106 protein-coding genes, 2 tRNA genes, 1 other RNA gene and 3 pseudogenes (1 of these 112 running past the window's edge) are annotated in these 115,343 nt (G+C 41.3%); 70 read left to right on the top strand and 42 right to left on the bottom strand.

Annotated elements, in window-relative coordinates; translation table 11 throughout:
- On the top strand, positions 1–969 hold the 3' portion of the coding sequence (gene ispG / locus BWD162_RS06605) for a flavodoxin-dependent (E)-4-hydroxy-3-methylbut-2-enyl-diphosphate synthase (RefSeq protein ID WP_078705928.1). Its footprint begins 273 nt before the window's first position; 969 of the gene's 1,242 nt are visible here — the last part of the coding sequence; its start codon lies beyond the left edge, outside the window; the stop codon is at positions 967–969.
- Positions 970–1,075: 106 nt separating this feature from the next.
- Here ispG and BWD162_RS06600 read toward each other — a convergent pair whose 3' ends face one another.
- Positions 1,076–1,978: a polyprenyl synthetase family protein gene (locus BWD162_RS06600; RefSeq protein ID WP_078705927.1), complete on the bottom strand. Its 903-nt coding sequence runs from the start codon at positions 1,976–1,978 to the stop codon at positions 1,076–1,078.
- A gap of 680 nt (positions 1,979–2,658) precedes the next feature.
- On the opposite strand from BWD162_RS06600, the gene rpmF reads away from it, so the two are divergent.
- Positions 2,659–2,838 carry a 50S ribosomal protein L32 gene (gene rpmF / locus BWD162_RS06595; RefSeq protein WP_078705926.1) on the top strand — a complete coding sequence of 60 codons (180 nt, stop codon included), beginning with the start codon at positions 2,659–2,661 and terminating at the stop codon, positions 2,836–2,838.
- Positions 2,839–3,211: 373 nt separating this feature from the next.
- Here rpmF and BWD162_RS06590 read toward each other — a convergent pair whose 3' ends face one another.
- From BWD162_RS06590 to BWD162_RS06580, 3 genes are all read right to left on the bottom strand, one after another.
- The gene (locus tag BWD162_RS06590; RefSeq protein ID WP_078705925.1) at positions 3,212–3,796 is read right to left on the bottom strand and encodes a CarD family transcriptional regulator; all 585 of its coding nucleotides are present in this window, start codon (positions 3,794–3,796) and stop codon (positions 3,212–3,214) included.
- Between the two features lie 305 nt (positions 3,797–4,101).
- Positions 4,102–4,440 (bottom strand): ferredoxin FdxA, encoded by a 339-nt coding sequence (fdxA, locus tag BWD162_RS06585; RefSeq protein ID WP_010704357.1) that lies wholly within the window; start codon positions 4,438–4,440, stop codon positions 4,102–4,104.
- Positions 4,441–4,461: 21 nt separating this feature from the next.
- Positions 4,462–6,009 (bottom strand): hypothetical protein, encoded by a 1,548-nt coding sequence (locus BWD162_RS06580; RefSeq protein WP_078705924.1) that lies wholly within the window; start codon positions 6,007–6,009, stop codon positions 4,462–4,464.
- A gap of 568 nt (positions 6,010–6,577) precedes the next feature.
- Here BWD162_RS06580 and BWD162_RS06575 point away from each other — a divergent pair.
- A complete protein-coding gene (locus tag BWD162_RS06575; protein WP_078705923.1) occupies positions 6,578–7,489 on the top strand; it encodes an RNA polymerase factor sigma-32 in 912 nt (303 codons plus the stop codon).
- 126 nt (positions 7,490–7,615) lie between these two features.
- Here the strand turns inward: BWD162_RS06575 and BWD162_RS06570 are convergent, their stop codons facing one another.
- Positions 7,616–9,019: a M48 family metalloprotease gene (locus BWD162_RS06570; protein ID WP_442855922.1), complete on the bottom strand. Its 1,404-nt coding sequence runs from the start codon at positions 9,017–9,019 to the stop codon at positions 7,616–7,618.
- 284 nt (positions 9,020–9,303) lie between these two features.
- Between BWD162_RS06570 and BWD162_RS06565 the strand changes: the two genes are divergently transcribed.
- The 4 genes from BWD162_RS06565 to BWD162_RS06555 all read left to right on the top strand — a co-directional run bounded on the left by BWD162_RS06565 (position 9,304) and on the right by BWD162_RS06555 (position 13,424).
- The gene (locus tag BWD162_RS06565; RefSeq protein WP_078705921.1) at positions 9,304–9,936 is read left to right on the top strand and encodes a thiamine diphosphokinase; all 633 of its coding nucleotides are present in this window, start codon (positions 9,304–9,306) and stop codon (positions 9,934–9,936) included.
- A 106-nt stretch (positions 9,937–10,042) separates the two neighbouring features.
- On the top strand, positions 10,043–10,204 hold the full coding sequence (locus BWD162_RS07765) for a hypothetical protein (RefSeq protein ID WP_153301017.1): 162 nt from the start codon (positions 10,043–10,045) through the stop codon (positions 10,202–10,204).
- Between the two features lie 1,007 nt (positions 10,205–11,211).
- Positions 11,212–11,601 (top strand): glycine zipper domain-containing protein, encoded by a 390-nt coding sequence (locus tag BWD162_RS06560; RefSeq protein ID WP_078705920.1) that lies wholly within the window; start codon positions 11,212–11,214, stop codon positions 11,599–11,601.
- On the top strand, positions 11,601–13,424 hold the full coding sequence (locus BWD162_RS06555; RefSeq protein WP_078705919.1) for an ABC-F family ATP-binding cassette domain-containing protein: 1,824 nt from the start codon (positions 11,601–11,603) through the stop codon (positions 13,422–13,424). Before BWD162_RS06560 ends, BWD162_RS06555 begins: the two co-directional genes overlap by 1 nt.
- A gap of 13 nt (positions 13,425–13,437) precedes the next feature.
- On the opposite strand, the gene BWD162_RS06550 is transcribed toward BWD162_RS06555, so the two are convergent.
- On the bottom strand, positions 13,438–13,695 hold the full coding sequence (locus tag BWD162_RS06550) for a DUF2312 domain-containing protein (protein WP_078705918.1): 258 nt from the start codon (positions 13,693–13,695) through the stop codon (positions 13,438–13,440).
- A 272-nt stretch (positions 13,696–13,967) separates the two neighbouring features.
- Here BWD162_RS06550 and BWD162_RS06545 point away from each other — a divergent pair, with 272 nt between their 5' ends.
- A complete protein-coding gene (locus BWD162_RS06545) occupies positions 13,968–14,513 on the top strand; it encodes a DUF1036 domain-containing protein (RefSeq protein ID WP_078705917.1) in 546 nt (181 codons plus the stop codon).
- Positions 14,510–15,947: pseudogene (pyk, locus tag BWD162_RS06540) on the top strand (pyruvate kinase). Before BWD162_RS06545 ends, pyk begins: the two are co-directional and overlap by 4 nt.
- 213 nt (positions 15,948–16,160) lie before the next feature.
- Here the strand turns inward: pyk and BWD162_RS06535 are convergent.
- Together BWD162_RS06535 and BWD162_RS06530 are read right to left on the bottom strand one after the other, a co-directional pair.
- Positions 16,161–16,526 carry a cell division protein ZapA gene (locus BWD162_RS06535; protein ID WP_078705916.1) on the bottom strand — a complete coding sequence of 122 codons (366 nt, stop codon included), beginning with the start codon at positions 16,524–16,526 and terminating at the stop codon, positions 16,161–16,163.
- Between the two features lie 12 nt (positions 16,527–16,538).
- Positions 16,539–16,814: a DUF4164 domain-containing protein gene (locus BWD162_RS06530; RefSeq protein ID WP_078705915.1), complete on the bottom strand. Its 276-nt coding sequence runs from the start codon at positions 16,812–16,814 to the stop codon at positions 16,539–16,541.
- Between the two features lie 334 nt (positions 16,815–17,148).
- Here BWD162_RS06530 and tkt point away from each other — a divergent pair, with 334 nt between their 5' ends.
- The 4 genes from tkt to BWD162_RS06510 all read left to right on the top strand — a co-directional run bounded on the left by tkt (position 17,149) and on the right by BWD162_RS06510 (position 22,760).
- Complete coding sequence (gene tkt / locus BWD162_RS06525; RefSeq protein WP_078706168.1) at positions 17,149–19,155, top strand: transketolase; 2,007 nt, start codon at positions 17,149–17,151, stop codon at positions 19,153–19,155.
- Entirely contained in the window at positions 19,152–20,159 is a 1,008-nt protein-coding gene (gene gap / locus BWD162_RS06520; protein ID WP_078705914.1) for a type I glyceraldehyde-3-phosphate dehydrogenase, read from the top strand. The genes tkt and gap overlap by 4 nt, the downstream gene beginning before the upstream one ends.
- 273 nt (positions 20,160–20,432) lie before the next feature.
- On the top strand, positions 20,433–21,626 hold the full coding sequence (locus BWD162_RS06515; RefSeq protein WP_078705913.1) for a phosphoglycerate kinase: 1,194 nt from the start codon (positions 20,433–20,435) through the stop codon (positions 21,624–21,626).
- 102 nt (positions 21,627–21,728) lie between these two features.
- Positions 21,729–22,760: a class I fructose-bisphosphate aldolase gene (locus BWD162_RS06510; protein ID WP_078706167.1), complete on the top strand. Its 1,032-nt coding sequence runs from the start codon at positions 21,729–21,731 to the stop codon at positions 22,758–22,760.
- A gap of 942 nt (positions 22,761–23,702) precedes the next feature.
- On the opposite strand, the gene tolB is transcribed toward BWD162_RS06510, so the two are convergent.
- From tolB to BWD162_RS06455, 10 genes are all read right to left on the bottom strand, one after another.
- Positions 23,703–25,037: a Tol-Pal system beta propeller repeat protein TolB gene (gene tolB / locus BWD162_RS06505; RefSeq protein ID WP_078705912.1), complete on the bottom strand. Its 1,335-nt coding sequence runs from the start codon at positions 25,035–25,037 to the stop codon at positions 23,703–23,705.
- 64 nt (positions 25,038–25,101) lie between these two features.
- Positions 25,102–26,223, bottom strand: a complete 1,122-nt coding sequence (locus BWD162_RS06500; protein ID WP_078705911.1) for a cell envelope biogenesis protein TolA — start codon at positions 26,221–26,223, stop codon at positions 25,102–25,104.
- A gap of 101 nt (positions 26,224–26,324) precedes the next feature.
- Complete coding sequence (tolR, locus tag BWD162_RS06495) at positions 26,325–26,777, bottom strand: protein TolR (protein ID WP_078705910.1); 453 nt, start codon at positions 26,775–26,777, stop codon at positions 26,325–26,327.
- A 10-nt stretch (positions 26,778–26,787) separates the two neighbouring features.
- Positions 26,788–27,501, bottom strand: coding sequence for a protein TolQ (tolQ, locus tag BWD162_RS06490; RefSeq protein WP_078705909.1), 714 nt, complete (start codon positions 27,499–27,501; stop codon positions 26,788–26,790).
- A gap of 174 nt (positions 27,502–27,675) precedes the next feature.
- The gene (locus tag BWD162_RS06485; protein WP_236824140.1) at positions 27,676–28,161 is read right to left on the bottom strand and encodes a YbgC/FadM family acyl-CoA thioesterase; all 486 of its coding nucleotides are present in this window, start codon (positions 28,159–28,161) and stop codon (positions 27,676–27,678) included.
- Positions 28,162–28,282: 121 nt separating this feature from the next.
- Positions 28,283–29,368 carry a Holliday junction branch migration DNA helicase RuvB gene (gene ruvB / locus BWD162_RS06480; RefSeq protein WP_078705907.1) on the bottom strand — a complete coding sequence of 362 codons (1,086 nt, stop codon included), beginning with the start codon at positions 29,366–29,368 and terminating at the stop codon, positions 28,283–28,285.
- Between the two features lie 63 nt (positions 29,369–29,431).
- Positions 29,432–30,067 (bottom strand): Holliday junction branch migration protein RuvA, encoded by a 636-nt coding sequence (gene ruvA / locus BWD162_RS06475; protein ID WP_078705906.1) that lies wholly within the window; start codon positions 30,065–30,067, stop codon positions 29,432–29,434.
- A 3-nt stretch (positions 30,068–30,070) separates the two neighbouring features.
- On the bottom strand, positions 30,071–30,574 hold the full coding sequence (gene ruvC, locus BWD162_RS06470) for a crossover junction endodeoxyribonuclease RuvC (protein WP_078705905.1): 504 nt from the start codon (positions 30,572–30,574) through the stop codon (positions 30,071–30,073).
- Between the two features lie 876 nt (positions 30,575–31,450).
- Positions 31,451–31,969: a DUF1465 family protein gene (locus tag BWD162_RS06460; protein WP_078706166.1), complete on the bottom strand. Its 519-nt coding sequence runs from the start codon at positions 31,967–31,969 to the stop codon at positions 31,451–31,453.
- Between the two features lie 137 nt (positions 31,970–32,106).
- The gene (locus BWD162_RS06455; protein ID WP_236824112.1) at positions 32,107–33,279 is read right to left on the bottom strand and encodes an OpgC family protein; all 1,173 of its coding nucleotides are present in this window, start codon (positions 33,277–33,279) and stop codon (positions 32,107–32,109) included.
- Positions 33,280–33,377: 98 nt separating this feature from the next.
- Between BWD162_RS06455 and BWD162_RS06450 the strand changes: the two genes are divergently transcribed.
- From BWD162_RS06450 to BWD162_RS07760, 5 genes are all read left to right on the top strand, one after another.
- Positions 33,378–34,043 carry a thiamine phosphate synthase gene (locus BWD162_RS06450; protein ID WP_078705903.1) on the top strand — a complete coding sequence of 222 codons (666 nt, stop codon included), beginning with the start codon at positions 33,378–33,380 and terminating at the stop codon, positions 34,041–34,043.
- A 36-nt stretch (positions 34,044–34,079) separates the two neighbouring features.
- The gene (locus tag BWD162_RS06445) at positions 34,080–35,165 is read left to right on the top strand and encodes a tetratricopeptide repeat protein (RefSeq protein WP_078705902.1); all 1,086 of its coding nucleotides are present in this window, start codon (positions 34,080–34,082) and stop codon (positions 35,163–35,165) included.
- Between the two features lie 361 nt (positions 35,166–35,526).
- Positions 35,527–36,099 carry an elongation factor P gene (efp, locus tag BWD162_RS06440; RefSeq protein WP_078705901.1) on the top strand — a complete coding sequence of 191 codons (573 nt, stop codon included), beginning with the start codon at positions 35,527–35,529 and terminating at the stop codon, positions 36,097–36,099.
- A gap of 3 nt (positions 36,100–36,102) precedes the next feature.
- The gene (locus tag BWD162_RS06435) at positions 36,103–36,894 is read left to right on the top strand and encodes an inositol monophosphatase family protein (RefSeq protein ID WP_078705900.1); all 792 of its coding nucleotides are present in this window, start codon (positions 36,103–36,105) and stop codon (positions 36,892–36,894) included.
- Positions 36,895–37,033: 139 nt separating this feature from the next.
- Positions 37,034–37,180, top strand: a complete 147-nt coding sequence (locus BWD162_RS07760; protein ID WP_153301016.1) for a hypothetical protein — start codon at positions 37,034–37,036, stop codon at positions 37,178–37,180.
- Between the two features lie 92 nt (positions 37,181–37,272).
- On the opposite strand, the gene BWD162_RS06430 is transcribed toward BWD162_RS07760, so the two are convergent.
- Positions 37,273–39,090, bottom strand: coding sequence for an ABC transporter transmembrane domain-containing protein (locus BWD162_RS06430; protein ID WP_078705899.1), 1,818 nt, complete (start codon positions 39,088–39,090; stop codon positions 37,273–37,275).
- Positions 39,091–39,297: 207 nt separating this feature from the next.
- On the opposite strand from BWD162_RS06430, the gene rpmE reads away from it, so the two are divergent.
- Positions 39,298–39,519: a 50S ribosomal protein L31 gene (gene rpmE, locus BWD162_RS06425; protein WP_078706164.1), complete on the top strand. Its 222-nt coding sequence runs from the start codon at positions 39,298–39,300 to the stop codon at positions 39,517–39,519.
- A 721-nt stretch (positions 39,520–40,240) separates the two neighbouring features.
- On the opposite strand, the gene BWD162_RS06420 is transcribed toward rpmE, so the two are convergent.
- The gene (locus BWD162_RS06420; RefSeq protein WP_078663814.1) at positions 40,241–40,987 is read right to left on the bottom strand and encodes a YebC/PmpR family DNA-binding transcriptional regulator; all 747 of its coding nucleotides are present in this window, start codon (positions 40,985–40,987) and stop codon (positions 40,241–40,243) included.
- A 417-nt stretch (positions 40,988–41,404) separates the two neighbouring features.
- Here BWD162_RS06420 and BWD162_RS06415 point away from each other — a divergent pair, with 417 nt between their 5' ends.
- The 6 genes from BWD162_RS06415 to glmM all read left to right on the top strand — a co-directional run bounded on the left by BWD162_RS06415 (position 41,405) and on the right by glmM (position 50,929).
- Positions 41,405–42,118, top strand: a complete 714-nt coding sequence (locus BWD162_RS06415) for a DUF1013 domain-containing protein (RefSeq protein WP_078705898.1) — start codon at positions 41,405–41,407, stop codon at positions 42,116–42,118.
- A gap of 512 nt (positions 42,119–42,630) precedes the next feature.
- Positions 42,631–43,149, top strand: a complete 519-nt coding sequence (gene pal, locus BWD162_RS06405) for a peptidoglycan-associated lipoprotein Pal (RefSeq protein WP_078705896.1) — start codon at positions 42,631–42,633, stop codon at positions 43,147–43,149.
- A gap of 807 nt (positions 43,150–43,956) precedes the next feature.
- Positions 43,957–44,790: a hypothetical protein gene (locus BWD162_RS06395; RefSeq protein ID WP_153301015.1), complete on the top strand. Its 834-nt coding sequence runs from the start codon at positions 43,957–43,959 to the stop codon at positions 44,788–44,790.
- Positions 44,775–46,394, top strand: a complete 1,620-nt coding sequence (gene tilS / locus BWD162_RS06390; RefSeq protein WP_078705893.1) for a tRNA lysidine(34) synthetase TilS — start codon at positions 44,775–44,777, stop codon at positions 46,392–46,394. The genes BWD162_RS06395 and tilS overlap by 16 nt, the downstream gene beginning before the upstream one ends.
- Before the next feature lie 117 nt (positions 46,395–46,511).
- Positions 46,512–48,566, top strand: a complete 2,055-nt coding sequence (ftsH, locus tag BWD162_RS06385) for an ATP-dependent zinc metalloprotease FtsH (protein ID WP_078705892.1) — start codon at positions 46,512–46,514, stop codon at positions 48,564–48,566.
- Between the two features lie 1,013 nt (positions 48,567–49,579).
- Positions 49,580–50,929 (top strand): phosphoglucosamine mutase, encoded by a 1,350-nt coding sequence (gene glmM, locus BWD162_RS06380; protein ID WP_078705891.1) that lies wholly within the window; start codon positions 49,580–49,582, stop codon positions 50,927–50,929.
- A gap of 1,473 nt (positions 50,930–52,402) precedes the next feature.
- Here glmM and BWD162_RS06375 read toward each other — a convergent pair.
- Both BWD162_RS06375 and BWD162_RS06370 read right to left on the bottom strand, forming a co-directional pair.
- The gene (locus BWD162_RS06375; protein WP_078705890.1) at positions 52,403–52,840 is read right to left on the bottom strand and encodes a hypothetical protein; all 438 of its coding nucleotides are present in this window, start codon (positions 52,838–52,840) and stop codon (positions 52,403–52,405) included.
- A 3-nt stretch (positions 52,841–52,843) separates the two neighbouring features.
- Positions 52,844–53,170, bottom strand: a complete 327-nt coding sequence (locus BWD162_RS06370) for a DUF883 family protein (RefSeq protein WP_078705889.1) — start codon at positions 53,168–53,170, stop codon at positions 52,844–52,846.
- Positions 53,171–54,245: 1,075 nt separating this feature from the next.
- On the opposite strand from BWD162_RS06370, the gene exbB reads away from it, so the two are divergent.
- Both exbB and BWD162_RS06355 read left to right on the top strand, forming a co-directional pair.
- Positions 54,246–55,058, top strand: a complete 813-nt coding sequence (exbB, locus tag BWD162_RS06360; RefSeq protein ID WP_078705887.1) for a tonB-system energizer ExbB — start codon at positions 54,246–54,248, stop codon at positions 55,056–55,058.
- The gene (locus BWD162_RS06355; protein ID WP_078705886.1) at positions 55,055–55,660 is read left to right on the top strand and encodes a biopolymer transporter ExbD; all 606 of its coding nucleotides are present in this window, start codon (positions 55,055–55,057) and stop codon (positions 55,658–55,660) included. Before exbB ends, BWD162_RS06355 begins: the two co-directional genes overlap by 4 nt.
- A gap of 308 nt (positions 55,661–55,968) precedes the next feature.
- Here the strand turns inward: BWD162_RS06355 and dut are convergent, their stop codons facing one another.
- From dut to BWD162_RS06335, 4 genes are all read right to left on the bottom strand, one after another.
- The gene (gene dut / locus BWD162_RS06350) at positions 55,969–56,559 is read right to left on the bottom strand and encodes a dUTP diphosphatase (protein ID WP_078705885.1); all 591 of its coding nucleotides are present in this window, start codon (positions 56,557–56,559) and stop codon (positions 55,969–55,971) included.
- Positions 56,560–57,325: 766 nt separating this feature from the next.
- Complete coding sequence (locus BWD162_RS06345) at positions 57,326–58,147, bottom strand: hypothetical protein (protein WP_236824111.1); 822 nt, start codon at positions 58,145–58,147, stop codon at positions 57,326–57,328.
- 373 nt (positions 58,148–58,520) lie between these two features.
- Entirely contained in the window at positions 58,521–59,096 is a 576-nt protein-coding gene (locus BWD162_RS06340) for a disulfide bond formation protein B (protein WP_078705884.1), read from the bottom strand.
- Positions 59,097–59,130: 34 nt separating this feature from the next.
- Positions 59,131–59,733 (bottom strand): YqaA family protein, encoded by a 603-nt coding sequence (locus BWD162_RS06335; protein WP_078705883.1) that lies wholly within the window; start codon positions 59,731–59,733, stop codon positions 59,131–59,133.
- 213 nt (positions 59,734–59,946) lie between these two features.
- Here BWD162_RS06335 and BWD162_RS06330 point away from each other — a divergent pair.
- Positions 59,947–60,031: transfer RNA gene (locus tag BWD162_RS06330), tRNA-Leu, on the top strand.
- A gap of 339 nt (positions 60,032–60,370) precedes the next feature.
- Here BWD162_RS06330 and BWD162_RS06325 read toward each other — a convergent pair.
- The 3 genes and pseudogenes from BWD162_RS06325 to BWD162_RS06315 form a co-directional block, all read right to left on the bottom strand.
- Positions 60,371–60,946: a hypothetical protein gene (locus BWD162_RS06325; RefSeq protein ID WP_078705882.1), complete on the bottom strand. Its 576-nt coding sequence runs from the start codon at positions 60,944–60,946 to the stop codon at positions 60,371–60,373.
- Positions 60,947–61,460: 514 nt separating this feature from the next.
- Positions 61,461–63,302, bottom strand: coding sequence for a toprim domain-containing protein (locus tag BWD162_RS06320; RefSeq protein ID WP_078705881.1), 1,842 nt, complete (start codon positions 63,300–63,302; stop codon positions 61,461–61,463).
- A 122-nt stretch (positions 63,303–63,424) separates the two neighbouring features.
- A pseudogene (locus BWD162_RS06315) lies at positions 63,425–64,611 on the bottom strand (DUF1376 domain-containing protein).
- A 535-nt stretch (positions 64,612–65,146) separates the two neighbouring features.
- On the opposite strand from BWD162_RS06315, the gene BWD162_RS06310 reads away from it, so the two are divergent.
- The 6 genes from BWD162_RS06310 to BWD162_RS07755 all read left to right on the top strand — a co-directional run bounded on the left by BWD162_RS06310 (position 65,147) and on the right by BWD162_RS07755 (position 68,251).
- Complete coding sequence (locus BWD162_RS06310) at positions 65,147–65,464, top strand: transcriptional regulator (RefSeq protein ID WP_078705880.1); 318 nt, start codon at positions 65,147–65,149, stop codon at positions 65,462–65,464.
- A gap of 353 nt (positions 65,465–65,817) precedes the next feature.
- Positions 65,818–66,204 (top strand): hypothetical protein, encoded by a 387-nt coding sequence (locus tag BWD162_RS06305; RefSeq protein ID WP_078705879.1) that lies wholly within the window; start codon positions 65,818–65,820, stop codon positions 66,202–66,204.
- Positions 66,205–66,210: 6 nt separating this feature from the next.
- Positions 66,211–66,399, top strand: coding sequence for a hypothetical protein (locus BWD162_RS06300; protein WP_078705878.1), 189 nt, complete (start codon positions 66,211–66,213; stop codon positions 66,397–66,399).
- Positions 66,400–66,529: 130 nt separating this feature from the next.
- The gene (locus BWD162_RS08095) at positions 66,530–66,664 is read left to right on the top strand and encodes a hypothetical protein (RefSeq protein WP_257787961.1); all 135 of its coding nucleotides are present in this window, start codon (positions 66,530–66,532) and stop codon (positions 66,662–66,664) included.
- 766 nt (positions 66,665–67,430) lie between these two features.
- Positions 67,431–68,099, top strand: coding sequence for a YqaJ viral recombinase family protein (locus tag BWD162_RS06295; protein WP_078705877.1), 669 nt, complete (start codon positions 67,431–67,433; stop codon positions 68,097–68,099).
- Positions 68,093–68,251 (top strand): hypothetical protein, encoded by a 159-nt coding sequence (locus BWD162_RS07755; RefSeq protein ID WP_153301014.1) that lies wholly within the window; start codon positions 68,093–68,095, stop codon positions 68,249–68,251. The genes BWD162_RS06295 and BWD162_RS07755 overlap by 7 nt, the downstream gene beginning before the upstream one ends.
- A 591-nt stretch (positions 68,252–68,842) precedes the next feature.
- Here BWD162_RS07755 and BWD162_RS06290 read toward each other — a convergent pair.
- Positions 68,843–68,917 (bottom strand) — tRNA-Thr (locus BWD162_RS06290).
- 224 nt (positions 68,918–69,141) lie between these two features.
- On the opposite strand from BWD162_RS06290, the gene BWD162_RS06285 reads away from it, so the two are divergent.
- The 3 genes from BWD162_RS06285 (at position 69,142) to BWD162_RS07750 (ending at position 71,742) form a co-directional block, all read left to right on the top strand.
- The gene (locus tag BWD162_RS06285; protein WP_194284858.1) at positions 69,142–69,327 is read left to right on the top strand and encodes a hypothetical protein; all 186 of its coding nucleotides are present in this window, start codon (positions 69,142–69,144) and stop codon (positions 69,325–69,327) included.
- A gap of 143 nt (positions 69,328–69,470) precedes the next feature.
- A complete protein-coding gene (gene murA / locus BWD162_RS06280) occupies positions 69,471–70,766 on the top strand; it encodes a UDP-N-acetylglucosamine 1-carboxyvinyltransferase (protein WP_078705876.1) in 1,296 nt (431 codons plus the stop codon).
- 823 nt (positions 70,767–71,589) lie between these two features.
- Positions 71,590–71,742, top strand: a complete 153-nt coding sequence (locus BWD162_RS07750) for a hypothetical protein (RefSeq protein ID WP_153301013.1) — start codon at positions 71,590–71,592, stop codon at positions 71,740–71,742.
- A 350-nt stretch (positions 71,743–72,092) separates the two neighbouring features.
- Here BWD162_RS07750 and BWD162_RS06270 read toward each other — a convergent pair whose 3' ends face one another.
- The 4 genes and pseudogenes from BWD162_RS06270 to BWD162_RS06255 form a co-directional block, all read right to left on the bottom strand.
- Entirely contained in the window at positions 72,093–72,956 is an 864-nt protein-coding gene (locus BWD162_RS06270) for a TIGR00282 family metallophosphoesterase (RefSeq protein ID WP_078705874.1), read from the bottom strand.
- A 3-nt stretch (positions 72,957–72,959) separates the two neighbouring features.
- Positions 72,960–73,568, bottom strand: a complete 609-nt coding sequence (locus tag BWD162_RS06265) for a 5-formyltetrahydrofolate cyclo-ligase (protein ID WP_078705873.1) — start codon at positions 73,566–73,568, stop codon at positions 72,960–72,962.
- Positions 73,569–75,148: 1,580 nt separating this feature from the next.
- A non-coding RNA gene (gene ssrS / locus BWD162_RS06260) (6S RNA) lies at positions 75,149–75,309 on the bottom strand.
- Positions 75,310–75,384: 75 nt separating this feature from the next.
- Positions 75,385–76,096, bottom strand: a pseudogene (locus tag BWD162_RS06255) (tetratricopeptide repeat protein).
- Positions 76,097–76,108: 12 nt separating this feature from the next.
- On the opposite strand from BWD162_RS06255, the gene BWD162_RS07810 reads away from it, so the two are divergent.
- Positions 76,109–76,270 carry a hypothetical protein gene (locus BWD162_RS07810; protein WP_194284884.1) on the top strand — a complete coding sequence of 54 codons (162 nt, stop codon included), beginning with the start codon at positions 76,109–76,111 and terminating at the stop codon, positions 76,268–76,270.
- A 164-nt stretch (positions 76,271–76,434) separates the two neighbouring features.
- On the opposite strand, the gene ykgO is transcribed toward BWD162_RS07810, so the two are convergent.
- Positions 76,435–76,560 carry a type B 50S ribosomal protein L36 gene (gene ykgO, locus BWD162_RS06250; RefSeq protein WP_034990194.1) on the bottom strand — a complete coding sequence of 42 codons (126 nt, stop codon included), beginning with the start codon at positions 76,558–76,560 and terminating at the stop codon, positions 76,435–76,437.
- 1,300 nt (positions 76,561–77,860) lie between these two features.
- On the opposite strand from ykgO, the gene BWD162_RS07745 reads away from it, so the two are divergent.
- Positions 77,861–78,019, top strand: coding sequence for a hypothetical protein (locus BWD162_RS07745; RefSeq protein ID WP_153301011.1), 159 nt, complete (start codon positions 77,861–77,863; stop codon positions 78,017–78,019).
- Positions 78,020–78,438: 419 nt separating this feature from the next.
- On the opposite strand, the gene BWD162_RS06245 is transcribed toward BWD162_RS07745, so the two are convergent.
- Together BWD162_RS06245 and purE are read right to left on the bottom strand one after the other, a co-directional pair.
- Positions 78,439–79,551 carry a 5-(carboxyamino)imidazole ribonucleotide synthase gene (locus BWD162_RS06245; protein ID WP_078705872.1) on the bottom strand — a complete coding sequence of 371 codons (1,113 nt, stop codon included), beginning with the start codon at positions 79,549–79,551 and terminating at the stop codon, positions 78,439–78,441.
- Positions 79,535–80,050, bottom strand: coding sequence for a 5-(carboxyamino)imidazole ribonucleotide mutase (purE, locus tag BWD162_RS06240; RefSeq protein ID WP_078705871.1), 516 nt, complete (start codon positions 80,048–80,050; stop codon positions 79,535–79,537). Before purE ends, BWD162_RS06245 begins: the two co-directional genes overlap by 17 nt.
- Before the next feature lie 196 nt (positions 80,051–80,246).
- On the opposite strand from purE, the gene BWD162_RS06235 reads away from it, so the two are divergent.
- From BWD162_RS06235 to BWD162_RS06145, 25 genes are all read left to right on the top strand, one after another.
- Positions 80,247–80,522, top strand: a complete 276-nt coding sequence (locus tag BWD162_RS06235; protein ID WP_078705870.1) for a hypothetical protein — start codon at positions 80,247–80,249, stop codon at positions 80,520–80,522.
- A 458-nt stretch (positions 80,523–80,980) separates the two neighbouring features.
- Positions 80,981–81,199 carry a translation initiation factor IF-1 gene (gene infA / locus BWD162_RS06230; protein ID WP_010702900.1) on the top strand — a complete coding sequence of 73 codons (219 nt, stop codon included), beginning with the start codon at positions 80,981–80,983 and terminating at the stop codon, positions 81,197–81,199.
- A 320-nt stretch (positions 81,200–81,519) separates the two neighbouring features.
- Entirely contained in the window at positions 81,520–82,149 is a 630-nt protein-coding gene (locus BWD162_RS06225; RefSeq protein WP_078705869.1) for a Maf family protein, read from the top strand.
- A 100-nt stretch (positions 82,150–82,249) separates the two neighbouring features.
- Positions 82,250–82,390 (top strand): hypothetical protein, encoded by a 141-nt coding sequence (locus BWD162_RS07740; RefSeq protein ID WP_153301010.1) that lies wholly within the window; start codon positions 82,250–82,252, stop codon positions 82,388–82,390.
- A gap of 100 nt (positions 82,391–82,490) precedes the next feature.
- Positions 82,491–82,622 carry a hypothetical protein gene (locus tag BWD162_RS08090; protein WP_257787960.1) on the top strand — a complete coding sequence of 44 codons (132 nt, stop codon included), beginning with the start codon at positions 82,491–82,493 and terminating at the stop codon, positions 82,620–82,622.
- A gap of 216 nt (positions 82,623–82,838) precedes the next feature.
- Positions 82,839–82,970 (top strand): hypothetical protein, encoded by a 132-nt coding sequence (locus BWD162_RS08085; protein ID WP_257787959.1) that lies wholly within the window; start codon positions 82,839–82,841, stop codon positions 82,968–82,970.
- Positions 82,971–83,858: 888 nt separating this feature from the next.
- The gene (locus BWD162_RS07735) at positions 83,859–84,008 is read left to right on the top strand and encodes a hypothetical protein (protein WP_153301009.1); all 150 of its coding nucleotides are present in this window, start codon (positions 83,859–83,861) and stop codon (positions 84,006–84,008) included.
- Positions 84,009–84,357: 349 nt separating this feature from the next.
- The gene (gene yacG, locus BWD162_RS06215; RefSeq protein ID WP_078705867.1) at positions 84,358–84,537 is read left to right on the top strand and encodes a DNA gyrase inhibitor YacG; all 180 of its coding nucleotides are present in this window, start codon (positions 84,358–84,360) and stop codon (positions 84,535–84,537) included.
- A gap of 530 nt (positions 84,538–85,067) precedes the next feature.
- Entirely contained in the window at positions 85,068–87,650 is a 2,583-nt protein-coding gene (clpB, locus tag BWD162_RS06210) for an ATP-dependent chaperone ClpB (protein ID WP_078705866.1), read from the top strand.
- A 1,323-nt stretch (positions 87,651–88,973) separates the two neighbouring features.
- Positions 88,974–89,279 carry a hypothetical protein gene (locus BWD162_RS06205; protein WP_078705865.1) on the top strand — a complete coding sequence of 102 codons (306 nt, stop codon included), beginning with the start codon at positions 88,974–88,976 and terminating at the stop codon, positions 89,277–89,279.
- Between the two features lie 169 nt (positions 89,280–89,448).
- The gene (locus BWD162_RS07730) at positions 89,449–89,595 is read left to right on the top strand and encodes a hypothetical protein (RefSeq protein ID WP_153301008.1); all 147 of its coding nucleotides are present in this window, start codon (positions 89,449–89,451) and stop codon (positions 89,593–89,595) included.
- A gap of 63 nt (positions 89,596–89,658) precedes the next feature.
- Entirely contained in the window at positions 89,659–89,850 is a 192-nt protein-coding gene (locus BWD162_RS07725) for a hypothetical protein (RefSeq protein WP_153301007.1), read from the top strand.
- Between the two features lie 277 nt (positions 89,851–90,127).
- Positions 90,128–91,453, top strand: a complete 1,326-nt coding sequence (locus BWD162_RS06200; RefSeq protein WP_078705864.1) for a PBSX family phage terminase large subunit — start codon at positions 90,128–90,130, stop codon at positions 91,451–91,453.
- 718 nt (positions 91,454–92,171) lie between these two features.
- Positions 92,172–92,372, top strand: coding sequence for a hypothetical protein (locus BWD162_RS07720; protein ID WP_153301006.1), 201 nt, complete (start codon positions 92,172–92,174; stop codon positions 92,370–92,372).
- Positions 92,373–92,449: 77 nt separating this feature from the next.
- Entirely contained in the window at positions 92,450–94,303 is a 1,854-nt protein-coding gene (locus BWD162_RS06195; RefSeq protein ID WP_442855921.1) for a portal protein, read from the top strand.
- A gap of 514 nt (positions 94,304–94,817) precedes the next feature.
- A complete protein-coding gene (locus BWD162_RS06190; protein ID WP_078705863.1) occupies positions 94,818–95,621 on the top strand; it encodes a hypothetical protein in 804 nt (267 codons plus the stop codon).
- A gap of 147 nt (positions 95,622–95,768) precedes the next feature.
- The gene (locus BWD162_RS06185) at positions 95,769–96,887 is read left to right on the top strand and encodes a N4-gp56 family major capsid protein (protein WP_078705862.1); all 1,119 of its coding nucleotides are present in this window, start codon (positions 95,769–95,771) and stop codon (positions 96,885–96,887) included.
- Between the two features lie 244 nt (positions 96,888–97,131).
- Positions 97,132–97,845 carry a hypothetical protein gene (locus tag BWD162_RS06180; protein ID WP_078706161.1) on the top strand — a complete coding sequence of 238 codons (714 nt, stop codon included), beginning with the start codon at positions 97,132–97,134 and terminating at the stop codon, positions 97,843–97,845.
- 103 nt (positions 97,846–97,948) lie between these two features.
- Positions 97,949–99,412 carry a hypothetical protein gene (locus tag BWD162_RS06175; protein ID WP_078705861.1) on the top strand — a complete coding sequence of 488 codons (1,464 nt, stop codon included), beginning with the start codon at positions 97,949–97,951 and terminating at the stop codon, positions 99,410–99,412.
- Positions 99,413–99,623: 211 nt separating this feature from the next.
- The gene (locus BWD162_RS06170; protein WP_236824109.1) at positions 99,624–100,181 is read left to right on the top strand and encodes a hypothetical protein; all 558 of its coding nucleotides are present in this window, start codon (positions 99,624–99,626) and stop codon (positions 100,179–100,181) included.
- Positions 100,178–101,302, top strand: a complete 1,125-nt coding sequence (locus BWD162_RS06165; RefSeq protein ID WP_078705860.1) for a tail fiber domain-containing protein — start codon at positions 100,178–100,180, stop codon at positions 101,300–101,302. Before BWD162_RS06170 ends, BWD162_RS06165 begins: the two co-directional genes overlap by 4 nt.
- Positions 101,299–102,282, top strand: coding sequence for a tail fiber protein (locus BWD162_RS06160; RefSeq protein WP_078705859.1), 984 nt, complete (start codon positions 101,299–101,301; stop codon positions 102,280–102,282). Before BWD162_RS06165 ends, BWD162_RS06160 begins: the two co-directional genes overlap by 4 nt.
- A 365-nt stretch (positions 102,283–102,647) precedes the next feature.
- On the top strand, positions 102,648–102,902 hold the full coding sequence (locus BWD162_RS06155; RefSeq protein WP_078705858.1) for a hypothetical protein: 255 nt from the start codon (positions 102,648–102,650) through the stop codon (positions 102,900–102,902).
- Between the two features lie 70 nt (positions 102,903–102,972).
- Entirely contained in the window at positions 102,973–103,635 is a 663-nt protein-coding gene (locus BWD162_RS06150) for a lysozyme (protein WP_078705857.1), read from the top strand.
- 763 nt (positions 103,636–104,398) lie between these two features.
- Complete coding sequence (locus BWD162_RS06145) at positions 104,399–104,845, top strand: hypothetical protein (protein ID WP_078705856.1); 447 nt, start codon at positions 104,399–104,401, stop codon at positions 104,843–104,845.
- 467 nt (positions 104,846–105,312) lie between these two features.
- Here BWD162_RS06145 and fdhE read toward each other — a convergent pair whose 3' ends face one another.
- On the bottom strand, positions 105,313–106,212 hold the full coding sequence (fdhE, locus tag BWD162_RS06140) for a formate dehydrogenase accessory protein FdhE domain-containing protein (protein ID WP_078705855.1): 900 nt from the start codon (positions 106,210–106,212) through the stop codon (positions 105,313–105,315).
- A gap of 744 nt (positions 106,213–106,956) precedes the next feature.
- Between fdhE and BWD162_RS08195 the strand changes: the two genes are divergently transcribed.
- The 3 genes from BWD162_RS08195 (at position 106,957) to BWD162_RS06120 (ending at position 109,527) form a co-directional block, all read left to right on the top strand.
- Complete coding sequence (locus BWD162_RS08195) at positions 106,957–107,247, top strand: enterotoxin A family protein (RefSeq protein WP_078705854.1); 291 nt, start codon at positions 106,957–106,959, stop codon at positions 107,245–107,247.
- A 370-nt stretch (positions 107,248–107,617) separates the two neighbouring features.
- On the top strand, positions 107,618–107,962 hold the full coding sequence (locus tag BWD162_RS06130; RefSeq protein WP_078705853.1) for a hypothetical protein: 345 nt from the start codon (positions 107,618–107,620) through the stop codon (positions 107,960–107,962).
- A gap of 854 nt (positions 107,963–108,816) precedes the next feature.
- Positions 108,817–109,527 carry a DUF4167 domain-containing protein gene (locus BWD162_RS06120; protein WP_078705851.1) on the top strand — a complete coding sequence of 237 codons (711 nt, stop codon included), beginning with the start codon at positions 108,817–108,819 and terminating at the stop codon, positions 109,525–109,527.
- A gap of 15 nt (positions 109,528–109,542) precedes the next feature.
- Here BWD162_RS06120 and BWD162_RS06115 read toward each other — a convergent pair whose 3' ends face one another.
- From BWD162_RS06115 to BWD162_RS06100, 4 genes are all read right to left on the bottom strand, one after another.
- Positions 109,543–109,998, bottom strand: coding sequence for a hypothetical protein (locus BWD162_RS06115; protein ID WP_078705850.1), 456 nt, complete (start codon positions 109,996–109,998; stop codon positions 109,543–109,545).
- Between the two features lie 125 nt (positions 109,999–110,123).
- Positions 110,124–110,396: a hypothetical protein gene (locus tag BWD162_RS08000; protein WP_078705849.1), complete on the bottom strand. Its 273-nt coding sequence runs from the start codon at positions 110,394–110,396 to the stop codon at positions 110,124–110,126.
- 299 nt (positions 110,397–110,695) lie between these two features.
- Entirely contained in the window at positions 110,696–111,715 is a 1,020-nt protein-coding gene (locus BWD162_RS06105; protein ID WP_078706159.1) for a sensor histidine kinase, read from the bottom strand.
- A gap of 20 nt (positions 111,716–111,735) precedes the next feature.
- Positions 111,736–112,530, bottom strand: a complete 795-nt coding sequence (locus tag BWD162_RS06100; RefSeq protein WP_078705848.1) for a response regulator — start codon at positions 112,528–112,530, stop codon at positions 111,736–111,738.
- Positions 112,531–112,693: 163 nt separating this feature from the next.
- Here BWD162_RS06100 and BWD162_RS06095 point away from each other — a divergent pair, with 163 nt between their 5' ends.
- The 3 genes from BWD162_RS06095 (at position 112,694) to BWD162_RS06080 (ending at position 115,101) form a co-directional block, all read left to right on the top strand.
- Complete coding sequence (locus BWD162_RS06095; protein ID WP_078705847.1) at positions 112,694–112,897, top strand: NepR family anti-sigma factor; 204 nt, start codon at positions 112,694–112,696, stop codon at positions 112,895–112,897.
- Positions 112,898–112,903: 6 nt separating this feature from the next.
- A complete protein-coding gene (locus BWD162_RS06090) occupies positions 112,904–113,458 on the top strand; it encodes an RNA polymerase sigma factor (RefSeq protein ID WP_078705846.1) in 555 nt (184 codons plus the stop codon).
- Positions 113,459–113,670: 212 nt separating this feature from the next.
- Complete coding sequence (locus tag BWD162_RS06080; protein ID WP_078705844.1) at positions 113,671–115,101, top strand: sensor histidine kinase; 1,431 nt, start codon at positions 113,671–113,673, stop codon at positions 115,099–115,101.
- The last annotated feature ends 242 nt before the right edge of the window (positions 115,102–115,343 follow it).

Here is a 115,343-nt window from a genome sequence, read left to right as displayed (position 1 = left end):
TTGGTGGGGGATTTTCATTATATTGGGCACAAACTTTTAGCAGCGCACCCTGCATGTGCTGAGGCTCTGTCAAAATATCGGATTAATCCTGGAAATGTTGGTTTTGGTTCAAAAAAGGATCAACAGTTTAGTGAAATTATTGAAATGGCTTGCCGTTATCATAAACCCATACGCATTGGAGTAAATTGGGGTTCACTTGATGAGGGGTTATTAACCCGACTTATGGATGAAAATGCAAAGCAAGAAAAACCTTTATCGACTGTTGAAGTGATGCGGGAATCTGTAGTTCAGTCGGCGCTGCATTCAGCTTTTTTTGCTGAGGAGTTGGGATTGAGGCGTGATCAAATTATTCTTTCTGCTAAAGTGAGTGATGTCCAAGATTTAATTGCTGTGTATGGCCTTTTAGCGAAGCGTTGTAATCATGCACTTCATTTAGGTTTGACGGAAGCGGGAATGGGAACAAAGGGGATTGTTGCTTCTTCAGTGGCTTTGGGAATTTTGTTACAACAAGGTATTGGTGATACGATTCGCATTTCACTTACACCTGAGCCAGGAGGTGATAGGACCCAAGAGGTGAAGGTGTGCCAAGAGCTTTTGCAGGTTATGGGATTTCGTCAATTTATGCCTGTGGTTGCTGCGTGTCCTGGGTGTGGACGTACAACTTCAACGATTTTTCAGACATTGGCGCAAAAAATCGAGGCCAATTTATGCAAGAATATGCCAGTTTGGCGTCAAAAATATCCTGGTGTTGAAGGTTTGAAGGTGGCTGTTATGGGATGTATTGTCAATGGGCCGGGAGAATCAAAACATGCTGATATAGGTATTTCTCTACCGGGAACAGGTGAACAACCAGCAGCACCGGTTTTTATTGAGGGCAAAAAGGTAAAGATTTTGCGTGGTCCCCATATTGCTGAAGAGTTCGAAGGCATATTGGGTGATTATATTCACACGCGTTTTGGACAGAGCTAGACAAATTGGGCAGAGCTAGGCAAACAAGTGGTTTGTTCTGCTCTTCTTTTGTTGTTGAAGTGGTATAATGCGTTTAGGGCGATTTTTGTGTCAGTTGAGAGAGCATTTAATTGTTGCGTGTGGCAATAAAGTGTGCTGCTTGTTTGAGTGGTGTAGCTTTATCACCAAAGGGGTGAAGAAGTTCTTCTGCTTGAGTAATGAGTGTATCTCGTTTTTTTTGTGTTTCTTCAATCCCGTGAAGACTGACTAAAGTGGCTTTATTTGTTTCTTTATCTTTTCCAGCAGTTTTGCCAAGAGTTTTGGTACTCATGGTGACATCAAGAAGGTCATCTGTTAATTGAAAAGCCAGCCCAAGATGTGTACCAAAGGTGGAAAGTTGCTCAATCTGAGTTTTAGAAGCATTGCCGATTATAGCACCTGCTTGGCAAGCAAAACTGATAAGAGCGGCTGTTTTCATGCGTTGTAGCATGATGATTGCATGATGATCTTGCGGTTTATTTTCGGCTTCAAGGTCGAGCATTTGTCCACCGAGCATACCACCAAGCCCTGCTGCTTGCGCAAGAGCTGTGATAAGATCAATTCTTATTTGGGAGCTTAGAGCACAGGCTTTGTGGGCAATAATTTCAAAAGCAAGGGTCAAAAGGGCATTGCCTGCTAGAATAGCTGTTGCTTCATTAAATTCTCTATGAACGGTGGGTTTTCCACGCCGTAGTGTGTCGTTATCCATAGCAGGAAGATCATCGTGAATAAGCGAATAACAATGAACACATTCCAATGCGACACCAATATCAAGAGATTGTTCAAAGGGGATATCAAAAAGTGCAGCACTTTGGATAACTAAAAAGGGACGCAAACGTTTGCCGCCATTGAGTGTGCCGTGACGCATAGCTTTGATTAAGATTTCAGGACGAGCAATTTCGTTGTTTTGGACTTTATAGTTTAAAAACGTATCAAGTCTTTTTTCAATATTGTGGGTATGTTTTGCAAGAAGGGCCATGAATTCATGCATCGTTTCTTCCTTTGTTTTTGCAAAATGAGTGAGTTCTTTTTAGGATAGGAAGGTGAAGAATGAAACGGTTTTTTAATGATCTTTAAATTCTATCAAACCAAAATAATACCGAATGGTTTTGAGTACCTAGCCTTTGAGGGCGCTTCAAGTTTAGTATGATCTTTGTTTTTATTATAATTTTTGCCTTTTTGTCTGGCTGTTTGGATTATTTTCATGTGGTGATGCGTGATTTGCAGTTTGATGATATATGATTTGATAAAACGGGTGGCTATAAGCGGGGGGGGGAGATTATGCTTATTTAATAGTGTATGTTTAATTCTTTAGGGATTATGGTTGATCTATCTTGTTTGAGGGAAGTCACAATTCTTGAGACCAATTCAAAGAGACTTTTTGAGGCTATCTGCATTAGTCTACAAGTCTACAGATCGTTTTTTAATTTTAACCCGGCTTGTTGAAAAATGAATTTCTTTTTTTGATGTTTAACCGATATTGTTTTCATTAAAAATATTTAAGTACACTTGTAAAATCAGATAAAAAATTAAACGAAAGTCTGGTCAAAAGATTTTAATCAGTGTATAAAAATGAAAATGTTTTTGTTAATAATGAGGATATTATTAAGAATAAATATTACTGTTTAAGTATTATTTATTCTTTTGTGAGTCTATTTGGAGTATCTCTTTATGGCTGTACCTAAACGAAAAACTTCTCCATCGAAACGGGGTATGCGCCGTTCGGCTGATGCCTTGAAAGCACCAACTTATATTGAAGATAGGAATTCTGGTGAATTGCGTCGCCCTCATCATATTGATTTGAAAACAGGTATGTATCGCGGGCGTTCTGTTTTACCCCCTAAAGATTAAGTACTGAAATTCCACCCCCGGTAATCCAATAGAGTGGATGAATAAATGGGGAGCCTTTTAATATTTCTTGTAAACAAGCCTCATTGTTGAGGAGTAAGACTTTTAGGTGGGGTCTAAAATTACCGATAAATTAGAATACTATAAAGCAAGGACTTTTGCAGCAACGCGTGTGGTGTGTGGAACTCTTCGTGTATGAAAAAGCGCTTGAAGAAAACTATTTGTGCTCTCAATTAAGGAGTACTTTTTACGAGTGCTTTTAATTTTCTAGCCGGTTTTGAGTTAAGCGAAAAAAGATATCCCCCTGTTCACATAGATGTGCACGGATTTTAGTATATTCTCATGATATTTTTTGTTATACAGCGCTTATAGTTTATCACGCAGCATAGACAGCACTGCTGTCACTTTTTTCTTCATCGATTCCAGCTTTAAATTTGCGCTTGGATTCTTTGGTAAGATGCGCCTCTATCAAATTGATAGCTTCTGTTTCAGAAAGATTATTGATGATAGCAATTTCACGGGCCATTCGATCAAGTGCAGCAGCATAAAGTTGACGCTCGGAATAAGATTGCTCAGATTGCAATTCTGAACGAAAAAGATCGCGTACTACTTCAGCGATGAAAACAAGATTTCCTGAATTGATTTTCGTGTCATATTCTTGAGCACGGCGTGACCACATAGCCCGTTTAATACGGGCTTTCCCTTGTAGGGTTTTTAATGCACGTTCAACAGAATCAGACTCAGATAATTTACGCATTCCAATAGAAAGCGCTTTTGCAACTGGCACTTTCACGTCCATTTTATCTTTAGCAAAATGAATGACAAAAAGCTTTAATTTATGTCCCGCAACCTCCTGCTCTTCAATTGCTATAATTTGCCCCACGCCATGTGTGGGGTAGACGATATATTCAGAAGTTGAAAACCCTTTAACACTAGAGGTTTTCTTTTGCTGGGACGCCATATTAATTTACTCCCTTTGTAACCAACAATGATGTTGGAAAACAAGTTGAAACGCCTGAAAACTGAGTCTTCTGCAACTTACGCATATTATGCTCATTGATATAGCATAAAAGTTAAGTGTTTCCAGTTACAAATAAAAAAACACTTCGCTTTATAAAAAAGCGAAACAAAATACTTAGTAAAATGGCTTTATTAGGACATTGTTAACATTTAAAATGAAAAAAATCAATCATTTCACTCAAGAATTTTATTATTACATGAAATAATCTAAGTTTTTTTAAAAGAGAACGATACATTACGGAGTTATTATTCACCACTTCCTGGATTTTCTGAAAAATACTTTTCTAATTTATTGGGAACACCGTCCATTTCTTTTGCTTGGGGAAGAGGACTTTTTTGGGTGGTTAAATTGGGCCATTTCGTTGCATACTCACGATTGAGTTCTAGCCATGTTTCTAGTCCTGGTTCTGTATCAGGTTTAATAGCTTCAGCAGGACATTCTGGTTCGCACACACCACAGTCGATGCATTCATCAGGGTGAATAACAAGCATATTTTCACCTTCATAAAAACAATCAACAGGGCAAACTTCAACACAATCAGTGTACTTACACTGGATACAATTATCGGTTACAACGTAGGCCAAGATTAAACTCCATTTCCCATTTTAATGATCTTTAAAGGGAATGATATGTACATCCTTATCGCTTTGAAGTTGGTCACGAAGAGTTGCTAATTTTGCAAAAGGTGAATCAGGATCAGGGGTTTTTTGCGTCTGAGATGGTTTGTTCTTTGTGTATTGAGTGGATGTTTTAGTGTATTTATGGGGAGAGGTGGTTTGTAATGCTTCTTTTTTGAAAGGGACTTTGTTTTTACTCGCTTCTTTTTTGAAAGTTTTTCTATGCTTGTTTTGCCATTTTTGCTCAGATTTACCGCGATTGCTATAAAGGCGATTGTATTGATAATTATAACGCCATAATAAAACAATTTTATCTTCTGTTGCTACACAGTTTTGGTGTGCAAAAGTACCAACGGGTTCAGCAGCTGGTAAATGATCTTTTGTACAAAGTGGTTCTTCAATACAAACAAATGAAGCCTTTTTTTCTTCCTGTGTTGCGTCTGATGTTAGGATGTTTTGCCATTGATTGCCCACAAATTCTGCTGGAGGATAATTCTCTTTGGTTATCAAATTATTCTCAAGAGATTCTTTGTGTGTGAGCTCTTTTTGAAGTTCAGTGTTATTCTTAGGTCGTGATTGATAACCAAGACTTTTAAGAATTTCTTCCATGTCTGCATTATTGGCACCAAGAATGGACATCATCGTTGGCGTAACAAAAAAACTTTTGCCATCATAAGCACCTTCAGGTTTGGGCTCTATGCCTGGCTTCCAGTGAAGTGCAGGGCGAATAAGGTTGGCAAGACGTTCTAAAATATCAATACGTACAGCACGTTGCCCTAAAATTTGATAACCAACAAGGTGATAAATTTGAGGATTATATGTTGGATCAATAATCAATGAAGTTCGCCCAGCAGTTAAAGCAGCTAAAATTTCACTTAAACCAATTTTGTCATGCTCTTCTTTCTGAAGGCTCCAAAGAAGTGTAATCGCTTGGGCTGCAGTGGGCTTGAGCATCCCTGTGGCGTAGATGTGAAAAGCCCCAAAACGGACTCCTAGTTGTCGTAACACTGCACGTGATTCTTGACCAAGGTTTTTGACAGTTTCAGCCACTTTTCGACGTGGTAAAATGCCCAAATTGTCTACAAGTTGTAGAGCAAGAGCATGTGTTGGTCCACTCAAAGTGTCAGCATTTTGTAAATCGAAAAGTGGTTTTAAAGCTGTTTCGAAGTGGAAAGTTACAAAACGCTCTAATCGTGCCACCACTTTATCGTAAGCTTCCCCAATTAATTGGGTATCTGCTAAAAGAATGAGCTTGGGCTTTAAAATATTATCAGTTGAAGTTAGTTGTGCCACTGCTTGGCCAATCCAGCGTACAATTCCATCACAGCTAAGGGTAAAATCTCCATTAGCTGAAGCACAAAAACGTGTAACACGTTGAGCAAAGGCAGTGGCTAAATCTTCATTGTTTACTGTATTGTGTGTTTCAGCTTCTGTATCTGTATTACTTTTATGGGCGTAAAAACGTAATCCCTCAAATCTGCCATTTTCATGGTTTTCGATACGAATATCATTCTTGTGAACAGTTTCGCTATCCATCGTTATTTTCTTTCTCGGCTTTTTATGGGCAAGAAGGTGTGTATTTTGACACTTTAATATCTGTGCCGTTTCTCTAGCACATTTGTTGCGCTTTCTTCAATCATTCTTGTGGTTTTTGATGTTTCTTTGCATCATTTTTGCCTGAAAATTTCTTCTTTGCTTGATTCAATTAGATCCTTTGCACGCGCGTGAATACAGGTATAGGTTGTTTTAAAAAAGCCTCAACATAAAGATGGGTCTTCTAACGTAAAAAACAATTCATTAGTCCTTCAACAAAAATAATCTGTGTTTTTATATTCTTCATAGCCTTGCTTTTGTGATGATAAAGCTGTGAAAAGAGGGTGCTTTGCTTTACTGCTGGGGGCGAGGTTTTTTCTATTTTTCATTGCACGTCGTCTTTTAAGTTTTCATCACTTAAATTGGGCTTTCACAATAAAAACAATTATAAGTTGCAAACTACACGTTAAAGTAGTATAGAAGAGATAAACAATTTTTACGTTCTTTTATACGAGAGAACAAGTGGGCCGTTATCAAATCAAATTTGATAATTTCAATCGCAGGGGTTGTAATGCGTAATCTTTCAAATGCAGTTTACAAAAGTAGCAAAAATTATAGCGATGCTGACAAGAGTCTGGGACGCAATATGATGCGTTCTGCAATGCAGGCGCCTTATCTTGAGAAAAAGAAGGAGCATGATTTAGCTTTACGCTGGAAGGACAAGCGTGATGATAATGCTATGCATCAAATTGCAGCAGCGCATATGCGTTTGGTTATTTCAATTGCTAGTCGTTTTAAGCGCTTTAAAATGCCGCTAAGTGACTTGGTTCAAGAAGGATATGTGGGGCTTTTAGAGGCAGCTGCGCGTTTCGAACCGGACCGAGATGTACGTTTTTCAACCTATGCAACATGGTGGATTCGTGCTTCTATTCAAGATTATATTTTACGCAATTGGTCGATTGTTCGAGGGGGAACGAGTTCTTCCCAAAAAGCTCTTTTCTTTAATCTTCGACGTTTGCGGGCTCAATTGGTGCAAGATGATAGTACCATGACCAAACAAGATATTTTTCGTATCATTTCTGAAAAGCTTGGTGTTTCAGTGAGCGATGTTGAAACGATGGATTTCCGCTTTTCTGGTGCTGATAATTCATTGAGTACGTCTGTTTCTGAGAATGATGACAGTTCAGTTACTAAAATTGATACTTTAGTGGATGAACAACCTCTTCCTGATTCTTTAATTGAAAAAGTGATTGATGGTCAAAGACGCACACAGTGGCTTTATGATGCTTTACAAATTTTGAATGAGCGAGAACTTGAAATTATTCGTTTTCGCCGCTTAAATGAAGAAAGTGCTACTTTAGAATTTTTAGGCGAGAAATTAGGAATTTCAAAAGAACGGGTGCGCCAGATTGAAGCGCGCGCTTTGCAAAAACTGCGTAGTGCTTTGCTTAATGTTAATCCCGCTGATGCTTATGAAGTGTAAGCATTAAAGTGTAAGCGTTTGGAGCGTAAGACATTAGGCTTGAAGTGTAAGTCATTTGAAGTGCTTAAATTAATGAAGTGCTCAAACAAGTCTTAAAAGTTGCTTTAAGAATTGAGATGTTTGCGTCTACTCAGCAATGATTTTAACATATTCTCCCTCATGTAAAATTTGGGTTGGAGAAATTGCATTCATGATGCGAAACAGTTTTTCTTTGTGGACTGTATCTTGCATTTTTTCAGCAAGGTCTGCGACGCTTTCTCCTTTTTTTACGCGTATAACACGAAGCCTTAAAGGTTTGAGTTTACTTAACGCCCGCGATGAAAGTAAATGAAAACTTTTGATTGTACTTTTGGTAATATGATTAAAGTTTTGAGGGTGATGAGGGGAGGCAGTGAGAAAACGCAAGATTTGGTTTTTAATGGGAATAACAACAACATCAAATTGCCAATGTTCATTAGATGCGTAGGCATAAGCTGCGGCTAAACCTTGGATGGTGATGGGCTTAACAGAGGCTTGATCAAGCCCTGCGACCCACCCACTTTTTAGATAATCACTAGCAGACATGTTTTCAGGTAGGGATACTGCATCAAAACGAATAGCGGTTTTATCTGGGCCACTGGCGACAACAGCATATCCTGATGTGTTTATGGTAAAATTATTGGGGATAGAAAAAGCTATATGCAATTGTGGGTGAATAAATTGATTTCCTCGGATATACCCTTCGTGAAGGCTTCCGCCAAAAATCATACCGTCAATATATTTTAGAAAATTGTCACGATCTGCTTCTCCAGTGTTAGGTGCACTGATTTCGTGAGCTTTTTTTATAGCAAGTTGGATTCGTTGTGGGGTGGTTGGATGGGTTGCCAAAAAATCAAGTGAAACATTTGTGGATAATGAGCTATTGCGAAAGGCACTGTAAGCTTCCATTGATTTTAGAAAGCGTGGAAATGCAAATGGGTCATAACCGGCTTGATTGAGCATTTCAATCCCAATTGAATCGGCTTGAAATTCTTGACTACGCGTAAATTGCGCCAATTGTTTCTTATCTTTCAAAATATTGTGCAATTTGGTGCTAGAATGCTCTAGTATGTTTGTAGCAGCATGATATGCAAGTTTTAGCTCAATTTCTTTTTGAAGACGCAAAATGCCATGATTGGCTATAATGTGTGCTATTTCATGAGCTAAGATTGCTGCAACTTCTGAAGTATCATTTGCCAATGCCAACATGCCACGGGTGACATAAATATAGCTTCCTGGAAGGGCAAATGCGTTGATATTTTCTGTGTCTAAAATAGTGACATGATAGGTTTGGTCAGGATTTTGTGAAACAGCTGTCAGCCTGTTTACAATTTTTACTAACATGTGTTCAAGTTTTGGATTGTAATATTGACCGCCATATGTTTGCAAAATACGTGAATGGTATGTGACTCCCAATGTAGTATAGAAATCATTTTTGTTGGTTTGGTCGACTATTTCATCAGTGTGACCTTCTGTAATGGAAGAGTGGGAAGAATGAAGTTTATTATTCACTTGGAAAGCAGTGTGACATGCAGACAATAAAAACAGGAAACTTATGATCGCTATTGACCAGATTTTTCTAAGAAAAACGCCTATTTTCTGAAAAAATCTGATGCTTTGAATTAAAAATCTGATGCTTTGGATCATTGTGCACCTTGTTTGTTGAATATTTTTCTTTAAGAACTTCATGTGTATTTTATTTATTTTGTTATAATCGAAGATCCTTTTGGCTTCTTTATGATGATAGCTTATAGAAATAATAGTAAAAGAAGTTTCATGAAAGGCATAATTATGTCATGACAACATTTACAATATTGTTAAATGGAGATATTTATGCCACTGATCGTTTGCTCAACCAAATTCGCAAAAGCCGAGTTATTGCTGCCGATGGGGGGATGCGTCATGCTGCAGCATTAAATGTGGTACCTGAACTTTGGTTAGGGGATTTTGATTCTTGTGATCAGACTTTACTGCACACGTATGGCGATGTTCCCCGTGAAGTTTTTCCTACTGATAAAGATGCAACAGATGGTGCATTAGCGTGTGAAAGAGCTCTACGTGAGGGAGCTCAACGGCTTATTTTATGTGGTGCTTTTGGAGGTGATCGCAGTGATCATAGCCTTTCTCATATGACACAAGCAATAGCTATAGAAGAGAAAGGTATTTCAGTTTTGTTGACCAGTGGTCGCGAAGAAGGGTGGCCGATTGTATCAAAGCCTTTTTCATGCGATTTACCTGATGGTTGCCTGCTAAGTGTTATCGGATTTTCTGATTTGCAAGGTTTAACAATGTCAGGTGTTCAATGGCCCATTTTGAACCAAAATGTGTCTTTTGGGTCTTCTTTGACACTTTCTAACCGTGTATGTGGAACTTTTTATTGTCATTTATACTATGGAAAAGCTATAATATTAGCATCTATACCTGCTTAGCAAAGTTCTTCTTAATGGATAAGAATAAAGGAGCAAAAATACAAGGGTATAGAGACTAATAAAACATACGAATTCATTTTGTATTTAACAAAGAAAGGGTTTTGATATGTTAAAACCAATTTTAACAATGGTTATTATTTTAGTCGTTGGTTTAAATTTGATGGCTTGTAGGCGCGTTGATCCAGAATTGTTAGATGCTCTTTTTAGTGATTTGTCAGTTAATAATGCACCAGGTGTTTGTGATAGGAAAGATAATTCTTGGCGATAACTTAGGAAAATTTGCGATAATTGTGAGTGCGACGCATACTTACACTGATTGCTAAATATTTGCACAACTCTTTATTGTTATTTATAATGTGAAACCTATATTACTGAAAGCTATATATATATTACTTATATTATAAGCATCTATACTTAATTCCATAAAGCTCTTCTTAATGCATGAAATAAAATAGCGGGGGCAGAAAGATATATGCTGATGGGGTGTAGTTTTGTTTTATTTGTAAAAAAGAAGGGATTTTAATATGTTAAAATCAATTTTTGCATTAACAGCTGTTTCAATCGTTAGTTTGGGTGTAGTAGCTTGTACTCCTACTGAGCAACAGATTGGAGAATATGGCTCTAGAATGTCAAGTAAATAGTTTGACAGGGGTTACAGATTTCTGGAAATTTTTGGAGTGGCTTTTAGTACGGCAATTGGTGCTGTGCGGATTAACTGTATTTGTGAACTTTTTTGCCATTTATAGTGTGGCAAAATTATAGAGTGAGCATCTATATTTAATTCCACCAAATTTTTTCTTATTTATAAAATAAAATAGCGGGGACAGAAAGATAGATCCTGATAGAGTAGGGGTATATCATTTTATTTTTACAAGGAGGACGTTTTGATATGTTAAAACAGTTTCAACAAATGGCGGTTATTTCAATCGTTAAGTTGGATTGAGTGATTTATATAACAACTAGGTAATAAATTGTAGATTATGATGTTCATGGTATCATCAAATGCTTTGGCTGAAGGTACTTTAAGCAGATACGGAAATTTCAGAAGTTTTTTAAAAAAGGCTCTTGGTGCAATATTCATACCATTGTGAGTTAATTGTATTTGTAGAACTTTTTATTGCCATTTATGGTAGAGCAAAGGTATATTATGAGTATCTATACTTATTCTGTTAAGCTCTTTTCAATGTATAAGAATAAAATAGTGAGAGCAAGAAGAGTAAGGGCTGATAGATACATGTAACTTTATTTTGTATTTAACAAAGAAAGGGTTTTGATATGTTAAAATCAATTTTAACAATGACAGTTGTTGCAATCGTTGGGGTGAGTTCAGTAGCTTGCACAACGACTGAGCAAACAGTTGCGGGATATGGTGTTGGTGGTGCTGCATTAGGTGCTTTGGCCGGAACAGCAATTAGTGGAAGCAGTTCCGGAGCGGTTCCAGGTGCAGCGATTGGTGCCATTGCAGGTACAGTAACAGGTGCTGCTGCTGCTCAGAAAAAACAGCAAATGTCTCAGCAACAGGTATCGTTGTGCACTTATCGTGATGTGAGAGGTCAACTCTATCAAGCTCCTTGCCCGCAACCTGTACCACAATTGTGCACCTATCGTAACACGAGAGGTCAGCTTTATCAGGCTCCTTGCCCACAACCCGTACAGCCTTATTAATGGGTGTACCACTTTTACGGCTTGATCGTATTGTTTTAACTTTTGGAACAACCCCTTTGCTCAATCAGGCTTGTTTATCGGTTGGGCAGGGGGAATGTATTGCGCTTGTTGGCCGCAATGGGTGTGGAAAGTCAACGCTCTTAAAAATTGCAGCTGGCTTATTAGAACCAAGTGAGGGTGAAATTTTTCACCATCCTCGTGCTTGTGTGCGTTATGTATCACAAAGTACTGATTTTTCAGGGGGGGATGATGTTTATACTTATGTAGAGGCTGGTTTAAATGATGGGTATGATGTTCAATGGGTGCAGACTCTTCTCAGAGATCTTGGTTTTGTAGGGACTGAGAAATTAGCAACGCTTTCTGGTGGAGAAAAGCGGCGTGTATCCTTGTTGCAAGCGATTGCAGCAAAGCCGGGTGTTCTTTTATTAGATGAGCCGACGAATCATCTTGATGTATCAACCATTGAGTGGCTTGAAGGTGTTTTGTGTTCTTTACGTTCAGCGATTGTTGTTATTTCGCATGATCGGCGATTTTTAGAAACGCTGGCACATTCGACAGTATGGCTTGATCGGGGTGTGACTAAAAGAGTTGAAAAGCGTTTTTCTGCATTTGAAAGTTGGCGTGATAAAGAGCTGGAAAAGGAGGCTCGTGATCATCATAAATTGGAACGTCAGATTGTTCGTGAAGAGCAATGGGTACGCTATGGAGTGAGCGCAAGGCGCAAGCGTAATGAACGGCGTTTGAGTGCATTAAAAGAGATGCGAAAGCTTCATCGAAGCCATAAAGGGCCTGTGGAACGCGCGCTTTTTGCGGTGTCTGAACGCCAAGATTGCGGTCAATTGGTACTTGAAGCAAAGCGGGTTTCTAAGTCTTATGGCGAGCGCGTTATTGTTAGAGATTTTTCATTGCGTCTGCAACGTGGTGACAAGATTGGCATTGTAGGTTCCAATGGTATCGGAAAAACGACGCTGCTTTCTGTTTTGATTGGTCACGAGTTGGCAGACAGTGGGGTGATTAAGCATGGGGTTAATGTGGCCATGGCTTTGCTTGATCAACAGCGTATTTTAAATGAGGGAGAAACTTTAGCACAGTATTTAACAGGAGGCAGGGGTGATAGTGTGCTCATTAATGGGCAACAGCGCCATGTTGTTTCTTATCTTAAAGATTGTTTGTTTTTACCCGAGCAAGCTTATACCCCTATTAAGGAATTATCAGGGGGGGAAAGAGCCCGTTTAATGTTAGCACGGCTTTTATTACAACCTGCAAATTGTTTGATTTTAGATGAACCAACCAATGATCTTGATATGGAAACATTGGATTTGCTTCAAGAACTGATTTCTGATTTTGCAGGAACAGTGATAGTGGTTAGCCATGATAGGGATTTTTTAGATCGAACTGTGTCATATGTCTTGGCACCTGAAGGTAATGGGCGCTGGACGCTTTATGCTGGTGGTTATAGTGATATGATGGCACAAAGAAAACAGGCTGAACTTTCGCAGCGTCAAGAATTGCAAAAGCCTATTGCGCGTGATCGGAAAAAACAAACAGCTTCTTCCTCAAAAATAACGCCGCGCAGATTATCTTATAAGCAGGTTTATGCGCTTGAGCACTTGCCTGAACACATAACGCTTTTGCAAAATGAGATCAGAAACCTTGAAAAGGAATTGTCTGATCCTGCACTTTATAACTGTGATCAGGCTCGTTTTGAATGTTTATCTGCAGCACTTGAAGAGAAAAAGAACTTGTGCACGCAAAAGGAAGAAGAGTGGTTAGATCTTGAACTTTTGCGTGAAACTATCGAAAAAGACAACTGCTTAAACTAATCCATTGCTTAAATTAATCCATACCGAGTGCATTTTTATAAAGTTGGATAATAGCTTCTTCTTCGCTGCGTTCATGATCTTCTTTTTTGCGCAGTCGTATAATGTGTCGCACGGCTTTACTGTCAAAACCAGATCCTTTAAGTTCTGTATAAACGTCTTTAATATCGTCGGAAATCGCTTTTTTTTCTTCTTCTAATCGTTCAATACGTTCGATAAAAGCGCGCAATTGGTTGGCAGATACGGCTTGTGTTTCATCGGTTAGAGTACTCATTTATATTTTTCTCCAAGGTATGTGTTATAAATTGGCTCTTTGAATAATAAACTCTTACATTAGGGATGCCTGAGGAGTAAGGAAAAAATCAATCGTTTCACTTTTTTTACAAATTAGTTCTAAATAATATGAATGAAGAAATATATGCGTGAGTAAAGAGAAGCATAAGTTTATGCATGGATAAAGGAAAGATAACAAAGAGATAAAATAAAAGTGTGATAAATCATGCTTAGAGCTGTAATATTTTGGAGAAAAAAGAAAAGAAGAGATGAATGTTTTATTGTAAGGATTGTTTTTGTAAGATTGGGCTTGAAAGTGTCAAAAAACACAAAGGTATGTTTCAACAAGGAGTGCAGAAAAAGTTGAAGGTTTTTCTTTTAAATGTTCTTCTTTTGTTCTTATTTACCGGATATGTAAAAGCTGATTTTCGGGTTTGTAATATGACTCAAAAGACAGTGGGTATTGCTCTTGGCTATCGCACACTTTCAGACTGGGTGAGTGAAGGTTGGTGGGTTATTCCACCTACAGTGTGTAAACCCCTGATTGATGGGCCTCTTTCATCACGGTTTTATTATTTGTATGCAGAAGATGCGCAGAAAAAAGGAAGTTGGGTTGGTTCTGTGACAATGTGTGTAAAGGATAGCAAATTTGTCATTGAAGGTGTTCATGATTGTTTTGCTAGGGGGTTTCAGAAGGCTGCATTTGAAGAAATTGATACGGGGGATCAAACTAGTTGGATGGTCCAATTAACCGATAAGCCTTTTTTGGATAATTCAACTTTGAAGTCTCCCAGTACTTTAGGAGGGAATTCACCATGAAACGTGCACGCAAGATTAAAATCATTGCGACACTTGGTCCTTCTTCTTTTTCAGTATCAATGATTGAAAAGCTTTTTAAAGCTGGAGCGGATGTTTTTCGGATTAATATGAGCCATACAGATCATGCAACGATGCGTGATGTGGTTGGGCGTATACGGGCTGTTGAAAAGGCGGTTTGTCGGCCTATTGGCATTTTAGTAGATCTGCAAAGGCCGAAATTACGAATCGGACGTTTTAAAAGTGGCAAAGAGGATTTGGTTATTGGGTAGAGTTTTACGTTGGATAATAAAGATGTGCTTGGTGATGCACGACGTGTTTTTTTACCCCATAAGGAAGTTTTAGCGGTTGTTAAACCAGGTGATCGTTTATTGCTAGATGATGGGAAGCTTGAACTTTTGGCTGAAATTTGTGATGGTGCTTCTATTAAGTGCCGTGTGATTGCTGGAACGCATATTTCTGATCGCAAAGGGGTCAATTTTCCTGATACGGTTTTACCTTGTGGGCCGATGACATCAAAGGATCATGCTGATCTTATGGCTGTTTTAGAACAATCAGTTGATTGGGTGGCGCTTTCTTTTATTCAACATCCGGAAGATATTTTATCGGTTCGCAAGCTGACACAAGGTAAAGTATCCTTGATGGCTAAGATCGAAAAACCTCAGGCTTTAGAGCATATAGAAGACATTATTGATGTGTCTGATAGTCTTATGATTGCACGAGGAAGACCTTGGGGTAGAAGTGCCTTTAGAGCAAGTGCCCTCTTTTCAGATGAAGATTATCAAAGCATGCCGTTTGGCAGGAAAACCTGTGGTTGTTGCAACACAAATGCTTGAATCAATGATTACAGCACCTGTACCAACGCGGGCAGAAGTTTCTGATGTGGCCACGGCTGTTTATGCTGGTGTTGATGCGGTGATGTTATCGGCAGAATCAGCTTCTGGTCTTTATCCTGAAAATGCTGTGGGTATGATAGATCGTATTGCAAAGCAGATTGAGAGTGATCACACCTATGCTACAATAATTAATGCGCAGCGCCCCAAACCAGAGGCAACAGAGCCGGATGCGATTTCTTTTGCAGCGCGTCAGATAGCTGAAACGCTGGAGTTGGAAGCTATTGTGGCCTATACTGCCTCAGGTGTAACAGGTGTGCGTACATCACGTGAACGCCCAAATAGACCCATCATTGCTTTATCACCGATTGTTAAAACAGCGCGGCGGTTGGCTTTGGTTTGGGGGCTTCATTGTGTGGTTAGTGAGGATGCGCATGATTTAGATAATATAGTTTATCATGCAGCTGCAATTGCTTTTCAGGAAGGATTTTGTAAGGCAGGTGATCGGTTTATTGTGATTGCTGGGGTTCCCTTTGGAACACCTGGAGCAACAAATTTATTACATATTGCTTCTTGTTGTTCAAATACTTCAAAGAGTGTTTGATGATTTTAAAGGGTGCTTAAAAAGGATGCTTAGAGAAGCCTGTTGAAAAGGTACGTACTCTTAACTTTTAGCAAAAAGCTTGAAAGGTGTAAGGCTTAGAAAATGTACGGTTTGTGCTTTGAGTGCTTTCAAGCTACAATATTCAATCGCTAAGTAATTTTTTGGATTTGAGTGATTTTTTAAGATTCACGAGAATCTTTATGCTTTTTTCTGTTATTTTAGGAGGGCGGGATTGGTCCCATTGTCCTGCAGTAATTGATCAGTTAGTCTTTCAATGTGCTGGGTTGTTTCTTGCACAATTTGGCTTAAAGTTTGGTCTCGTTCAGAGTTTTGTCGTAAGAGAGCTGCATAGCTTTCTTGCAGTTTTTTGTTTTCTCGTTTTATTTCTTCCATTTCATCGATAACCATAATGCCAGCCATAACGGATAAACGGTGATCACCGATTTCTCCAAAATCATTTTTCAGGTGTGTGATATATTGATCTAATTGGGCAGCAAGTTTCTGAAGGTGACTTTCTTGCCCTTTATCGCAAGCCATACGATAAATTTTGCCATCAATAGTGACAGAAACAGTTTCCATGTGTTTAAACCTTTACCTGTCAAGTACAATGCGAATTGTTTCCATCGCACGAATCAACCGTTTAGAAACCTCTTTATTGGTTATCTCTAGCTGTTCTGCATGGGCTTCTGATTTATCAAGTTCTTGAGCAAGACGGCTACGATCAGCGTTCATTTGTTGAATTTCTTCTTCCCATTCATTGTGTTTATCGATAATAGTGTGACGATTAATAATGGCAGTTTCTAAATTTCTGAGCGCTTTTTCTAGGTGCTTTAAAGCTTGTGGCAGAATATCAGTCTCTTGGTCCATAATGATCGTATCCTTTAACTTAAGCTTTCTTACAAAGACGAATCACTCATTCTCTTTTTTGCATGAATTTTATTGTGAAAGATAAAGAATATTTTGGCAAGAAAAGCAGGATGTTGGTATTAATTAAAAACTAGATTTTTAAACACTGTTGGCATAAATGTTATGAACTTAATTGGCATCATGTTAAGAGCATAAAACGTAAGTTAAGGGCATGAAATAAAAAAGAAAATAGAAAGACGTGATCACAAGGAGCATATACAGAAAAGTATATACGTATTATAAAATGTCTTCAAGTTGTCAAAAAATAACAAATTTAAAAAATGGTCTATCATTCATGACAAATACAGAACAACAAAATCAAATGGCCAATGCTATTCGCTTTCTCGCTATTGATGCAATTGAAAAAGCACAGTCTGGTCACCCTGGCTTGCCAATGGGGGCGGCTGATATTGCTACAGTTCTTTACACAAAATTTTTAATTCATGACCCCAAAAGTCCTCGTTGGCCCAACCGCGATCGCTTTGTTTTGTCGGCAGGGCATGGATCAATGTTGCTTTATGCTTTAATGTATCTTTCAGGCTATGAAGATATTTCCCTTGATGATATCCGCAATTTTCGCCAAATGGGTTCTAAAATCGCTGGGCATCCAGAATATGGTCATGGTGCAGGAGTTGAGACAACCACCGGACCACTTGGACAGGGGCTCGCCAATGCTGTGGGAATGGCATTGGGTGAGCGTTTGTTAAACGCACGTTTTGGTGATTTGATTAATCATTATACTTATGTTTTGGTAGGCGATGGGTGTTTAATGGAGGGCATAGCCCAAGAAGCAATCTCACTTGCTGGTCATTTAAAATTAAATAAGCTGATTGTATTTTGGGATGATAATAATATATCGATCGATGGGGCTATCTCTCTTACAGATAGTACAGACCAAATAGCGCGTTTTAAAGCGTGTGGTTGGAATACAATTAAGGTCAATGGGCATAATCAAAGTGCATTGGCACGAGCCATTGAAACAGCACAAACTTCTGATAAACCTACGCTCATTGCGTGTAAGACAATTATTGGTTTTGGAGCACCTCATAAGGGGGGCACCAATAAGGTTCATGGGGCACCTTTGGGAACAGAAGAAATTGCTGCAACCCGTAAAGCTTTAGGTTGGGCACAAGAGCCTTTTGTTGTTCCTGCTGATATTCTTGATAGCTGGCGTTTGGCCGGTCTTAATGCTGCAAAGGAGCGAAAAAAATGGGAAGCACAACTTTCTGCTTTACCTGTGTCGAAGCGGATTGAATTTGAGCGGTTGATGCGTGGTGATCTTGTAAGTAACTTTGAGAGTGTGCTTGATGAATATAAAAAACAATTAGTTCTAGATTGCCCGCATGTTGCAACACGTAAAGCTTCTGAAATGGCTCTTGAAGTCATTAACAGGGCCGTTGTTGAAACCATTGGTGGTTCTGCTGATTTAACCGGTTCCAACTGTACAAAAACAAGCCAAATGAAAAGCATTACTGCTGAGGATTTTTCAGGCCGTTATTTGCATTATGGTATTCGCGAGCACGCAATGGGTGCAGTGATGAATGGTCTTGCTCTTTATGGAGGGTTCATTCCTTATGGTGGGACTTTTTTATGTTTTTCTGACTATATGCGTCCTGCCATGCGCTTGTCTTCCTTGATGGGTTTGCGGGTGATTTATGTGATGACCCATGATTCCATTGGTCTTGGTGAGGATGGCCCGACTCATCAGCCAGTAGAGCATTTGGCTGCTTTGCGCGCACTTCCTAATCATTTTGTTTTCAGGCCTGCTGATGCTATGGAAACGGTGGAATGTTGGCAATTGGCTTTGAGGGCATGCAAGACGCCTTCTACTTTGGCTTTAAGCAGACAAAATTTACCGCTTTTGCGCCGGGACTATAAAGAAGACAATTTGTGTATGCTTGGTGCTTATGAATTACTCATGGCAAGTGATACAGCTCAAGTTACCCTTTTTGCTTCAGGTTCAGAAGTGGAAATTGTTGTAGAAGCTCATGCTATTTTAGAGGAAAAGGGTATTCCAACACGTGTGGTCTCAGTACCTTGTTTTGAACTATTTTTTGAACAATCTGCTTCTTATCAGAATGCTTTAATTGGTGATGCACCTGTTAAAATTGCTGTTGAGGCAGCTATCCGACAGGGGTGGGATTATTTCATTGGCAATGATGGTGTGTTTATTGGTATGGAAGGATTTGGTGCAAGTGCACCGATGGACGATCTTTATATGCATTTTGGGATTACATGTGAAAATGTGGTCACTGTTGTTGAAGAAAGATTGAAACAAATCAATGAGGGAAAAATCAAATGAGTATTCGCGTTGCAATTAATGGATTTGGTCGTATTGGGCGTTCTATCTTGCGTGCTATTGTTGAAAGTGGACGCAAAGATATTGAGGTTGTTGCGATCAATGATTTAGGTCCTGTAGAAACCAATGCTCATTTATTACGTTATGATTCGGTACATGGGCGTTTTAGCGCACCTGTTAAGGTGGTGGGTGATGCACTTGATGTTGGGTATGGTTTGATTCAGGTAACAGCACAGCGTGACCCGGCGCATTTACCTTGGAAGGATTTGGGTATTGATGTTGCCATGGAATGTACAGGTTTTTTTACCGAGCGCGATAAAGCCAGTGCCCATCTGGTGGCGGGTGCAAAGCGTGTTCTTGTTTCTGCACCTTCTAATGATGCTGATTTAACTGTGGTGTATGGGGTTAACCACCAGACTTTAAGTAAAGAACATCAGGTGGTGTCGAATGCTTCTTGTACAACCAATTGTTTGGCACCTGTTGCGCAAGTGCTCCATAAGGTTGTTGGTATTGAAAAGGGCTTTATGACGACAATCCATTCCTATACGGGCGATCAACCTGTTTTAGATACAATGCACCGTGATCTTTACCGTGCTCGTGCTGCTGCTCTTTCTATGATCCCTACATCAACAGGGGCTGCTAAAGCAGTAGGATTGGTTTTGCCAGAATTAAAAGGTCTGCTAGATGGGGTGGCCATTCGTGTTCCAACGCCTAATGTTTCTGTTGTTGATTTGACATTTACAGCTCAACGTTCCACAACTGTTGAAGAGATTAATGCTGCCATTTGTGATGCTGCGCAAGGCCAGCTTAAGGGAATTTTAGGCTATACAGAAGAAAAACTTGTCAGCAGTGATTTTAATCATAATCCACATTCGGCCATTGTCCAAGCTGAGCAAACCAAAGTTGTTGATGGTAAGCTTTGCCGGGTTCTTGTTTGGTACGATAATGAATGGGGTTTTTCAAATCGCATGGCTGATACTGCTGTGGCTTTTGCCAAAACCTTATAAAGAAAGAGGACTAAAAGAGGAGTTTTGGTTCCTTTTTGATAGGCATGCTAATGAGAGTTCTCTTTGAGCAGCGTGCTTTATAAAATTTCTTTTGAAAAGGGGAGTCTTTTTTCAAAAGAATGGGGGTGAGCATTGTTTTTACTCTTGGATTTGAGAGAAGTGTTGCTGTTTAATTGAAAGATTTCAATAAGAGGTATGTGGGTTGCGAGAACTTTTTGGGTAAAAGAATTAAGCTAAACAATTGATGAGAAGAATAAAAAAGAGAGAGTAGTAATGGGGTTTCGGACAATTGATGAGGCTGATGTTGCAGGGAAATGTGTTTTGGTACGAGTGGACTTTAATGTCCCAATATTAGAGGGAAGAGTATGTGATGAAACACGCCTTAAACGGCATAAAGAAACGCTGGTTGAACTACAAAAGCGTGGTGCTAAGCTTATACTGATTTCCCATTGTGGTCGCCCTAAAGGGCAGAAGGTTCCAGAGCTTTCGCTTCGTCCTGTTGCACAGGCTCTTTCCAAAATCATGGGGCAGGAAATTTCTTTTTTAGATAAATGCTTTGGCCTTGAAGTGCAATCTGCTGTTCAAGCTTTGCAAAAGGGTGGCATTCTGCTTCTTGAAAATCTGCGTTTTTATCAAGATGAAGAGAACAATGATGATGCTTTTGCTGAAGCTTTAGCATGCAATGCTGACCTTTATGTGAATGATGCTTTTTCTGTTTCTCATCGTGCTCATGCGTCAACAGAGGGAATTACGCATTTTTTGCCTTCTTATGCGGGGCGTTCTTTGCAACGCGAATTGCATGCTTTAGAACAAGGGCTTGGTGACCCGACGTATCCGTTGGCAGCTGTTGTGGGTGGTGCTAAGGTTTCAAGTAAGCTTTTTGTACTTAATCATTTGGTTCAAAAGGTTAATGCTTTGGTGATTGGTGGCGGTATGGCGAATAGTTTTTTAGCGGCACAAGGCTATGCTATTGGTAAATCACTCTATGAGCATACTTTAATGGAAACGGTTGAAGAAATTATTGAAAAAGCGCGTAAATGTCAGTGTGAACTTCTTTTACCAGTGGATGTGGTGGTTGGATTGCGTTGTGAAAAAAATAGCTCGCATCGTCAGTGTGATCTTGAGGATATCTCTAAAGATGAGATGATTTTGGATATTGGCCCCCGTTCTATTGCTCGGATTAATGAGATGATTGATACTATTGCAACTGTTGTATGGAATGGGCCGTTTGGTGTTTTTGAGGTTCCTCCTTTTGATCAGGGGACGATTGCAGTTGCGCGCCACGTTGCAAAACGTACTCAACAAGGTGAGTTAGTATCGATTGCTGGAGGTGGTGATACAGTTTTTGCGCTCAATCATGCGGGTGTTGCGAATGATTTTACTTATCTTTCGACCGCTGGAGGTGCTTTTTTGGAATGGATGGAAGGCAAGAGCCTTCCTGGTGTTTTGGCTTTAATGCAGGCTTAAATAAGTTCAGGCTTGAATAAGTTATGGTATATGATGGCTTGTGGGAAGTTTTCTGATGAGTCACTATTGTTGAGAGAAATTGGGAAAAAAGAGGAGCTTTTTATGAAAGAACGTCTTGAAGATATAGCGCTTTCTTTGGTCAGTGCAGGAAAAGGTATTTTGGCGGCAGATGAAAGCAATGCGACAATTGGTAAACGGTTTGAGTCAATTGGTTTAGAAGCAAATGAAGATTATCGCCGGGCTTATCGTGAAATGCTTTTTACTGCAAAGGACGCTATGAAATGCGCTATTTCTGGTGTGATTTTATTTGATGAAACCATTCGTCAAAAAGCATCCTCTGGTCAAATGTTGACTGATCTTATTCGAGATGTTGGTGCTCTGCCAGGTATTAAGGTTGATACGGGTGCTAAGCCTTTGGCAGCTTTTCCTCATGAGACGATTACAGAAGGGTTAGATGGTCTTCGGGAGCGTTTAAAGGACTATTTTACTTTGGGAGCACGTTTTGCCAAATGGCGTGCGGTGATTGCTATTGATGAACGTTGTTTGCCAACAAAAGGAGCAATACGCCAAAATGCGCAAGCTTTGGCACGTTATGCTGCTTTATGCCAGGAGGCAGGTCTTGTGCCAATTGTAGAGCCAGAGGTGCTGATGGATGGCCAGTCGCGCCAGCATTCAATTGCACGCTGCTTTGAGGTGACGCAAGCGGTTTTAAAGACAGTATTTACAGAATTATTCGAGGCACGGGTCGTACTTGAGGCTATGATTTTAAAACCCAATATGGTGATTGATGGGAAAGATGTGCGTAAAGCTTGTGTTGAAGAAGTAGCTGGAAAAACTCTTCGTGTTCTCAAACAGACTGTTCCTTCTGCTGTTCCAGGGATTGCTTTTCTTTCAGGGGGTCAGTCAGATGAGGAAGCCACGGCTCATTTATCAGCTATGAATGCTTTAGGCCCATGGCCTTGGACATTGACTTTTTCTTATGGTCGTGCGTTGCAATCTGCGGCTTTGAAAACATGGGGTGGAAAACAGGACAATGTTGCAGCTGCACAAAAGGCTTTTTATCACCGCGCGCGGATGAACCATCTGGCAGCTTTAGGACAATGGACAAAAGAGCACGAACATTCTTGTGCTTGACTATTTATATGAGCATAATACGATTATCGTGGGAATGGTAGCCATTGTCTGACGTATTGATTCGTGTGTATCATCATGATCGGGTTGTGTTTTGCCTTTAAAGCGCATTTGTTTATGTCATGTGGTAGAGGCTGTGGTTGATGGTGTTCAGGTGAAGGTTTTTCAAACATGCCCATAGGTGGGGATGCGTGCATAGGGTGAGTGCATGGGGTGTGGAAGTTTACAGGGTGGATGACCCGATGCATAAGGTGTGTGGGTGCAGTGTATAGAGTGGAGGCGGTGATTGTGGGGATGGTGGTCGTTGTCTGATACGTTGATGCAGTGCATTATCATGATCGGGATTGTGTTTTGCCTTTAAAGCGCATCTGTTTGTGTTTGCTGTGGTAGAGGCTATAGTTGATGGTATTGAAGTGAAGGCTTTTCAAGCATGCCCATGGGTGGGGATGTGTGCATAGGGTGGAAGCCATGGCCGTGGGATGAGAACGTGTGGTGGATGGCGTATAAGAGATGTGGTGATAGATAGATATGATGACTGTCAAAATGGCGGCCATTGTTAACGCGTTGATTGCGTGCATCATCATGATCGGGGTTGTGTTTTGCCCTTAAAGCGCATTTGTTTGTGTTATATAATGGAGGCTGTGGTTGATGGTATGCAAGTGAAGGTTTTTCAAATATACCCATGGCGTGGAGGATAAGGTGTGCATAAGAGATGCGATGTATTGGATGGGGGCGATGATAGAGTAGATGCGTTGGATGTGAAAGTGTGCGTAGAATGGATGTGGTTATAAGTGTGGTGCATAAGGTATGAGGTGCAGTATATAGAATGAGAGTGGGGGCGGTGATTGTGAGAGTGGTAGTATTTAGAGTGGGTATGGCTTCATTGTAATTGTAGAAGATTCATAAAGTGCCGTTGAAAGATAGGTGTGTGTTGTTTGGTTTTGTTTATTTGCTATATGAATGCACAGTGAGTAAGGCTGACCATGCTGGGTCAGAGGCATCATGGGGGGTTGGTAATTGGCGTTCGTTGCGCCCAGTAATATCGATTGTGTAAATTTTTGTTCCTACACCTGCATTTTGACGAAAAAACATGAGTACACGACCGTTGGGTGCCCAAGTGGGTCCTTCATTATGAAAACCTGTGGTTAAAAGTCGTTCACCTTGTCCATTGGGGTGCATAACGCCAATGGAGAATTGTCCCTGAAATTGTTTTGTGAAAGCGATATAGTCACCGCGCGGTGACCAAATGGGGGTAGAATAGTTGCCCTCATTAAAAGAAATACGGTGAGGATTAGTGCCATCGGCATTCATAACATAAATTTGTGGTGTACCCTCACGGTCAGAGGAAAAGACGATCTGTTTGCCATCAGGTGAATAAGAGGCTGAGGTATCAATCGCTTTAGTTGTGGTTAAGCGTGTCATGGTGCGTGTGCGCAGATCCATTGTGTAAAGGTTTGCACTGCCATTATTTTGCAATAAACTCATAATCACTTTTTGCCCATCTGGCGAAAAGCGAGGGGCAATTGTCATATTGTCAAAAGTTCCTATTAATTCTCTTTGCCCCATTTCAATTTGCTGAAGATACACATGAGGTGTTTTGTTCTTATCATATGCCATATAGGTAATTTCTTGCCTATTGGGTGAAAAACGAGGTGTGAGGACTAATTCTCTCCCATCGGAAAGATAGGTTAGGTTTGCGCCATCTTGATCCATAATAGCTAAGCGTTTAACTCGTGCATCACGCGGGCCTGTTTCATCAACAAAAACAATGCGTGTATCAAAATAACCGCGTTCACCTGTCATTTTACCGTAGATTTCATCTGCAATCATATGTGCAACGCGTCGCCAGTGTTCTGGAGTTGTATAAAATCGCCGCCCTTTGATTTGGCGGTTACCAAAGACATCCCATAGACGAAAGTCAATTCTCAATCGTCCACTTGCTTCTCTATTGACATGTCCGGTGACCAACCCCTGAATATTCGTATGCTGCCATTCAAGAAAGCGTGGTTGACTGTTGGGATTGATGATTGTTTCAGGAAAAGACGCTCTGCTTAGTGGTAAAAAAAGTCCAGATCGTTCAAGATCTGCTGCAACGACAGCAGCAATCTTCAACCCTATTGAATCGTTGGATATGAAATCTGTGATTGCGATCGAGATGGGGTTAAAATCAGCACTGGCAATGGTTCCCTTCAGCTGTGCGTGGGCTGATGAAAAGCTGGAAAGCCATACACTTATGGTAACAATTAACCAAGAAAAAAGAGTGTATCTCATTCCTATCATGCTGGATTTATCCTTTCTTTTAAGAGAGACAATGTCTTTCATATTACATGAGCTTGCTTTTGGATTATAAAGTTTTCTCTTGAAGGGGATCAACATTAAAATCAAAACCTTGCCCCCATAAGTTATATTGATCACGCGGGAGATCTGGGTAGGGTTGGCATGCAAAAACAGCTGCATATACTTGTTGAATCATGACAGTTTGTTGGCTTTCATCACCTTTGAGAGCTTCAATGATTGGCGTACCTATAATCATTCCATTACGGTTTAATTGAAACTGCAAACGCACAACTGGACGGTTATTTAAATTTCCACCAATAGCAACAAGTTTAAGCTTTTTTTGAATACATGCACCCGCAAGATTGACAAGAGTTTGTGCCATTTTTGTGGTGTCGCCAATATCTTTTCGTGCACCTTGAGATTCTTGTTCTTTAGAGCGTTTTGCTCCACCTCCTTGCGTGCGTGCACGATTGATCAGATTGCTTTCATCCATTGCTAAGATATCCTCAATCGTTTGTTCACCTTTTTTGTGAGGAGATTTTTGGGATGAAGCGTGTTTGATGGGTTTTGGCTTCATTTTTGTAGTTGGAAGAGGAGCGTTTGTTGGCAGCTCAACGATTTGCTGTGGTTTTTTTTCAGGTTCTGTCGGAGCAGGTATTTGCGTTATTTGAGGTGTTTCTGGTTCCTCTGGTAGTGTTATATTTTCATTTTTTGGTGTCTCTTCAGTGATTTTTGAAGTGATTTCTGGCGTTGTTTGTGGAGAAGACTGTGTTTTCGTTTCTTGTATTTTTGGTGTTGTAAGGGATTGTGCTTTTGTTTCAGATGCATCTTTTTCACCAAAAGAGAGAGGTGTTGTCTCAACATTTTTATTTTGTAGTTTTTCTTTTGGCTTTAAGGGGGTTTGACTGTCGAGTGTTCCATCACCTATATGGTGTGCATCTTCTTTTTCTTGTGGCCACGTGGTTGGTTTTGGTGCTGGGCGTTCGTTAAATGGCGCATTTTCTGAGCCTTGTGCACTTGCAAGCTCTTGATCAAGGGGAGCTAAAGTGATGGGAATGGCCTCTAATTGGTGTTGAGGAAAAGAGGTGGAATGTGTCAGGTGCATCCCACCCAAGGTGAGAATGGCTATATGGGCTGCAAGTGAGAAAGCTAAGCTTTTTTTCATGCTATGATGAGAACTTGTATTCATCTTCTTTAAGCCTTAGCCTTTTTTACTGTTGATCGACGTTGTATAGGACTGTTGTATGGTTTTGTATGCGCTTTTTGCGATCATCTAATTTTATGGTTTTATTATTGCGCTAAACTAGCTAAAGCAACTTGCGAAAAACCGGCCTTTTGAATATCAGCAAGAAGTTGTAAAACTTTTTCATATTCAACAGTTTTGGCAGCGCGCACAAAAATGCGTTGGTTTTGCAATGTTTGATCAGTTGATAGCTGCTCTTTTAATTTTGTAATCAATGCTTGTGATGTAGAGTAATAGTTTTGATTGATTGCAAAACGCCCTTGTGCATCAAGTGAAACTGTTAAGGGAGGGCGGTCTGTTTGCACTGGTCCTGCTTGGCTTTGAGGCAAATCAAGAGGAACACCATTGACCAAAAGGGGCGCGGAGACCATAAAAATAATCAATAAAACAAGCATAACATCTACAAAAGGCGTTATGTTAATTTCATTGATTAAATGATTTTGCAAGCGACGGCGTTTTCGTGTGTTTTTCTGAGAAGGAGAAGCAAGAGAAAGTGCCATTAAAAACCGCCTATCGCAATGAATTTGAGGTTATTTTTTCATCAATTTGCCGTGACATGATCGTTGAAAATTCATCAGCAAAGCCCTCTATATGCGTTATGATTTGAGTGCTTTCATGCATGAGTTTATTATAAGCAATCACAGCGGGGATGGCCGCTAACAGGCCAATTGCTGTTGCTAAAAGAGCTTCTGCAATGCCTGGTGCTACCACTGCAAGGGATGTATTTTGAGAAGCTGAAATCGAAAGAAATGAATTCATAATCCCGACAACTGTTCCAAATAAGCCAATAAAGGGGGCAGCTGATCCAAGTGTAGCTAAGAAGCCTAATTTTGATTCTATTTTTGCACTTTCACGCCCTAAGGCTAAGTCCATGGCTTTTTCAATTCTGCTTTGTAAATTCAACGATGGTTGAACCCCTTTGGTGAGGGATTTTTTCCATTCCGTCATTGCTGCTATAAAAACAACGCAGATGCTGTTAGTATGATGGTTTTGATAGGTTACATAAAGCTCTTCTAAAGATTTGCCTGACCAAAAAATTTGCTCAAACTGTTTGATGTCATAGCGTATTTTTCGATAAGTAAATATTTTATCGATAATGATCGCCCAGCTCCATACCGATGCAAAAACAAGCCCAATCATAACAGCTTTGACAACCAAATTGGCTTGCATAAACAAGCTCCACATTCCAAGGGTATCTGGAGAGCCAAGTTCTATGTGCGCCATAGTATCGTTCCTTTAAATGAAAATTTATTTACAAAATCTCATTAAAGCATATTGTTTTATAGTTTCTAAATTTGACAAAACAAAGTTTTAAGTTTCTAAACAAAAAGATGTTCAAGTAGAAAAAACACTCAAAACCGCTTGTTTTTCCTCTGTTATTTTAAAAATAAGTCAGTTTTATTTTGAAACAAGTATGGAAGAAAAAAGACCTTTAGGTAAACGGCGTGGTTTTCCTGCTTGATTCATAATAGCAAGCGTTACTTTTGCTTCGACTAACAGGATGTTATCACGCATGATTTGTTGATTCATGAAAAAGCGTGCCCCTTGAACACCCTCTAGTCGTGTTTTAACCGTTAAAAGATCATCCATGTGTGCAGGGCGGGAATAAGTAATGTCTATGCGATGCACGACAAAAAATAGTTTTTCCCTTTGTATACCTGATGGTGACTGTGTGCCTGATGCTAACTCTATGTTATTACACCCTATGTTTCGCAAGAATTCTGAACGCCCCCGCTCAAAAAATTCCAAATAACGCGCATGATACACAACACCAGAAAAATCAGTATCTGCAACATAGACTCTTGTAGGGAGATCATGAACATAAGCTAAATCATCATTATGATCGGCTGAGGTATCGGTGGTGTGAGTATTGTTGACACAAATATTGTTGGCGTGAAGGTTGTTGGTACAAATATTGTTGGTGCGAATATTATGGGCAAGAGGGGTGTTGGGGGGTGTATTGTTAGTATGGGGGGTATTGATATACGTGTTATTGGTGGTGGTTTTAGTCATCTTCTTTTTCCCATAGAGTGGGTTGTGAGGAATGATCTGTGTCAGCTGATGGTGTAGATTTTTGTGAGGCTACTGGTTCAGGGGGACAAAGCCCTAAATGCGCCCAAGCTTTTTCTGTAATAATTCGCCCGCGGGCTGTACGCTGAATAAAACCTTGTTGCAGTAAATAAGGTTCAATAATATCTTCAATGGCGTCACGTGGTTCTGAGAGAGCAGCCGCAATTGTTTCAATGCCAACGGGGCCGCCTAGAAAAGTTTCTGCAATGAGGATCAGATAGCGCCGATCTAGAGGGTCAAGACCGAGGTGGTCAACTTCAAGGCGTGAAAGGGCTTCATCTGCAATGAAGCGGTCAATTTTTTCTGCGCCTTTAACCAGAGCAAAGTCACAAACCCGGCGCAATAATCTTCCTGCAATACGTGGGGTTCCACGTGCACGACATGCAATCTCATGGGCGCCATCATCACTTATCTGGACTGAAAAAAGGCGGGCATTACGCTGAACGATATATTCTAATTCTTCTATGGTATAAAAACTTAACCGGATGGGAATACCAAAACGATCCCGTAAAGGAGTGGTCAATAATCCTAAACGTGTGGTTGCTGCCACTAAGGTAAATTTAGCAAGCTCAATTTTGACTGAACGTGCTGCTGGTCCTTCACCAATGATTAAATCAAGTTGATAGTCTTCCATTGCTGGGTAAAGAATTTCTTCAATAGCTGGATTTAAACGGTGAATTTCATCAATAAACAAAACATCACGTTCTTCTAGGTTGGTTAAAAGGGCTGCCAAATCACCTGCTTTAGCAATGACCGGTCCTGATGTTGAACGAAAATTAACGCCTAATTCTTTAGCCATAATTTGCGAAAGTGTTGTTTTTCCTAACCCTGGTGGCCCTACAAATAAAACGTGATCTAAAGCTTCTTGGCGTGCTTTTGCTGCTTCAATAAATATTTTTAAGTTTGCACGCGCTGCTTCTTGACCAATAAAATCATCAAGGACTTGTGGCCTTAAGGAACGATCTGGGTCATTGGGAAGGGGTATGGCACCAAGAAGGCGTTGGCTTTCATCTTTACGCATTGTTACCTTGTATATATGTTACCTTGTATTTATCTGAGCAGAAAAATATTGTATTTTAAAAAGTTACCTTGTGTTGGATGAATTGGAAAGCAATTTAAGACCATGGCGAATGAGAAGCGCTGAGGAAACAGTTTCTTCTTCAAGGCTAGAGAGTGCGCAAGACAAAGCTTGTGCTGCTTGATCACGCTCAAAACCAAGTTTGATCAAAGCCGATAGTGCATCGTTGACAGGTTGATTGGTTTCTTGTGCCTGGAGGTTTGAAGTAAAATGCGCAGTGTTTTTGCTCTCTTCATTAAAGGGCAGTGTTTTGTTTTTGAATTCGCTTATAATTCTTTCACTAACTTTTTGACCGATGCCAGGGGCACGTTTGATCATTGCTACATCATTTAATGCAATTGCTTGGGCAAGTTCACCGGGGGATAAAGTTCCTAAAATGGCTAAGGCAACTTTTGCACCTACTCCTGGCACATTTTGTAGCAGGCAAAACCAGTCTCGTTCAGCTTTTGTGGTGAAACCAAAAAGACGAATGGCCTCTGCGCGAACATGTGTTTCAATAAACAGGTTTAAGTGTTCACCAAGGGTTGGTAAAGAAGATAAAAGCCTGTTTGACACAAAAACACTATATCCCACACCTTGCACATCAAGAATGATATGATCGTCACAGATACTGTCAAGTATGCCTTTTAATTTGCCAATCATATATTAACCTTGTGAACTGTAGGATAAGTTAGTACGGTGGGTGCTGTGACAAAGTGCCAGTGCCAGCGCATCAGCTGCGTCACTACTGTCAAATTCAGCACGTGGGAGAAGAGTTTTGACCATCATATGGATTTGTTCTTTTGCACCATGGCCCACACCAATAACAGACTTTTTAATGGTGTTTGGGGCATATTCAGAAACTGGAAGACCTGCTTGGGCTGGCACGAGAAGTGCAATGGCACGTGCTTGACCAAGTTTTAAAGTGGCAGTGGCATCTTTGTTAACAAAAACATTCTCAACAGCTGCTTCATGAGGCATAAAACGATGTACAACATCAGAAAGCCCTTGATGAAGTTGACATAGCCTGGAAGCAAGGTGACTTTGTGTATCAGAGCGTAGTGTGCCTGATGCGATAAAATGTAGATGATTGCCTAATAGATCAACGACGCCCCACCCTGTTCGCTGTAGTCCAGGATCGATGCCTATAATACGAATCACTTTTACCATATAATTAAGCCTATGTTATTTCTTTGTTCTTGAATAGATGCAATACACAAAAAGAACATAGAAACATTAATACAATCCAAAAGAATACAGTAAAAACGCTAAAAGAATACAATGAAATACTAAAAGAGTGTAATGAAAATAATTGAAAAAGAGTTGAGCTTTTTATGCAGAGAAAGGTGTAGAGCTGAAAACGCCAATGGTGAGGAGCTGTTTTTTTAAAGTGGTGGCAAGGGATTTTAAGAGGTTTGAGAATGATGGAAAAGGGCGAGGTTGAGGATGGGTGGAGAGAATGAAGGGTTTTAGAATGGTAGTGGTGAGGTTTGAATGTGTTGGTGAGGACGTGTCTGGCAAGAGCGTGGAGGAGTAGGAAGCTTGCATTGATGAGAGGAAAATGAAAACAAGGTTGAGTTGTATCGGTGAAGGGTAGGGCATTTAAGGCGAGGGATGGAAGAGCGCGGGGCTGAAAACACTAGTGGTGAGGAACTGGTTTTAAAGTGGTAGCAAGGGATTTTAAGAAGTTTAAGAATGATGGAAAAGGGCAAGGTTGAGGATGGGTGGAGAGAATGAAGGGTTTTAGAATGGTAGTGGTGAGGTTTGAATGTGTTGGTGAGGACGTGTCTGACAAGAGCGTGGAGGAGTAGAAAGCTTGCATTGATGAGAGGAAAATGAGAACAAGGTTGAGTTGTATCGGTGGAGGGTAGGGCATTGATGTGAAAGGCGGGTTTGGGAGATTGGGAGATGACTTGGGAGAAGAGATCGGGAGTTTGAGGGAGTGCTGGTGGAAGAGGATGGCATTTAAGGGTGAGGGAGGGGAAAAGTGCAGAGCTGAAAGCGCTAGTGGTGAGAAGCTAGTTTTAAGTGACGGCAAGGGATTTTTTAAGAGCGCCGAAAAGCACGTTTGAGTAATTGAATTTGTTTGCTTACAGGATTGTTCTTTTTTAAGGTTTTGCAAGAGGCTTGATCAATATCATAACTGATATGGCGCATACGCTCTTCTAAACGCAGAGAACGTGCTACAAAATGGCGGAAAATTTCTGGTAATTCTGCCCAATGAGCGGTCTGAGGTCCTAGTGATGGTGTATGAAGAGAAATTTTTGCAATCTCTTTTTGTATTTGTTCAGGAGACATTTCCCCTTCACGCCCTGCACGAAAAAGCAAAAGTCGGGAGGCAATTTGCATCAGCCGTGTACTTAAATACATAGCTTCTTTTGCATAGAGTGCAGAAGTTTCGACTGAAAGGTGACGCGTAGCACATTTACCTTCTTTATCGATGTAATCTGCCGTTTCTTCAATAAGGTTCATCGTCTCTTCATAGAGGTGGTTAAAAACGCTTTCAAAAGCATCGTGTTCCATCATGATAATGGTTTTATCTTGTGAAGGTCCATGTGCACTCACGTCTTTATACTCCATACTCCAATATGAGAAATAATGAAATTAAAGATCTATTTTCTCATTGTTATAGAAAATGCCTTTTTAAAGGCAATTGCGCAATAGACTTTTTATGCTAAGGTTAATGAGCAAAATGGCAATATTTATAAATTTGTTTTGTTTCTTGAAAGTATAAGACGATGAGTTTTTTTTCTTTCATAATAGTAGGCTACAGCAAATTGTATTGCGATACCGCTTATCATCAAGAGGGTGTCAGAAAAAAATGTGCTTGTCGTTAGTGTTTTGAAAATTTGTCCGCACATTGCAAAAATAGTGCCGGTGACAAAAACTGGTAAGCTCTGTTTGCCTAAAATCGCTAAGGGGTGCTTTGGGGAGACGTGAAATCGCTCATGCAAGCAGGGGATACAAAGGATCAAAGATGCTAGGGCTAGAATATGCACTAAGCGGGGAAGGCTTAAGAACGTTTTATTAAAGTTCATAAGGGGTGAAGACCAGTCAGACGATCCAAAACTTCCCCACCACTCTAAGCGCACCCATAGCAGTGCAAATACAAGATAACTTGCTGAAAAAATCACAATTAAAGGACGAAAAATGATTTTTCCTCCTTGTTTGAGATATACAGCACTTGTTAACCCGATAATGAAAAGAAATTGCCATGATAAAGGATTAAGAAACCACTGCCCTTGGAGTGGATAAGAAGGTGGTGCAATGCTATAAAAGCCACATATAAGGTATATTATCAATGATATAAAAAGAAGAAGACCTTTATGTTTGTCTGTGAGATAAAGAGCAAAAGGGGCAAACAACAGGCAAATAATATAAAGAGAAAGAATATTATTATAGCCTAGTTGATGGCCAAGGCTTAAAATACTTAAAAATGTGATAAAAGGTTGTGTTAGAAATATCCTCATATTATTCATGGATAAAAGTTGTTCTGAGTGCCATAGGACAGAGGCTCCCAAAAAGAGGGTTAATGTGGTAAAGGTGGTAAAAAGATGTGCTTTATAAAGCACAAAAGCTCTCTTCCAAAGTTTTTGCACATATGAAGTAAGACAGCTTTTGAGGGCCTGAGTATGAAAGCTTAATCCAAGAGAAACACCTGAAAGCAAAACAAATATTTCTGCCGAATCAGAAAAACCGAAGTTTTTGTGTGTGAGATGTTCATAAAATGTTCCGGGAATATGGTTGATGAAAATCATCAACAGTGCTAAAGAACGCAACACATCAATACGGGTATCACGATAAGATAAAGGAGGGATATGGTTATCATAATTTGAAGGAAGTGTATCGTGAGGGAAAGTGCTATGATGTGCCATCAAAAATCTTTCTTTATGATCAAAGGGGTAAATCTGCCTTTAACAAAGCGTGACGATAAAATAAATCTTTATTTAATTTAATCTTGAAGGGAGGCTTTATGGCCCATCAGAAAAATAAACCAATTGAACATTGTTCTTTTCCTCAGTTGGTTCTAACATTGGACGTTCGGCGTATGATTGAGCCTGCATTTTTACATCAGCTCTTGCAAACAAAATCTTTTGCTTGCGTTATTTTATATGATTCATTTGTTGATCAAAGCGATGGTGCTTTTTTACAAAATAGTGCTCAGATGTATGCTGATGATATTCAACACAATGGTGCTGCCCTTATTATTGCTGAAGATAGCCGTGTTGCTGGCAGAATTAAAGCTGATGGGATGCATTTGGAGGGTGGTCTTGATGTTTTTGATGTGTTAGAAAATCAGAAAAAAAATCAAAAAATAGTTGGTTTTGGAAATTTACGAACACGTCATTGTGCTATGAATGTTGCTGAAGCTGGAGTTGATTATGTATTTTTTGGAAAATTAGGTGCTGATAAAAAACCATCTTCTCATCCTCGAAATATTACATTAGCAAAATGGTGGGCTGAGATTATGGAAGTTCCTGCTATTATTCAAGCAGGCAGTGATCTTGCAACTGTTGATGAAGCCTTAGAAACGGCATGCGAATTTATTGCCATTGAAGAAATGATTTTTGCTCATGATCACCCTTTTATTGTACTTGATAAGATTAAAGAAAAATGCAAAAATCTCCTTTTATCATAGAAAGGGATATTTGTGATTAACGGGGAGAGGACATCCATGATCAAAGTGTTTACGTATGTGTTGATTGTTACAGCTTTTTTGTCTTGCTCTGCTGTTGCAGGCCCTATTGGAGAAAAAGCAGCATCAAATGTTGAAGTTAAATCTACCAAAATAGAAGAATCACAAAATCAATCCTCTTTAAAGATATCTCAAAGCACGACAAAGATGCAAGATCGTGAGAGTTCTGCTCAAATATTAAAAGCAGGGCAATATGATGAAGCCTATGATTATTATATGCAAGGCGATTATTTAAAAGCTTTTCGTGAAGCACTCAAACGTGCTGAATACAATGATCCAGCTGCGCAAACTTTGATTGGTCAAATGTATATGGAAGGATATGCTGTTCCCCTTGATGGTGAACGCGCTGCTTTATGGTTTGGAAGCGCTGCAAGGCACGGTGATCCACAAGCACAACTGCGCTATGGTCTTATGTTGTTTAGTGGGACTTTTGTTACAAAAGACAAAGAGCGTGGCATAGAGTTTGTTCAAAAGGCACTACACGCTGGTGTGAAAGAAGCCTATTTCTATTATGGGCAAATTCTTCTTCATAAAGCTTTCGATGAAAAAAAACATCTTGAAGGTGTGAGTGTACAAAACCAGCAAGATGAAGCAAAAGAACAAGCTTTGAAGTTGTTTTTAAAGGGTGCTGCTCTTGGTGAGCCTGAGGCTGCTTTTGCTGCTGCAAAAATTTTGTCTGAGGGAACTTTAACAAAACCAAAAGATGATTATAATGCGCGAAGATTGATTGAGATTGCAGCTCAAAATAAGCATCTTATGGCTCAAATGCTGTTGGCACAATGGTTAATTGAAGGTCGTGGTGGAGAAACCGATTTTAAACGAGCTTTTTATTTATTATTTGACAATGCCGTTAAAATGGTTGCAGTAGCACAAGTTAATCTGGCAAGACTTTATCGCGACGCAATAGGGGTAGAAGGCGATATTGTTACTGCTGCTGCGTGGTATATGGTAGCAAAGCAAGCGAAAGTACAAGCTTCTGATCTTGAAGTGATGCTCCAGGGAATGGATGAAGCTCAATTGGAGGAAGCAGAACGAAAAGCGGTCGCATTCATACCTGTTCTTTAATGCATTTTGGGTGAAAATCGATTGGTATTTTTAGGAGATCATTTTCATCAAATCACTAAATCATTTTTGAATAATTTTTATAGAGGTTGTTTTTTGAAATCCTATAGGGTGATTGTTTGTATAAGAGTGGTTTTTTGCAAAATTGTTCAAGGTTTTCTTCCAAGATATTTTATAGTCTTGCAAAAAGCTGAAAGACTAGGGTACACAACGATTCTTATTTGAAAAAACCAAATGAGGGTTTTAAAAACCATAATGGTTTGAAAGAATAAAATAAGTTTTAAAAGATGTAATGGCTTGAAAAAGTTAGATAAGATCTGAAAAATTAATAGGTCTTTGAAAGGGACCAAATGGAATATAAACAATGAAAATTAATGGTAATGAAATTCGCCCTGGAAATGTTATCGAACATCAAGGAAGTTTGTGGGTTGCTGTTAAATGTAATGCTGTCAAGCCAGGAAAAGGTGGTGCTTTTAACCAGGTTGAAATGAAAAATCTGATTGATGGGACAAAACTCAATGAACGGTTTCGTGCTGCTGAAACTGTTGAGAGAGTGCGGCTTGAACAAAAGGATTTCACATTCCTTTATCAGCAAGATGATATGTTGGTTTTTATGGATTCAAGTTCTTATGAACAGCTTGAATTACATAGAGATTTTGTCGGTGATCGCGCTGCTTTTTTACAAGATGGAATGGTTGTCACTGTTGAGCTTTATCAAGAAAAACCAATTGGCATATCACTGCCTGATCAGGTTGTTGTGACAATTGCTGAGACTGAACCTGCCATTAAAGGGCAAACTGTCACCTCATCTTATAAGCCTGCAATTTTAGAAAATGGTATTCGTATTCTTGTGCCACCTTTTATTCAGGTTGGTGAACGTGTTGTTGTTGACACCAATGAATTGATTTATGTGCGTCGCACTAATGAAAAGGCATAAAATATGGCACGTTCTGCGATCATGAATATCATGGTTCAAGCTGCCCTTAAGGCTGGCCGCTCTCTGGTGCGTGATTATGGTGAGGTTCAAAACTTACAAGTGTCTTTAAAGGGGCCGGCTGATTATGTGAGCCAGGCAGATCGCAAAGCTGAAAAAATTATTTTTACTGAATTGATAAAGGCACGGCCTAAATTTAGTTTTCTGATGGAAGAATCAGAAGAAATTATTGGAGAGGATTTTCAACATCGTTTTATTGTTGATCCTTTAGATGGTACAACAAATTTCTTACATGGTATTCCTTTTTTCGCTGTTTCTATTGCTTTGGAACGTCAAGGGCAGATCGTTGCTGGCGTGATTTATAATCCTATTTTAGATGAGCTTTTTACAGCTGAACGCGGGTGTGGAGCTTTTTTAAACGATCGGCGCTGCCGTGTAGCGGCACGACGTAAATTGGGAGAATGCGTGATTGCAACAGGAATGCCCCATTTTGGAGGTCGCAATCATGCACACTATCTTGTTGAATTGCGCAATGTTATGAGTGAAGTTTCTGGTGTTCGTCGTTTTGGTGCGGCTTCTCTTGATTTAGCTTATGTAGCTGCTGGAAGAACAGATGGGTACTGGGAAGATAATCTTCAAATTTGGGATATGGCTGCTGGAATCATCATCGTTCGTGAAGCGGGTGGTTTTGTCAGTGATAAAGATGGTGGGAATGCTATGTTTGGCATAAAAAACATCATCGCTGGTAATGAATTTATTCATGCCCAATTAAGTCAAACCCTTAAAAAAGGTGTATGAAAGGCTAAACTTTAACTGGCAATCAGAAACACGCCAAGCCCTGTGAGTTCATAAGATGAGAGAAAAGAGGGTCTGCTTGCTTGTGAGATTGGGGGTAGGGGTGCTTGTTTTCAGTGTTGGTTAGAGCCTATGAGGGGGTATGATTGATGGAGCTCGTGATGGAGGAGAAGTTTGCCCTCTGGCTTGTGAGATTGATGGTAGGGCTGTCTGTTTTCAGTGTTGGTTAGAGCTTGAAGCGGGTATGTTTGATGGAGCTCGTGATGGAGGTATGTTGATGGGCTGGTGAGGGAGATATGGTTGATAGCACTCTAAATGTTTTGAGATTATTTGAGTGCTATATTTGGTGTGTTTTAAAGTTCTGGATATTTTTTTAAGCTTTTATGATTTTTGGTCTGGTGAAAATTGCAGTTGCGCCCAATGTGCATAAACCCCATTTTGCTCAATCAATTGGGTGTGGGTTCCTTCTTCAATGATGGTTCCTTTGTCGAGCACGAGAATGCGGTCTGCTTTTAAAACTGTTGCCAAACGGTGTGCGATCACCAATGTTGTTCGGTTGTGCATGAGCCCTTCTAAGGCTTCTTGTACGAGCCTTTCATTATGTGCATCTAAGGCGGATGTGGCTTCATCAAGGAGCAATAGTGGGGCATTTCTTAAAATTGCTCGTGCGATACCGATACGTTGTTTTTGCCCACCAGAGAGCATGATTCCACGTTCTCCAACCTGGCTGTTAAAGCCTTCTGGAAGAGATTCGATAAATTCAAGTGCGTTTGCTGCTTTTGCTGCGGCGATAACTTGTGCTTCATCAGCATCTTTTGCACCAAAGATAATGTTTTCGCGCAGTGTGCCTTCGAAAATAACAACCTCTTGCGGGACATAAGCAATTGATGAGCGTAAATCGTAAAGAGAGAGGCAGTTAAGATCAACGCCATCAAATTGGATTTGCCCCTTTAGGGGATCGTAAAAACGCAAAATAAGAGAAAAAAGAGTGCTTTTTCCCGCCCCTGAGGAACCTACAAAAGCAACAGTTTCACCAGCTTTGATGGAAAAGGATAAATTTTGCAAAACCTTTTCTTGGGGTCTGGAGGGGTAGTTGAAATCAATCTGATCAAAGACAATAGCTCCTTGAACGGGGTGAGCTAAAGGCAAAGGAGAATCTGGTGTTGTGATGGTTGGTTTTTCTTGCAACAATTCGGCAATTCGTTCTGTTGCACCTGCTGCTTGTACTAATTCTGCTCCAAGTTCGGATAATTGTGCAAAGGTCATGGCGCCGAAAATTGCATAAAGCACAAATTGACCAAGCGTACCACCAGACATGGTGCCATTTAAAACATCACGTGATCCGATCCATAAGACGGTAACAATGCTCCCAAAAACGAGAAAAATCGCACAGCCGGTGAAAAAGGAGCGCAAAACGACAGAAAATTGCGCTGTTTGAAAGGCGCGTTCAATAAGAGATGCAAAGCGAGCAGAAATAAAGTTCTCAGACGTAAAGGCTTGTACAGTTCGAATAGCGTTTATCTGTTCAGAGGCAAGAGCATTTGCATCTGCTAAACAATCTTGTGCAGTGCGTGTGCGTTGGCGGACTTTACGCCCTAAGATAATCAATGGAATGGCAACAAGGGGAATGGCAAGCACAACAAGAAGAGATAGTTTAAGATTGGTGATGACCATCATTGCGATTGCACCGATTATCACAATGAGATGACGCAGAGCTGTCGAGGTTGTTGATCCAACAGCTGTTTTAATTTGTGTTGTGTCTGTGGAAAGCCTAGACATAATTTCCCCGGAGCGAGAATGGTCAAAAAAAGAAGGTGAAAGTTGTGTGATATGGACAAAAAGATCACGGCGTAAATCAGCAACAATACGCTCACCCAATGTGATGACACAATAATAACGGCATGCTGAAGCAAGTGCTAAAAGTAAGGCTAATACAAATAAAATGCCAAAATAAAAATTAATATTACCGTGACTTGAAGCAGAAAAACCGTGATCAAGCATCTGACGAATGGCAAAAGGCAAGGCCAGTGTGACAGAAGCAGCAATAAATAAAGCGACAAAGGAATAAAGAACAAGCCAGTGATTACGTTTAATATAAGGAGCAAAAGTTGCAAGCAAAGCAAAAGAAACTCTTTTTTTAGAAGGTTGTGCAAATTTGTCAGAATGATTTGATGGCTTTGTGGGGATGTGCTTATTCATCTTATTCCTTATCTTTTTATTTTGTTCCTTAGAAGACTTTTTTATTCCTTATAAGATTTCACGGATTGATAGGCTTTGCACACTTGTTTTTTTATGTACGCTCAGCTATAAAAATCTCAATTACAACTAATGTATCAAAAAGACGAAGCGAGCGCACTTAAAAAAGCAAACAGCGCTTTTTCGTTATGTAAAACGAAAGTATGCCGTATGAAAGCGAATATTCATCCTGATTATCATATGATTTATGTTGTTATGACTGATGGAACTAAATATGAGACTCGCTCAACATGGGGAAAAGAGGGAGATACCCTTTCTCTAGATATTGATCCTACAACCCACCCAGCCTGGATTGGTGGTTCTCAGACATTGGTCGATCGTGGTGGTCGTGTTTCTAAATTCAAAAATCGCTTCGGTAATCTCGGCGTTTAGAATATTAAAATATTCAATCCCTAAAGATAATATTAAGATAGTATTTTGAAGTTTGCGATGTGAGGATTGAGCGCATTTGAGTGCAGGGATTTGGCGTGTTGTGGGATGGGGCATTCAAGCTTTCAGACGCAAAATTCAGATTTCAAGACACGGCATGTGAGGTTTGAGGCGATTTGCCAGAGTTGAAATTATGTGGGGAGCGTGACGATTTAAGGGGGGTGAGGGTTTTGAAGTCTAAGGGAGTGTACACCGATTTTTAAGGTGAAGTCAGTTTTCAAGAACATAGGCATGTGAGGTTTGAAGCGATTTGCCAGAGTTGAAATCGTTTGAGGAGCGTGAAGATTTAAGAGGGGTGAGGTTTTTGAAGTCTAAGGGGGTGTACACCGATTTTTAAGGTGAAGTCAATTTTCAAGAACACAGGCATGTGAGGTTTGAGGTGATTTGCCAGAGTTGAAATTATGTGGGGAGCGTGACGATTTAAAAGGGAAGTGAACAGTCAAAGGCACTATAAGGCGGCACTATGGTGTATGGTGGATATGCGTGTGGTGAGAGAGTTTTGCGTACCGAATGCTCAACTCATGTATTGGAAATACTCAATTGAAAGTCTCAAGAGAGTCAATTTATAAAAACTAAAAAAATAAAAAAAGCTTCTTGTTGCTTTCAAAGAGGCATTCTTTGATGCATTCCAATCAAACTTCGTGGTAATGGAGCAGGTGGTGATTTATGGCGATAGCTTGGCTAAGATTTCATCACTGACATCGAAATTGGCATAAACATTTTGCACGTCATCATCGTCTTCTAATGTGGTGAGAAGACGTAGGATAGACAGAGCTTTTTCTTCATCCACGGGGGCAAGGGTAGTTGCTTTCCAAACGGTTTTAATGGACTGCGCTTCGCCAAGTGTTGCTTCTAATATTTTTGAAACCTCACCAATATTTTCAAAGGCACATAGAATGTGGTGGCCAGTCTCTTCTGTTTGAACATCTTCAGCACCAGCTTCAATGGCTGCTTCCATGATAGTGTCTGGTGTGCCTGCTTCAAGATTATAGATAATCTCACCGATTCGGTTAAACATAAAACTGACAGATCCTGTTTCCCCTAAAGCCCCGCCAGATTTGGTAAAGGCAGCACGCACATTGGAAGCGGTGCGGTTGCGGTTATCGGTTAAAGCTTCAACAATGATTGCAACACCGCCTGGGCCATAGCCTTCATAGCGCACTTCATCATAATTTTCGACATCACCGCCTGAGGCTTTTTTAATGGCGCGTTCAATATTATCCTTCGGCATAGATTGCGATTTAGCGTTCTGGATAGCCAGTCTTAAACGCGGATTCATTGCCGGATCAGGAGCACCTTGTTTGGCTGCAACTGTAATTTCACGTGCAAGCTTAGAGAACATTTTTGAGCGTATCGCATCTTGACGCCCTTTACGGTGCATAATATTTTTAAATTGTGAGTGGCCTGCCATGGCTTCCCTTTCAGTTTGGACGATTACACACCTTGTCTGGCAAGGTATACGTTTATAGGTTGTCTGGCAAAATATATTGTTTAGCAAAATAATATATGTTGTCTAACAAAAATATATATTGCAACTAGGGTGCGCAAATTGAAAAAAACTTATAAGAAGATTCATGAAAAAGGTAAATACACTCTTGTTATGATCATCTAAAGACATGTGTCTTGTCGTGGTAAAAAAATCACGCTATAAAGGCGGGTAGTTTCATGAAAAAGGGGGAGATTTCGTGGAAAAATGGTTTACTCTATGGCTCTTTATTAGAAGCCGTGATAAGCTATTGTACATTTCAGAGATAAACGCCCAGAGTTCTTAAAGTGAGTAGTAACTTGCCTTTAGTCTTAAAAAGGCAAACAAAAGGATAGTATAAAGATGGCAACAAAACTTTTGATGCCCAAAGCGACAGCTGTGTGGTTGGTTGATAACACGGCACTTTCTTTTGATCAGATTGCAGAATTTTGTCAGTTGCATGTTTTGGAAGTAAAAGCCATTGCTGATGGTGAATCTGCTCATGGGGTTAGAGGTCTTGATCCCATTAGTTCTGGACAATTGACACGCAGTGAAATTGCTCGTGTGGAGGCTGATCCAAAAGCACGTTTAAAGGTTTGCGAATCAAGGGTGCGTATTCCAACGCCAAAACGCAAACGCGCTCACTACATCCCTTTGTCTCGACGCCAAGATCGCCCCAATGGGATTTTATGGTTAGTGCTTAATCATCCTGAGTTAAAAGATGCACAGATTTCACGATTGATTGGAACAACAAAAACAACCATTGAGCAAATTCGCAATCGGACACATTGGAACAGTGCTAATTTAGTTCCTCTTGACCCTGTGGGACTTGGTTTGTGCTTGCAAATTGATTTGGATATTGAACTCCAACGGGCTGCAAAAAATTGTCCTCTCCCTGCACAACAAAAGAGTGAAACTTTGCTTCCTGCATCAGTGACAGAAAATTTTGCTCTTGGTGATGGTAAATCTCAATCGGCTGCCAATGTTGAGGATGAACCAATTGTGGACAAAAATCTTGATGCTGATAAGGTTTTTGCTAAATTAAATGCGCTCAAAAAAGATCAATCAGATAGCTAATGTTGGCGTTATAATGTTAGCATTATAAAGTGGTAGTAGTTTATTTTTGTGCAAGGGGGCTTTAAGATTTTGCTTTTCTCTCATTGAGAATGAAAATATTGAGAAGGAGATTTTGTATCTTAAATAATAGTGAGTCTCAAATAATGGTACGTTTGAGATTAGTTACCAATGTTGGGAATGAAGCAATTGTAGGCAAAATCTTGATGTTGATAATTTTTTCCAAACTACAATGTGTTTTTAAAAAGCCGTTCAGATTACTAAAGTGGGCATATAGAGTGTGCAGCTTGAAAGGGTCTTGGATTAAGGGGGTAAACATTAAAGGTGCGCAAAAAAGTAAAGAACAGAGTGAAAAGACTTGAAAATGGCTACAAAAAGGAGGACAATGCAGATGACAAAAGGAGTGTTGCTGAGTGTCGCTTAAGTGCAATATTTGCTTTGTGTGATAAAATTTTTAGGGGATAATGTGTTAAAAGTCCTTAACTTTGATGTTTTTTATTAAGGAGAATCAGCATATGGAGTTTATCCAAAACATGCTTCGTTGTCCACTTGTTGTGGTCTTTTTTTTCTTGTTGGCTGTTGTTGGTTGTGCCAAAAAGAATCTCAATGAAACAAGTGGCATGCATTCTTCTATGGGGGATGCAAATTTTAGTAGTGCTGTAAGTGGTTCAACACAAGATTTTACGGTAAATGTGGGGGACCGTGTTTTCTTTAGTCTTAACTCTTCCTCTATTGAGCCTGATGCTGAGCGCGTTTTGAAGCGTCAAGCAGAATGGTTGTTGCGTTATCCTCACTATTTTATTACTGTTGAAGGGCATGCTGATGACCGTGGAACACGCGAATATAACTTAGCCCTTGGGCAGCGCCGTTCTGTTACTGTTCGCGATTATCTCATTTCTCTTGGTGTGTCTTCACAGCGGATGAGAACAATTTCTTACGGAAAAGAAAGGCCTGTTGCTGTATGTGATGATATTTCATGTTGGAACCAAAATCGGCGTGTTGTTTTGGTAATCAGTTCCGTAAACGGAGGTTAAAATTTATAAACGGTGATTAAAGCCGTAGATAGATGGTGATTAAAAAGTGAAATCGATGATCTGTTAGAGATCATTAACAAGTATTTAGGGGAGAAAAGATTTTGCATGCTGGGCGCAAAAAAGGCTGGAAAGCTAGTTTTTTGGATCAATTATTATTATGGCGTGCTTGCATTGTTACATTAATTGTGGTGGTTTGTTTTTTGGGGCCTGTTCAAAGTATGCCTCAAAATGCTATTCAATTTTCTAATCACAGTTTAAATTCATATTATGGTCACAGTTTGGGCGCATTGGTTGCCTACAGCATGAACCCATCTCTCCCCCAGAGTATGGGTTCGGCTTTTGATCAGAGTTTGGGCACATTGGTTGCTCAAAGTGTGGATCCATCTCTTTCCCCTTCGAGTATGGGTCTATTTTCTGATCTCAGTTTGGGTGCATTGAGTGCCCAAAATATGGGTCCGTCTCTTCCCCGGAGTATGGACCCGTCTTCTGGTCAGAGTCTGGGCATATCGTCCGCCCAAAGTATGGATCCGCCTCTCCCCCGAGCAGGGGTCCATCTTCTGATCAGAGTTTGGGCACATTGACTGTCCAAAGCGTGGGTCCGTCTCTTCCCCGGAGTGTGGGCCCGTCTTCTGGTCAGAGTCTGGGTACATCGTCCGCCCAAAGTATGGACCCGCCTCTCCCCCGAGCAGGGGTCCATCTTCTGATCAGAGTTTGGGCACATTGACTGCCCAAAGCGTGGGTCCATCTCTCCCCCCGAGTATGGACCCACTTTTTGTTTACAGCGTAGATGCGGTGCAAAAGGTGCGTGTGGATCATCAGGATACTCTTCTTAAAGACAAAGATTTGGATCTTCTTTTGCGTGCGATACAAGGGGCGCTAGAGCGAGATAAACGAGGAGAGAAGGAAGAGCGTTTGTTTCGGCAACACTTGCTTGATCTTTTTAATCAAGAGGGCTCTTTTCGTTATTACTGCCCTTTGAATAATCCTTATTTAAAGGAGACAGTTCAGGTGATTAAGGGTCAAGATGGAAATCAAGAGGAAGCGATTCAAGGTGGCAAGCGCAATAAGGAGCACAGTAGAAAAAAGAAGCACAATGAAAAAGGAGGTGAAAGTGGTGCTGTTGATGGTATGGATGATGAGCGTAAAAATGGCATAAACGCAAGGCATGGTAAACATGTGCAGCGTGAGAAGGAAAAGCGTGGAAAAAATGGTGCTGCCAAACAGGTAGATGGGGATGAAAATCAACGCTTATTGCCTAAGAAACTTTATAAGAAGGGCTATGATTTTATTCTTTCTGCTGATTATGTTGAAGCTGAAAAAGTTTTTTGTGCTTTTCAAAAGCGTTATAAGCAGGATCCTTTAGTTGGTGATGCTGTTTTTTGGTTAGCAGAATCTTTACTTGGGCAAGAACGCTATCATGAAGCTGCACAGGTTTATTTGTATGTATGGTATACGTATAAAGATACCTTATATGGTTCTGAAATTTTGCTAAAATTAGCGGTCAGTGTAGCTGCTCTTGGTCAAAATAAAGCAGCTTGTGATGTTTTTGCTGATATTCCAAAACACTATCAAACGTTAGAGTGCGTTTTTTGTAAACGCCTTAAACAAGAGCAGAGTCGTTCTCAGTGCTCATTCAATTAGAAAAAATTTTTAAGAAGTCAGATTTTGCCCATTGTCAAAAGCTGATTGTGGCAGTTTCTGGAGGGGGTGATTCGCTGGCTTTATTGTTTTTGCTCAGAGATTATTTTAAGACATTGCTTTCTCCCCCTGAGATTATTGTTGTTACGATTGATCATCAATTGCGTGAAGAATCAGCGTGTGAAGCACAGAAGGTGGCAGAGATTTGTCGTGCTTATCAGATTAAGCATGTCATTGTACGGTGGGAAGGCACAAAGCCAAAGACAGATATTTCTCAAAAAGCACGTGTTGCACGGTATGATTTATTATTCCAAGAAGCTGAAAAACAGGGGGCGACGCTCATTATGACAGGGCACACTCTCAATGATCAGGTTGAAACCTATTACATGCGTTACCAACGTATCTTAAAGGATGGAGCTGTTTTACGAGGGGGGCAGGAGGGAGATGGGGCTTCTGTTTTAAGATTAGAGGATGGGGTTTTTGTTGGTGTAGCGCAGGGTGGTGAGATTGTTGATGCGCGGTGTGGGATTGGGGCTGCGGGTGTTTTACGAGGGGGGCAGGAGGGGGATTATAGTAATACATGGGAGGAAATGGGTGTGACAGACCCGTTAAAAGACACTAGTGTCTTGAAAGACAACGGTGAATTGATTGAACGTGGTTTGTCTTGTATTGCACGTGAAGCATTGTTGCGCCGAAAAGTGCGTTTGATTCGCCCACTACTTGACGTTAAACGCGATATATTGCGTGCTTATTTGCGTTTGCGAGGAATAGAGTGGATTGATGATCCGACGAATGATGATTTGCGTTTTGAACGTGTACGTGTGCGCCGTTCTATTCATCCTAAAAACTTTTCTAAAATTGCTCAAAAAGTCAATGAAGCGGCATTAAAGCGGCGTCAATATGCACAAATGATTGCTGATTTGATTCTAGCTTTGGATATTGTTGTTGAATATGGGCGATGTTTTATTAAAAGGCCTGCGCCCTTTTTACGCCATCATCCCGGTTTTCCATTTGTTGTAGGGCTATTTGCTGTGTTGATGGGAGGTAGCCCTTATTTGCTTGCATCTCAAAAGTTGAGCACTCTTAATCAAAAATTGTGTCTCCATTCTTTAGAAAAAAAGCGCTTTACTTTGGCTAGGTCTCTTATCGAATATAGTCAAAAGGGAATTGCTTTGTGGCGTGAAGCACGAAACGTTCAAAAAGCAATCATCCTTCCTGGGCAAACCCTTTTATGGGATGGGCGCTATCAGATCACCAATCGTGAAGCAGATGCCCTTAAAGTGTGTGCCGCTGATCTTGTTCATTTAAAACAGTTTTTTAGGTATGGAAAACAGTTTTCCAACACTCATATGGTTGGGGATAGTAAAATGATTGAAGATATGATTGATTTTGGTGGTATGGTTGATCGTAAACGACTTCATTTTCCTTCGTTGCAATCTCTTCCATTGGTTTTAGGTGCCAAAGGCATTGATATTCCAGAGCTTTCTCATTTCTCTTGTCGCCATAAAGTAATTGTGCAGCGCATTCTTGCACCTTTTGATTGGCTTTTGTTACGCGAAGATGCCGTTCTTATTAATGTTGTAGAACCTTTTTTTAACATTAGGTGAAAAAGATGCAGAAAAATCGCTTTAAAAAATGATAAACATCTTATTCATGTCTTGGCAAGGCGTGGACAAGATTATATGTTGTTTCAAAAACTTTGATATCTTATAAATGGACTGAATATGAATTCCAATTACCGCTCCCTCATGATTTGGGGGCTCATTGCCTTAGTACTCATTGCGTTATTTTCTTTCTTTAATGGAAGCAGTCAGCGAACTGGAAATGGCGAGCTTTCCTATTCTGATTTTTTAAAGAAAGTCGAGAATAACGAGTTTACGACTGTAACCATCCAGGGGCAAAAGTTAACAGGGCATACGGCTGATCGTCGAATCATTTCAACTTATGCACCAAGAGATCCTTCTTTGGTACAGAAATTGGAAAATAAGAAGGTTAATGTGAAGGCTGTGCCTGAAAGTTCTGGGAATAGTATCTTTCTGAATTTATTATTCTCTCTTCTTCCTGTTATTATTATCGTTGGGGCGTGGGTCTTTTTTATGCGACAAATGCAAAATGGATCACGTGGTGCAATGGGATTTGGGAAATCAAAAGCAAAATTGCTAAACGAAGCGCATGGACGGGTCACCTTTCAAGATGTTGCTGGTGTTGAAGAAGCAAAGCAGGATTTACAAGAAATTGTCGATTTTCTACGTGACCCACAAAAATTTCAGCGTTTAGGGGGGCGTATTCCCCGTGGGGTTTTACTCGTTGGGCCACCAGGAACCGGGAAAACTTTGCTTGCACGCTCTGTTGCTGGGGAAGCCAATGTTCCATTTTTTACCATTTCGGGGTCGGATTTTGTGGAAATGTTTGTGGGGGTTGGGGCAAGCCGTGTTCGTGATATGTTTGAACAAGCTAAAAAAAATGCCCCTTGCATTATCTTTATTGATGAAATTGATGCAGTTGGGCGTCATCGTGGTGCAGGACTTGGTGGTGGAAACGACGAGCGCGAACAGACATTAAATCAGTTACTTGTTGAAATGGACGGGTTTGAACCTAATGAAAGCATTATTTTAATTGCTGCAACAAACCGGCCAGATGTTCTTGACCCTGCTTTGTTAAGACCAGGGCGTTTTGATCGACAAGTTGTTGTGCCAAACCCTGATGTTGCTGGGCGTGAGCAGATTTTGAAAGTTCATGTGCGCAATGTGCCTTTAGCGCCCAATGTTGATTTGAAAGTTTTGGCAAGAGGCACACCAGGATTTTCCGGTGCTGATTTGATGAACCTTGTTAATGAAGCTGCTTTAATGGCTGCAAGCCGCAACAAAAGAGTGGTGACAATGCAAGAGTTTGAAGATGCAAAAGATAAAGTCATGATGGGAGCTGAACGCCGTTCAACCGCTATGACACAAGAGGAAAAAGAATTAACCGCCTATCATGAAGCAGGGCATGCTATTGTGGCTTTAAATGTGCCTGTTGCAGACCCTGTTCACAAAGCAACAATTGTACCAAGAGGAAGAGCTTTGGGGATGGTTATGCAATTGCCTGAAGGCGATCGTTATTCCATGAGCTATCGGTGGATGATTTCACGCTTGGCGATTATGATGGGCGGAAGAGTGGCCGAAGAATTAAGATTTGGAAAAGAAAATATCACATCTGGTGCGGCTTCTGATATTGAACAGGCTACAAAATTGGCACGTGCTATGATCACAAGGTGGGGATTTTCTGATATGCTTGGCAATGTTGCTTATGGCGATAATCAGGATGAAGTTTTTTTAGGTCATTCAGTTGCAAGAACGCAGAATGTCTCTGAAGAAACGGCACGTATGATTGATACGGAAGTGCGCAGACTCATTGACGATGCTTATAAAAGTGCAACAAAAATTCTTACAACAAAAAAGAAACAATGGTTTGCATTGGCCCAAGGCTTGTTAGAATATGAGACATTAACTGGTGCAGAAATTAACGAAGTGATTGCGGGCAAACCACCTTCACGCACTCAGGGCAATGATCATGTGCCTGCCCGTACTTCATCTGTGCCCAAGACAGGTGGTAAGGGTGGAAAAGAAAAACCCAAATCTCTTGTTGCGGAAAAGAAAACTGATGTTACCGAGAAGAAAACTGATGCTGCTGAAAAGAAGGCGCGTAGTTCTAAAGGCACTTCTAAAAGTACGCTAAAAGTAAGTGATGATAATAAGGTGAACGCAAAGAATGATTCTAAAAACAATCCAGATGCTTAGAAATGAATAAATAGTACTCGATGCAAAAAACTTCCCTCTAAGATTTGAGTAAGGTGGTAAGCAGGAGGCTTTACTAATTAAGTCGGAGATTTTAACAATAAATGAGAGGTCTTTGGCGGGTGTGTAGGTTTTCTTGTGCGTGCAAACAAGTTTTGAAGAGATGGAAGGGTGTTGAGGGTATTGCTTTAATGGGTTGTCTATAGGGATCAGGGTTTTTGTGTGCGTGGGATAAAGTTGTTTATCAATAGGCTTTATACGAGAAGCTGGTCTTTTTTGAAGAGTGGTGACTTTGTGAGAAGGGGTTTAAGGAGTGGGCCTGAGGAGCAAGGTTTGTGAGAGCAGTTGGTAACTTGGCAGATTGGTGGGGTAGGTTGGTGAGCTAGGTGATCTGTAATTTAAAGGGTTGATGGTTTGAGGGGATCGATGATCCCCGAAGAGGGCTGTGGTAGAGTGGTTTGGTATTTTTTTGGAGGGTGATGATTTCCAAATGGTCCTAAATGGAAAGGTTTGTGAGGGGGCTGTTGGCAACGTGGTAGATTAGTGAGGGCAGGTTGGTAAGTTGGGTGGGTTGTAGTTAAAGGGTTAATGGTTTGAGGAGGGGATCGATGATCCCAAAAGAGGAGCTTTGGTAGAGTGGCTTGATATTTTGGGGGGGTGATGAGTGTCCAAATAGTCCTAAGTGAAAAGGTTTGTGAAGGGGTTGTTGGCAACGTGGTAGATTAGTGAGGGCAGGTTGGTAAGTTGGGTGATTTTGGTTTAAAGGATAGATGCCTCGAAGGGACTGTGGTAAAATGATTGGTATTTTTTGGAGGCTGATGAGCTAAAAAGAGTCTGAGGAGCAAGGTTTGTAAAAGTGAGCGGTTAGCGACTTAGTAGATTGGTGAGGACAAGTTGTGGTGAGTTGGGTGATTTGTGGTTTAAAGGGTTGATGGTCTAAAGGGGTTGTGGTTTGAGTGGTTGGTAATGTGAGGGGTTGGTGGTTTCCGAAGAGTTCTAAGTGAAAAGGGAAAAAAATGGCGCGAAAATATTTCGGAACAGATGGTATTCGGGGGAAAGCCAATTGTTTTCCTATGACACCAGATTTTGCCATGAAAGTGGGAATGGCTGTGGGTGTTTTGTTTCGCTCACAAGGACAGCCGTGCCGTGTGGTAATTGGTAAAGATACTCGATTGTCTGGTTATATGCTCGAAAATGCTTTGGTTTCAGGATTTACCGCTGCTGGAATGGGGGCTTTTTTGCTTGGGCCTGTGCCAACCCCTGCTGTTGCTATGCTTTGCCGTTCTCTACGGGCGGATATTGGAGTGATGATTTCTGCTTCTCATAACCCTTATTACGACAATGGAATTAAGCTTTTCGGCCCTGATGGTTTTAAGCTTTCAGATGAAATTGAAGCAAAAATTGAACAATTACTTGAGAAAGATCTTTCACATTCTTTAGCAAATTGTGCAGAAATTGGGCGTGCAAAACGGGTTGAAGGGGATATTTACCGTTATATTGAATATGCAAAACGCACGCTACCGCGTGATGTGCGTTTGGATGCTTTGCGCATTGTGGTTGATTGTGCCAATGGTGCTGCATATAAGGCTGCACCACTTGCTTTATGGGAATTGGGTGCAGAGGTTATTGCGATCAATCATGAGCCTAATGGTTTTAATATTAATCAAAAATGTGGATCTACTGATCTGACCTCTTTAAAAGAAAAAGTTCATGAGGTGCGTGCCGATGTGGGGATTGCTCTTGATGGGGATGGTGATCGTGTTTTAATGGTTGATGAAAAAGCTCAAACTGTGGATGGTGATCAATTGATTGCGGTGCTTGCTGAACATTGGCATAAAACTGAGCGGTTACAGTGCAATGGTATTGTAACAACCATTATGGCAAATCTTGGGTTGGAGCGTTTTCTAAACACTAAAGGATTAGATTTGGTACGTACTAAGGTTGGGGATCGCTATGTTGTCGAGGCGATGCGTGAGAAGGGTTATAATGTTGGTGGGGAAAATTGTGGACACATTGTCTTAAGTGATTTTGGGACAACGGGTGATGGATTGGTTGTTGCTTTGCAGATTTTAGCGTGTATGAAAGAAAGCCAGCTTTCGATGAGCGAGTTGTGTAAGCGTTTTGAGCCTGTTCCCCAAATTTTGAAAAATATAACAATTAAAGACAAAAATGTATTGAACAAATCTCCAGTCAAAGCTGCGATTGATCAAGTAACAGAGGGGTTGGGAAAAGAAATGCGGTTGGTTATTCGTGCTTCTGGAACCGAGCCGTTGATCCGTGTTATGGTTGAAGGTGATGATACTAAAGCCATTGAAACCATTGCGGCAGATATTGAGGATGTTATTGCGCGCAATGATTGTGTTTAGAATGCTCCCAGTATGGTTGTAGAGTACTCTTCCTAGGGGAAGGTAGATTTTAAGAGAGACCCAGAGTGCTTTATCTTGTGGGAGATTTTGGGTGGTTGAGGATTACTCTTTCCATTAAAAGCTGGTGAAAACAAATCACAGTTGTAAGTTTAATTAAATTAATCTCATTGGTTTATCATTCTGACGATGGTAATGGGATTTACTCTATTTGTATCCTTTGTGTGCTGAGTTTTTCTCAATATTTCATGAGCAAATTTGGTTAAAGGTGTGTGTGCTTTTTACAGAGGTGAATGTGCGGGGAAGGGAAAGATGTGTGGGCTTTGGTTGGCGAGAGGTGCTGAGCGTTGTGTGGTGTGTACTTTGTTGAAGGGGGATGAGGTTGAGGGCGCTCTTTGTTAAGGGAGGGGCTGTGGATGCTGTTGTGGGATCAATGCGAGCGGGAACAATGTTGAGGGTGGTCAAGTGAGAGGGAGTTGGGAGTCGTGTTTAAGAGGAGGTAGATGTGTTATGTGAGGTAGGTTTGGTAAACAGGTGTGATGGATTCTAGTGAAAAGATGCTGTGGGATGCTTTTGTTTAAAGAGAGGGTGGAGATGAGTAGGTGGACTTAGGAAGAGGGGTAATATGCGGGTTTTGTTGGTTGGGTGAGAGTTGCTGGACGTTGTATGGTGTGCTTGAGACAAGGCAGGTGTGTTGTGTGGAATAGTTGGATGCATTGCGGTGTAGGAAACGCTATTGGAAGGATGGAGATGAGTGGGTGGACTTAGGAAGGGGGGTAATATGCGGGTTTTGTTGATTGGATAAGAGGTGCTGGACGTTGTGTGGGGTATACTTTGTTGAAGGAAAATGAGGTTGGAGGGCTTTGTAAGGGGAGGAGCCGTGGGTTCTTTTGTGGGGCAGGTTTGGTACACTGGTGTGATGAATTTTAGTGAAAGGATGCTGTGGGAGGCTTTGGTTTGAAGAGAGGGTGGAGATGAGCAGGCGGACTTGGGAAGAGGATGTGCAGGAAGGGGTAGATGTGCGGCTTTTGGTTGGGTGAGAGTTGCTGGACGTTATATGGTGTGCTTGAGACAAGGCAGGTGTATTGTGTGGAATAGTTGGATGCATTGCGGTGTAGGAAACGCTATTGGAAGGATGGAGATGAGTGGGTGGACTTAGGAAGGGGGGGTAATGTGCGGGTTTTGTTGATTGGATGAGAGGTGCTAGACATTGTTGTGTGGTGTGTACTTGGGTGAAGGGGGCGAAGTTGAGGGCGTTTGTGGAATGGTATGAGCTGTGGGTCCTTTTGTGGGGTCAGTAGCGAGCGGGAACAATGTTGAAGGTAGGTTAGATGAGAGAGGGTTGGGAGTGTGTTTGAGAGGAGGCAGATGTGCTCTTGTGGGGTTAGGTTGTGCTTTTTGCAGAGGAAAAAGGCACATTCTTTCTATATTGAGAGAATGTGCCTTTTGGGGGATGAATCACAATAGCTATGTGTTTTAAAAGTGATCTTTTTTATCTTTTTGCCATAAAAAGTAAGCTGCAAGTCCCAAAGCTGGCAATCCTAATTTAACAAGAGGCAAGTATTTGCTCAGCATTGCGATGCTGGAAAGAGTTGATTCTGTCATAAACTTACGGCGCTGTTCCTCATAGTGTCTTTGATAATTACGTTGTTGATATGCTTTGAAAAATCGACTTAGCAAAACACTTAATCCTGCAACAAAGAACCAAATAAACACCATTGTTGTGGCTGCTCCAACTGGGTGCATTACTAAACATAAAGCAAGAAAGCTTAAGACATTTAAAAACACTAGAGCCATCAATAATGAAAATCCAATAATTCCACAGCAAATTGCTTGGATGCGGATCTGTTTGATCGTATTTTTGAGATTTCCACCAGTCAATTGGTACAGTAAGGGTATAATAGACGTTTGCATGAGTTAACGGCGGATTAAGTAAGAGAGAACAAAACCAATGCCGGCTGCAACCAAAACGCTCTTGCTAGGATTTTTGCGCACACATCTGCTCAAATTATATTCAAAATCGCTTAAGAGGTCTTTGGCTTGTGAGGCGATGTCTTCACCATTGTCTTTTACTGAGGCGTAGAGTTTTGTTGCTTTGTTTTTAGCTTCACTTAATGTGTTTGAACCAAGGTCACTTAGTGCTGAGGTTATGTTTGCCATTTCACTGCGTAATTGCTTCAATTGAGCGTGCAGGTCTTTTTCTGTTGATGTTGCTTTGTCATCTGCTGCTTTGTTGTTTGCCATAATGATTCTTCTTTCTTTTTCTTGGGTTATTTTCGATTCATGGTGAAGGTCATCACCTGAGTCAAAGATTTGAACATTCGTTAGTGTTTAACGCCCTCAAATTATATTGGTTCCATGCTTAATACAATTTATAAGTGTGTTTTTTATAAATGTTATTTTTTTTAAGGAGTCTTGATGATGTAGGGAGGGTTACGCAAAAATTCTTTGAAAAGAAACCATATATGGACAAAATTATTCCTAATACTTTTGTTTCATAAGGTTTTGCAACAGTCTATGACACACCTTTGGAAATTAGACTGTTGGATTTATAAATAAACCTATAGTTGTATAAACGAACCTATAGGGGGGATTGTGAGCGGTTCTCTTTAAGAGAGATGCATGAGTGTGTGAGGTGTTTGAGAGGGGGATGCGTGCATGGGGATTACACAGGGGGAGTGCGTGAGGTACGTGGGTGCGTGATGGGGGTATGTGCGTGAGGTATATGAATATGAGGGGTGTACGTGATGTTAAGGTTTATGTGAGTGTGTGGGTGGGGCTTTGGTTTGAGAGGGTGGGAATGAGCGGGCAAACTTAGGAAGAGGAGTGATGTGTGGGGAGGAGGGATGAGAGCGAGGAGGTTCTGGGTGTTGTGTGGTGTGCGGGCTTGGAGGAAATGATACGAGCTGTGGGTACTGTTGTGGGATTAGTATGAGTGGGAGAAGTTTTGAGGGTGATCAAACAGGAGAGGTTTGAGAGTGTACTTGAGAAGGGGAAGATGTGCTCTTGTGGGGTAAGTTGGGTGCGTGAGGTGTGGAGGATGCTGAGGCGTGAGAGGGGTGCAGGAGGGTATGTATGCATGAGGGGTGTGAGTAGTTTTAAGGGTTATGTGAGTGTATGGCTGGGGCTTTAAAAGAGATGTGTGAGCGGCTTTAAGATTGTGTGGGTAAATTATTTGATTTTATGGGAAAAAGTGACGACACTTTTTATTATAAACTAGACTTGATTTGTCTTCTTTTATTTTTTATAACCTATTTTATTTTTTATAACCTATTTCCTAAAGGAGGGATGGGGTTATTTTAGAGATCTGTGAGAAACAATGGAATCTGAAACAGAGGCTTTAGGTAAGGGTTTTACTTTATTTTCTGCAGGTGATTTTTCTCCTTTTTCGATGTTTATGGCTGCTGATGGGGTTGTGCAAGCTGTGATCATTGTGTTGATGCTTGCTTCTCTTGTATCTTGGACGATTGCTCTGGCTAAAATTGTTGAAATAATGTGTGCAAGGCGTAAAGTGCGTCGTACGTTGCAGTTTGCTCTAAACGCTCAAACTTTCACGCATTTGACCTCTGATTTCAAAAATCAGCAAGAAACGAATTTGGTTTTTCTAGGGGCAGGTGCAGTCTTTTTGGAAGAAACGCTCAAAGAGGTCGATCTTTCTACTCAGCAGGTGGTTTTCATCAAGTTTCAAGGTACTAGAGAACGCAAAGATGACGATAGTGCGTTGTGTGCTTTCAATGAGGGGGTAAAAGAACGGGTACATTTGCTTTTAGCACGATGTGTGCTGGCTGCTACAAGACGCATGGCTTGTGGGACTGCCATTCTTGCAACCATCGGTGCTATTGCTCCTTTTGTTGGGCTTTTTGCAACCGTTTGGGGGATTATGAATGCTTTTATTGGGATTGCTCAAACTCAAACAACACGCTTGGATGTTGTGGCACCCGGAATTGCTGAAGCTTTGCTTGCAACGGCTGTGGGGCTTTTTGTCGCTATTCCTGCTGTTGTTATGTATAATGGTTTAACACGTGCTCTTAATGGATATCGAAATGATTTAGGAGATATTGCGGCCGCTATTGAACGGCTTTTGAGCCGTGAACTCGACCAACAAAGACAGCAAAAAAGCCGCAAACAATGAAAACAGACTATCATAATGAATATGAGGGCGATGATTTTCAGGTCCATAGTGAGATTAATGTAACGCCTTTTATCGATGTTGTTTTGGTGCTGCTTATTGTGTTTATGGTAGCTGCGCCTTTGGCAACATCTGTTATTTCTGTTCAGTTGCCTTCTGTAACAAAAGCGCCTGTTTCCCAGCCTGATAAGCCTCTTTATATTACCCTACAAAAGGATCATTCTTTTTATGTTGGTGAGACTCTTGTGAGTGAGGGAGAATTTATTGAAATCTTGTCTGAAGAAACTCAAAAAAATTTGGAGACAAAGATTTTAATTCAAGCAGATGAGGAAATCGACTATGGTCGTGTTGTCAATGTGCTAGATCGGTTGCAAACAGCCGGATATACCAAAATTGGTCTTGTGGGAATGCACAAAACTTTAAACCATGGTGATGAAGGGGGAAATGGTAAGGAGGAAAATAGGGGTTACAAGAAAGACAATGGTGATGGAAGAGATAAGGGTGAGGGAGAAAGTAATGGTAATGGGGGCAGTAATGGTGAAGAGGGAAATGGAGGAAATGGGAACAGTAATGGCAAGGGAGATGGTAATGGTGAGTGGAGATAACAGGGATAACAAAGAGCCCGCGGCTGATACCATATTATTTTCTCATGAGTAAGTTTTTTTATGAATGTGAAAAAAGAAGAGCTTTTCTTTTAAAAAAAGTGGGCGAGGTGTTTTTTTCAGATAAAAGAGTTTCAATTTTCCATAAGTAAAGATGGGTTGGTTTGTGTTGCTTGCATGGTGATGGGGAGGCATTCTCTTAAAAATGCGCTAAGAAGTTATCTTTTTAGAGCAGGAGAATAGTTTTTTTAAAGGCACTGAGGGGCTTTATAGAGGGCCGGGGGGATATTATTGGTTAGGTGCCCGGGGGATTAATCGTGCCCTGTTGAGCCAAAGCCGCCTGTTCCACGCCCTTGAGTGTGGTTTGCTTCATGCACTTTATATGAGGTATTTTCTTGATTTGGTTCGATGACACGAATATTAACTTGAGTAACAGGTGCAATGACTGTTTGTGCAATGCGCATTCCACGCTGAATAGGGAAATTTTCTTGCCCTAGATTGATGAGAAGAACTTTCACCTCACCACGGTAGTCACTGTCAATCGTTCCGGGTGTGTTTAAGCATGTGATACCATGTTTTAAAGCCAAGCCAGAGCGTGGACGTATTTGTGCTTCATAGCCAGGTGAGAGGTGAAAAATTAAACCTGTTGGGATGAGGGCACGTTGCCCGGGGGCTAAGACGATTGTTTCATTTTCTGCTAATGCTGCACGCAAATCAAGACCAGCAGAGCCGGCTGTAGCATATTGGGGAAGATCTAAATTTTGCCCGTGGGCAAGGCGTTCTACCGAGAGGGTAAGATTTTGTGAAGGGGAGGAGGAAAAATCACAAGAGGAGGTACTCTTTTGGCTGTGTGCATGAGCATTGGGGGAAGAGGGAAGCGAGGTAGGAGAAGGATGAGACATAACGTGGAGTTTCCAAATATAAACGATAGAAAGTAATTTTAACAAAAGCTTCCAAGTAAGACAAGCCGGTAGGGATTTGTTGATGGAGGTTTATTGATGGGGGGTATGTTGGTGGGGAGTTCTGATAATGGCCTACTGACGAAAGCATGTCGATGAGAGGTTTCTGATGGAGGTTTGTCGGTGAGGTACAGGAGCATGAGGGGAGGTGAAAAACACAGGAGGAGGCACTTTTTTGGCTGTGTGTATGAGCATTTGGAGAAAGGTGAGGCGAGGTGGAAGAGGGATAAGGAGGAAGAAGGAGGTTGGGGATTGGGGAGAGTGAGGTAAGGCGGTAGAGTGGTGAGGGTGAGATGGGGGGAGAAGCGTGAGATGAGGCGAGGGGGAGGAAGGTGAGAGGGTTGCTGATAGAGGCTTGTTGATGAGGTACACACGACCGTTGAGGGGGGGTACTAAGTTCACAAGGGGTGGTGTTTTGGCTGTTTGAATGAGCATTGGGAAAGGAGATGAAACGAAGAGGCAAGAGGAGCGAGGTAGGGTGGGAGGGGAGAGGTGAGGGGAGGTGAAAAAATCACAGGAGGAGGCACTTTTTTGGCTGTGTGCATGAGCATTTGGAGAAAGGTGAGGCGAGGTGGAAGAGGGATAAGGGGGAAGAAGGAGGTCAGGGATTGGGGAGAGTGAGGTAAGGCGGTAGAATGGTAAGGGTGAGATGGGGGGAGAAACGTGAGATGAGGGCGAGGAGGTGAAATGAGGGGGAGGGCGTTTTTGTTTATATACTACCAATCAAGATGCCTGTTGCAAGGACTAAGGCTCCACCTACAATAACTTGGAAAGAAGCACGCCAGAAAGGTGTGTCCATAAATTTATTTTGAATCCAGACAATAGCCCAGAGTTCAAAAAATACGATAAGGCAAGCAAGGGTTGTTGCAAGGTAAAAGTTGTCAATGAGATAGGGAAGAGCATGACCTAACCCCCCAAGCATTGTCATGACGCCGTTGGCAATGCCTCTTTTGAGTGGAGAACCACGCCCTGATAATTTTCCATCATCATGGGCTGCTTCGGTAAAGCCCATTGAAAGACCTGCACCAATTGCAGCAGAAAAACCTATCAAAAAAGTTTGATAGGTATCACCTGTTGCAAAGGCTGCTGCAAAAGTGGGGGCAAGGGTTGAGACAGATCCATCCATTAGACCTGCAAGGCCGGGTTGAATCCACGTTAAAAGTGTTTGTTTATATGCTTGCGTTTGTGATGGGGTGGCTTGATTTTCTTCTTGTGCTGTTTTTGAGTTTGCTTCTTGGTAGCAAATGTCTAAAAGAGCAGGCTCGTTGGATGAGGGGTCTGAGGTTGTTGCATGAATGTTACAAGCCATGCGAAGAGATTCTTGAAAATGCTCAAGTTCTTTAGTACCCATTTTGGCAAAAATTGCCGCTTGCTCTGGACAATGCTCTTGTAAAGCTTTGGCATATTTTAAATAAAGCGCTGCTTGTTCTTCTTGTAATTTGAGAGCACAAGCGACCATCTCTTGGCATAAAGGAGGCTCAAAGGCATTATGGGGTGAAGAGGGGGAAGAAGGTGAAGGGGGCTTTGACATTGTTGCTCTCATTATTAGAATAATTCTAAAATGTAGAGGGCATCAAACAAAAGTCAATTTTGGATATTACTGGATATCAAAACTTAATCTTAGATGTAAGATCAATCTTAAATGTAAAGTCTAATTTTGAGTGTAGAGCCAATCTTGGGTTTAGAATGCCTTAAAGTTTAGCTGTACTGTAGGGGGCGGGTTGTGTTGTAGAATGCAGTTTAGGTTTGGGTGGTGTGATTTGTGTTGGAGGGATGTTGTAGGATAAGGGATGCGCTTGAGGGGGTGAGGGTGGTATAATGGGGCGGTGTTGGGAGGGGATGGGGGTATGTGGCTTGTGTTGTCGGTTAGAGCTGTAGCTTTGCAGTTTTTTGCTCTATGGTGTTTATTTTTCATCATCATTTGAGAGAAGCCCTTTGGATGCTACATACAGACTAAGGAGCATGTACAACAAACTGGCAAGGACATTCCAGCCGGCAAATGACAGAAAAAGAAAGCGCGCTGGTGCTTGAGAACAGGAGGGAGATGCTGGGGGCTTTTCAAGTGAAGTAAAAAGCTGGTCTACGCCTGTTGTGAGTGTTGTTGTATTTAAACTGCAGTGGGCTGGTGCTGGCCAAAAGTGATATTCAATACCGGCGTGATAGATTGCAAGCACAAAGCTTGTTGCCATGAGCACAAAAACGCATATGAATAAAAACCGTACCAGAGAGGACAAGCAAGAAACCCACGCCAAAAGGCTTGCTAAGACTAAAAGCGGGAGAGCACCATAATAAGGAAGGCGCTCAAGCAAACATAAGTGGCATGGAAGATAACCGCCGATAATTTCAAAACTCAGTGCAATACCCAGTATGGCAGCAAGGCAAAGGGTTAGAAAAAAGGCCCACAAACTTCGCTCTTTATTGCTTTGTTTGCGATAAAGATGTTTCTTCATAAAGCATTGGCAAGACAAAGAAGTACTCATTTAACATATTCTCTCAAGTGGACGAGGAATGATTTTAAAAAGCAGAATATAATTTATAGACTAATAGATTATAGGCTAACAAGAGAAGAATTAAACCAATAGGCAAAAACCATGTAAAATGACGAGAGAGCAGATCGATCGCTTTTTGACCAAAACGTTGAATAAACCAAGCAAAAAGATAAAAACGAGCTCCACGCGCTAAGAGACAAATAACAATAAAAAGCAGGAGAGGTACGCCCATGACCCCTGATAAAAGCGTGACAAGCTTGATGGGTGGAAAATGGAAAAGCCCTGATGTGATCAGTAAAATTACGAGAAATTTTAATGTTGCACCATTTTGAAATGCCTGAAAACTTTCATATTTACCGTAGAATTCTAAAATCGGTTTGGCGATGGTGTCGTAAGCATAAAAACCTATAATCCAACCAAAAGCTCCCCCTAAGGTAGAACACAGTGTGCCAATTAAGGCGTAGCGATAGGCGTTTTGCGGGCGAACAAGCGCCATTGGAATGCACAAGACATCAGCTGGAATCGGAAAAAAGGAACTTTCAAAAAAAGCAATTAGCCCAAGCCAATGTGGCGCTGTGCGACGCTGTGCTAATGATACGACCCATGCTTTTAATTTGTTTAACATCATAGTTTTAAAGCCCCAATACTTTTCCCTATAGTTTTCATGCACATACTTTCAAATAAGCCAGATTAATTCAATGAGTTTAAAATGATGCATAGACTTAAAAAAACAAAAGTCCAGTTAAAAAATGCAAGTCCAGTGTTGACGAATCTCTACTTCTTCATATAGTGCAAGAGGAGAGGGCACAAGCTTTCCTTATGTCTTGATCAAGCTGCATGTGCGGGTGTGGTGGAACTGGTAGACGCGCCAGACTCAAAATCTGGTTCCGAGAGGAGTGTCGGTTCGAGTCCGACCACCCGCACCATAGGCAAATTTCTTCTAGATGTGGATGTTTATTTAGGAGAGACCGAGGGCGTGCGTTTGCTTAGGGGATTGACGGCATGTGCGTTGTTTTTTCAATTTAGATGCAGTAGGGGGATTTTATCCCCTTAGTTAAATGGATGGATGCGCTGGTTTTTAAGGTGGGGGGAGTGGTTTGTCTCATGGTTTGCGAGTGTGATTGTGAAGGTGTACGTTTATGTGGAAGAATTGATAGCGGGTACTATTTTTCAATTTAGGTGCAGTGAGGGGGATTTTATCTCATTGATTGAGTGGGGGCGCTGTTTTGGGGTGGAGGAGTTTTTATACGTTTATTCAAGACTATTTAAGTTTTCGCATAACCCCAATAGGTTGCCATCAGGTCTAGACAATCGCGTAAGTGATCGGCAAGAGAGTTTTGTCTGCGTTTTAAAGGGCTTAAGTCTTTGATCGATAGGTTATAACCGATTATTTGCTCAATAAGCTGGTAACCAAGAACACCCAGTTGAATCTTAATCGTTTGTAATTGATCTGTTGCTTCCATTTGGCGTTCAAGAGTGTCTGTATAATAATGACTGCCATCGACTTTTTGATGGCTGTAATCGATGCTCATGTGTGTGTTACCTTGTTGTATGTGCCAATAATAATAAAAACGTTCTGCTGCTTTATATTGCGCTTTGCTGATATGCCCTTTTGCATATAAAAGGGCAATAGGGCGGCTATGAGCGTTGGCAACTGCAACAATGGTACGTGGGTTGCTAGGGCTTTCCTTATGGGTGGGTTGAAAATAAGGATTACTTGTTTCAATAAGCATTTCTTCTGTTTTTAAATGACCAATGTGCTGATGTTTTGTATATGGGTGGGCGTAATTTACAGTGTTCTTTTTAAGTGCATCGGTATTTTTATTGTGATGACATTTCATTGTTTTCCTCCTTTAATGAAAAATGTGTCAGAAGATTTTTAAATGAAAATGAATGGAATTAAATGAGAGGGGACTTAAGTGAGAGAGACCGAAATAAGAAAGGCTTCAGGAAAGGGATATAACTGAGAATGAAGAGGTTAAATGAGAGGGGACATATATGAAAAATGAGGTGGTTTAAGTGAGAGTGATGAGTAAGAATGAGGGGGGAGCGAAAATGATAGGAGATGAGTAAAAACGGGGTTTAAAGTGAGAAAAATTGCTAAAGTGGTGTATCTCAACATGGGCTCTTTATGATATGAGTGCTCTTTACACTGGAAAGTGTTTTTAAGGACAGAGAATATTCTTTAAGAGATAGTTTGTTTTTGTATGGTTTTGTTTTTAAGGAGTAATCTGTTTTAAGGGGGTGGGTGTGTTTTAAGGGGTGAGGCAAGGTTGCATTGTTGGGCAGGTTTGTAAGAGAGAAGAAGTTGTTGTATTCCTTTTGGGATTATGAGGGGTATGCGTTTGTGTGTTCTTAGGGATGAAGTTGTGAGGGGGGATGAGACTGCGAGGAGGGTGTGTTTGTGAATTCAAGATAACGACGTGATTCTTGGTGGATTGTTGAAGAACAACGGTAGCGGTAAGTTTTAGGGTCAAACCAAAGGCCGATTTTTCCTTCAAAATCGCCTGAACGTTGTTTGGCGATGTTCATGATTACCCCGGGACGGGCTGCTAATTCAGCTTTTTCTGTTGCACGTTGAGCTGCAAGAATTTTATCTTCTAAAGAGCGATTACGCCAAATTGTGATAATATTAAATGCATTGGCTCCAATTTCTGAGGCTCCTTTTATGTCTTCAGCGCCAGGGATATCTTTCTCTATACCACTTTTGCGTGCATGGGCGACAAGGTGAACGTGCACGGCATTTAAAATTGCCCAATCAACAATTTTATAGACTGCTTGTTCTTGCCCTGTATAATCATCTGAAGCGATACTAAGCCGCATCAAACTGTCGATAATAAATTGATCACAGCCATATTTTGCACGGCAATAGTCAAAAACATCAAGCAGGGTTTGAATGTCTGATTTGCCTACGTGCTCATACAAAATGAGACCGTCATCTAGAAAATGAAGAATCTGTTCGATCATGGTTTTTGTTGGTTGGTTATCGCCCCCTGTTTGTCTGATTAAACGGCGAAGCGATTGCTCCCCCTTCATTTCGAGTGAGGCTAGACAGAGACGGCTTTTTTGCGCGATCCAATGGACAATACAGTCTGATAACAATTGACTTTTGCCGGCACCGCTTGCACCACTCCAGAGGGTTAATTCTGCTGGGCGAAAATACAATTTGCCATTTAATTTTGGATAAGGAACCGTATAGCCAAGGTGCTGTTTGGGAGTGGGCCAAAATAGCTCAATCACCTGGTTGCGATAATCAGATGCACGCCTTAATCCCTTTGGTGCAAAGCTTTGGGCTTTTGAAAAAGCGGCTTTTATGGTTGAAGTCTCAAGGCCTGCTTTTAAACAGTCATTGGCATCTTTACAGGGCAAGTGGACACGATAACACCGGTGCCGACCAAGCCTGTGGGCAATTTCAAGTGCTGCTTCTTCTCCTGGTTTGTCCATGTCGGTTGCTAAGAAAATTTTCTCAAAAATTTCTAAATGATCAAATTCATTTTCAATCCAAGCTTGTTTGCCTCCCTTACCCCCTCCAAAGGGTACTGATAGGGCCGGGTACCCATAGGCTGCTAATGAAAGCGCATCAATTTCTCCTTCGGTGATAACAAGGGTTCGTTGTGTTGGCGAGATGGCCTGCCAGCCAAATAAAATTGGTTCACAATGAGAAGCTGTGGGTTTTGCTTTTGCGCCTTCTTCTGTAGTACGTACTTTCACCAATGCAAGTGTGCCATCGGGTTTATAAAATGGAAAAATGATCTGGTTTCCATCTTCTTGGATGCGATAACGTTTTAAGATATCTAAGGGGATATGCCGTTTTGTATGTAAATAATTTTTCACCTCATAGCGAGGCTTACTCCCTTTTGGAACGGGGGGAAGGCGATAGGGATGACGTGGGGCCATAAAGGGTTTTGGGCGAGAAAGATTTAAGTAAGAACGGGCTTCATCCAATGCTTGAGAAAGGCTGATTCCTTTAACCGCGCACCACAGGTCTAAAAGGTCGCCGCCGCTTCCTTCTGCAAAATCGTACCACAGGCCTGCTTTGCTGCCCTTTAAACAGAGTGATAAGCTTTGACCTGGTTCACCTTGTGTGCTGCCTACAATCCAGTCATTACCGCGTTTTTGTCCTTGTGGAAGAAGCATTTGTGCAACCGATCCTGCTTGAGATGCAAGCTTTTGTTTGATTTCAAAAATCGTGCTCATATTCCCCTGCTTGTATCATAATGTGTATCGTGTTTTGTTGTGGCTTTGTGTTATGTTTGCATTGGTTTGTTGATGTTACTTTGTTTGGTTGTATTGGCTTGGGGTTTTGATTTGGGGTTTTGTTACTTTGCTTGATAATTGATAAGGTTGCGGTAAAGACCATCTTCTTGAGTGCTGTGAGGCACTGTGTTTGAACCAGATGATAAAGCACAAAGCCTTTCTTGGTTTTCTCTTAATCGCTCAATTTCACGCCGGTACCAATTGCGCCATGTAGCTGACCAGTCTACTTTTAAAGCTTGTTTGCCGCTTTTAGCATGCCAATAGTCGCGAAATTTTTTTTCTTGCCAGCGGGCTTGCTCTTCGCTCAAACCTTCTGAGACTGCTGCGTGAATGTCACCCACCCAGTTGGCAGGAAGGCGATGGCCTTTCAAATTTTTTGCGGTGGAAGAATGTTCGCTGGAGAGGGGGGTGGTGTTAGGATATGTGGTGGCAGGGCTTGGTACGGTATGCCCAGTGGGGTGGTGCTTTGTGGATAGGTATTGCGAGGGGAGATGTTTAGTGGATGATGAATGGGGGTGGGTGAGTGTTGAATGGCAAGGTCTGGAGTGGTATGCCCAGTGGAATGCTCGGTGGATGAGTGGATGGTGGATGGGTGTTGAATGTCGCCCACCCAATTGGCAGGGGTAGGAAGATGGTGGTCTTTCAAACTTTTTGTGGTGGAGGAATGTGCACTGGAGTGGGTTTTGGTGTCAGGATATGTGGTGGCAAGGTCTGGAGTGGTATGCCCAGTGGATGGGTGGATGGTGTTGGAACAAACATCTTTCTTTTGTGAAACACCGTTAGGTGTTTCTTTTTCTTCCTTCTGAGCTTTTGAGTTAAGTTCATCATTTGTAGGACATGTGTTGAGCAGATGTTGAATTTTTGCATTGATTTTTTTACGTTTTTCTGCCGAAGAACGACCCGCAAAGGATTTTTGTTCAAGCAATTGCGCGCGCTCACGAAACACATTTTCGCATCGCTTGTTCCATAATCCACAGGTTAAATTTAAAATCTTACCTTCTGTAATCAACATTTCTAAAACACTGATAAAAGTTCGTTTATCACAACCACAAAGGCGTGCTAAACGTTCTGCTGATAAATCTAAAGGACGACCCCGTGCATAAATTTCATTGAGAAGAATTGTATAAATTCCAATTTCGTGCGCACGCATCCCGCGTACTCCACCTAAAAAGTCATTTTGATACCAACAAACATAAGGAAGTGTGGACGATTCATAATTAGGAAATTCAAATTGCTCAGTTTGTTTCATGGGGGTATCAGCTTTCTTTAGGGATGTCAGCTTTCTTAATGGGGGGATAAGCTTTCTTAAGGTTTTGTTTCTTTCATTTAAAAGTTTCGATTAATGCGACTTTTTGTGGAAAAAAAATCTAAAATAGCCTTTTACTTCCCTCTCAATGCACGTAGTCAAAGTTTACGATTTCGTAAAATGTTTCTGGTTTGTTTCGGTTTTGTTTCATTTTGTTCTATTATTTGTTAGAGTGTTGTGTTCATTTTTGTATTTCTTTTAAATCATCTGAAAGTCAGTCGTGTTTGCTAGAAGGGGTGGAGTTTGCAATTTGAGGTTGCATAAACTGTAAAGGATAAATAATACATACAGGAAACGCACGGGTTTTTGAGGTGGCCTGTTTGTATCCTTTGGGGTGTTTTATTGTTTTTTGATAAAATGTAGAATTCATCCCCTAAAATAAAATTTATTTATAATTTTATATCCTCTTTAAAGGATATTGCAAGTTAATTTTATGAAAGACTATGTATTTTATTGAAGACAGCTAAGGATGAGACTTATGAATATTGATGGTTGGCGTCACAGATTAAATGAAGTGCTCATAAAAAGTGGGCGGTCGAAGCGCTCTATTTCCCTTGCAGCAGGCAAAGGAGCTGGTTATCTCCATTCTATTCTTTCTGAAGGGAAAGACCCTACGATTGAATCGCTTTCAAACGTGTGTCAGACAATTAATGTAAGTATGAGTTATATTCTCTATGGAGAAAATCCTGCTCCTGAAGATCAAGAATTTATTGATCTTCTTGCAAAGATTTCTCCTGAGGAACGACAGGCAATTTTAACTCTCTTGCGCCGGCCAACTGACGAAGTAAAACCATAACAGCTCCTTGAATCTCAGGCTCAAGATTTTCCCAATACTGTATCAATTTTAAATCACTCATTTCAGCTCTCCCAATCTGTTTGTTGTCTATTGACCCATTTGTTTGTGCCTATTTATTTGCGCTCTTTTATTTGTTTTTGTGCCTATTTAGAACAAATAGAGAACAACATAAAAATGGGATAGAAAATTAGTCAATTTTTACGCGCTGTTAGAATGTTCGTAAAAGTTCAAAATATATCTTTTATTAAGGATAAAACAATTGACATATCTCCCATAGAGGAGATAAGACTAACGCTATATTTGACTATGTCAAGACAGAGTTTAGCTTTATCAACTGTCTGAGGGAGAAATTTATGAAAGACATTCCATTCGTTAAAGAGGATGAAATCCTCATCATTCTTGGTGAGGATGCAGATGATGATGTTTACGTTGGGCCTATCGATTATCTTGAGGAGGTTTTGGATCTTATGGAGCAATGTGATGCTGTTCAAAGATTTTTACGGCTCGATTTAACGACTCTCCATGCTGATGATGTGAGTGAACAAGTTGCTGAGATATATATGAAATGTCACGATATTGATGAACAAGATGGTTATCACCCCTTTATTCTCGATAGTGATGTGTATCATGAATATTTGGAGGACAAGGCTACCCGTGTGTATCAGGATAGTATCTATGGATCTTATGAAGAACAGCATCGCTTACGCCCATGTGATGTTTTGGATCGTTATTGGAGGTAAATTATTATGGCAAACTATCTTCAAACAATTTATCACGGGGTTCCCCTTTATTATGCTGGCACTCTTCGCAACGCGATTATGCTTGAACCACAAAAACACAAGGCAGTTCCTTTTATTTCGCGAAAGGTTGCTCAGCGTGTTGCTTATAATTTAAGCTGCCGGTCAGCCCAAAACGATTTTTATGTAGTGCCATAGGTTGATTACTTCATCCCTCTCTCTAAGGAAAATTTTCTTTGGAGAGGGGAACCTTTCCTTGTGAGGGCTTTTTCTGTGGGGGGAATGAGGGTGTGCCCTCTTCGAGGAAATTTTTAAAAAGCGTGTGGTGTTGGGGCGTAAGGTTGGTGCGAGTGGGAAGAAAAAGGCAGATTGTGTTGGTGAGAGAAAGATGGCGTTTGAGGATGAAGTCTGTGAGGAGCATGGGTTAGAAAGGAAGGGCTTGATTTTGTGGAAGGCTGCATGAGTTTGGGAAGCTGCATAGAGGCACATGAGAGGAGTGTGAGAGGGCTGTATATTTTTTAGTGGAGCGTAGAGGGGATAGATTTGAGTTGTGCTGGAAGGGGATGAAGTTTGAGGTATACCGGTGAGAGATGGGTTGGGAGATTAGGGTTGCTTTGAGAAGAGGTTAGGTGCTTGAGGGAGCGTTGGTGGAAGGCCGGTTTAGGAGATTTAGTGTGAGAGGTTATGTCTAACAAAAGCGTGGAGGAGTAGGCAGCTTTTGTTGATGGAGGAAAGGCTGGGGAAGTGGAGATTGAGCTATGTCGAAAGAGGATGAGGTTGTTTGAGGTGTGCTGGTGGGAGGATGGGAGGTTTCCCGGGGAGAAGAAGTTGGAGTTTTGAGGATGCCGCTTGAAAGGGCTTTCTTTGAAGGGATTTTTAAAGAGCGTGTGATGTGAAAGGGCGAGGCTGGTGTAAGCGGGAAGAGATACGGCGGACCAAGTGTGAGTTTGGGAGGATGAAGTTTGTGAGGAGTATGGACTGGAAAGAAGGGGCTTGATTTTGGAGGGCTGTATGAGTTTGGGAAGCTGCATAAGAGGCACGTGAGAGGAGTATGAGAGGGCTGTATATTTTTTGGTGGAGCGTAGAGGGGATAAATTTGAGCTGTGCCGGTGGGGAGGATGGGTGAGGTTTGATGCTGGCAGTAGGAGAGGGTTTTGGAGAAGTGGCGATGGGGAAGTGAGGGCCTTGTGCGTTGGTGGAGGAAATAAAGAAGAGGAGATGAAGAGACAATGCCAATTATTATTGATTGTGTTCAAGGAACGGAAGAATGGCGTCAAGTACGTAATGGTTTGATTACAGCTTCTTTGTTTGAGATGGTTATGGGGCGCAAAAGAGATGGACAAAAAACACAGAAATATCACTGTGTGATGATGAAACTTGCTGGAGAAAGAATCACAGGAAAATCTGTAGAAGAGGGGACAACACTATCTATGCGGCGTGGTACACAGTTGGAACCAAATGCGCGCCAGTTATATGGGATGTTTACGCAGACAGAGCCTGAATGTATTGGTTTTGTGTTGGCTGATGATCGTAAGAAAGGCTTTTCGCCCGATGCTTTTATTGGAGAAAATGGTCTATTGGAAATTAAAACAAAAAAACCTGAAATTTTGATCCCTTATTTTTATCAAAATACATTTCCTATTGAGCATAAGGCACAATGTCAGGGAGGGTTATGGATTGCTCAACGTGAATGGGTGGATTTGATGCTTTATTGGCCTGATATGCCGCCTTTAATTAAACGTGCTTATCGCGATGAGCCTTATATTCATAGGCTTGAAGCTGAAATTAACCGTTTTAATGATGCTTTGGAAAATATGGTGTATAAGATTCAACAAGCTGGCAGGGGGTTAGGGTTATTTACAATACGGCGAGGGAACGGATCTAGAGAGACGTGTTAAAAGGTGGATTTGGAAAGGTTGAGGGGATTAGTGTGAGAGAAAGGTGGCATTTGAGGGGGAAGAGTGGGTGCGTTGGTGAGGAAGAAGATGATAGCAAGGCCTGGTTATGCCGGTGGGGTGTTTGCTTGAAGGGGAGGATGGGCGAGGTTTGATAGTGACTGTGGGAGATAATTGGGGGATTGATATGAGAAAAGGATTAGGGAGATTTGGAGATTGCTCAGGGAGAAAAGGCTGGGAGCTTGGGGGTGCGCTTGGAAGGGCTCTCTTCGAGAGGATTTTTTAAGAGCATGTGGGGGCAAAGTGTGGGAATGGGCAGAGATATGCAGATTGCGTTGGTGAAGAAGAAGAGATGCGGGGTTTGAGGGTGAGTTTTGAAAGGGCATGAGTTCGGGAGACCACATGAGAGGTGCGTGGAGCAAAGCAAGAGTTTATGTGAGCCAAGTTAATTGCACCGGTGTATAAGATGGCTTTAGAATAAAATGATTGAGGATTTGAGAGAATGAGTGTTGAATGACGTTTGAAGGTGATGATTGGGTGTACTGGGGAGATGTTTAGGAAGAGTGTGGAAGGGGGGGCGTAGGCAGATTGTGTTGATGGAGAAGGGGTTGGGAGGGTGGAAGATTGTATTGTGTCGGTGGGGGAGGCGGTTGCTTAAGGTGTACTGCGGAAAAGAGGTCGGGGAGGAGAAGCGAGGTTTGGTGGTGGTTTGTGGGAGATAGTTGGTAGGGGAATGGCCGGTGAAATGGTGCTGCGAGAGAGGATTGAACTCTCGACCTCTCCCTTACCAAGGGAGTGCTCTACCACTGAGCTACCGCAGCACTTTTCAGTCTTTGCGGTGCCTTGTGCCATATTGTCATAAAATAGGCAAGAGAGCATTTATCTCTTCTTGAAAGAAAACTCTTCTTATGGCATGACGTAGACGTTTTTTAAAAGAAATTCTTGGTTTAAAATATATTATTCTTCCAAAAGCTTATAAAAGCAAAAAGCTTGTGAAAGCTAAAGGGCTATAAGAGTTATTGCAAGGGTTGTAAAAGTTATTGCTATGATACATCAAAATCAGAATACACAAACAAAAGATGCCCAAAATGATAAGAAAAAACAACGTGAGCAAAGGCTGACAAAGCAATTGCGTGACAATTTGAGACGACGAAAAGAACAAAGTCGAAAACGCTCGCAAGAGGAGTGCACAAAAGAATTTTCAGTTTGCGAAAAAGAGCGTGTGGTCTAAGAAGTGTGATGCCGTTTTTTACTCATATACCAGTGTGATTTTAATGAGTGAGTGCTAAACCATAGCAAAGAATCACGACACTTAAGAGTGATGCTTTGTGAGAAGAGATTTCAAAAGATGGAATAAGGTAGAGTACAAATACGATGGATTCGATTAAAATTATTGGAGGAAATACCCTCCAGGGGGTTATTCCTATTTCGGGTGCTAAAAATGCTGCTTTGCCTTTGATGATTGCGGCGTTGCTTACCGAGGAAACATTGATTTTAGATAATATTCCTCATTTGAGCGATGTTGAGCTTTTGATCCGAATTTTGAATAATCATGGTGTCGGTTATGCTGTTGAAGGACGAAAACTTTCTAAAGATTGCGCCGATTCAAGAACAATCCATTTTACTGCAAAAACAATTACATCAACGCGTGCTCCTTATGAACTTGTGACAAAAATGCGTGCAAGCTTTTGGGTTATCGGGCCTTTACTTGCACGGTGTCGGGAAGCAAGTGTTTCATTGCCTGGGGGATGTGCTATTGGAACAAGGCCGGTTGATTTTATCCTCGATGGGCTCAAATGTTTAGGTGCACAGATTACCATCGAAAAGGGATATGTCCATGCGACAGCACCTCAAGGACTAAAAGGTGCGCAGTATCAATTTCCTAAAATCACTGTTGGGGGAACGCACATTATGCTGATGGCTGCTACCCTGGCCCGGGGCGAAACCGTCCTTAAAAATGCAGCTTGTGAACCTGAAGTGACGAATCTTATTCAAGCACTCAAAGCAATGGGAGCTAATATCACCGGGGAAGGTACTTCAACTCTTACAATCCATGGGGTTGAAAAATTGCACGGTGCACGGGTTGGTGTGATTGCTGATCGAATCGAGGCAGGAACCTATGCAATGGCTGTGGCAATGACCGGTGGACAGGTGTTGTTGAAACATGCCAATCCTGATCATCTCATTGAAGTGCTTAAAGTTTTACAAAAAACGGGACTCACTATTGAACACAAACCAGATGGTTTTGAAGTTATCCGCGATCATAAACAAATAAAAATTACGCCCGTTGATATCACAACTGCTCCTTTTCCTGCTTTTCCAACCGATCTTCAAGCACAATTTATGGCTTTGATGGTTTGTGCTCAAGGGTGTGCGAGGATTACTGAAACCGTTTTTGAGAATCGGTTCATGCATGTTCAAGAATTGGTACGGTTGGGTGCGCAGATTACGCTCGATGGAAATACAGCCATTGTTCATGGGACCAGCCATTTGCAAGGGGCACAAGTGATGGCAACAGATTTACGCGCTTCCGTTTCTCTTGTTATTGCTGCACTTGCTGCACAAGGAGAGACAATTGTAGGTCGCGTTTATCATCTCGATCGTGGATTTGAACGGTTGGAAGAGAAATTGTCCAATTGTGGGGCCAATATTCAACGTATAACAGCTTAAAATAATGTCCTCTTTGGACATTTTTTCGAGGGGATTTTTTCTTTGGTGAAGCCCCTCTTCGGGGGATTTTTAAAAAGAGCATGTGAAAGAAAGGTGTGTGAGGTGAGTGCGAGCGGAAAGAAGTGCGGGTTATGGGGAAGTGTTGTTGGGGGTGAATCTGGGAAGGGATGAGTCCTGGAGACTATATGAGTTTGGGAGATAAGGGGTGAGGGGCTGAGTAGGAGAGAGTGAGAGGAACGTGGGAGAAGAGTTGGTTGCGCCGGGATTGCATGAGCTGGAAAAAGGCGGCTGGGGGGTAAAGAGGATGGGTGTTGGATGGCGTTTGAGAGGAATTTTAAAGAGCATGTAGGGGGCAAGGTGCGCGAGGCGAGTGTGAATGGAAAGATGATGCGGGTTATGGGGAAGTGTTGTTGGGGGTGAATCTGGGAAGGAATGAGTCCTGGAGACTGTATGAGTTTGGGAGATAAGGGGTGAGGGGTCCGTGTGAGAGAAAGTGAAAGGCACGTGAGGGCAAGTTAATTACACCGGGGTGCGCGATGCTGGAAAGAAGGTGGGTGTGGGTGGGGGATAAAGGGGAGTATTGTAGAAGGGATGTTGAGTGTGCGCTATGTTGGGGGATGCTGATTGCATCGGTAAAGGGTGTGAGAGGTGTTGTAGGGTAAGGGGGGTTGGGAGAGAAGTGTTGAGCGTTTGTTGTGGGGCATTGTAGGCGAGAAGGAAAAGCTGTAAGGAAGGGTTTGTGAATGCAAGGAGAAACAGGTGTGAGTGTGTCGGTGTGGGTAATGGTTTTTGGAAAGGATATTTGGGGGCTGAGTAGGAGAGAATGAGAGGCACGTGGGAGAAGAGTTGGTTGCGCCGGGATTGCATGAGCTGGAAAAAGGTGGCTGGAGGGGTAAAGAGGGTGGGTGTTGGGTGGCATTTGAGAGAAATTTTAGGTGACTGGTGGGGAGTAGGAAGGATAAAGGGGCAAAAATAGATTCATTGATGGAAGGAAGATAGGGGTAAGATTAGGTTGCGTTAGGGGTGAAGAGATCGATATACTAGGGGGAATAAGGTATGTTTGGGGGAAGACTGCCAGGGGGAGTGAGAGGAATGAGTTGGGGGTCGTTTAAGGGGAATTTTAAAATGACATGTGGAAGCAGGACGCATAAGGCTAGTGCGAGAGGGAAGAGATGCGGGTTGTGGGGAAGTGTTATTGCGGGTGAATCTGGGAAGAGGTTTGAGTCTGGGAGGTTGCATGAGTTTGGGAGAAGGAAATAAGGTGCTGTGTGGGAGAGAGTGAAAGGCACGTGGGAGAAAAAGGGGTGAGTTGGGGAAAATGTGGTCTTACAGCTGAAAATTATCGGGAAGAGCTTCCCAAAAATCTGGAACCTCATTTTTTAAACAGGGGCCTAAGCGTACAGCTGAAACATGTTGTGCAAGGCCTGTGCTATCTGAGAGTTCAACGGCAAATCCACAAAGTGTTACGGAGCCTTGAGCGGGTTCGTAACGACCCCGTTTTTTCTTATAAAGAAAACGATATAAAGGCTCTTCCTTATCCATGCCAAGAGAGGAGTTATAATCTCCGCACATTCCTGCATCCGATAAATAAGCGCTGCCTCCTTCTAAAATCTGTGCATCCGCTGTGGGGATATGTGTATGGGTTCCTACGATAACGCTGACGCGACCGTCAAGAAAATGACCAAAACATTGCTTTTCACTTGTGGCTTCTGCATGAAAGTCAAAGATAATAGCATCTGCTTGTTCATGCAAAGGGCAGGCGGAAACAATCTTTTCAGCTGCTTCAAATGGGTCATCGGCAGTACATGGCATAAAGACGCTTCCCAAAACATTGGCAACAAGAACTTGTGCTCCGTTTTTTGCTGTTATGAAACAAGAGCCTCTACCAGGGGTGCCTTGGGCAAAATTGGCAGGACGTAAAAAACGCTCACTATAAGTGGCAAATTTCAAAGTTTCTTTGTGGTGAAAAGCATGATTGCCTGTGGTAACAACGTCAACACCTGCTGCTAAGAGATCTTGATACACATCTTGTGTGATACCAAAGCCATGAGAAGCATTTTCACCATTTACAACAACACAGTCAAGCTGCCAATGTTCAATAAGTTGGGGGAGTGTGTGACAAACAGTAGTGTAGCCTATTGTCCCTACGATATCTCCTAAAAATAAAAACCGCATAAGGGTTTTAAGCATAATTTAGCGTTCTATAAAACCCTTTTCTGTGAAAATTTTTTGCAAAACAAGATCATGTTTTCTTTCAGGAATAGATTCCACTTCCTGACATGAGAAGCCTAAACCCCATAAATGCGCACGGTGCCCATGTTTTTGAAGATGCTCGATGGCGCGATCGTAGTAGCCTGCACCATAGCCAAGGCGGTGACACTGGTTGTCAAACGCACAAAGCGGTACAATGATCACAGTAGGGGTGACAACTGCATTGTTTGCGCTGGGGCCAAATGTATTAAACCGCATGAGTTCTAACTGTGTTGTTGGTGCAAATGTTCGGAAAACCATTGTTGTTTCATCAATGATAGCGGGTAGTGCTACATGTCCCCCACGCGATGAAACAAAATCGAATAAAGAGCGTGGGTCTATTTCTGAGTGGATTGGCCAATAGCCGGAAAGAATTATATGCGAACAATCTTTCACTGTTTGTTCAAGATAATGTGCGATGTGGGAACAGGCACGATGCGAAAAGGTGGTACGCTTATGTGCACAAAGGGCATTACGGTGCGATATGCCAAGAGCACGCAGACGTGATCGATCAGACGAAATGGACTGCGAATATTGGGAAGTTGTGGGCATTGTTCAATTTATTATCTCTTCAATCAGTAGAAAGCAATCATATTTGAAAAATGTTTCGATAGGGAAGAGCTGATTATTTCAATCAATATAAAAGAAAGGATGGGTAAAAGGAAGGTGTTATGGAGACAGATGGGTAAAAGGAAAAGCAAGTAGGGGGGCGGGGGGTAGACTTGGATACGCTTGTTTGAGGGAATATTGGCTTAACATTGGTGTGTGAAAGTGTTGTGGGTGTGGGCGAGGTTGGTACGAGCGAGAAAAGGGTGAAAGGTATGATGGGTATTGGGGCAGAGAGTTGAATTAAAGAAGAGGAGGGAAGGCGCTGTATATGAGGGAGGATGAAGTGTATGTGGTGTGAGGAAAAGGCACTGTAAGATGAAGGGAGATTTTGAGAGAGGTTTTAATAAAGAAAAGCTTAAGGAAGTGTTTTGGGGAGGAAAATGAGCTACCGTTGGTAGAGGGGTGAGGCTCATGTGAGTAGCAAGCAAGGGTGTGCGAGTTGTGAGGAAAGGGTGTTGGGTAAAGGGGGAGTGTGCGTTGTGTGAAAGGAAAAAAGAGAACATGCGTGGGAGAGAGGAGAGGGGATAGTTGCGTTTGTGGAGAATACAAGTTGTGGCTGCGGGACGAGACTGGTGCGAGCGAGAAAAGGGTGAAGGGTAGATGATAGAGTGTTGGTTTATGAGCATGAGTCTGTGAGAAGAGAGGAAGAGAACGCGTGCGTTTTGTGCATTATGAGGGGCTTTTTCTCATGGTGGGGGAGGTTTTGGAAAGGAAAGCTCGGGGGAGTGTTTTGAGGAGGCAATGAAATTTGGGAGAGGGTTGAGGGCAAGGTTGTGGGGGGCCGTGGATGAGAAGTGGAAACTAGAGGTGTGCGGTGAATGCTGGGTAATGGAGGACTGGGTTCGTTATGTTGTGGAAGGGTGTTGGAGGAAGAGATGGGAGAGAGTTGGGGATGCGTAAGAGCAGGCAGGAGTTTATGGGAGCCACATTGGTTGCACCGGTGTATAGGATACTAGTGGAAGGGTACCGGGGGGTGGAAGGACGGATATTGGTGGTGTTTGAGGGCAAAGATTGGGTTGCGCTGTGGTATGTAGGATGCTCTGGAGAGAAGATGGCTAGGAGGTGAGAAGGGATGAGTTAGGGAAGTTAAGGTCCACGTTGGTGGAAGAGATGTGGATTATGGATGTAGTGCGATGTTGGTGTGGGCGAAAAGGGGTGAAGGGTATGATGGGTGTGTAGTAGGGGAAGGGTGTTGAAGGAAGAGGCAGGGAGAGAACTGAGGATGAGAAGAGGGATGAGTGTGTATGTGGTATGAAGAGAAGACGTTGTAAGGTGAAGGGGGTGTTTGGGGAGCAAGATGAGTTACATTGGTGGAGGGATGAAGCCCGTGTGAATGGCAAGGAGGTATGCGAGTTTTGAGGAAAAGGTTGTTGGATAAGGGAATGTGCGATGTGTGGTTAGTGCAAGAGGGATAGGAAATTTGAGTGTGTGTGGAGATATTGAAAGCGGTGTAAAGCTGTTGATGGTGAGAAAGGCTAAGTTGCACACAAGAACAGAGGAAAGGGTACTCAAGGAAGGGAAAGTGGTGAACCACAACAACCGATGGAAAAGTTTGATTCCGAGGACCTAGGCTACTAGGTGGGCGCCGTGTGAAAAAGCCCACAAGCCTTTTCAGGGACAGCTCCCTTGGGAATCAATAAGGTCTCAGGAATATGTTATTTCCTGTCGAGAAGCGCAGAACACCATCCCTTATTATAGGATAGTTTAATGATTTCTACTAGATAAAAATTGTTTTATGATTTTTTCAAATGATAAAAATTCAAATATTTTGATCGAATTTTTTGCTTAAAAGCGTATCGATGCGGTTCTGGACTTGTTGCATTTGTGGATAAAATGTCAAAGCTGTTTCATAGGCTTTGATAGCAAGCTCTGGTCTTTGTGTAGCTTCCATGACGATTCCAAGCTCAAAAAACGCAATATAATTACGAGGTTCAAGTTGGAGGGCGTGATGAAGGTCTAGCATTGCTAGTTTGAAGTCGCTTAATTGAATGTGTATCCACGCACGCCTGCTCCAGGCTTCAGCATAGGTGGGGGAAAGTGCAATCGCTGTATCAAGATAATCCAAAGCAAGGCCATAATTTTCTGCACTAATGCCTTGTTCAGCCCATGTCATCAAAAGATCAATCGTTTCACTGCCAGATTGCGACCATAACCGTTGAATTTGCTGACTTATAGTTTTGGCTTCCCTTGCATTGGCACAGTATTTTAATTCTTTCAGTAAGCGTACGATCTCTTTTTCTTTACGCTGTTTAGTTCGGTGAGCATGGCTGTGGTACGGCGATTCTTTATCTTCTAAAAGAGTTTTAGCCGCATCTGGTTCATGAGGTGTTGTTGATGGTTGATTCGGGATGAGATCATCCAACGGTAAGAGCGATTGAGGAGAAGGCTCTTCAAATGGTGAAGATGGGGAAGATGCAGCAGAAACAAGTAGAGTAAATGAGGATGAAGAAGGTGAAAGTAAAGGCGGTGATGGTGAAAACGCAGTGAGTAGAGATAGTGTGGGTAGCAGTGGAGTGGGTAGAGATGCAGTGAAAAAAGATGATGAGAGAGAGGATGCAGTGAGAGAAGACGGGGGTGGAGGAGATGAAGATAAAACAGGAGTGGATGAGGCGAATGCGAATGGAGAGATATATCCATTACCGTGAAAAAGCAAAAAAAGAATACTAACACAGACTAAAATAAATATCTGTTTTTTCAAAGTCTTGAAATACAGAGGAAGAAAATGTATCATCAAAAATATGTTATAAAAAAGAGCTTTGAGAGCTTCAAAAAACAAAGTGCCCACAAAAAACAGCAGGCCACACCATCATTAACCTTGACGTGCTCTAAACCGTGGATTGGTTTTATTAAGGATGTAAATACGACCTTTGCGGCGCACCAACCGATTGTGGCGATGACGTGTTTTGAGTGCTTTGAGCGAATTTTTAATTTTCATAATAATCACCGTTTATAACGCATACTCATGATATGATACTCTTTTGGTATCATCACATAGTTCCTCTCATCACTACTTTAAAAAGCACCGCGCTTTTCTCAAAGAGATAACACCACTCATTGCTAATGAATAAGAAGAAAAATAAAATTTTTAGCAGGGTGTCTTAGTTTTGTCAACTAAGCGTTCGTTGTGGAATTGAGAAAAAGAAAAGGGCATTGAATGAATTGTTGGGTAAGGGAGGTGGGTGTAGGGTGTGAAAGCAAGGAGAGCTTAGGGACGAGTGAGGGGAGGTTAAGAGTGAATTGGGGATGTTGATAAGGGAATTTGTGTTGGGTTGGTAGAAGGGTAGAGGTGTGGGCTGCGGTATGGTGTGGGGCTAATGTGAGTGGGAAGAATATTAGGGGAGAGGATGGGGGATGAGAGGGGAGTGCACATGGGAGGTAGGTAGGGGTTGTTGGGAAGAAGAATTTGATAAAATGAGGAAAAAAGTACGTGAGCAGTAAGTAAGCATTGGTGAGAGAAGTTGTGAGTGCATTGATATAGAGGGAGGACTGGGGATTTCGGTTTGAGAGAGCGGATCTGGAGGGGCATGATACGGGTACGGGGGTGTTGGAAGAAGAGGGCTTGAGGGACAATTGGGGATGCTGATGGGGGAGTTTGTGCTGGTTCAGTAGAGAGGGCGTGGGTTGTGGGTATAGTTGGGGGACAAATTGATGGGTATTCTGTGGGGTTAGTGTGAGTGAGAAGAGGTGTAGATTATGAAAGTAAGATGTTAGGTAGAGAGAGGAGAATGTGCGTGGGAGAGATAGGATATGAGGCGTGGTGGAGGTGGTGATGTGTGGAGGGTAAGGAGTGCTTGAATGCGTTGGTAGGAGTATGCTGGCTGTTATTGGTATAGGGGAAATGCTGGAGAAGATGTTGGGGGCTTTGGTCTGAGAAGGTGGATCTGGAGTGGGAATAGTGTGCGAGTGGTGAGAAGAGATTGAGGGCAGGTGATGGATGGGGTGTGCTGGATTGGTAGGGGATGTGTGCTACGGTGTGGTGTGTGGGGGTGCTAATGGGAGTGGAAAAGATTATAGGTTGTGAAATAGGATGTTAGGTAAGGAGGGGGGAGTGCGCATGGGAGGAGTAGGGTATGAGGTGTAGGTAGTGAAGAAAGTGAAACTTTGGGGAATGTTGAGTACGTTGGTGGAAAAAGTGAGTTTAGGAGGTATGTGGGAAACAAACAAACGTTGATGAGAGAAGTTGTGAATGCATCAATGTGAGGGAATGTTGAGGCGAAGATGCTGGTGATTTTGGTTTGAGCAGGTGGATCTGGAGGGGAAATGGTATGTGGGGGGTGAGGAAAGCCTGGGATGTGCTGGTGGGAGGACTTGTTCGCTGTGTCGATAGAGGGGCACTGGCCGCAGTGTGGTGTGGGGTTGGTAGGAGTGAGAAGGGTATATTGGGGGAGAGATGAGAGGTGGGAGTGTGCGTGGGAGAGGGGAGGATATGGGGCGTGGGTAGTGAAAACAGTGAAACTTTGAGGAATGTTGAGTACGTTGGTGGAAAAAGTGAGTTTAGGAGGTATGTGGGAAACAAACAAACGTTGATGAGAGAAGTTGTGAATGCATCAATGTGAGGGAATGTTGAGGCGAAGATGCTGGTGATTTTGGTTTGAGCAGGTGGATCTGGAGGGGAAATGGTATGTGGGGGGTGAGGAAAGCCTGGGATGTGCTAGTGGGAGGACTTGTTCGCTGTGTCGATAGAGGGGTACTGGCCGCAGTGTGGTGTGGGGTTGGTAGGAGTGAGAAGGGTGTATTGGGGAAGAGGATGAGAGGTGGGAGTGTGCGTGGGAGAAGGGAGGAATGTGGGGCGTGGGGGGAGAAGATGGGTAGATTATGGGAGGTGAGGAGAAGGAGTGGCTGGTCCTGTTAACTGGATGACATGGCCCATCTTGCGTTCCGGTTGCACAGAGTTTTTACCATATAGATGCACGGATGTGTGTTCTTGCGTGAGGAAATGTTTAAAGTCATCCAAATTATGGCCAAGAAGGTTGGTCATTTCACAATTACTATGGCGGTATGTGTCACCTAAAGGAAGGCCACAAATGGCGCGAATATGCTGTTCAAACTGTGAGGTTGTGCATGCTTTTTGCGTCCAATGACCAGAGTTGTGTACACGAGGAGCAAATTCATTCACAAGAAAACGATCATCTGCTAAAACAAAAAATTCAATGCACAAGACACCAACGTAATCAAGAGTGCGCATAACCATGGAGCTTATCTCTTGTGCGGCTTCTTGTACGGCATGCGAAACTTTTGATGGAACAAATGTTTTGTGAAGAATACCATTTTTGTGCTGATTTTCAGGACAGTCATAAGAGGCAGAAGCTCCCTGGGATGAACGCGATGAGAGGACTGAAATTTCCGATGAAAAGGGTACAATTTCTTCTAAAATTGAAGGCTGATAATGAAGAGAGCTTAAAGCTGCGTCAATGATTTGTTCACTAGGATGATGAAGAACAACCTGGTTTTTGCCATCATAGCCAAAGCGCCTTGTTTTCAAAATGCCATGTCCACCCAATGCAGATAGCCCTGAAACTAAAGAAGCACGATTATGAACTGCGTACCATGAGGCTGTGAGAATACCTTTCTCATTCAAAAAAGTTTTTTCAAGAACTCGGTCTTGCGCAATTTCCAAAGTTTTAGATGATGGATAAAGGCGCTTTTCTTTTTCAATATAGTGAGCCGTTTGGAGAGGAAGATTTTCAAATTCATATGTGACAACATCACACATTTCAATCAGACGATCTAGTGCGACTTCATCATCGTAAGGAGCAATGATATGATGATTGGCTGTTTGCGCTGCTGGGCAATGTGCTTCAGGACAAAGAACAACTGTGCGATAACCAAGTTCTGCTGCTGCTATCGCTAACATGCGGGCTAATTGCCCCCCACCAATAAGACCAATCATACTTCCCGGTTGTAAACTCTCAGGAGGATGAAGCATCTAAAACCTCATTTATAGGGTACTCAGCAATATTTTCTGTTTGTTGTTTTCGCCATTCTTCAAGACGCTTCGCAAGGTTTTCATCATAAACAGCCATTACTGCTGCTGATAAAAGCGCTGCATTAATAGCACCTGCTTTGCCTATTGCTAATGTGCCAACTGGTATGCCTGCAGGCATTTGCACTATGGAAAGTAAAGAATCTTGACCAGATAACACGCGTGATTGCACAGGAACTCCAAAAACAGGCAATGGAGTTAAAGCTGCAAGCATGCCGGGAAGATGTGCTGCACCCCCAGCACCTGCTATCAAAATTTTAAAGCCTGCCGCTTTTGCCCCTTTCGCAAAGCGATAGAGCCGATCAGGGGTGCGGTGGGCAGAAATAATCTGTGAGACATGAGAAATGCCAAGCTGTGTTAAAATATCCGCGCTATGGCGCATTGTTTGCCAATCTGATTGGCTGCCCATTAAAAGCGCGACGTCAAATGCGTGTTTGGCCATTTCACATCCTTTGTTTGTTGCTTGACTTTATGTTTTGTCAAAGAAATTCACTTTCTTGCTTTTTTAAAACTCACCATTCTAAAAGTTTTCTATTTTTTTGCAAAGTTAATTTTTGCAAAGTCGAATAATAAGCGTCAACTATTTTTCTTTAATTGACTCATCTCGGATCGTATTTTGCAAAAAAGAAATAGAGATAATGGGGCAAGGTTATGATGGGGGAGTGTGGGGATGTTTTTTAGGTAGGTTTAGGGGGGTGTGGGAGAAGAAAGCGAGCGTTTGTGGGGACAGGTTGGTTGCGTTGGTGTGGTGGAATGCTTGGAAAGAGGAGGATCAGGAGAGAAAGTTGCGAGGAAAGGATCTGTGGATGAGAAGAGGAATAGAGGTGTGTGATGAATGCTGGATGATGAAGGGTTATGTTCGTTGTGTTGTAGAGGTGTGTTGGGGAAAGTTGTGGGAGAGAAAGTTGGGATGAGGAGGGAAAGATGCTGGGCGTTGTGTAGTGTGCTAAGAGGCTTTTGTTGGAGAGGATGGGTTTGCAAGGGTGGATTTGGAGAACAAATAATGTGCAAGAGGAGGGGGGAAGGAGAGGCGTTGAGAACTGGGGTATGAGGAGGAGTTAGAAAATAGAATTTGCAAAATGAGGCTGAAAAAGGGAAAAAAATGAGATTTTAAAAATCGAAGCTTTTAATCAAAACAGGCGAGAAAACCTTAAATCAAACATGACTGTTAATAAATGCAAAGGAAAATCTCATTCTTTGTTAAATCCCTGTTCACAAAACCGTAAAAATACGATATGAGTACCCTCTAATAATTTGCGATGTATAAACAATCAATAAATTTATATTATTATGCATTATAAAGTCAGAAAAATAAAAATAAAGTCGATAAAATAAAATCTAATTAATTCATTATAAAGAAAGCCATTTATTTATGTCCAAAGAAGAAGTTTTGGAATTTTCTGGTGTTGTAACCGAACTCTTGCCTAATGCAATGTTTCGCGTAAAACTAGAAAATGATCACGAAATTATTGCTCATACCGCTGGAAGAATGCGTAAAAACCGTATTCGTGTGTTGGCTGGTGATAAGATTATGGTTGAAATGACACCTTATGATTTGACAAAAGGGCGTATTACATATCGCTATAAATAAGAAATACAGAGGTGGGGCTGTTTTCTTACAATTTTCTCACTGTTTCATAAAAGTTCGTAAAGTTGTTCAAAAATACAGAAACTTCAAAACAATTTGGTGCATGCGTTTAAAAAAATTCCAAGTTGTTGATGGGAGTAAAGCGAGCTACAAGTAAAGTGAGGGTGTGCATAACGTGTCACACAGTAAGATTTGGTGGTTCCAAAAAAAGTCTGGTGCTCTAAAAGGCTCCTTTTGCAGGGAAAGTTTGCGGAAGAAAGAGTGTCAAAGTAAAGTTAAAGTCAGGTGATGCGTTTTAACGCAATCTCAAAGGGGTTTTCATTATGGAAATCGATTTGGTACTTGCTTCTGCTTCGCCGCGTCGTTTAGCACTTTTGGCGCAAATTGGTGTTAATCCAAGCCAAATTTATGCGGCTATGATTGATGAAACGCCAAAACCAAAAGAGCATCCCGCTCATTTGGCTAAGCGCTTAGCATGTGAAAAAGCACTCAAAGTTTATGAAAGTCTGTTATGCTCTGATCATAATAACGAATACGTTGTATCGTCGAAAAAATGTTTGATTTTGGCTGCTGATACTGTTGTTGCTGTTGGACATGTTATTCTTCCTAAACCCAGTGGGAAAAAGGAAGCTTATGAATGTTTGCACTTTCTGTCTGGGCGTTCTCACAACGTATATAGTGCTGTTTGTGTTGTGAGTGAATGTGGGAGCAAAACTGTTCAATTAGTCAAAAGTTGTATTCGTTTTCGGTATTTGAGCCCTTCAATGATTGAGGCTTATTTAGCTTGCCGGGAATGGGAGGGAAAAGCTGGTGGTTATGCTATTCAAGGCAAAGCTGGGGCTTTTGTTACCAATATTTCTGGTTCTTATTCCAATGTGGTTGGTTTACCATTGGCTCAAACAATGGATCTCTTAACAGCTTATCACTATCCTGTTCTCTCTAAGTGGGCTTAAAATATACCTTGAAAATGGGGACTAAGGTGCTGCTTAGATGGCGTAAAGAAGGAAGATAGTGTAGGCGGGGAAGGGTGTTGAGTGGTGAAGAGAGGTGCACGTGAAAGGGAAGAGAGGTGTGGGAATAAAGGGAAGAGGGAGGCGTGTGAGTGAGGGAGAACTAGAGGTGTGTGATATGGGGGGAGATGTTGTAGGGCGAAAAAGAGGATGGGAGAGAAACATTGATGCTTGTGTGGGGTAGTGCGATCAGAAGAGTGTTGGGGGCAAAGTTGTGGGGAGGTGTTGAGGGTAATGAAGGAGAGGGTGTGAGAGGATGGAAGTACTTTTTGTGAATTTAGGAGGTGCGTGGGAAGCAAGCAACAGTTGGTTGGGAACAGGTTGGTTGCATTGGTATTGGTGTGGGTCAATATTGGGGAGAAGATGCCGGGGGTTTTGGTTTGAAAAGGGGGATATGGAGGGGAAATGATGAGTGAATGAGAGTGTTGAAAGGAGGGGCGTTGAGTATGAGTGCTGTGTGGGGTAGGCAGCCAAGAGAGTGCTGAGGGTAGAGGTTGTGGGAAGGTGTTGAAGGCCGGAGAGGACTGTAGATGAGAGGAGGAGCACTAGAGATGTATGATGTGTTCGGAGCTTTGGAGAAAAAGACAGGAGAGGGCGTGAGAAGATGGAAGTGCTTTTTATGAATTTAGGAGGTGCGTGGGAAGCAAGCGACAGTTGGTTGGGGACAGGTTGGTTACATTGGTATTGTTGTGGGTGAATATTGGGGAGAAGATGCCGGGAGTTTTGGTTTGAAAGGGGGGATATGGAGGGGAAATGATGAGTGAATGAGAGTGTTGAAAGGAGGGGCGTTGAGTTGGGGTATGAGGAGGAGGTTGTAGGGTGAAGGAATGTTTGGGAGAGAAGTGTTAAGAGTGCAGTATGTGAGGTCAATGCGAATGGAAATGGTGGTGAAAGCAAAGTTGTAGGAAGGGTCTGTGGATAAAAGATGGGGGAACACTAGAGATGTGTGGTGTGTTAGGAGCGTTGAAGGAAAAGGCAGAAGAGAGCTGGGAGTGGTGGAGAGTGTGCTGTGTGGGGTAGTGCAGGGGAAAAGTGTGGAGGATGGTGAAGCTGGAGAGTGCTGGAGGCAAGGTTGGCTGCATTGGTGGAGGGTGTAAAAAGGACGGTGGTGAGTGTGTATGGTGATGTGAGGAGGAGGTTGTAGGTTGAAGAGAGTATTTGGGAGAAAAGCGTTAAAAGTGCGGTATGTGAGGTTAGTGCGAATGGAAATGGTGGTGAAGGCAAAGTTGTAGGAAGGGTCTGTGGATAAAAGATGGGGGAGCACTAGAGATGTGTGGTGTGTTAGGAGCGTTGAAGGAAAAGGCAAGAGAAATCTGGGAAAGGTGGAGAGTGTGCTCTGTGGAGCAGGAGGTTGGTTGCATTGGTATTGATGTGGGTAAATGTTAGGGAAAAGATGTCGGGGATTTTAGTTTACGAAGGTGGATTTGGAGGGATGAGTTGAGGGAAAATGGGCTGTATTTTTAAAGGGTACGGGTTTTAGGTGCTGTTAGGGTCAGCATGAGTGGGAGAGGTGTTGAGGGTAGTGGAAAGTGTAAGAGGATGGGGATTGAAGGCCATGAGGGCTGGAAATGGTTATAGGTGAGGAGGAGTTAGAGATGTATGGTGTACGTGTTGGTGGCTTTTAGGAAAAGAAGCGGGAGAGAGCTGGGAATGTGTTTGATAGGGATGGAGAGTGTGCTTTGTGGGGCAGGTTGATTGCGTTGGGTGTTGGTGTGGGCGGATGTTGGGGAGAAGATGCGGGGGGCTTTGGTTTGAGAGGGGGGATCTGGAAGGGAATGATGTATGTGTTAAGGAGGTGTTGAGAAGAGTATGGTGTTAAGTGTGAGTGCTGTGTGGGGTAATGCAGGGGAAAAGTGTAGAGGATGGTAAAGCTGGAGAGTGTTGGGGGTAAGGTTGGCTGTATTGGTGAAGGGCGTAAAGAGGACGGTGGTGAGTGTATATGGTGTGAGGAGGAGGCGTTGTAGGGTGAAGAGGGTGTTTTGGAGAGGAGTGTTAAGAGTGCGGTATGTGAGGTTTAGTGCGAGTGGAAATGGTGTTGAGGGTAAAGTTGTGGGAAGGGGCTGTGGATGAGAGAGGGAGGATGAATTTGAAGGGGTGAAAAGAAGGGGGATGATGTATAAGGGGAAGGGAAATGTATAAAAAGGAGAGACAATGCAGGAGCAATCAACACCACGGCGCCCATCACGCCCTTGTCCAGAATGCGGGAAAATGTCACAGCGCGATTCTTATCCTTTCTGTTCGTCACGGTGTCGGGCAATTGATTTAAATCGGTGGCTTTCAGGTGCTTATATTTTACCGCCACCGCCACACAATACAGATGAAGAAGAATAAAAGATGGGCAAAAAAGTTACGCTGTTAATGGAGTAGTTACATCACTATAATGGAAGTAAGTGATGGATTAGGATAAAATAAAATAGCGTAAAAGTGGAATAGAGTAAACATTGAATAAAATAAAAATAGAATAAATTAAAAGAAGCGTTGTGAAATAAAGAAATGTGGTGGCATAAAGAAGCATAGCGGAATAAAAGAAATGTAAAAAGTGTAAAAAAACCTAAGAAAATTGCACTTCTTATGCGTATCACTATGTTTTTAATAACGCTGTTTCTTACTCTCTTTTTGTTATACTTATTATTTGCCCGCCTTTTGCCATGATTAGCACATTTCCCTCTTGCCATGATTATTGTGAGAACCCATATAAAGGTGTGACAATTTGGTTACAGTATATTCATTTGTTACAGTGGGTGATTGTTCGGTGATTATTAATTTTATCGTATGAATAATTGGAGTGTGACCTTAAAGAGATTCTTTTAAATGGGTGTCTTCAAGGGTAGACATGTGAGAGTGCAAGAGAAGGGAAAACAATGAACGTGGACAAATATAGCGAACAGCTGCAAATGTTTCTACAAACAGCACAAGGCAGTGCTCTTGCTTCTGATCACCAACAATTTATGCCTGAGCACTTGTTGAAAGCGCTATTAGAGGATAGTCAAGGTTTGGCTATTTCTTTGATCCAAAAAGCTGGGGGTGATTTGCCTGCGCTTAAAGACGCACTTAAAGATGCGCTTAATGCTTTGCCTAAAGTGCAGGGTGGAAATGGCCAGCTCTATATGTCGCAACCTTTGGCGAAAGTCTTAAAAATAGCTGAGGATCTGGCGCAAAAAGCTGGTGATCAGTTTGTGACTGTGGAACGTGTGTTGCAAGCGCTTGTTATGGAGAAAACAGCTAAAACTGCCGATATTTTATCAAATGCAGGGGTGACACCACAGGCTCTTAATCATGCAATTAATGCAATGCGAAAGGGAAAAACAGCGACAAGCCCGCATGCTGAAAGTCAGTATGACGCTTTGGAAAAATATGCACGCGATTTGACAAAAGATGCACGTGAAGGGAAACTTGACCCTGTTATTGGTCGGGAAGAAGAAATTCGTCGGGCTATTCAAGTTTTATCACGCCGGACTAAAAATAATCCTGTTCTTATTGGGGAACCTGGTGTTGGAAAAACTGCAATTGTTGAAGGTTTGGCATTGCGTATTGTTAATGGAGATGTTCCTGAGACGTTGCGTGATAAACATCTTTATGCGCTTGATATGGGGGCGCTTATTGCGGGAGCAAAATATCGTGGTGAATTTGAGGAACGTTTGAAGGCCGTTTTAGCAGATGTGCAAGCTGAAAATGGGCAGATCATTTTGTTTATTGATGAATTGCATAATCTTGTTGGTGCTGGGAAATCTGACGGACCTATGGATGCTTCCAATTTGCTTAAACCTGCTTTAGCACGGGGTGAGCTCCATTGTATTGGGGCAACCACGCTTGAGGAATATCGCAAATATGTGGAAAAGGATGCTGCTTTAGCACGCCGTTTTCAGCCTGTTTTTGTGCCTGAACCCACACTTGATGATACGATCTCTATTTTACGCGGGATTAAAGAAAAATACGAGCAACACCACAAAGTGCGCTTGGCTGATAGTGCTTTGATTGCTGCTGCACGCCTTTCAAACCGGTATATTACTGATCGCTTTTTACCCGATAAGGCAATTGACCTTATTGATGAGGCTGCGGCGCGGTTGCGTATGCAGGTTGATTCCAAGCCAGAAGAGCTTGATCATATTGATCGGCGAATTTTGCAGTTAAAGATTGAACGAGAAGCTTTGAAAACGGAAGTTGATCCCACAGCAAAAGAGCGTTTACAAACGGTGCAAGCCGAACTCGATACATTGGAAAAACAGTCTTCTGAAATGACGCAGGTTTGGCAGGCTGAAAAACAAAAATTGGGGCATGCTGCTGATTTGAAAAAAAGGCTCGAAGAAGCGCGAAATGCTTTGGCTATTGCACAGCGCAATGGGCAGTTTCAACAGGCTGGAGAATTAGCCTATAGTGTGATTCCTGATCTTGAAAAACAGCTAAGCGCTGCTGAAAATGATGAGCAACGCAATAATTTGATTGAAGAAATTGTGATGGTTGAACATGTGGCACAAATTGTTTCACGCTGGACAGGGGTTCCTGTTGATCGGATGCTTGAGGCAGAACGTGAGCGGTTGTTACGTATGGAAGATGAGATCAGCCAACGTGTTGTGGGACAAGCAGATGCTGTTCAGGCTGTGGCCCGTGCTGTGCGTCGTGCCCGTGCTGGATTACAAGATCCCAACCGGCCTATTGGGTCTTTTATGTTCTTAGGACCAACGGGTGTTGGAAAAACCGAATTGACAAAGGCACTTGCGGCTTTTCTCTTTCAAGATTCTAACGCAATGCTGCGTATTGATATGTCTGAATATATGGAAAAACATGCTGGTGCACGGCTGATTGGTGCGCCCCCTGGATATGTTGGATATGAGGAAGGTGGTGTGCTGACAGAAGCTGTGAGACGTAGACCCTATCAGGTTATTCTTTTTGACGAAATTGAAAAAGCACATCCTGATATTTTTAATCTCTTGTTGCAAGTGCTTGATGAAGGGCGTTTAACCGATAGCCAAGGACGGACAGTTGATTTTCGTAATACTTTGCTCATTATGACTTCTAATCTTGGGGCTGATATTTTAACGGCTTTACCTGAAGGGCAAACAACCGATGCGGCTAGAGATGATGTTATGCGTATTGTTAAAGCAGCGTTCCGGCCAGAATTTTTAAACCGAGTCGATGAGATTATTCTCTTTGAGAGATTACAGCGCAAAGATATGGAAGCGATTGTTGATATTCAGATCAAACATTTACAAAATTTACTTGGTGAGCGCAAAATTACAGTGCAGATCGAACAGGAAGCGAAAGAATTTTTAGCCAATAAGGGTTATGACCCGCTTTATGGAGCACGGCCTTTAAAGCGCATTATTCAAAAGGAAATTCAAGATCCTTTGGCTGAAGATATTTTGCTTGGGGCTATTGGTGATGAAACAACAGTTGCTATTACAAAAACAGGTGATCGTTTGACTTTTTCTCCCATTACGGGTTAGCTCACAAGTGCTTAGAACCAAAAGAGAAAAAAGTTAATGAGAGTTGACAAGGTGAACGTAAACTGATACCATTATAGCATAATCACAATTGTATCTCTCATCCATAAATGCTTGAAAATAAGGTTTTCGTAGGGATGGTACCTGCCGTGTTGTCTACCGCGTAGGAGGTTAGTTTGTGCGCTGTGATTGTAGCGGTAATGTAGGCAAGATTTCATGAGACATGGTGGTTTTATGACAAGTGTCGGTGAAATGTCGATAATATGAAGCTATCGAGAGTGTAGAAGCTATCGGTGGCGTGGAAGTATTTAAGACCGTAGGGGTGTGGGTGTTGACGATGTGAGGGTACCCGATAGATTTGTGCCTTTCTTGTGAGAAGGGGCTTAAGAGGTAGTCGTGAGGGGTAAGTTGCGAAGAATGAGTTGCTTGGCCAATCAATTGCCACTTGGGTGAGGGTTTTTCTGAATAAGTTAAGAGTTTTTTGAAGATGTTTGAGCCAGGTGAGATGGAGAGGTTTTAGGGGATTGTGCCTGGGGCCTTATGCGTGGTGTGTTTAGAGTTTTTTCGTTGTTTCAGATTTAGTCGTGTTTTTGTAATTTGCATGTCATTTTTTGTGACTAAGTTTTGCTCTTTTCTGGCTATTTGAGTGGGATTTTTGCTCCCGACTTTATGTGTGGTTGAGCTTACAGTTTTCTTAAGTTTTTCTGTGATGGGTTGGTAGTTTTCGCTGTGAGGGGGTGTTATTTTCTTGTCATTTGAGTGGTTTTTACTCACGACTTTACGTGTAATTGAGATTACGATTTTCTTAAATTTTTCTATGATGTGTTAATGGTTTTGCCCCTGATGAGAGTGTTGTTTGCTTGTCATTTGGGTGTATCTCCTGTGGATTTATGGGGGAGATTATTGGTAGTGGCGAAATTAATGAGGAGGAATGATTGAAATGGTTTTTCATATCTTTGGGCGTAAGATGCTTTGAGAGGGGAGGGTTGTTTTTTATATGGTCATTTCTTTGTGATATTATTGGTGGGGCGTGTTATTGATACGATATGTTGTTGGGAACATGAAAAATAAGAGGGGCCTTTCTTTATGATTGGGTGGTGCCCATTCTTTGTTGTGGGAAACCCTTGTTGTGAGAGGTGATAGAGTCCTTCTTTTGGGAAACAACGGAGTTTTCTTAAAAAACAAGCCAATCTTTTAGAATGTTTACTGATTTTTGATTAGTGTTGGGCTTCGAGCTTTTTACGTCAGTAGATGAGTGAATGGCTTGTATTAAGATTTATGAGGGACTGCAATAGATTTGTTTATAGTCGGTAAAGGAATGTTAGCGTGGTGAACGAACAGTCTGTGCCTGTACGTGGAAGAGGACGGCCTAAAGGCTCATTGAATAAAAATACAAAGTTGCTCAAAGATGCTCTTTTGGCAGCTGCTACGCAAGCAGGAGATCACTATGGTCGTGATGGCTTGGTGTCTTATCTTGAATATCATGCGATTAATAATCCGGTGTCTTTTTTCTCGCTTTTAGCAAAAGTTTTGCCTCTGCAAGTAAGTGGGGAAGAAGGGAGCGATGTTAAAACAACAGTGTCGCGTGTTGAAATTGTGCCGATGGCTCCTAAAGCCGCAATAACGGAATGATCGTAAGACATCTGTTTTTGATGTATGACATTCTGAAAATCTTTGTTCTATTGGTTGTGGGTGTTTTTGTTGACTGTGGGTTTGTGTGCAATTTCTCATACATTTTAACACTAAGTTCTGTTTTTAAAAGCTTATTGTAAATTCTTGGTTGATGGTGGGATAGTGATTTTTGGTGCAGCCAGTTTGGTTGGCTGCAGTGGTGAGAGGTTTTAATGAAAAGAGTTATGCGTGGCGAGGGGAAGCTTTGTGTGTAGCGGTGGAGGATTGTGCGTGCTTGGGAGGAGGACTGCATGGCATAGTGAGAAAGACCACATGACCAGGAGGAACGGTGTAGTAGCGGAAAGGCTTGTGGCTGATGAGATCTATGTGGTGAAAAGGTTTGTGTGGTGAGGAGAGAACTACGTATGGTGAGAATGTTCATTGTAGCAGGGGGAGGCTTTGTGTAGTTGGTGAGGTTTTGTGTGGTGGAGGAAGTCTGCGTGTGCAAGGAAGAGGACTGCATGGTGGGGAGAAACTGTGTGCTAACGGAGGAGTTGGTGTGACGAAGGTTCTTGTGTGGATTCTTAGTTGATGGTAGGGCGATGATTTTTCAGTGCAAGCCAGTTTGGTCGGCTGCAATGGAGAGGGGTTTTAGTGAAGGAGGGTTTGCGTGGTGGAGAGAAGTTTGTGTAGTTGGTGAAGGTTTTGTGTAGTGGAGGAAGTATGCTGGAGGAAGCGTGTGTGCAGTAGAGAGAGTTGCATAGTAAGAAGAGCCGCGTAGCAGGGAGGGGCTATACCCTCATGAGGGGATGGTACTGTGTTTGATCTGCTGTGGGGTTATTCTCATGATGTTACAATGATATCTCTTAATGACGACTGTTCAAATTGCTCTTATTCCGAAATTGATTCCTGTTTTTTCTGGTCAGGCTGATGTGCGTGCTGCTTGGGGAGGACGTGGATCTGGTAAAACACGCTCTTTTGCCCTGATGTCGGCTGTGATTGGATATCGACATGGGAAGGTAGGGGAGAGAGGCATTATTTTATGTGCAAGACAGTTTCAAAATTCGCTGAATGAAAGTTCGCTAGAGGAAATTAAACGCGCTATTGAATCTTACAGTTTTTTGAGAGACTATTATGAGATCGGTGATAAATACGTTAGATCAAAAGATGGACGTATTGTTTATGCATTTGCTGGTTTAGATCGCAATATTGCAAGCATTAAATCAATGGGGCGCATTCTGCTTTGTTGGGTTGATGAGGCTGAGCCTGTTACTGAGGCTGCTTGGCAAACGTTGATTCCAACCTTGCGGGAAGAAGGGGAAAATTGGCATTGTGAATTATGGGTTACGTGGAACCCTTTACGCGAGAATGCCCCTGTTGAAAAGCGATTTCGTACTGTGAAGGACCCTCATATCAAGGGAGCTGAAATCAATTGGAGGGATAATCCTCGATTTCCTGATAGGCTCAATCGTGCCCGGGAAGCTGATTTTACCCAAAGGCCTGAGCAGTACAATCATATTTGGGAAGGAGAATATCTACAAGCTGTGCAAGGAGCGTATTATCAAAAATTATTGCTTGAGGCTGAGCAGGAAGGACGCGTTACTCATGTGCCGCGTGACCCGCTCATTCAGATCAAGATCTTTTGGGATATTGGTGGAACGGGAGCAAAGGCTGATGCGACGGCTTTATGGGTTGCGCAATTTATTGGACGCGAGATCCGTGTTCTCGATTATTATGAAGCACAAGGGCAGCCTTTATCGGAGCATATTGGATGGGTGTGCCAAAGGGGATATGATAAAGCTTTAATGGTTTTGCCTCATGATGGAGCGACAAAAGATCGCGTTTGTAATGTTAGTTTTGAAAGTGCTCTTCAACACGCTGGTTTTCAGACCAAAATTATTCCCAACCAAGGAGTGGGTGCCGTCAAAATGCGTATCGAAGCTGTGAGGCGTTTATTTCCAGCTATATGGTTTAATCGTGATACAACAACAGCAGGACGAAAAGCGCTTGCATGGTACCATGAAAAACGCGACGAACAGCGTAATATTGGTTTGGGAGCTGAACATGATTGGGCAAGCCATGGGGCTGATAGTTTTGGGTTGATGTGTATTGCTTATGAACAGCCCAATATCCAACCGCGAAAAAATGTTTATCGTTCTTCTCAGAGTTCTTCAACTTCATGGATGGCTTTTTGAGCACATAGGTAGTTTGAAGTGCGCGGGTGGTGCAATAGGTGGTTTGAGGGAGGGCGGTGGCTTGAGGGGGCGCTCATGGGTGCTTTGAATGATATGAAGGTGAGGGCTTGAGAGAGGGATAAAACGCCGCGAGGAGAAAGGTTTGTGAGGAAGCAACCGTGAAGGAGGGGGGTTGAGTTTGTGGTGAATGAGGCTATGAGGGTTCGTGGATGTATGGGTGATTTGTGAGCCTCATGGGTGCTTGTGAGGGGTATGAAGGGTGAAGGTCTTGTGAGGGGGATGAAAACGCCATGAGGGGGGAAGGTTTGTGAGGAAGCAACCGTGAAGGCGGGGGGTTGAGTTTGGGTGAATGAGGCTATGAGGGTTCGTGGATGTATGGGTGATTTGTGAGCCTCATGGGTGCTTGTGAGGGGTATGAAGGGTGAAGGTCTTGTGAGGGGGATGAAAACGCCATGAGGGGGGAAGGTTTGTGAGGAAGCAACCGTGAAGGCGGGAGGTTGAGTTTGTAGAGAATGAGGTCATGAGAGGAACTTGAAAGATATGAGGATTTCGTGGATGTATGGGTCGCTTGTGTGGGTTTTCATGGGTGGCTTGAGTGGCGTTATGGGTGTTTTGAGTGATGTGAGGGGTGAAGGTTTGTAAGAGCGGTGAAAACGCCATAAAGGGTGAGGTCACGAGGGAGAAAGGTTTGTGAAGGTGAAGGCTTTGAGGGGTAACTGTGAGGACGAGGGATTTGAGCTCGTGGAACATGAGGCCAAGAGAGGAACTTGAGGTTGTGAGAAGGATTGAAGCTATGAGAGTTCGTGGATGTATTGAGTGGCTTTTAAAGCTTATAGGTGTTTTGAAGCATATGAGTGTTTTGGACGATATGAAGAGGGTGAAGACCACGAAGAGGAAAAACCGTGAAAACGAAAATTAAGTTCGTGGGGAGTTAAGGCTTGTGCAGAGTTTTGCACATTGTAGGTGAATTTATCATCGTGGATGGTTTTTAACATTATGGGTGACTTTTTAATGGACCAACAGACATCTTTAATCGATCCGATTGAGACACTTCAACATCAGGCACTCTTTAAAAAGCTTGTTACCTGGTATCAGGAAGATATTGCGCATGTCGAACAGTGGCGAAAAAACGCTCAAGAAGATTATGACTTTTATAATGGGCGACAATGGAATGAGCAAGATCTTGCTGTATTGCGAGAACACAATAGACCTGTGATGACTTTTAACCGCATTGCTCCTTTGGTAAATGCTGTGATTGGGGCTGAGCGCAACAATAAACGACAGGTTCAATTTATTCCTCGGCAACCAGGAGCAGCTTTGGCCAATCAGATTTTAACGGGAGCGGCTGAATGGTTTCGTGATGAGGCTGATGGAGAATATGAAGATTCTGACGCTTTTCAAGATGCCATTATTTGTGGGATGGGTTGGACTGATACGCGGCTTGATTATGAAGATGACCCTAATGGAAAGCCTGTAATTACGCGCTTGGATCCTATGAAAATGGTATGGGATGCAAGTGCTGTTAAGCCTAATCTTATTGATGCGCAGCGCCTATGGTATATCGATGAAAAGCCTTTAGAGATTGCGCAAGAAATGTTCCCCGATGTTCATTGGAGTGATCTGCATGCCGATTGGGCACACCACCTTGTTTCAACACGGTCAGGTAGAAGTGGTGCACAAAGTTATGGAGATGCAATCGACGATGAATTTAGCTATCATGAGCGCACAATGGTGACGCTGGCTGAATGTCGGTGGTTTGAACGTGAGGTTTATTATAAAGTTCTCAACTTGGAAACTGGGCAATATATTGATTATTCTGAGGAAGATTTTCAATTTTTGCGCAAAAATAATCCGCATATCCAAGCAACAAGATTGACGAAAAAAGTTGTTAAACGTGCTTTTTTAGGTAAAAGATTGTTTGAAGCTCCTGATAAGCCATTGGTGCCATCCAATCAATTGGGGTGGGAGTGCATTACGGGCTATTTTGATAAATTCAGTCGACATTTTTACGGGGTTGTAAAGCCTGCAAAAGATCCACAACGGTGGGCTAATAAATATTTTAGTCAAGTGATGCATTTGCTCAATAGCCAATCCAAAGGTGGGGTTATGGCTGAACGAGATGCTTTTGATGACGATCGCCAAGCTATGGAAAGCTGGGCAAGGGCGGATAGTATTACGTGGCTTAAAAGTGGCGCTTTGGCTAGTGGAAGAATACAACCAAAACCTGCTGGGCAATTTCCCAACGGGTTTTTCCAGCTTTTTAATGAAGCAAAGGGAGCTATTTCTCAGGTTACAGGGTTGTCTGCGGAATTTGTTGGAACACGTGCGGTAAATCAACCGGGTGTTCTTGAAGAACAACGCCGTCAATCATCGCTTAATTTATTGGCATCCTTCTTTGATGGTTTGCGACGCTATCGACAGCGACAGGGAAAAATTATTCTTTATCTTATTCAAAATTATCTTTCTGATGGGCGATTGGTGCGTATTGCTGGGGAAGAAAATGCTCAGTATGTTCCGCTAACGCGGGAAGTTATTACAAGTTTAGAATATGATATTGTGGTGGATGATGCTCCAACAAGTCCTAATGAAAAAGAGCGCACTTTTGCTATGATTACACAGTTGCTCCCTTTGATGCAAAATTTTGCAACACCAGATATTATGCTCGACTTGTTACGCTATTCACCTTTGCCGGCATCGCTCATTCACAAAATTGCTACAAAAGCTGGGCAGCAGCAGGAGCAATTGCAAAGTGGTCAACAAGTTGGGGCACAAAATGAGGGCGCGCAAGAGACAAAACAAGCGATCCAAGCTCTTTTGCGTATGGCGCAAAATGCACAACAAACTTCCTAATGGATAAGAACTGTATCTTTATTGCCTCTTATTATTTGCCTTATTGGTTTGGAGGTGGTGGGGTGAGGCTTTGTTGAGGAAAAAGGTGTTGCCTTTAAAGGCGAGGGGGTACACTGGGTGAGGAAGTGTTGTTTTAAGGAGGCGGAAGGCTGATTGTCTGGGAGAAGCTATTGCCTGCTAGGGACTGTGTAAGGAGAGAGCGTTGTTTGACAGGGAGATTATTCGTGTGAGGAAAGAGCTGGCACAGTAGATGAGGAAGTGTTGCAGTTGGGAGGGATGATGGGGAAATGTTGCAGCTGGAGAATGGAAGAAGCATTGCGGTTGGGGGATGAGGAAGCGTTGCGGCTTGAAAAGGCAGGACAAGCGCATGCGGAATTTTCTTGAAGGATAAGTGGAGAGAGTGAAGCGATAGGGGAAGGCAGAGGCACACCTTATTGTCTGAGAAGAAGGGCATTGTTTTGAAAAGAAGCATTGCCTGAGAAGCAAGCATTATTGAAGAAAGAAGGTTAGCACAATGGATGAAGAAATATTAACGCCAGAAGAGCAAAACCAACTCGTACAAGATCCTCTTCAAGAAAATGGAGAGGGTGGAGCAATAGGAGAAAACGCGAGTATACCTTTTGATGAAAATTCTCAGAAAGGTAAAGTTTCTCAAGAAGCACCGGGACTTCAGAAGGATGAGGTGCAGCCAGACCCTAATGCAGATTTTATGGGCTATGTACAATGGCTGGGGAAAAAAACTCAAACACAGCAGGATCAAACACAACAGGAATTGGCACAGGCGCAAGACGATAAAAACACTTCTGTTCCCTCAGAAGAAGAAAAGCTGCGTTCCTTTTTTAATCAGTCTGTTGCGACTATTAAGCACAAGCATCTTGATTTTGATCAAGCTGCTGATTTTGTTTATGATATGCGCGCAAAGCAGCTGGCTTCTTGCGCTTCTCTCTACCCTGAAAGAGCCAATCCCAAAGTTATTGATGCATTGATTGGTAATGAGTTGAAGCAGATTTTGCGTGATTGTGCACAAAACAAGCAAAACCCGGCGCAAGTGATTTACTCTATTGCGCAGAATATGGGATATACAAACAAGCAAGGCAACACTGTTAACACTGTTGCTCCTATGCAAAATACTGTTGAGCGTGTGCAGGAAAGACAAAATTCTGCACGTACACTTTCTGCCTATAATGGTTTGAATCCAAAGGGGTCTATGTCTTTGGAAATGCTCGACAAAATGTCTGAGGCAGAGTTTAGCACTTGGATTGATGATCCTAACAATAAAGCTGCTTTTAATCGTTTAATGGGCGATGTGGATCTTTAAAAAAGAGAGGCAGAAATCTGCCAAAAAACACAACCCATTATTAAGTGACCGCTGTTCTGATTATCAGGCATCTGGTTATCAGATAGGGGGGAACATTCGGCAACCGGCTTTTGGCCGGATTTTTAATCAAGACTATAAGAGGAAATAATGGCTGTAACGAGTATTGACGTCAATAACGCATTGACTGTAAAAGCGTGGTCCAAATTACTTAATGGGGAAATTTCAAAAGCGACTTCCATCGCTCCATTAATTGGGAGAGATTCCAATAGCATCATACAGTTGAAAGATGAGGCCACTAAAGCAAATGGTGATTCCATTACCTTTGGTTTACGTATGCATTTGCTTGGTGAAGGTGTGAGTGAAGGGGAGGAACTTGAAGGCAAAGAAGAGGCCTTAAAATTTACAAATGATCGCTTGGTTATTAATGAACTTTCTCATGCTGTGCGTGTCAAAAATGAAGGAACAATCGATCAGCAACGGGTTTTGTATAATTTACGTACAGAAGCTAAAAATGCTTTGGTTGATTGGTATGCTGATCGTTTAAGCATGATGTTTTTTATTCAAGTGTGTGGATATTCGGCAGAAAAAATAAACTTTGAAGGACAAGAGTTTAAATTAAAGCCTGTCCATTACGGGTTTAATAAGCCAACTGCTCCAACAAGTAAACGCATAATACGCGCTAATGGGAAAGAGAAAGATGAAGATTTGAAGAAAGGCGATGAGTTTAATTTAAAATTGATTGATCAAGCGGTGGAACGCGCTAAGCTTGCCATGCCAAAAATTAGACCCGTGCGTGTCGATGGGGAAAGTGTTTATGTGATGTATCTTCACCCAACACAAGTGACACAATTGCGTACGAATACAGAGTCTGGTCAGTGGCTTGATATTACCAAAGCGATTTATAGTGGAAGCCGCATGAAGAACCCTATCTATAATGGGTCACTTGGCATGTATAATGGAGTTATTTTGCGTGAAGCTGCGCATGTGACTGAAGGTGTGCAGACAACTTTAAACAATAGTTCTGCTGAGAATACGCGTCGTGCTGTTCTGCTTGGAGCACAAAGTGCCGTTATCGCTTTTGGTAAAGACCGTGGGGCTACACGCTATAAATTGGTAGAAGAGCTTTTTGACTATGAGCGCGAGTTTGGTGTAGCTGCTAAAACGATTATTGGGATGAAAAAACCGGTCTTTCAGTTGCCAGGAAGCTCCCAAGGAAAGCAGGATTTTGGGGCGATCGTTATCTCAACTTATGCAGCACCTGCTTGAGGGTTTTAAGGTTAGCTTAATACTTAACTTTAAAAGCTTGGGATGCGTCTATTATAAAGTGCCCTTATGAGGTTGGGTTTACACCTATTTGAAAGGTGAGGGTACACCTATTGAGAGGCTTTTTGAAGTGAAGGCGCACCTATACACCTATTTGGGTACTTAAGGGTGTTTTTGACATGTTCTTTCCCAGCAGAGCATTTTGTTGGGGAAGAAGATAACACGTATAAAGAGATTGTTTATGCCAATGACTATTCCAGCTGTCGATTCCCATCCTCTTGATTTCAAATCAAGCTGCGCGACAACCTTTTCCCGTATGGTTGAGCTTATTCAAGATGAGATTGATGATACAACGGGTGAATATTGTGTTCAAATTTATGATTCCATTTGTGCTGCTTTGCGCATATGTGAACGGGAACCTTTTTTCTTTAATGAACACAAAGAGGTAACTTTCAAAACACAAAGTGGGCAAACGTGGTATGGGCAAGAAGACGATGTTTCGATTAAGACGGTGGAGAGCTTAATTAAGACAGTGGGGGCTCTTGAAGGTGTGTTTTTAGAGCAGGGTGGTGCAACACGAACACAACTTATCTATAAGACTGCTAAAATGTTGCAAAAAGATTATGGGTCCAACCCACCGCAGGGGATACCTGTTTTTTATACTTATTGTCAGCGCAAAATAGGTCTCTTCCCGACGCCTGAAACTGTTGGAACAGTTCGTCTTTCCTATAGTTCTTTGCGTTTTGTTGAAGGGGACATGGAGGGGGAAGATCATCCTTGGCTTGTTCATGCCTTTGATTTCATTAAAGCGAGGGCGAAATATGAACTTTACAAAAATATTCTCAAAGATCCTGAATGTGCCGCTGTTTCTTTGGGCGATTTTCAAGAACAGCTTCAGATCTTGCGTTATGAAACATCGCGTCGAAAGGGATGCTCACAAATTGTGCCAACAGGATTTTAGGTCCTTGGGTTTCGGTGCTTGGTTTTAAGTGCTTGGCGAGAGTTTTGATGACTGTGGGTTTAGGGATTGTGGGTTTTAGATGATTGGGTTTATGGGGTTTTAAATGGCTTTTTTTTCAGTTGCTGAATATAGACCTGATATTGCTGATATTAATGGTCTTTTTACTGATGAGCTCATCAATGTGTTACCTGCTGATGGGTCTTATATTCCTATGCCAAGCTTTAGCCCTTTGTCTCAGTCTTGTCCTGATACAATTTTAGGCGCTATTGCTGTGAGGACAAAAAATGGTGTGTCTATTATTATTGGGACGGAACAAAAAATCTATCTTCTCGATAATACAAGCATGCAGTGGAAAGATATTAGCCAAAAGAGAAAGAGTTATTTTGCTAATGTCGATGCGCCTTGGTCATTTGCTTTGTTTGGTGATTATGTCATTGCTGTTAATGCCAATGATAAACCACAGGTCATTGATATTGATCATGATGAAACTTTTAGAGATTTAGGAGGAAACCCGCCACAAGCTGGGATCGTTCGTGTTTGGGGTGATTTTGTTTGTTTGATGAAATTAACTGAACACCCCCGACGTGTACATTGGTCTGGGTTAAATGATGCAGAATTTTGGACTGTAGGTAAAAAAAGTTGCGATTATCAAGATTTTCCTGATGGTGGATATGTGCAAGGGGCAACAGAGACGACTAATCCATTAATCTTTATGCGCTCGGCTATTTATGCTGGGTCCTTTATTCCTGGGTCCAAGATTATTTTTAGTTTTCAAAAAATCCACGATAAACGAGGTGCAAAGACTTCTGAATCGATTGTGTGTCGGGGCGATCTTGCTTTCTTTATTGATGAGGGTGGATTTTACCAAATTACTATTGATGGACACATTACACCCATTGGCTTTGAAAAAGTCGATCGGACTATGATTACAAGAATCAATCAAAGCAGCCTGCCTATTTTGTGGTCTGCGATTGATGGTGTTTATACGCGTGTTTATTGGATGATTGATCTTGATGAGAACACGCAAGAACGCACCTTGCTGATTTATGATTGGGGCCTGAAAAAGTGGGCTGTGGCGACTGTTAACATTGCAATGATTTTACCTATTTTTTCTGCTGGGTACAGTTTGGAAGGGCTTGATCGGGTTTCTTGTAGTTTGGATGATTTACCATTTTCTCTCGACAGTAAAGTTTGGCAAAATGAAGCGCCTGCCCTTGGTGCGTTTGATCAACAAGGAAGGCTTGGGTCATTTTCTGGTGAACCAATGGCGTGTGTGGTGACATCGCAAGAAATGGGACAGACAAGTGGCATGATGACCCGTGTGAGCAATATTATGCCCCAGGTCAATAGCACAGAATTTTATGTGTCTGTGGGGATGCGTTTGCACCAATCAATCGAGGAAAAAATTGTTTGGTTTCCAGAACGACAGGCTTCTTCTCATACAGGTCAAGTCCGTTGTCGCGTGAGGGCGCGGTTTTATCGCTTCAAATTGCGGATCCCTGAAGGGGCTAATTGGTCACATATAACGGGATTTAATGTGGCGTTAAAATCTGCTGGCTTGCGGTAAGCTGTTAAACAAGAATATGGGTGAGCCAAGCAAGTAAGAGGCTAGTGAATAGTAAGCAAAGGTGTAGTTGAGAAGGTACGCAAAGGGCTAACGAGCAGGCAAGTAAAAGGTTGGTGAATAAGCAAGGGCGGTTGGGCAGGCAAGTAAGAATGTGGGTGAGTAAGTAAGCAAGGGTAGTTGGGCTGTTAAATAAGGGTGTGGGAACGGACGAATGGGCAGAAGATGTTGGAGGAAAGTGCAACAAATAGTGAAGGCAGTTGGACGAAAAGATACTGAGATTGACTGCCAAAAGGGTGAAGAAGCTCAAAATGTAACTGCGCAACAAAACAGTCAAAATTTGTATTCTATTCATCTTACAAATCAATGGCCGTGGGAAAAAATAGCCCTTTATCAAGAAGCTATCAATGCGGCGATGCAAACATATGCCAAGCGGTTTCCCGATGATGTGTGTTTGGACACTATTGCAAAAGAGATTGCTGGTGGACAAGCACAATTATGGTTGATCTTAAAAAATGAAACTCAATTTAGTGCTTTCGTGATCACTAAAATTGAAATGACGCACACTGGGAAAAAACGCGTTGTCATTTTAGACCTGGCTGGAAAGGGCGGGCTGAAGTTGGTCAAATTGATTGATCAGGTTGAAAAATGGGCTCGAACAATTCATGCTGATGAAATGCTAACTATGGGAAGGTTTGGATGGTCTAAAATGCTTGGCCAACATGGACATGCTATCAATCTTATTCATTATAGAAAGGTTCTCACCCCATGAGTAGACGAAAAACCCCTCAAGTTCAAACAACAACACAGACAAATGCTCCACCGATATGGGCACAAGGTATTTTACAACAAGCAAGCTCTGATGCTCTTGATTTGTATAATCAAGGTATTGGAGGAAATGTTTATGAAGGTGATCGCCATGCCGGTTTGAGTGATGCAACGCTCAATGCAATCCAGGGGTTAGGAAATGCTGCCAACCAGTTTAACAATCCAACAATCAATCAGTGGTTAAATAGCCCTACTCAAAGTCAACAAAATCTTAGCACTATGGCAAGTGGTGGTTGGATTGGAAACAATAGCAAATTTAATGATGCACTGGACAATGCGCTTTCTAAAACTTCTGATGCTGTTAATCAGTCTATGGCGGGGGCAGGGCGCTATGGTTCTGGAGCACATACCGGTGTGTTAACTGATGAGTTGGGAGCTTTAGCAACAAATGCAGCAGCACAACAATATAATCAAGATGTACTGAATATGATGAATGCCAATCAGATGATTGATAAGGCTACGCATAATCAGATTAATGCTGCAAACAACTTCTATCAAGGACAAAGCAATGCTCAGAGCAATGCTTTAAAGGGTGGTATGGTGCAAGATGCCAATAACCAGCATGCTTTGGATGTTGAGCGTGAAAAATGGATGGAGCAAGACAACCAAGCGTGGAATCGATTAGAACAATTGCTCAAAGTGGGCACAACAGCAGCTGGAAATTATGGTACTCAGACAGGACAGAGTGTGACAGTGCCTTCAGTCACCAAAGATCCTTTACGTGATGCACGGCAAGTGCTTGGATTAATTGGTGGTATTATGGGCCTTTCTGATGCCAGAGTTAAAGACAATATCGTGTCTGTGGGGGAGAAAAATGGCTATCCACTTTATGAATTTAATTATAAAGGAGATCCTCAGCGTTATCGTGGGGTGATTGCGCAAGATCTGATGCGTTTGAAGCCTGATGCTGTTCATATGGATGACAAAACACAGTTATTGTATGTCGATTATGATAAAATTGGCTTTGAGATGGAAAAAGTTATATCACCTGAAGATAAACGCTTTTTCCCTTCATTTTCCCTCTTTTCTGGTATTGATTTGATGCAAGAAGGAGAAACTCTATGAGTTCGATTTATGATTGGTCGCTGGTGGCGCACGAAAATGCACGTGCTGATGATATCATTAACTGGGCAGAAGGACAACCACCAAGCTCAGTCAATGATAGTGCACGTGCAATGATGCAACGTATTAGAGAGTATTTAACGGATAATGGTGGAACAATTGAAGCAAAATTTACCACACAAAAAGATGGGAATGAGACATCTATTCACCTGGTTACTAAGTCTCCTATTGCTGCTTATACAAACGATATTATTGTTCGCTTTAAGGCGCAGGGGGTTAATACTAAAACAACAAATGTTGTATTAAATCAATTGTCTGCTCAGCCTGTTTATAAGGTAACACCAAATGGATTGGTACCTTTAAGTGGAGGGGAGATTCAAAAAAATGGTCTTTATGAACTTGTTTATCAATGTGGTATTGATGGAGAAGATAAAGATGGCTGGTATTTAACCAATCCCACACCTGTGGCTGCTCCAAAACCAGTAAGTAGTTTCCCATCAGGTTTCATTGCGACTTTTGCCATGGAAAAAATTCCTGAAGGGTGGCTTTTATGTGACGGCAAAGATTATTCGCGCAAGGATTACGCAAGTCTCTTTGCAGCCATTGGTGAAATATGGGGCAGTGGTGATGAAAAAACTACATTCAATGTACCTGATTTACGTGGTATGTTTTTACGTGGGCTTGATAGTAAAAGAGAGATTGATAAAGATCGCGTTTTGGGAAGCAGGCAAAACGATGCTATTAAATCTCATACGCATACAGGAAAAATCGATAGTGCGGGTGAGCATAAGCATGAATTTTTACAACAAATTTTCTCGGTAGATGCTGCTAAAGGAAGCACTTTGCCTAGATATCATAATTTTGAGAGGCGGGTTTATACCAAACCTGCGGGTGATCATACGCACACATTTACAATCAACAAAACAGGTGATTCAGAAACACGTCCTGTTAATGTTGCAATTGTTTACGCCATTAAAACATGAGAGCCGAATATAAAGCAAGAAAACTTAATATATGCCAAATATGTGAAGATTTTTCACCACACTATTTCCATTAAGATATTAAATCATACAGAAGATTGGCAGGTAGTATCTCATTTGAGAAGATAACAAGCTTGTGTTTTGAAGATTTCTTTTCCTTTTTCCAAAGAGGAGAATGCATGTTTGGTGTGGTTTTAAGCTTGAACTCGCGTGTGGTTTGCTTGAGTGGTTGAGAGGTTTGTAGTTTGCTTAAAGTGTTGGGCAGCTTGTTTGTTTAATTGAGTGGTAGGCGGTTGGTGCGTTTATGAGGGCATTTAAGTATTTTCCAAGAGAGTTGTTTTTTTACACTAAAAAAATGAGAGAACGAAATGGCACTTTTTCCATTTTCTATCGCTGATATTGATGATCCTGAACATATTCGCTTGGTTCTTTATGCGAGTGGGAGAATGGGTCATGCTCCTTTAAATGCTCTCTTAAAACATATGCAGCAAGAAATGAGGCGTGAAGATAAAAAGAATACTCAAATCACTACACAGTTATTGCAGCGTATTGCTGCCTTAGAGAAACAATTGACAACAATTCTCCAGGACAATGAAAGCAGAGGTACTGCAAGCAAGGTATAGGCAATATGTGTTAGCCAACAATCCAAGGTGGTGAGTATTAACGTCTGGGGGAAATTTAAGGATTTAAAAAATGCGGACAATATCAAAAGAAGGGTTGGCGTTGATTAAAAAATGGGAGGGTTTGCGTTTGGAGGCCTACCAAGATGTCATTGGTGTGTGGACAATTGGTTATGGTCATACAACTAAGGCAGGTACGCCCATTGTACAAGAGGGTATGAGGATCACAAAAGCTGAAGCGGAAGCCATTTTGCGAAAAGATTTAGCACAATTTGAACAAATAGTTGAACAGGCGGTTTCTCAACCTTTAACTGATGAGCAATTTGCAGCTCTTGTGTCCTTTTGCTATAATGTGGGAACAAGCGCTTTTTGTAACTCTACACTTTTAAGAAAGCTTAATAAAGGTGATTATGAAGCTGTACCGGCTGAATTGCAAAAATGGACAAAATCAGAAGGGCAACGCTTGGAAGGTCTTGTGCACCGACGTGCTGCTGAAGCGGGGTTATGGGCTAAAGGGGCTTATGTTTGTTCTAATTATCAGGCAGTGGAAGCTACAGGCGGTGCTTCTATTTTGACAGCAGAATTTCTAGCACCAGTTATTGGATCATTTTCAGGTTTAACAGGGATTTTTACCGGATATGGGCCTGTACAATGGGCTTTAGCGGCCGTTATGGTTATCGCAATGATAGTAGGTGTTTTCGTGTATCTTTCTCGAATGAGAGAAGAACAATTGTGATCTTATTATTGCCTTAGAGCTTGGTTGTTGTTTGTATCATTGTTGTCATATGAGGCAGCTTTTTTTATTATGGACGCTCTTTTGAACAGAAAAAATGCGTGTCCAAACTATGTTAGCTTTTCAAAATCATGAGAAAATCAATGATGAACTTTTTTGCTTTCTCTCTTTTATATCTGTCATTTTCTTGGCGCGGTGCCAAATGAGTGTTTCACTGTTTTGCACGGGTTGGACTAAATCACCCTTCGTTTATGAGCTAGCACATTTAATTGAAACAAAACTGTTGCTATCACACTGGTTTCATGGTTGTAGCCGTTTTGGTTAAAAGAAAAATGTTGGAAGGCATAAATAGCACAAACAATAGATTTGGTTTAGACGGATGGGGTGATAATATGATGTTTAAGACAGGGTATCTTTGACTCTCATAGGGTTTAGAATATGCACAAATTCTTTGGTGATGCTTTTCATATATTCTTTGTGTATAATTTGCTATTTTTAAAAGGAGAGTGGACCTTATAAGAAGATGGGGAGCGCGCGCTTATTTCATTAAATGATCAGTAAAAAGGTTGAGAATATTTAAAAGAGCTACAGAATAATTAAAGCTTTACCTTTTCTTGATTACAAGAAGGGTGATGGATTTATGAAACGAGTAATTGCTTTTTGGTGCAAGACAATTCATAATACTGTTGATTGTTCATGGATCTTTATATTCGTCGCACTATTTACTGTTCAAAATTTGCCATGATCGATTAAAGGCAGACAGTTCATGGACAAAAAAATCCACACGAGGTTAAAATATTATCGTAGAAAAGCATATCGTAAGATTTCTGTTATTCTTTTTGCATTTTTTTTGTGTGTGTTGATTTTTTATTTTGCAGTTCAAAAAATTGCTGATCATTTTTTTTTCACAAAACAAATTCCACAAAATGTGCCTGTTAAGCTCGTTATTCCGACATTTGATTTGTACATTTATTGTAAAGAAATTGCTGCTTCAGTTCTACCTGATATGAGGGGTGAGGTTTATTATCGCTGCTTGCGCTCAGAAAGCGAAGCTTATTTTACAGTTCGCGAAATGTGGGAAGAGGTTTCTGATAACTCAAAGGAAAAATGTATTAAAGTGATCAGGCCGGGGGATGGAAATTATTTCCTCTTACGGGATTGTTTAATCAATGAACAAGATGAAAATAGTAATAAAATGCGCAATCGTTTTTGATTCTTCAATGGAGAATTGAGAATAGGTAAAATACTATGAATAATAAATATGTGAGCTATAACGAGAGTATTTCTCAATTTGATTTTAAACTGCAAACATGGTGAGTGGGAGTCGCTAGTGTTTTAAGATAATGATGTAAGTGAATTCTTATTTAAAGGAATATTGGTTAAGTAAAAAGGCTAACTTGAAACACATTAAAGGCTGTGGCGATTTTTTCAAAATGATATTAGGCTTTTTATATGAGGAAGTGTAGCAGTGCGTGGACCATTTCTTTATAAGATGGCACGTTTGTTTGTGGATAAGAATCTTTTTAAGATATGCCGAGTGTTTTGATATTTTAATTTTTGATGGCTGCGATAGTCAACGGCCATGGGGGGGGTGCAAAGTGAACACTTTCTATTGATGCACAAATGAGGTGGTTGAAAGAGGGGGATATTTAACCGTTTGTGTTTTTAGTTTAAAAAGGGTTAGAGTTCTTCTGTTTCAAATGAGAATGAATTTTCAAGAAAGAATTTAGAATAAGTATGCTCATTATCATCAGCAGAAACGTTGAGAGATGAATTGTCGTGTTGATTGAGTTGGTTGTAGTCATGTCTACATACTTCACAGGTTTCAATGAGAATGTCGTCTAATAAAATGTTTTTTGAATCTTTTTCAAAGTTATGGTGAAATTTGCTGTGTGTTGCGTTACAAAAAGTGCATTGAAAATGTGCAGAGCGCCATAATGTGCTACAATAAAGGCAAGAACAAAGCTGTGGTTTTTCTTCGCCTTTCCAGCCATCAACAATGTTAGTCAAATGTGTGCCTGCACAGGCGGGACAAAGATTATTTTGTTGTGGGATCAATGTTTGAGGATTAAGCTGTGAAGCAATGAGGCAATAAATAATTTGCAAAGCACCGGTGATGAAAATATGTTCTGCTAAATGTTGGTGGGAAAGTGGGTGATTTAACAGATCATGCCCCCATAAGCGCCATTGGTCTTGCTGCTGTTGTGCTTTGTTGAAAGCTTCTTGATATTTTACAGGTAGTACGCTGGTTGAAATATGATTTAAAAAATTATGCACAACGCTATCATAAAATCCTAGGCTCAATATTTTTGATCGGTCAAAAGGAGGAGCAGACACCATCGTAAAACGGCTAAGTGCTGTGGAAAAATCTTGCAATGTGTTTGTTAATTGTTGCTGTGCATTGCAAAAATGAGCCCAAAATAAAAGATCTTCTTTATTAGGGCTGGTTGTGGCTAAATGCATAAAACGATGTGTGCGCTTTTCGAACAAACTTTCTCTGTCAGGTAATTTGACCCAAGGGGAAGGGTGAACAATATTACTCTCGCTCTTCTTTTCCAAGAGAGTGTTGCGTTGTAGCATAATGATTATTCCCCTTGTTTATTTTTAACGCCTGTTCTTTTCTTTTTTTCATCATTTAGGTGTGTTTTTTATACTCTAGAATTTATATTAGAAGAAACCACTGTGATTTTCAGTATGTGTCATAATTTATTGAGCACCGGATTATTATGAATCACTAACTAAACCGCAATATATAGTGATCACATTTATAACACAATTAAGGAGTCTCATTAAAAATTTTAATTTGTGCATGAAAGTATTTTTTGAGTAACACCATTGGTTAGCTGATTCATACATAACAAATTATTGAAGAGTTCACGTACAAATAAATTATATAGGGCAATGAGCGAGTTGAAAAAAGCTTCTGATGATAAAGTGAGCTTTGGTTTATTTAGTATTAATGAAGGGGTGTTTTTAATTGTACTCTTATGAGGTTTTGTGTGTGAAGGGGCCGCAAGATTTCAATAATTTTTAAGGTAGGAGTGTTTTGAGAGAAGAAGCGCTTAAATAAGCTCTTGGCACTGTGTAAGATGGTTTTAATTATTTATAATTTAGGGTTTAGATTAATGTATTATGGTATCTGTATCATTTACATAATGATGGGGATTTTATGAGAAAAATTATACTTAATCATTTGTTTCTTTAGTGATTTTTATATTTTCGTGTTTTGCTTGTCATTGATGATGTCAAAAAAGTCTATGGGGCAGCTATGGATACTCCTGAAAGTATAAAAATCGCTGGTGATTTCTATTCTAAGAGGTATGGATGGATTGCGACCTAATCAACCGGCCACTACACACAAGCCTATGGGATCATGTGCGTGAAATGCCTACTGGTTTGTCAGGTTCTGGTTCCGGTTATGTTGCAATAACAACTTCTCGAAGATTCGCGATAAGTTGGGTTAATGGTAACTTTAATCTAAAGGTTATATTTATCATATTAGTGTTATCCCCCATTTTATTGATGTTAATAGCATCGTTAGAGGGGTATTTCCCACATCTAGAGGAGCGAGAAGTAGTTGCATTGGTGTTATATTCATTGGAATCAAATTATTGAATGGGGAAGAGTAAGAAACGGGAATATTGATTCATTTGTTTTCAATCCGGATTACAATGGACGATTATATGTAAATTTTCATTATCAGATGTTCAACCACAACGAGCTTGTTTTAACGAGCTGGTTTTCCTGATGAGCACTGAGTTTGGGAAGAATGCCCATGGATTGAACTTGCTAGTCGCAAATCAAGGTCATCTTATTTTCCTATTAAATCAGCACAGGAATTTGGAGCAGAGTTATTTTGGAAAGCTCAACGCTCTATACTTAAAATAGTTGTTTTTATTCTTGGCTCAAGATAAGTATTATAAATATAGTTCTTGCATAAGAAATAAAAAACAATTTTATTTTATTGTATAGGAAGAAAATTATTATGAAAATTAAACAAAAAATACTTCTGTTTTTGAGTATAATGGTTTTAATGGTAGGAACAGCTTTCGCTGGACCGTATGAATTTTTAGAAGCGGACTTTATAGAAATGGGCTTTATAAATTCGGTTATTGCTAATACTAAAGGGGTCTGTAGGTTGTCATTCATCCCCAAATCAAAACCAGATGATTACCAGGTAGGGGAGTGGTCGTGTGATCATTCGGGTGGAAAAAACATTCTGGATTTGGCTAAAACAGCACTCACTTTCAAGATACCAGTAATGGTAGGTTTTAAGGATAACGATATTGGAGGGGACATAAAACGGGTATTAATCATTAGTTTACAGTAATATAACAAGTTATAATTTTAGAGAGTGCTCTAGATAGTTTGATAAGCGGGAGATTTTTTATTTCTTATTCAATCAGATAGAAATAGGAAATTTATAGTGGGTGTGTACTGAAGAATGAAGAAAGCTACTGCTTAACTTTGTATCAACTCAAGAAAACAATTTATATAAAAACGCCAATGAGCAGTGAAAATAGAAAGCGAGACATGCTATTTTTCTTTATTTGATTTAGCTCTTGATATTCTTGATTATGCTTGTAATTATGAGAGTGTTACAACTTGTGATATGGTGTGTGAAAATTGGTACAAGCCTTATATACCTAAAGTGCAACTTTTACATCATGAGTTAAAAAGGTTTTTTGATACAGCATGGTTACGAGTGATCAACTTGGTTTTTGGCTTGTTTTCTCACTCTTGTTCTCATTTGTGAGTGTTGCAGGAATAAAAGCACAGCATTTTGTTCTTTTTCTTAAAGGAAGTGTTGGTAATAGAAAAGCTAGAGAAAATATCAGAAAAAACTGTGTTTGTTTTTACTCTTTTTCCACAAGATGATCATTTTTTTTAAGAAATATGGATTTTTTTAAAAAAAACACTTGGAATTTTATAAGAACATCGTTACGTTTCGACTTATTAGCAGACAAATTGGGAATTATACTAAAATATTCCCTGCTGTGTTGGGTGATATTTCAAAAATATGTGCTTTTGATATAATTTAATTCAATATCATTTAAATTAGATAAAACGGGGATAGTTTCATAACCGTATTTTAAACATGATCAGCATTATTAAAAAATAATGCGATAAGAAAAATCAATTAACAAATATAATCCAAAAGGAATACATATAAAAGGGATACATATGAGGTCACAGCAAAATAGACGGGTACGCAATCGTAATAATAACAATAATCGTCGTGGCCCTAATCCATTGTCCCGTAATTATGAAAGTAACGGACCGGATGTTAAAATTCGTGGCAATGCTCAGCAAATTGCTGATAAATACATAAGTCTTGCACGTGATGCACAAGGTGCTGGCGACCGCGTTATGTCGGAAAATTATTTACAACATGCTGAACATTATTTACGTATTATCCTTGCAGCAGTTGGACATAGTTCTCAATCAGTTCAGTGTGATGAAAATAGTGAGAAGAGTTGTGAAGAAACAGGTGCTGAAAATACTAAAATAGATGATCACAATGATGAAAAGCCTGTGATGCACACGCAACCACAAAAACACAATGAAAGGCGAAAAGGGAGCAAAAAAAATATACAGGTGTCTGATGCACCGGAAGCCAAGAGCTCTGGATTAATTGAAACTGTTGAACAAGAAAAACGAACTGCTGAAGAGGCAAGTGAAACTGCCAAAAAATCGCGTCGTTTGTCGCGTCGGCATATTCAGGCTCAAGAGCTCTCTTCTGATGAGTTGCCTCAAGTAACTTTAGCGCTCTCTGAAAAAAGGAATGAATCTGCAAAAAAAATTACTCCCCTTCTTTTATCCGGTGAAGAGGCAGCAAAAAAACTGCGTCGACGCAAGACAACAACGACGCGTTCAGTAGGGGGAAAAGGTTAAGCTTGTGTTCAGGTGTTATTGCACTTGAAGATGCTTTGTGACAGATGTTTCTTGTGTCATTGTTATAACAAGATTTGCGATAGGAGCACCTGTGCGATAATTATAAATCATGAAATGTGTTTGCCCGTTTGGCATTAAAATTCTCAGTGCAATGTGATGGTCTGAGAGGCTTTGCGATATGATCTGCGCTTTTGGTGGCAGCGAGAGTGTATGATTGGCAAAGGGTAGATTATCGCTTTGAAGAGCAAGAGAGTTTGTCTGTTTGGAAGCTATTTCAGGTGTTATAATTTTATAGATTATTCCCGCAAACACAAAAAGAATAAGAATGATTGTAATTGAAATGGATATGATCATTAAACGCATGAGTTTTTTTCTCACTCGTTCTACTGCAGGATCTAAAGGTTCATCTTGGGGTAGGGTGTGTTGTTCTGTATGGTTTTCCTGCAAAGCGTGCGTATTATTATAAGTCATGGTTCATTTTTCCATTGTTCTTTTTTGAAAGCTTAAAGGGTTTATGCTTTAAATGATTTTTTTACAATGAATAAGTGTTTAGAAAAGACAAGAAAGAAGTCACAAGTTGGTTTTTTAAGATCTATTTACTTGTTATTATGGAGACTTTGAAGCAGGAAATTGCCTTGGTTTGTGACAGACCAAACGAGAGAGGCTTTTTGTTGTATTGAGTTTATTGGTATGTCTGTGCATTGGGCAAAGATTTGCTCCCCGGACATAAGTTTTTTGATTGATGGTACGATATCTTGCTCACATATTTGTGCTGTTGGGTAAATTTTCACCATGGAGTCATTGGAATAACAGCTGCTCAAATCATCGGTACATGAAACTAGAAGAAGAACGGTAACGATAGGATTCATAAAATACTTTCCAGAAAAAATGTTGATAGCTTCTTAAGCAATCTTTTGGCAAGAGAGATTTGCAGCTTAAACGTTTACACATTTTATTTGTTCCAAAATGAGTGAAGTTAGATTTATTCTGAAGAGAGCAGTGGTGTAAATTTATTGCCAAGAGATTGGTTGTATCAATTTGATTTAAAGAAACTGGTAGTACAAACTTTAAGTTTTCGCTTCAAAAAGGGTGCATAGACATCAAAGTCCTTCATCATATCGGGAATGATGAAGGGGCTTTGTGTATTTCTTCGTGTTTGAAATGTTCTTTAAAAAAACGTATCAACATCAAAATAAGTGTCAGGTACAGATAAACAATAAACCACTCCTTCTTCTGTTACTTTTAAAGAGGCTGATCCATTTACAGAAATGGGAACAATTTTTTCTAAAACTGTACTGCCAAAACAGGCTTTATTGTGCTCAGAAAGAGTAGTTCCAGATTCAAAATTTTCATGCCAAGTGATTAAAAGGTTTGCTGGTTTATTAGTATTTGCGTGAATTTCACAGCGTACAGATACGCTTCCCTTTTCTTGCGATAGGGCACCAAAAGAGAGTGAATTGACAATTAATTCATGAAAGGCCAAACCAATATGCAAAGCCGCATTTGGGAAGAGGTAAGGATCAGCACCTTCAATGGAAAATCGCTTTATTTCTTTTACGAGATAACCCAAAGCTTGCGATTGTACCAGTTCACAAAATTGTGCTCCGCGCCAGTTGGAATCGGTAATGAGATCTTGAGAATGAGAAAGAGAATGCAGACGCCCTTGGAATTTGCGTAAGAAAACCTGGAGCGATTCTGTATAACGTGCAGTTTGACTAGCAATACTTTGAATGATAGCCAAAAGATTTTTAGAGCGGTGACTAACTTCTCGGAGCAAAATTTTCAGTACTTGTTCGCGTCGGCGCAGACCTGAAATTTCAACACCAGTTGTAATCACGCCGATAATTTCTCCACGATCATTGCGGTCACAATCAATCGAGAATTTATACCAAATTTCTTGTTTTGCCATATCTTCAAATTGCACTTCAATGGTTTGCATTTTACCAGTGGCTAAGACCTGTAATTTGATCGTTTCCATATTATCGGCAAGATCGGACGAAAAAAAATCATTGTCACGACACCCCACTCGCCATTTATTGTGCAAATGCTGCGGCAAGTTTTCAGCCCATAAATGGATCAAATTTGTTGTCTGATAGAAAACACAAATATCAGCGCTGCGGATGGCCTGCATGAGAGCGCTGAGATGGGATCTGTCCATAGGCAGAGTAGAAACAGGGTTGATGCTCATAATTGAAATATTGCTTTCCATTATGCGGCTTTGGAAGCATTTTCTTGGAAAAATAAAGCCTGTGAGATAAGTGCTTTTACCATATCAGGATTAAAGGGTTTGGTCACCAAAAAAGTTGGTTCAGGACGTTCCCCTGTCAGTAATCTTTCTGGAAAAGCAGTGATAAAGATCACAGGTATGTGGTCATTTTTCAAGATATCATTAACTGCATCAATACCCGAACTATTATCTGCCAATTGGATATCGGCTAAAACCATTCGAGGTTTTTTTTGATGATACATGACGATAGCTTCATCACGGGTGCGCGCAATCCCTACAACTTGATGGCCGAGATTTGCCACCATTTGTTCAATATCCATCGCAATGAGAGGCTCGTCTTCAATAATCATAATTTGTGTGGCTATTTGTGCTGAAATATCGATAGATGCTTGGTTGAGAAATTGATGAAACTGTTGTGCATCAATATTCATAATTTCGCTTGCTTCACGCTCATTAAAGCCTTCTACAGCAATCAGCAAAAATGCTTGGCGTGCACGCGGTGTAAGATACGATAATTTTGCATTTGCTTTTTGTTCAAGACCAAATTGCGGCAATGGCTCGGCGATATTGGGCGTGGTTTGATCAAAAAGGTGACAAAAAAGCCGATAGGTTCCAATACGATCGCTTGATGCTTTTGGAAAAATGGAGATATCGGTAATAAGCGCTTCCAACATCGCTGCTACATAAGCATCACCAGACGATTGGCTGCCTGTAACAGAGCGGGCAAAACGTCGAAGATAAGGAAGATGTGGGGCAATACGCATTGATAATGACATGATTGATAACTCCTTCTGTCTTTAAAAGCGCTTTTGAAAATTAAAATTCCCAACATATGAAAAAGTTCCTTCCCTCATATGGAACTTTTTAAGCGCAACTATATTTACAACCATGAAGAGAAAAATCTTCTTTGAGTTAATATATGGGTTAAGGGACTGAAAAATGAACGACTGTGGTGAAAAAAATCTCACCGATCCTTCTGCACTTGGCGATAATCTTTTTGGTGTTAACAGCGAGATTGTTCTAAAACTGCGCCAATTTTATATGGAGATTCAGGAAGAAGCTATTCCTGTTCGCTTTCTAGAACTTTTGGAAAAATTGGATCAGGCAGAACGCGCCTCTTTAAAAAGCGCAGAAGAGGTTTGATCCCTTATGATGACGGGTGCGAAAAATTTTAAACAGGAATTGCTTTTGATCCTGCCTGCATTGCGTGCTTTTGCTATTTCTTTAAGTGGCAAGCACGATAAAGCAGAAGATCTTGTTCAAGACACCATTATGAAAGCATGGGCTAAGCAAGACAGTTTTGAAATGGGTACGAATATCAAAGCTTGGCTTTTTACCATTTTGCGTAATGAATTTTATAGTCAGATGCGCAAAAGAGGCAGAGAGGTTCAAGACAGTGATGGTCTTTTGTCTAAGAATGTAGCTATTCACCCTGCTCAATACGGATCGTTGGATTTGCAAGATTTTAAAAAAGCCTTAGACATGCTTTCTGCTGACCAGAAAGAAGCGATCATTTTAATTGGTGCGTCTGGTTTTTCATATGAAGATGCCGCAGCCATTTGTGATTGTGCTGTGGGGACAATTAAAAGTCGTGTCAGTAGAGCGCGCAATCGTTTGCAAGAACTTCTCAAGGTAAATGGTGAATCCGATTATGGTCCCGATGCTTGTTCGGCTGGAAGTACATTGTGCTCATTTAATAGCTAAAGAGCGTCACCATGATGGTTAAAAGCTTTGTTTTTTGTCTTTCCATTACAACTTTTACAGGAAATCATCGTTTGGAAGATCTTCTAAACAATTTGGCCTGCATTTTTGGGAAAAATAAAAGAAGCCTGCACCAGGCATCTATCAGGTTTTTACCGATGATCAGAAAAACCTTTCTCTTATACACTGAAGAATGACGTATTGATGGAAATTCTATGACAACACAGACGGATTTTCTTCCTCAAATATCTTCTTCTGGTTCAACAATTACACGTTGGCGTTGGGTAGCAATTATTATCTCTCTTTTGATGGCTTTTTTAGCTGCAATCTTTATTATGCTGTTATCCAACGCAGTAGATCGGGAAGTTGCACGGTTGAATACAAGTTCACAATTACGAGAACAGGCTGATTTGGTATTGATTAATTTGATTGATATGGCAGCAGCGGACCGTCGCTATGAAAATAGCCGCAGGGAGGAAGATAAAGCCCACTTTACAAATGCGGTTCGTGATCTTGATGGTATTCTTGATTATACTGGCCTTATTGTCTATTCCAAGCCGCAGTGGTATGAGTGGTTTAGCGCTTTTAAGAAAGAAGTCGAAGCGCGTAAAGCCATTATGATTGCGCATATGGTTTCTCTTGATTCTTTTACCAATCCGTTAGTTAAACCACCATTTTCTTCTGAAATTTCAAAACTTCAAGTTGCACGTTTAGCTCAGTTAATGACAAGTTTTATCAATGGTGATAATGCCACGCGGCAAAAACAACGCAAAGATATAGCTATTATGCGTGCTGCCTTAACATTGGCAGCGATTGTTGCTGTTGTTAGCACTTTTATTTCAGCTTATTTTGTGATTAACCGGTTTCGTCGTGATGTTCGTTACTTAAAAACATATCAATTGTTGCTTCATAGTGAAAATGCTGCCCTTGAAGCACGTGTGAAAGAGCGAACACAAGAATTGGAAAAAGCACGCAACCATGCTGAAAAAGAACGCCAGCGTGTTGAAATGCTTCTACAAGATGCAAGTCACCGCATCGGAAATTCACTTAGTACAGTGTCTTCTCTGCTTGCTTTGCAATTAAATCGAAGCAAAAATGAAGAAGTACGTTCTGTTCTTGGTGCTGCACGCGATCGTATTCAAACAATCTCCACTGCACACCGACGTTTGCGTTTGTGTGATGATATGGAGACAACTTTAGTGGCCGAATTTCTTAGCTCGGTTGTTCATGATGTTGAATTGGCAGTGCCTTTTGAATTGCGCGAAAATATTACTATTCACACAGATTTCAAAGATTGCCAATTATCATCAAGAGATGCTACAACACTTGGGATTATTCTTGGTGAATTACTGACAAATGCTTTAAAACATGCTTTCCCCGATCAACGGTGTGGGAATATTTATATTTCTTTTATCCCTCAGGATAATGACCAAATGATCCTGATTGTTGAAGATGATGGTGTGGGTATCAATAGCCAAAATTTAGAGGAAAAAACAGGTCTTGGCCACTTGGTGATCGAACAACTTTGTATGCAATTTGGTGAAAAACCATCGTTTGAAACATCTAATTTAGGCGGAACAAAGGTGATCATTCCTTTACCAAAATTGAAAACTCGTAGTGCAAATGATTCATCATCTGTTTCTTAAAAGTGCTGCTAAAATGGTTCTTCTCTCCTTTATAATTACTTCGTTTATTTATGTTGTTTCCTTTTAAGGAAAAGCCAAGCGTTGTTTGTGAGTTTTAGAATATTTCTCTCTATGCGTTTTTAAGCGTTTTTCTGTATGATTTGGTTCCCTCTATATGCTTTTAACGTGCTCCTTTAAGCATCCTATTTGTATAAGCCCTTTTACTCTTTTTGTTGTTTTAAAAAATTGAAAATTGAAAAGAG

Source organism: Bartonella sp. WD16.2, assembly GCF_002022505.1.
Taxonomy (GTDB): Bacteria; Pseudomonadota; Alphaproteobacteria; order Rhizobiales; family Rhizobiaceae; genus Bartonella.
This window is presented reverse-complemented; position numbering and strand designations above follow the sequence as displayed.

Coding starts and splice junctions, on each gene's coding strand:
- BWD162_RS06190 (WP_078705863.1), top strand. CDS start 94,818: ATGGATGAAGAAATATTAACGCCAGAAGAGCAAAACCAACTCGTACAA.
- BWD162_RS06225 (WP_078705869.1), top strand. CDS start 81,520: ATGGAAATCGATTTGGTACTTGCTTCTGCTTCGCCGCGTCGTTTAGCA.
- BWD162_RS06530 (WP_078705915.1), bottom strand. CDS start 16,814: ATGGACCAAGAGACTGATATTCTGCCACAAGCTTTAAAGCACCTAGAA.
- BWD162_RS06575 (WP_078705923.1), top strand. CDS start 6,578: ATGCGTAATCTTTCAAATGCAGTTTACAAAAGTAGCAAAAATTATAGC.
- BWD162_RS06375 (WP_078705890.1), bottom strand. CDS start 52,840: ATGCAAACGTCTATTATACCCTTACTGTACCAATTGACTGGTGGAAAT.
- BWD162_RS06580 (WP_078705924.1), bottom strand. CDS start 6,009: ATGGATAGCGAAACTGTTCACAAGAATGATATTCGTATCGAAAACCAT.
- BWD162_RS06130 (WP_078705853.1), top strand. CDS start 107,618: ATGAAAATTAAACAAAAAATACTTCTGTTTTTGAGTATAATGGTTTTA.
- BWD162_RS06535 (WP_078705916.1), bottom strand. CDS start 16,526: ATGGAAACTGTTTCTGTCACTATTGATGGCAAAATTTATCGTATGGCT.
- BWD162_RS06445 (WP_078705902.1), top strand. CDS start 34,080: ATGATCAAAGTGTTTACGTATGTGTTGATTGTTACAGCTTTTTTGTCT.
- ruvC (WP_078705905.1), bottom strand. CDS start 30,574: ATGGTAAAAGTGATTCGTATTATAGGCATCGATCCTGGACTACAGCGA.
- BWD162_RS08000 (WP_078705849.1), bottom strand. CDS start 110,396: ATGAATCCTATCGTTACCGTTCTTCTTCTAGTTTCATGTACCGATGAT.
- ykgO (WP_034990194.1), bottom strand. CDS start 76,560: ATGAAAATTAAAAATTCGCTCAAAGCACTCAAAACACGTCATCGCCAC.
- BWD162_RS06565 (WP_078705921.1), top strand. CDS start 9,304: ATGACAACATTTACAATATTGTTAAATGGAGATATTTATGCCACTGAT.
- fdhE (WP_078705855.1), bottom strand. CDS start 106,212: ATGCTACAACGCAACACTCTCTTGGAAAAGAAGAGCGAGAGTAATATT.
- BWD162_RS06105 (WP_078706159.1), bottom strand. CDS start 111,715: ATGAGCATCAACCCTGTTTCTACTCTGCCTATGGACAGATCCCATCTC.
- rpmF (WP_078705926.1), top strand. CDS start 2,659: ATGGCTGTACCTAAACGAAAAACTTCTCCATCGAAACGGGGTATGCGC.
- BWD162_RS06245 (WP_078705872.1), bottom strand. CDS start 79,551: ATGCTTCATCCTCCTGAGAGTTTACAACCGGGAAGTATGATTGGTCTT.
- BWD162_RS06090 (WP_078705846.1), top strand. CDS start 112,904: ATGATGACGGGTGCGAAAAATTTTAAACAGGAATTGCTTTTGATCCTG.
- BWD162_RS06200 (WP_078705864.1), top strand. CDS start 90,128: ATGACGACTGTTCAAATTGCTCTTATTCCGAAATTGATTCCTGTTTTT.
- gap (WP_078705914.1), top strand. CDS start 19,152: ATGAGTATTCGCGTTGCAATTAATGGATTTGGTCGTATTGGGCGTTCT.
- BWD162_RS06345 (WP_236824111.1), bottom strand. CDS start 58,147: ATGTCAAAGCCCCCTTCACCTTCTTCCCCCTCTTCACCCCATAATGCC.
- BWD162_RS06265 (WP_078705873.1), bottom strand. CDS start 73,568: ATGCCCACAACTTCCCAATATTCGCAGTCCATTTCGTCTGATCGATCA.
- BWD162_RS06195 (WP_442855921.1), top strand. CDS start 92,450: ATGGGTGACTTTTTAATGGACCAACAGACATCTTTAATCGATCCGATT.
- BWD162_RS06370 (WP_078705889.1), bottom strand. CDS start 53,170: ATGGCAAACAACAAAGCAGCAGATGACAAAGCAACATCAACAGAAAAA.
- BWD162_RS06335 (WP_078705883.1), bottom strand. CDS start 59,733: ATGATGTTAAACAAATTAAAAGCATGGGTCGTATCATTAGCACAGCGT.
- BWD162_RS06175 (WP_078705861.1), top strand. CDS start 97,949: ATGGCTTTTTTTTCAGTTGCTGAATATAGACCTGATATTGCTGATATT.
- glmM (WP_078705891.1), top strand. CDS start 49,580: ATGGCGCGAAAATATTTCGGAACAGATGGTATTCGGGGGAAAGCCAAT.
- pal (WP_078705896.1), top strand. CDS start 42,631: ATGGAGTTTATCCAAAACATGCTTCGTTGTCCACTTGTTGTGGTCTTT.
- BWD162_RS06270 (WP_078705874.1), bottom strand. CDS start 72,956: ATGCTTAAAACCCTTATGCGGTTTTTATTTTTAGGAGATATCGTAGGG.
- clpB (WP_078705866.1), top strand. CDS start 85,068: ATGAACGTGGACAAATATAGCGAACAGCTGCAAATGTTTCTACAAACA.
- BWD162_RS06155 (WP_078705858.1), top strand. CDS start 102,648: ATGGCACTTTTTCCATTTTCTATCGCTGATATTGATGATCCTGAACAT.
- BWD162_RS06600 (WP_078705927.1), bottom strand. CDS start 1,978: ATGCATGAATTCATGGCCCTTCTTGCAAAACATACCCACAATATTGAA.
- BWD162_RS06170 (WP_236824109.1), top strand. CDS start 99,624: ATGGGCAGAAGATGTTGGAGGAAAGTGCAACAAATAGTGAAGGCAGTT.
- BWD162_RS06150 (WP_078705857.1), top strand. CDS start 102,973: ATGCGGACAATATCAAAAGAAGGGTTGGCGTTGATTAAAAAATGGGAG.
- BWD162_RS06420 (WP_078663814.1), bottom strand. CDS start 40,987: ATGGCAGGCCACTCACAATTTAAAAATATTATGCACCGTAAAGGGCGT.
- efp (WP_078705901.1), top strand. CDS start 35,527: ATGAAAATTAATGGTAATGAAATTCGCCCTGGAAATGTTATCGAACAT.
- BWD162_RS06080 (WP_078705844.1), top strand. CDS start 113,671: ATGACAACACAGACGGATTTTCTTCCTCAAATATCTTCTTCTGGTTCA.
- BWD162_RS06415 (WP_078705898.1), top strand. CDS start 41,405: ATGGCAACAAAACTTTTGATGCCCAAAGCGACAGCTGTGTGGTTGGTT.
- BWD162_RS06180 (WP_078706161.1), top strand. CDS start 97,132: ATGACTATTCCAGCTGTCGATTCCCATCCTCTTGATTTCAAATCAAGC.
- ruvA (WP_078705906.1), bottom strand. CDS start 30,067: ATGATTGGCAAATTAAAAGGCATACTTGACAGTATCTGTGACGATCAT.
- BWD162_RS06100 (WP_078705848.1), bottom strand. CDS start 112,530: ATGTCATTATCAATGCGTATTGCCCCACATCTTCCTTATCTTCGACGT.
- ftsH (WP_078705892.1), top strand. CDS start 46,512: ATGAATTCCAATTACCGCTCCCTCATGATTTGGGGGCTCATTGCCTTA.
- exbB (WP_078705887.1), top strand. CDS start 54,246: ATGGAATCTGAAACAGAGGCTTTAGGTAAGGGTTTTACTTTATTTTCT.
- BWD162_RS06095 (WP_078705847.1), top strand. CDS start 112,694: ATGAACGACTGTGGTGAAAAAAATCTCACCGATCCTTCTGCACTTGGC.
- murA (WP_078705876.1), top strand. CDS start 69,471: ATGGATTCGATTAAAATTATTGGAGGAAATACCCTCCAGGGGGTTATT.
- BWD162_RS06430 (WP_078705899.1), bottom strand. CDS start 39,090: ATGAATAAGCACATCCCCACAAAGCCATCAAATCATTCTGACAAATTT.
- BWD162_RS06310 (WP_078705880.1), top strand. CDS start 65,147: ATGAATATTGATGGTTGGCGTCACAGATTAAATGAAGTGCTCATAAAA.
- BWD162_RS06340 (WP_078705884.1), bottom strand. CDS start 59,096: ATGAGTACTTCTTTGTCTTGCCAATGCTTTATGAAGAAACATCTTTAT.
- tkt (WP_078706168.1), top strand. CDS start 17,149: ATGACAAATACAGAACAACAAAATCAAATGGCCAATGCTATTCGCTTT.
- BWD162_RS06355 (WP_078705886.1), top strand. CDS start 55,055: ATGAAAACAGACTATCATAATGAATATGAGGGCGATGATTTTCAGGTC.
- BWD162_RS06120 (WP_078705851.1), top strand. CDS start 108,817: ATGAGGTCACAGCAAAATAGACGGGTACGCAATCGTAATAATAACAAT.
- ruvB (WP_078705907.1), bottom strand. CDS start 29,368: ATGCGTAAAGATGAAAGCCAACGCCTTCTTGGTGCCATACCCCTTCCC.
- BWD162_RS06325 (WP_078705882.1), bottom strand. CDS start 60,946: ATGAAATGTCATCACAATAAAAATACCGATGCACTTAAAAAGAACACT.
- BWD162_RS06145 (WP_078705856.1), top strand. CDS start 104,399: ATGGACAAAAAAATCCACACGAGGTTAAAATATTATCGTAGAAAAGCA.
- rpmE (WP_078706164.1), top strand. CDS start 39,298: ATGAAAGCGAATATTCATCCTGATTATCATATGATTTATGTTGTTATG.
- BWD162_RS06545 (WP_078705917.1), top strand. CDS start 13,968: ATGTTTTATTGTAAGGATTGTTTTTGTAAGATTGGGCTTGAAAGTGTC.
- purE (WP_078705871.1), bottom strand. CDS start 80,050: ATGGCCAAACACGCATTTGACGTCGCGCTTTTAATGGGCAGCCAATCA.
- BWD162_RS06450 (WP_078705903.1), top strand. CDS start 33,378: ATGGCCCATCAGAAAAATAAACCAATTGAACATTGTTCTTTTCCTCAG.
- yacG (WP_078705867.1), top strand. CDS start 84,358: ATGCAGGAGCAATCAACACCACGGCGCCCATCACGCCCTTGTCCAGAA.
- BWD162_RS06160 (WP_078705859.1), top strand. CDS start 101,299: ATGAGTTCGATTTATGATTGGTCGCTGGTGGCGCACGAAAATGCACGT.
- BWD162_RS06500 (WP_078705911.1), bottom strand. CDS start 26,223: ATGAATACAAGTTCTCATCATAGCATGAAAAAAAGCTTAGCTTTCTCA.
- tolR (WP_078705910.1), bottom strand. CDS start 26,777: ATGGCACTTTCTCTTGCTTCTCCTTCTCAGAAAAACACACGAAAACGC.
- BWD162_RS07750 (WP_153301013.1), top strand. CDS start 71,590: ATGAGAGGCACGTGGGAGAAGAGTTGGTTGCGCCGGGATTGCATGAGC.
- BWD162_RS06555 (WP_078705919.1), top strand. CDS start 11,601: ATGGGTGTACCACTTTTACGGCTTGATCGTATTGTTTTAACTTTTGGA.
- tolQ (WP_078705909.1), bottom strand. CDS start 27,501: ATGGCGCACATAGAACTTGGCTCTCCAGATACCCTTGGAATGTGGAGC.
- BWD162_RS06510 (WP_078706167.1), top strand. CDS start 21,729: ATGAAAGAACGTCTTGAAGATATAGCGCTTTCTTTGGTCAGTGCAGGA.
- BWD162_RS06515 (WP_078705913.1), top strand. CDS start 20,433: ATGGGGTTTCGGACAATTGATGAGGCTGATGTTGCAGGGAAATGTGTT.
- BWD162_RS06320 (WP_078705881.1), bottom strand. CDS start 63,302: ATGAGCACGATTTTTGAAATCAAACAAAAGCTTGCATCTCAAGCAGGA.
- BWD162_RS06285 (WP_194284858.1), top strand. CDS start 69,142: ATGATACATCAAAATCAGAATACACAAACAAAAGATGCCCAAAATGAT.
- BWD162_RS06115 (WP_078705850.1), bottom strand. CDS start 109,998: ATGACTTATAATAATACGCACGCTTTGCAGGAAAACCATACAGAACAA.
- BWD162_RS06295 (WP_078705877.1), top strand. CDS start 67,431: ATGCCAATTATTATTGATTGTGTTCAAGGAACGGAAGAATGGCGTCAA.
- BWD162_RS08195 (WP_078705854.1), top strand. CDS start 106,957: ATGGATTGCGACCTAATCAACCGGCCACTACACACAAGCCTATGGGAT.
- BWD162_RS06165 (WP_078705860.1), top strand. CDS start 100,178: ATGAGTAGACGAAAAACCCCTCAAGTTCAAACAACAACACAGACAAAT.
- BWD162_RS06305 (WP_078705879.1), top strand. CDS start 65,818: ATGAAAGACATTCCATTCGTTAAAGAGGATGAAATCCTCATCATTCTT.
- BWD162_RS06185 (WP_078705862.1), top strand. CDS start 95,769: ATGGCTGTAACGAGTATTGACGTCAATAACGCATTGACTGTAAAAGCG.
- tolB (WP_078705912.1), bottom strand. CDS start 25,037: ATGATAGGAATGAGATACACTCTTTTTTCTTGGTTAATTGTTACCATA.
- BWD162_RS07765 (WP_153301017.1), top strand. CDS start 10,043: ATGTTAAAACCAATTTTAACAATGGTTATTATTTTAGTCGTTGGTTTA.
- BWD162_RS06235 (WP_078705870.1), top strand. CDS start 80,247: ATGGGGCAAGGTTATGATGGGGGAGTGTGGGGATGTTTTTTAGGTAGG.
- BWD162_RS06300 (WP_078705878.1), top strand. CDS start 66,211: ATGGCAAACTATCTTCAAACAATTTATCACGGGGTTCCCCTTTATTAT.
- dut (WP_078705885.1), bottom strand. CDS start 56,559: ATGTCTCATCCTTCTCCTACCTCGCTTCCCTCTTCCCCCAATGCTCAT.
- BWD162_RS07760 (WP_153301016.1), top strand. CDS start 37,034: ATGATTGATGGAGCTCGTGATGGAGGAGAAGTTTGCCCTCTGGCTTGT.
- BWD162_RS06560 (WP_078705920.1), top strand. CDS start 11,212: ATGTTAAAATCAATTTTAACAATGACAGTTGTTGCAATCGTTGGGGTG.
- BWD162_RS06435 (WP_078705900.1), top strand. CDS start 36,103: ATGGCACGTTCTGCGATCATGAATATCATGGTTCAAGCTGCCCTTAAG.
- infA (WP_010702900.1), top strand. CDS start 80,981: ATGTCCAAAGAAGAAGTTTTGGAATTTTCTGGTGTTGTAACCGAACTC.
- BWD162_RS06455 (WP_236824112.1), bottom strand. CDS start 33,279: ATGGCACATCATAGCACTTTCCCTCACGATACACTTCCTTCAAATTAT.
- BWD162_RS06590 (WP_078705925.1), bottom strand. CDS start 3,796: ATGGCGTCCCAGCAAAAGAAAACCTCTAGTGTTAAAGGGTTTTCAACT.
- BWD162_RS06550 (WP_078705918.1), bottom strand. CDS start 13,695: ATGAGTACTCTAACCGATGAAACACAAGCCGTATCTGCCAACCAATTG.